Raw genomic sequence first — 114,029 nt, 5'->3', positions numbered from 1 at the left:
TAAGTAGCGGCTGCCGCCGTCGCGCAATTCCACGGCTTCGTAGGCGCCGGTGCTTGCCCCGGAGGGGACGATGGCCCGGCCGAAACCGCCGGCCGCCGTATAGACTTCCACTTCCACCGTGGGATTGCCGCGGCTGTCTAAGACCTCGCGACCATAAACTTCAATAATGCTGCTCATAATTGCTCCTTATTTCCATAAACTGCGGCCGGTCATGGCCTCGGGTTGTTCGATTGCTAATACGTCTAACATGGTGGGGGCGATATCGGCGAGAACGCCGTCTTCGAGTTCTCTCTCAAAGCCCACGGGAATGAGGAAGACGGGATTGGTGGTGTGGGAGGTGACGGGACTTCCCTCCTCGTCCTTCATCACGTCGCAATTGCCGTGATCCGCCGTAATCAGCGCCCGGCCGCCCTTTTTCGAAAGGGCCGCCAGCACCGATGCCAAGGACTTATCCACGGTCTCTACCGCCTCGATTGCGGCCTCTAAATTCCCGGTGTGGCCGACCATGTCGGGATTGGCATAATTTACAATATACACATCCGCCAGCTCTTTTTCAATGGCATTGATCAAATGTCTGCCCACGAGCTCCGCCCGCATGGCCGGCTCCAAATCGTAGGTGGCCACCTTCGGCGAGGGCACCAAAATCCGGTACTCTTCCTCGAAGGGCGTTTCCCTGCCCCCGTTGAAAAAGAAAGTGACGTGGGCGTATTTTTCCGTCTCGGCGATGCGCAGCTGCTTGAGGCCGCGGCGGGAAATAATTTCGCCGAAGGTGTCTTTAATCTCTTCCTTGGGATAGATGATGTGGGTGTTGGGAATGGTGTCGTCGTAGTCAATCATGGTGACCACGTGCATATGGGGATAAATTTTTCGCTCGAAATGATCGAAGGCGGGATCGGCAAATGTGCGCACGATCTCCCGCGCTCGGTCGGGGCGGAAATTGTAGAAGAGGAACACGTCCCCGTCTTTCATGCGGCCCACGGCCTTGCCATCTCTCTCGAGATAAGAGGGCTCGAAAAATTCGTCGGTATTGTCCGCTCCGTAAGACAGGGCGAAAACCTCGTCGGGATCGGTATAGGCTCTGCCCACGCCCCCCGTAAAGAGGTCGTAGGCCTTTTCCACCCGCTCCCAGCGGTTGTCCCTGTCCATGGCGTAGTAGCGACCCACGATGCTCACCACTTCGCCTGCGCCCCATTCATCGAGCTTGGCCTGAAGCTTTTGAATCTCTTCACGGCCCGCCGTGGGCGCCACGTCTCTTCCGTCTAAAATGGCGTGGATGTAAATTTTTTCCACGCCCCTGGCCTTGGCCAGCTGAACCAAGGCGTAAAGGTGATCTCTGTGGGAGTGGACGCCGCCGTCGGAGACCAGGCCCACCAAGTGGAGGGCCGAGCCCTCGGCCTTGTCAAAAGCTTCCTGCAGGACTGCGTTTTTCGCCAGGGTGCCGTCTTTCGCATCTTTCGTAATGCGGGTGAGCTCCTGATAGACGATGCGGCCGGCGCCGATGTTCGTATGGCCCACTTCGGAATTGCCCATTTGTCCCTCGGGCAGCCCCACGGCTTCGCCGGATGCCTGAAGCACGCCGTAGCCCAGTTCCATGAGGCGGTCGAGGCAGGGCGTCTTTGCCATGTAAAAGGCGTTGTTCGGTCCCGCCTCGGCGAGACCCAGCCCGTCTAATATGGCCAAAAGCAATGGCTTAGGCATAGGATGCCTCCCGCACGATGGCCTTAAACTCCTCGGCCTTTAGGCTGGCGCCGCCGACGAGGACGCCGTCGATGTTTTCCTTGGACACGAAGCCCGCCACATTGGAAGACTTCACGCTTCCGCCGTAGAGAATCCGCACCTTGTCTTGAATCGCAGGATCCAAGGAGACCCTCACCTCGCCGATGACCGAATCGGCATCGGCGGCATCGGCGGTCTTTCCCGTGCCGATGGCCCAAATGGGCTCGTAGGCCAAGGTGATTTTATCCAAATCCTCAATGCCTTCGAGGGAAGCCTTCACTTGTTGCTTTAAAAAATCCACGCGTTCGCCGGAGCCGTAAACCGCTTCGCTTTCGCCGAAGCAGATAATGGGCAGAAGGCCCGCTTCCATGGCGCGGGAGGCTTTCTTCGCCACGGTCTTATCATCTTCGCCGCGGCCGCGACATTCGCTGTGGCCCACGATGACGTAGTCGACGGAAAGATCCTCAAGCATTTCCGCCGCCACTTCCCCGGTGTGGGCGCCGTAGTTGTCTTCGGACACATTTTGTGCCCCGAGAAAAACATCGGTATCTGCAAAGATGCGGCCCACCCGATCCAAATGGGTAAAGGGCGGAGCCACGAGGACGTCCACCTTCGCTGCATCCACGTCGTGAAGGGCCTTTGCCAAAGCTTCCCCTTCGGCCACGGTGGTATTCATTTTCCAGTTGCCCGCAATTAACAGTCGTCTCATCTTACACCTCTTCCATGACGGCGATGGCGGGAAGGATTTTTCCTTCCAGAAATTCCAAGCTGGCGCCGCCGCCGGAGGAAATGTGGCTCATCTTATCTTCCAACCCGGCCTGCTTAATGGCCGCCGCGGAATCGCCGCCGCCGATGACCACTTCCGCATCTAAATCTCCCAAAATTTTTGCCAGAGCTACGGTTCCCTTGTCGAAGGGCGCCGTTTCAAAGACGCCGGCCGGTCCGTTCCAAACCACGGACTTGGCATCCTTCAAGCCCTCGGCGTAGGCCTTCACCGTCTCTTCGCCGATGTCCAGAGCCATTTCGTCCGCTTTAATTCCGTCGAGAGATGTGGTGCGTGCCGTCTTCGGTTGGTCGATACCCTTGGCGACCACCAAGTCCACGGGCAGATGCAGGGCCACGCCCTTTGATTCGGCCTTGACCATGAGTTCCTTGGCGTGATCCACTTCGTCGGCTTCCACCAAAGAAGCGCCCATGTCGTAGCCCTTGGCCAACAAAAAGGTGTTGGCCATGGCGCCGACGATAAAGATGCCGTCTACCACATTCATTAAATTGTCGATGACGGAAATTTTGTCGCTGACCTTTGCCCCGCCTAAGATGGCCATAAAGGGCCGCTCGGGTTTCTTAATTAAATCGGAAAGCACTTGCACTTCCTTGCCCATTAAAAAGCCCAGGGCCGAAGGTAAATGCTTCACGATGCCCACATTGGATGCGTGGGCGCGGTGGGCGGTGCCGAATGCGTCGTTGACGTAGCACTCGGCGAGGGATGCGAGATCCGCCGCAAAACCGTCGTCGTTTTTCTTTTCTTCATTTCTGAAGCGCAGGTTTTCCAAAAGACCCATGTCGCCGGGTTCCATCTCCCGGACCATGCGGCGCACATTGTCGTCCACGACCGCACCGGAAAACATGGGGGCGATCTTGTGATTCAACACTTTTTCCGCCGCCTCCCGCACCGGCTCCATGGAAAAAGCTTCGTCGTAGCTGCCCTTGGGGCGGCCACGGTGGCTCATTAAGATCACCGATGCGCCTTTCTCCAGCAAATAATCGATGGTGGGCTTGGCCGCTTCGATGCGGGTCACGTCGGTGACCTTGCCGTCTTTCACGGGCACGTTAAAATCCACCCGCACCAACACGCGCTTGCCTTGAACGTCCATATCTTTTAAGTTCATAATTCCTCCAAAAAAATCGAGCCCCTAAAGAGCTCGACTTCTATTACATCTTCTCTGCAACTAATTTTGCCAGGTCGATGACTCTTTGGCTATAACCCCATTCATTGTCGTACCATGCAAACAGCTTCACGAAATTGCCGTGCGCCAAGGTCAGGGAAGCATCGAAAATCGACGCGTGATCGTTGGCGATAATGTCGGAGGAGACGATGGGCTCTTCCGTGTATTCCAAAACGCCCTTCATGGGACCTTCGGCGGCTTTTTTCACGGCGGCGTTAATTTCTTCCACGGTGGCGGGTTTTTTCAGTTCGAAAACCATATCCGTAATGGAACCCGTGGGTACGGGCACGCGAAGAGCATGGCCGTCCAGCTTGCCTGCCAGTTCCGGCAAGACTTGGGCCACGGCCTTGGCGGCGCCGGTAGATGTGGGAATGATGTTTTCCGCCGCTGCACGGGCTCTGCGCCAGTCTTTTTTGTGCTTCGTGTCGTGAATCTTTTGGTCATTGGTATAGGCGTGAACCGTGGTCATCATGCCCTTTTCAATGCCGAAGGTATCGAGTATAATCTTTGTCACCGGCGCCATGCAGTTCGTGGTGCAGGATGCGTTGGACAGGAAGTGGTGTTTGTCGTTGTCGTAAAGATCGTCGTTGACACCCATGACGATGGTAATGTCTTCGCCCTTGGTCGGCGCCGAAACGATGACCTTCTTTGCACCGGCCTTAAAGTGTTTTTCCGCGCCGTCGCGGTCCTTAAAAGCACCGGTGGTGTCGATGACGATGTCCACCTTGTTTTCTTCCCAGGGAATGTTTTCGGGATCCCGTTCGTCGGAAATAACGATGTCCTTGCCGTCAATATTAAAGCCCTTGTCCGTGACCTTCACGGTTCCGGGATAAGCGCGATAAATGGTGTCGTGGCGGAACAGGTGAGCCATGAGCTCCCAGTCACCGCTGGCATTTAATTGCACCAACTCAAAGGGCAAGTCGCCTCTCAAGCAAATGCCGCGAATTACGTCGCGGCCGATGCGGCCAAACCCGTTAACGCCTACACGAATAGTCATTGTATCCTCCTTGTAGTCCAATGTAATCTGTTTAAATGATACCCGGCGGAGAAATTTCTTACCGCCGTCACCATAAAAATCCATCTGCTTTATCATATCAGAAACTGCCTCTCAATGCGATAAGCAATAGAAAAAGAAAGGAAAAATGATGCTCTTCGTCCTCCAAGGTCCTTCCGGATCGGGAAAAACCACTCAGGCCGCTCACTTAGCTCGGGAAAAACAGTTTGAAAAAATCATTACCGCTACCACCCGCGCCCCTCGCATGGGCGAAGTCCACGGGAAGGACTATTATTTCCTCGACGATGATACCTACGACGAGAAATTGAAAAAAGGCGATCTCCTGGCCCCCACCTCCATTCACGGCGCCCGCTACGGCATTCCCAAGGCGGATCTGCTTTCCGTCATTCGAAGCAAGGACCGCCACGCCCTGGTGATCCTGGACGACAAGGGGGCGCGGGAATTAAAAGCCATGGGCGCCTTCGTCATCGGCCTGCGCTTAGACGAGTCCACTCGCCATGCCCGCCTCCTGAAGCGAAAGGACGAGGGCCGCTTCACGCGGGAGCATTTCCGCATTACTTGCGACGCCACCGTCGACGCCTCTCAATCGGAGGACGCGGTTTACCACGCCCTTTCGGCGGCGGTGGAAAAGGCCCTCGCCGAAAACGCCTGTGATTTTTAATCTTTCACAAAAATTTTCATCGCTCCATTGAAATTTTCCCCCCCCGCCCCCCGCCGCTCCATTCATTTTTTGATAGAATAAACGGGAGGTGACATGATGAATTACTTATACGTCTTCGCAGCTGCATTTCTGTTTTCGTCCATGGAAGTCGCCATTAAATTTACCGGCGGCGCATTTAATCCCGTTCAACTGAACTTTATCCGCTTCCTCGTGGCGGGGCTTTTGCTCTATCCCATCAGTCGGCGGGAGCTGTCCAAACTTACATATACCTTGGCGAAGAAGGACTATCTCCACTTCGCCTTCACGGGCTTTCTGTGCATCGTCGTCTCCATGACCTTCTACACCTTGTCCGTCTCCTTCCTGGACGCCCACGTGGCCGGGGTGCTCTTTTGCGCCAACACCTTTTTCTCCATGCTTCTGGCCCACTTCTTTACGGAAGAAAAAATGAATCGGCCCATGCTTTTCGCCGTGTGCCTGGCCTTCGTGGGCTTTATCGTCCTCATCAACCCCCTGCACTTTCAGGGCTCCCTTCCCGGCGTCGTCATCGTCCTGATCTCCGCCCTGTCCTTTTCCTTCTACGCCCTGGTGGGAAAAATCCTCTACAAAGACGCCCCCTTTAAGGCGGCCACCATTACCTCCCGCTCCTTCCTCTTCGGCGTGGCGGAACTATTCGTCCTGATCTTAATTTCCCGCACGGCCCCCGTCTCAGGCGCCTTAAAAGCCGCCGGCCTCGACGTCTTTGCCAACATCCCCATTCTTCATGGGATTCAGGCGGACAACATTCTGATCCTGCTCTACATCTCCGTCTTCGTCACGGGGCTGGGCTTCGCCAGCCACCTCTTCGCTGTGGAAACCAATCCCGTAGCCGTGTCCTCCCTGGTCTTTTTCGTCAAGCCCGTCCTCTCCCCCATCATGGCCGCCCTCTTTCTCGGCGACACCATTTACAAAAACGAAATCGTCGGCATCCTTCTCATCGCCGTCGCTTCCGGCCTGATCCTTTCGGAGCAACACCGGCGTGAACAGAAAAAAGCCGCGGCATAAAACCTTATCTCCACGAAAAAAGACGGCGTCACAACAGACGTCGTCTTTTCTAATGGGCTTATTTCGTAATTTGAACCGTGGACAGAATTTCCGGCAATTCTTTCCGCGCGTCATTGTAGGCCTTTTGTAATTCCTTGTTTTCCAAACTGGTTTGCACGTCGGAGGCGCAGATAAAGATCAGGTACTTGTTTCCGATCCGCCCCACGACGTAAGAGGGAATGTCGCCTTCCGGTTTGTCGGCGATGTCGAAGCAGCCCAACCAGCCAATGGCTTCGTCGGCGGCGTGGTTTTTCTTTTCGTACAGGCTCTTTCTCAAAAAGCCGCTATCCATTTTTTCTTCTTTATACAGGAACATGTCTTTCTTGTCTTCGGGAATGGTGACGGTGACGTTTTTATAGACCTGAACTTTTTCGCCTTTCGCTTCTTTGCCGATTTCCATGTCGCCGAAAAGGGCTACCCGATTTTTTTCGTCCCATTGAACCTTCACGCCCAGGGCTTCCGAAACGAAGCGCATGGGAAGATAGGTGCGGTCTTTGGAAATACGGGGCACGGTGTCCATGGCCTTTTTCGCGCCGTTGACCGTGTAGGCTTTCTTGCCGATGGTCATGACCACATTCTTGTCGCCTTTCGTCAAAGTGACTTGGCGCTTCTCTGCGTTCCAGTCCACTTTGCCGCCCAGGCCTTCGGTGACCACGCGCACAGGCAGGCTGATGCGGTCGTTCTTCACTTCCACGCCGGTAAAGCCGTCGAACATGGAGGCTTGCACGCCCTTAATGTAGACGTCGATGGGGTATTCGTCGTCGTCATCCGGAGCGTTGGCAAAGGCCAAGGTGGGAATAAAGCACAGGGCGAGCAAAATAAGTAAGAGTTTCTTCAATTTCAATCTCCTTTCTAAAAATCGTTTACAGGATTATTATACCCCCCCCATTTTAAAATCAACGACAAAAGACGCGGTCTCCCGCGCCTTTTTTATGCCAAAATTAAGTTTTGAATGTCTTCTTCCACGGTGCCGTTGGGAGCGATGTTGAAGTTTTCCACCAGCACCTTTACCACATTGTCGCTTAAGAAGGCGGGAAGGGTGGGGCCCAGGTGAATATTTTTCACGCCCAGGGACAGAAGGGCCAAGAGGACGATGACGGCCTTTTGTTCGTACCAGGCGATGTTGTAGACGATGGGCAGCTCGTTGATATCGTTTAAGCCGAAAATTTCCTGCAGCTTCATGGCGATGACGGCTAGGGAGTAGGAGTCGTTGCATTGGCCGGCGTCCAAGACCCGGGGAATGCCGCCGATGTCGCCCATGTGCAGTTTGTTGTAGCGATACTTGGCACAACCCGCCGTTAAAATCACCGTGTCGTCGGGCAGGGCTTTGGCAAATTCTTCGTAATAATTGCGGTCACTTTGCCGTCCGTCGCAGCCGCCCATGACCACGAATTTTTTAATGGCGCCGCTCTTCACCGCATCCACGACCTTATCCGCCAGAGCAAAGACTTGATTGTGGGCGAAGCCGCCGACGAGGGTGCCTTCTTCGATTTTTTCCGGCGCCTCGCAGCCCTTGGCCTGTTCGATAAGGGCGGAAAAATCTTTGTGGCCCCTTTCGTCTTCTTCGATGAATTTCGCGCCCGGATAGCTTGCCACGCCGGTGGTGTAGAGGCGGTCCAGATAGCTGTCATCTTTCGGGGGCACGATGCAATTGGTGGTCATCAGGATGGGGCCGTTGAAAGAGGCGAATTCTTCTTTTTGATGCCACCAGCTGCCGCCGTAATTGCCCACGAAGTGATCGTATTTCTTAAATGCGGGATAGTAATTGGCGGGAAGCATTTCCGAGTGGGTGTAGACGTCCACGCCGGTGCCGGCTGTTTGCTCGAGGAGCTCTTCCATGTCCTTCAGGTCGTGGCCGGAAATTAAAATCCCGGGATTGTTTCGCGGCTCGAGGGACACTTCCGTCATTTCCGGATGGCCGAATTTCGTCGTGTTGGCTTCATCTAAAAGGGCCATGGCCTTGACGCCGTGCTCCCCGGTCTTTAAAGTGAGGGCCACGAGCTCGTCCACAGACAAACTGTCGTCGGTGATCTTTTCCAAAGCTTCGGCAATAAAGGCGTGGACCTCGTCGTCTCTAAAGCCCAACACATTGGCGTGGCGCGTGTAGGCGGCGGTGCCCTTTAAGCCGTAGGTAATGAGCTCTCTCAGGGAGCGAATGTCCTCGTCCTTCGTGGCGAGGACGCCGATAGCATCGGCCTTTGCCGCTTCCGTAAGCCCTTCACGCACGTCGAAGGCGGCTTCGGCGGGCAGATCATTCATGCCCTCTGCCAATTCCTTTTTCATGTCCAAGGTCTTTACGATGTAATCCTCCACCGTTTTCGCATTGAAGTTCGCATTGGTAATGGTGGTGAAGAGATTATCCGCGATGCGGTCTTGTACGGCGATTTTTTTATCGCCTAAATCTCCCTTGCGATTGGCCACTTGGGCCAGGCCCTTGGTCGTGTAGATCAGTAAATCTTGCAGATCCGCCACGTCCTTGGTCTTTCCGCAAACCCCTTTGATCGTGCAGCCCTTGTTGCCGGCGGTTTCCTGACATTGATAACAAAACATCTGTTGCCTCCTTCTATATTCTTGTTCTGACTTAGTTCAAGGATATACGAGAGCAAAAAAAATGTACGTAACCTTTGTTACGCACAGTTGAAAATTAATAGAAAAGGGATTCCAATTTTTCCGGATCGAAGGACAGCTGCCTGCCATTCAGATCGATATAGCCCTCCCGGTGCATCTTCATCAGCTCGCGAGACAGAGAGGGCCGGGGCACGGCCAAATAATCGGCGAGCTCTTCCCGATTCATCAGCATCATCGGCTCGCCTTCGGGATTTTTAAAGAGGAAGTGGCGGGCGATCTTTTTTCGGATGCTTCCCGCCGAGAGGATGAGCATCTTTTGATTGAGAAAATAGGCTTTATTCGCCAGCACCTGAAGCATATTCTGCGCCAGGCGCTGTGCCAAGGCGCCGCCTGCGGGATCAAAGGCTTCCCTCGGCACAAAGAGCAGACGGCTGTCTTGCACGGCGCGGCAGGCAAAGTCGTAGGGCCTGTTTTCCAAAAACAGATACACCTCCCCGAAAACCGTGTCGGGCTTGTCGAAACGATTCACCATTTGCCGCTTTCCCGATCCGTCGTTTTTTTCCACTTCCACCATGCCCTCGAAAAGAATATAAAGCCCCTTCGCCTCGTCTTCTTCCCGGAATATATACTCCCCGGCCGCCACATCCCCTTCCCGGGCGCCCAGCTTCTGTAAATAAGCATCCAGGGCCTCCTCATCGACGCCGCGAAAAAGATTGCTCCTATCGGCCACGCTTCTCACCTCGCCTCAGATCACGCAGACGGTAGCTCGTGGTGTGCACCGCCCGGGAAATATCCGCTCCTGTGAAGAAGCGCCGCCGTGAAGACAGGCGGGCCCGTTGCACGCGCCGTGCCAAATACATGGGCCGGCGGCGACGGGAAAGGGAGCGCAAAAAGACGCCGGCGGCTGCGGCTGCGGTCTTTTTTCCCAACAGGGGCAAGACTTGCTCCGACTGCCTGCGTTGAAAACGGCGCACGGCTTCTTCCACTTCCATGGATTTTTTAAAGCCTTTGCTTTTTTCCAAAAGATAACGTTCATTTGCTTTTTCTCTCATAAGGCCCTCCTGAAATTATTCTTACTATAAAAATAACCGAAAACGTCACATCTTAAACCGAAAACCGCAAATTGAGATGTAATTTGCTTAATTTTGGCGACGCCTTTCAGTCTTATCTTGAATATGGTATATTGTCTTTAGCAGAAAACGTTAACCATGACGTCGACGTTTTTTCGCTGCGATTCTTTAAGAAAGGAAGAAATTATGGATTGGAAGAAGCATCACAGGATTCTCATCATTACCGGCCACTTCGGCAGCGGTAAGACGGAAATGTCCATTAACTTGGGCCTTCAGCTTCGTGAGGAAAACGAAGAGGTGACCATTGTGGATTTAGATATTATCAATACCTATTTCCGCATCAGAGACAAGGACGATCTCTTAAATCAAAAGGGGATCCACACCCTCTCCACCGCCGTCAAGGCTCGTGCCGTGGATATTCCCGCCCTAGATCCGGCCATCGACGCGGCCCTTTTGCACTCGAAGGGGCGGATCATCGTCGATGTCGGCGGCAATCCTTCCGGTGCTCGCGCCCTCGCCCGCTACCGCCCCACTTTGGAGGAAACGGGCTACGAGCAGATCTTTGTCATCAATTCCAATCGCCCCGAAACCAAAACCCCTGAGCAGGTCATCAAATTTATGGAAGACACTCAGGCCACCAGCGGAACGCAAATCACCGGTTTGTTTAACACCGCCCACTTTTTAAAGGACACCACGGCAGACGACGTGGTGGAAGGTTTAAAATTGGCGGAAGCGGTAAGCGATCAAACGGGCTTGCCTCTGTTGGGCACGGTTTGTAAACGGGACTTGGTCGACGAGGTCAAGGCGCGGACGAACGATCTGTATATTCTTCCCATCGATCTGTATTTCAGAGATCAATGGATGCTATAAGGAGGAAAACCAATGGCAAAAGGAAAAGTCACTTTCGATCAAGAGTACTGCAAGGGTTGCTCCCTTTGCGTCTCTGTCTGTCCCAAGGACGTGTTGGCTTTAAAAACCGATGAATTAAATCCGAAGGGCTACAGACCTGCCTATGCAAAAAATCCGGATGACTGCATCGCATGTGCATCGTGCGCCATCATCTGCCCCGACTCTGTCATCAGCGTCTACCGCATCGAAGAGTGAAAGGAGTCTCACATGTCTGAAAAAATTCTTATCAAAGGTAACGAAGCTGTCGGCGCTGCATTGATCGCCGCCGGTTGCAAAACCTATTTCGGATACCCCATTACGCCTCAATCCGAAGTTCCCGAGTACTTAGCAAGAGAACTGCCGAAAATCGGCGGAACTTTCCTTCAAGCCGAATCGGAAGTCGCTGCAATTAACATGATCTACGGCTCTGCCGGCACCGGCACCCGCGTCGCCACCAGCTCCTCTTCCCCCGGTGTTTCCCTTATGCAAGAAGGCATCAGCTACATCGCCGCTTGCGAACTGCCCTGCATGATCATCAACATGATGCGCGGCGGTCCGGGCCTCGGCTCCATTCAACCGTCGCAAACGGACTATTTCCAATCCACACGGGGCGGCGGAAACGGCGACTATCGCACCCTCACCCTGGCACCGGCCTCCATCCAAGAAATGGTCGACCTGATCCACTTGGGCTTCGACCTGGCCGATCAATACCGCACCCCCGTCATTATGTGCGGCGACGGCATGCTGGGCCAAATGATGGAACCCATCCAATTTAAAGAACACGAAGAAAAAACCTACGACCGCTCCGACTGGGCAGCCACCGGCACCCAAGGCAAGCGCGAACCCCACATCATCAACTCCCTCTTCCTCTCGCCCGACGAATTGGAAGCACACAATAAAAAACTCATAGCAAAATACAAAGCCATTACCGAAAACGAAAAACGCGCCGAAGTCGTCGACGTGGAAGATGCCGACATCGTCTTTACCGCATTCGGTACCACCAGCCGTATTTGTAAATCCGCCGGCGAATTATTAAAAGCCGAAGGATACAAAGTCGGCTACGTTCGCCCCATTACCCTGTGGCCCTTCCCCGACATGGCCTACGACAAAATCAACGATAAGTGCAAAGTCATCTTAGACGTGGAATTGAACCATGGGCAAATGGTGGAAGACGTCCGTCTCGCCGTCCTCGGAAGAATTCCCGTTGAATTCTACGGACGCCAAGGCGGTATGATCCCCACGGCTGAAGAACTCAGAGACGTGGCATTAAAGTTATTGGAGGCGTAAAATGGAAAAACTTATCTACACGAAAAGTAAAGCATTAACCGATGTTCCTACCCACTACTGCCCCGGCTGTACCCACGGCGTCATTCACAAACTCGTGGCCGAATGCTTGGAAGAATTAGGCCTTACCGGCAACACCATCGGCGTCGCCCCCGTCGGCTGTGCCGTACTCGCATACAAATACTTTAACTGCGATATGTACGAAGCTGCCCACGGACGTGCACCGGCCGTCGCTACCGGCATCAAACGCTCCACACCGGACAAATTCGTCTTCACCTACCAAGGCGACGGCGACTTGGCATCCATCGGTTCCGGCGAAGTCGTACAAGCGGCCCACCGCGGCGAAAAAATTTCCACCATCTTCGTTAACAACGCTATTTACGGCATGACCGGCGGTCAAATGGCCCCGACTACTTTGATCGGCCAAAAGACCACCACATCGCCCTTGGGCCGTCAAGTCGACTGGTCCGGACGCCCCATCCGCATCGCCGAAATGCTCGCCACCATCGACGGCGCAAAATTCGTCGAACGGGTTGCCGTCAACACGCCGGCCAACATTCGCAAAGCGAAAAAAGCCATCAAACGCTGCTTCGAAATCCAATTGGAAGGCAAAGGCTACGGCATCGTCGAAGTTCTTTCCGCCTGCCCCACCAACTGGGGATATCCGCCGACAGAAGCATTGAAATGGTTAGAAGAAAACATGATTCCCTACTATCCTTTGGGAAATTTGCGTAACGGGGAGGATCTATAATGGCTACTAACAGAGTAATCGTATCCGGCTTCGGCGGCCAAGGCGTTATGGGCATCGGCCAACTGCTGACCTATGCCGGCATGTTCGACGATAAACACGTATCCTGGTTGCCCTCCTACGGCCCCGCCATGCGCGGTGGCGCCGCCAACTGCTCCGTCATCATTTCCGACGAACCCATCGGCGCACCGAACATCTCCACCGCCGATGCAGCCATCGTCATGAACGAACCCTCGCTGGACAAATTCGAATCCTACGTCGCACCGGGCGGCCACATCTTCATTAACAGCTCCCTGGTCAACAAAGACACGAGCAGAAAAGACATCACGTCCCACCACCTGCCCGTCAACGACCTCACCGCAGAATACGGCAACCCCAGAGTCCTGAACATGATCATGATCGGCGCATTTAACACCGTCCTCAATATGGTCAGCCAACAAGCTTTGGAAAAAGCCGTCGACAAGCTCTACGGCAAAAAAGGTGAAAAAGTCACGAAAATGAACCTAGACGCCCTGAAATTCGGCGAAGAAAAGATGAAGGAGATCCTCAATGCGAAATGAAGTTGAAATCCTAAGACAAGCCATGCTCAACGAAGTGGAAGGCGCTGAATTTTACAAACTGTCCGCAGACAAATTCGCTCCCTCCTCCACGAAAGACGCCCTCTTAGACCTGGCGCGTCAAGAAGAAGACCACATCGAATATTTAAAGAGCCTTTCCGAAAAGCTCATCGACGACTCCAGAAGCATTAACTTCGATCCCGAAACCTTAAAAGAAGAAGTACCCTCCCCGGGCATCTTCAAATGGGACAAAGTCGACGAAGACATGGTTCGTTTGGCCGTCACCGTCTTCTCCGTAGGTTTGAACATGGAAAAAGATTCCGTGAAATTCTACACCGAAGCCAAAGACAAAGTCGAAAGCGCCGAATCCAAAAAGCTCTTCGATATCTTGGCTAAATGGGAAGAAAGCCACGTGGAAACCCTGCAAAAACAATACGACATCTACCAACAAGAATGGTGGAACATGCAAAACTTTGAACCCTTCTAGAGAGAAGAGAACGACAAAAAGAGCCCGCTTCGGCGGGCTTTTTCTGTTGCGCTTTGTTTCCATTTAAGGAAAAATCCCCCCTGTACATTTACGTAAACGACCCCGTATAAACGGCGGCGAATTTTCGTGGTACAATACATATAAGACCGGCCGTTCATGTATTGAACGCAAACCGAAGTGAAAAAACAAATGAGAGATGAACATGAATCAAACAGACCCTATTCAAGCATTTATTGAAAGCAATCCTCTTCCGGAAGCTTATAAAGACCGCATCCCCCATCCTCGCTTCAACTACCACGGCGAGGAAATCTTGCGTGCCGCCACGGCAGCCATTTTATCCGGAAAAAATTTGCTCCTCGTCGGCGAAAAATCCACGGGCAAAAACGTACTGGCGGAAAATTTGGCCGCGCAGTTTCAAAGGCCCCTGTGGAACGTGTCCCTTCACATGAGCATCGACGCCCCGGCCCTGCTGGGCGACGACAGCTTAAAGGGCGGCGACGTGTTTTTCAGAGAAGGCCCCATTACCTTGGCGGCGAAAGTCGGCGGCTTTGCCGTGCTGGATGAAATTAACATGGCGAAAAACGAAGCCCTGGCCGTGCTCCACTCCGCCTTGGACTACCGGCGCATCATCGACATGCCGGGCTACGATCTCATCAAAATCCACCCCGCCACCCGCTTTATCGCCACCATGAACTACGGCTACGAAGGCACCCGGGACTTAAACGAAGCCCTGCTGTCTCGCTTCGTCGTACTGAAAATGCCGCCTCTCGCAGACGACGACCTGAGTCTGTTGATCGGCGAGACCTATCCGGAGCTGAAGCCCGCCTTTATCCGCGACCTGTGCCGACTGGTGGCGGACATCCAACGCAAGGCCGACGCCAACGAAATTGCCCACCACGCCATGGATATTCGCGGCCTCTTCGATGCCGTGGACTTGGTGAAGGAAGGCTTGGAACTGAAAGAGTCCCTGAACTTGAGCCTCGTCAACAAAATCTTCGATCCCTACGAAGAGGAGCTGGTGGCCGATTTAATCAAGGCGCGCTTCAAAGAACCGCTCCATCTGTCGGATCTGGTGAAATAGGCCGCCTATGAAATCCCATGGAGACAGCAGGCCCGACAATCTTCAATGGGCGGGCGCGGAAAATTACGATTATAAACCCGTTCTCTACGGCCTGGACCTTGCCGGCAATCCGGACTTCTACTTAAACCTGATCCTCGGCCTCGCGGCAAAATACTTCGGCGCCGACACCTTGGACGCCCTCTTCGGTCGCTTCTCCGGCCAACTGCAGCGGGAAAAATACGACCTCTTTGCCCTCTACCTTTTGGAAGATGTCGTCTATCACCGCGAAGGGAAGGAGCGCCCCGTGCTTTCGGATCTTCGGAAAGATTTCGCCTGCCGCTTCCTGGACGATGGCCACGACCTGCGCCGCCGCACCTTGGCCCTTCGTATCCCCCTCTTCTACGCCATGGAAATGAAACGCACCCATGACATCCTGGGCCTGCCCTATAAAAAGCTCAACAAGAAAGAAATGGCCCTCTACGAAAAGCTCCGCCTGCCTCAAGACACGACAGAGGACGATTTAGAGGCCAATGTCATCGCCCTCTTCACCCAATGCCTCCGCTACCGGGAGCATGCCCGGCCATTGCCTCCCTGGCTTCCCGCCATCCACCTCTTTTCCATTCCCGGCTACGTCTCCGTCGAGCGCGCCAATGTGCCCGCCTTCCTTCATGGCGACGGAAAAGGCGGCGATCTGCCCGTCTTCACCAATTTCTTTCGCCGCATTAAAAAAGACCGGGAAGATGCCATCGAAGAAACCTTCGGACGGAACCTTTTTTCCGAAGAAAAGAGCCTGGCCTTGAACCGCGCCCTATGTACCGACGGCCACAGAAAATCCCGCATCTTCTTTACAAGAGGCATTGAAGATGCCGATAAGCGCTTGAATCAAGACCTGAACGCCCGCACCGTGCGCCGCCACTTGCTTAAATTTCAAAAAAAGCAGGCCACCTACCGCCGCGCCATCGAAGAAATGACAAAAGCCTTTAAACTGAAGCTGGCATCCGTCACCGACATGGAGGGCGAAGCGGCCAAGAGCGGCAAGCTCGTTCCCCGGCGCGCCTTTCGCTCCCAAATTTCAAATCGCGCCTCCATCTTCGAGCGCAAAAACCTCATCCCCGCCCCCGGCTTTCAAGTGGACCTGGTGCTGGATGCCTCCGCCTCCCTCTTGCCCATCGAATCGGATATCGCCATCGAAGCCTATATCCTTTCAAAATCCTTGGAAAACAACGGGATCCGAAACCGCATCCTCTCCTACCAAACCGTGGAAGATACCACCGTCGTCACCATCTTAAAAGACTACGACGAGGCCGCCGACATGAAGAGAATTTTCCGCTACAAATCCATGGGCTGGAATCGAGACGGCCTTTTTTTCAAAGCCTACCCCGTTCTGATAAGCTCCAAGGCGCCCCTGCTTAGCATCGTCCTCACCGACGCCAATCCCAACGACTTTAAACCCTTGGCGGGAAAGGGACTTCGACTCGGCAAAGCCTATTCCGAAACGCCGGCCCTGGAAGACACCGCCCGCTACCTGGACATGCTGGCGCGAAAAAATGTGAAAGTCCTCGCCCTCTTAAACAGCGATTACGTCGAAAACGCAAAGACACTCTTTCACCACCGCTTCGTAAAAATCCAAAAAATCGAACAGATCGCCCACGTGGCGGGAAAGTGGATTCAAAAAGAACTGGTGAAAATGAATTAATGAACACGCAAAAAGGCGCCGACATGGCGCCTTCTTTGCAACGGAAAAAATTCTCCGCACCACGAAACAAACCCGGAAATTTCATGGATTTTAATTTTTTTAAAATATCCCTTGACTCCTCATGTCACTTCGCTTATAATTCCATTCATAACGTTGAAGAGGAGAGTACAAAAGGGAAGTGCTTACAGAGAGATTTCATTTGGTGAGAGAAATCGGCATGGAAGTTTTGGAACATGGCCTCGGAGTGTTCGCACCGAGACTTCGGTTTAGGCTGCGACAGGTACGCCTGTTATAGCGTCACGGGTATGATAGTACTCTGTAAGGTTATTTTAGCGATAAAATAATGAAAAAAGGTGGTAACACGAGCATTTTGCCTTCGTCCTTTTAGGGACGGAGGCTTTTTTTATTTATCGCGAATAACCGAGGACAAAAGGAGAATGAAATGAAACAGAAAAATCGAGACACTTTTTACATCGGCTTGGCGCTCTTTGCCTCTTATTTTGGGGCGGGCAATTTAATTTTCCCCGGCGCCCTGGGCCTCGTATCGGGAGATCAATGGAGCTTAGGCGCCGTAGGACTTATGATTTCGGCCGTCTTAATGCCCATCGTCGCCCTGTACGTTATTTCGAGAGCGGGTTCCGTGGAGGCCCTTACGAAAAACATCCACCCGGAATTTTCTAAATACTTATTGCTCTTGATTATGCTCTTCGCCGGCCACATTTCCGTGCCGAGAACCGGCGCCGTGGCCTACGAACTCGGCGTTCAGGCGCTGTTCCCAAAGGTGCCCATGGCGGCATTCGCCCTCTTTTATTTCGGCATTGCCCTTTACTTCGCCTTGGACTTAAGCGCCATGATCGACAAAGTAGCCCGCTATTTGACACCGGCCCTCGTGGCGATATTATTTATTATCGTGATTAAAGGCGTGCTCTTTCCCATCGATGCCGTCCCTGCCGCACCTCAAGCGGAAAACGTCCTTTTAAATTCGTTCTTGGGCGGCTACCAAACGGGTGATTTACTGGTAAGCTTTTTAATCGGCACCGTCTTTATAGGCGACATCGTGCGAAGAGGCTATGCAAGCGACAAGGAGCGAAACGGTATCGTCGCCAAGGCCGGCGTCATTACCTTCGGTCTGTTCTTCGTCATTTACGTTGGTCTCCTCTATTTCGGCGCAAAATTAAGCGGACAGTATCCGGTGGACATCGATCACGCCACGCTACTGCTCAATATCGTCCGTGCCATTTTAGGCGAAAAAGGGCTGGCCTTATTGAGCATCGCCGTCGTCCTCGCCTGCTTGACCACGGCGATCGGACAAATTACATCCATCGCCAATTTCTTCCACGAATTTACGAAGGGGAAACTTTCCCATAAACAGGCCGCTATATTATTTTCCTGTATCGGCGCGGGCATTACCTTACTGGGCGTGGAAAAAATCGTCTTCTTGGCGACGCCCATTTACCTCATGGTTTACCCCAGCGTGATCATGCTCATGATCTTGGGCGTTTTCTACAAACCCCTTGAAAATCACGCCCTCGCCTTCCGCGTCGCCATGGTCTTTACCCTGGTGGTCAGTTTATTGGAAGCGATCACCGCCTTTACGGGCCTTCCCCTATTAGAGGCCGCCGTCGACGCCATCCCCCTTTCGGGAGCGGGCTTCGCGTGGCTCTTACCGGCCGTTACGGGCTTCGTACTCGGCATAATCTATGAACTTGCGAAGGGATCGGCAAAAAACGCCGTCCCATCCACTGTGAAAAATGAATTATAAGGAGAATATGATGACAAAACAAGGACTCGGAACATTATGTGTACAAGCGGGATACGATCCCCAAAACGGCGAACCTCGCGTGGTGCCCATCGTACAATCGACAACATTTAAATACGACTCTTCTCAGCAAATGGGCGATCTCTTCGACTTGAAGGAATCGGGCTATTTCTATTCCCGACTGGCCAATCCTACCAACGACGCCGTGGCGGCTAAGATCACGGCCTTGGAAGGCGGCGCATGTGGCATCCTCACCTCTTCCGGTCAGGCGGCGAATTTCTACGCACTTATTAATATTTTAAAAGCCGGGGATCACGTGGTGGCATCCTCCGCCATTTACGGCGGCAGCTACAACCTGATCGCCCACACCATGAAGGACATGGGCATCGAATCCACCTTCGTGGATCCGGCGGCGACGCGAGAAGAATTGGACCGCGCCTTCCGCCCCAATACGAAGGCGGTCTACGGAGAGAGCCTGGCCAACCCGGCACTTAAAATTTTAGATATCGAAACCTTCGCCGAAGCGGCTCACGCTCACGGCGTGCCCCTCATTGTGGACAACACCTTCCCCACGCCGATTTTCCTTCGCCCCTTCGAATACGGCGCCGACATCGTCACCCACTCCACGACGAAATACATGAACGGTTTCGCCAATTCCGTCGGCGGCGCCGTCATCGATTCCGGAAACTTCGACTGGACGAAACACGGAGATAAATATCCTCAATTGACAGAGCCGGATGAAACCTATCACGGCATTACCTTTACGGAAACCTTCGGAAAAGGCGCCTATATTACAAAAATGACCACGACGATTATGCGCGATTTGGGAAGTATTCCCTCGCCGCAAAATTCTTTCTACTTGGGGCTAGGCTTGGAAACCCTCCACCTCAGAATGCCTCGCCATTTCGAAAACGCCCACGCCGTGGCCAAATATTTAAAAGGCCACGACAAAATCGCCTGGGTTAATTTCTCCGCATTGGAAGACGACAGCCAACACGAGCTGGCGAAAAAATACCTTCCCAACGGTTCCTGCGGCGTCATCTCCTTCGGCATCAAAGGCGGTCGGGAAGCCGCTACGAAGTTTATGGATAGCTTAAAACTCGCCGCCGTCGTCACCCACGTGGCCGATTCCCGCACCTGTGTCCTCCACCCGGCGAGCACCACCCATCGCCAAATGAACGACGAGGAACTCCTGGCCGCCGGCGTCAGCGCCGACCTCATTCGTATGAGCGTCGGTATCGAAGATAAAGAAGATATTATCGCCGATATCGAGCAAGCTCTGGAAAATCTATAAGAAAAGCTCGCCCACGTGGCGGGAAAATGGATTCAAAAAGAACTGGTGAAAATGAATTAATGGGCACGCAAAAAGGCGCCGACATGGCGCCTTCTTTTATTGCGGTGAAACGGCACGGAATTGTGCCGCGATTTCTTCCTAATCGATCTTCAGTTTTACATTTAAAGCCCATTCATAGGCACCACCAAAGACAATCATCATGTTCACATCCACGGTCTTGCCTTTGTTCGCTTCGCGGAATGCATCGGATACGCTGAGCGTGATCTTATTCGAATTCAAATCATAGGCGGCTTCGACGCCATCGGTATTCGATTTGATCATCGTGTACATTTGCGCACCTTGAAGCGCATCCTCGTCGCTTACCTCCTCTTCCGCCATCACCTTGGCGAGGGAGATGAAGAGTTCTTTAAAGCCCTTGTAGGGATTGTCGAATTCCACATCCGCCGACGTTACGGTAATCGGCTCTTCCTTTGTCACCGATTGAGCCCAGAAGTTTTGACTTCCGACGCCGTTGGCTACGGCCACGTAGCGCTTGGCGATGGATTCGTCCAATCCCACATAGGTTTCAATGTGGTTGCCGGAAAGGTCGATGTCCTTGATCTTGTCGAAGTTTTTAATGACGGAGACGTCCTTTAGATTGTTGGCGGAAAGATCCAGGAAATTCAGCTTCGTCAAATTTTTCAGAGACGAAATATCGGAAATTCCGCCGCTGTTGATGCGCTTACCATCTATTATCTCTTGATGCACATTGTTGTGCAGATCCAGGCCCTCTAAATTGACCAAACCTGCCAAAGGCGTTACGTCTTCGATCCAGTTATTGTACAGCTTTAAGAAGGTCAAATTGGTAAGGTCCTTCAGTGGTGTCAAATCGACGATACGGTTTCTGGAAATTTCCAGGTATTCCAATTTCTTTAAATCCTTCAGAGGCGTAATGTCGCTGATTTCATTTTCATTTAACTTGAGATGCGTCAGGTTCTTGGCGTATTGAATGCCTTCGATGCTCTTGATGCCGTAGCTGGTCATAAATTTATACTCCGGCGTGCCTTTGAGGCTTCTCGGCGTGCCAAGTATGGATTTTTTGGCGTCGTCCTTAATCCCCGGCTTGCCCTCGTCGTCGAGATAGTGAGAAATCATAGTGAGGCTTTCCATTTCTTCCTTCGTGACCTTTTGATCGTCGGGACGATTGGGATCCAGGTTTTTGTTAATGACCTTTAAGAACAAGGGGTCCGGAATATTCACGTACTTGTCTTCGGGATTCGGCGTCGGATTCGGTTTCGGGTTCGGCGTCGGCGTCGGCGTCACGCCGGAAGAGGTGCCGGATTTTCCGCTATTGGGTTTTTCCTCGGCCTTCTTTTCTTGAAGAACCAATTTGTCGCGAAGAATATTGCGGGTTTCCAACATGGGAAGGCCGTTGTAGATGAGATCGAAAATATCTCGGCGAATGGATTGTTTCGTAAAGTCCGTGACTGCAATGCCTTCTAAAAGGCCTGTCTTCTTTGCGTAATCGATATAATGGTTTGCCCAGTTCTTTCCTTCAACGCGATTCGTGTCCTTAAAATCGCGGTCCAATCTGACCGCAAAGGCGATAACTTCCTGATAGCTGATCGGCGCGTCGGGTTTGAAGCGTCCGTCGGGATAGCCCGCGGCTACACCTAAATCCTTCATCAGCTCGATGTACTTGTAAGCCCAGTGAGCCTTGGATACATCCGTAAAGCCGAGGCGGTTGTACTCTTTCTTTTCAGCCACGCCTTCCATACCGGAAGCGTGAACGAGCAGCTTCATAAATTCTGCCCGGGTCAACGTCGCATCCAGCTTCAGATCGCCCCCGTCTCTGCCGACGACGATGTCTTTTTGCTGCAATACGCCCACCTTGTCCACTTGGGCGAAGCTCGGAGATGCAAAGCCGACCAACATCACGAAGGCCAGCAGACATCCGATGAATTTTTTCATTATTTCCTCCTTTTGTTTGAATGAAAACCTCAAACATGAAACTTTATGTTTTTATATTAACATGAATCATTGCCTCACGGCTTTGTATCGAAAAAGATTATGCGCGCCGTAAATTCATTTAAATTACAAATAAAAAACCCGCCGAAGCGGGTTGAAAAATCTTATCTTCAATTATCTCGAGTCGTTTTTTTAAAAAGGCCGGCACCGTTGAGCACGATGGATGCCGCGGTTAAGATCCACAGGGCGCGGCTAAGGGTGGGCATGGTGTCCATGAGCCCGCCCCAGTCTTCTTTCAGCACCCGTGCGGCGCCGTCGGCGTAAAAGGCGCAGAGGGCGAGAGCCGTGAGAGACAGGCTCGCCCAGCGAAAGGTCGCACGGTTCTTGCCGGGCTTTGCGAGATTAATAAAAGCGAAGGCCGCAGCACCCACGCCGAATACGAGCCACATCGTCTTAGTCCTTCCCTTCCGTCATCTGTTCCTTCGCCAAGGCCTTCAGGGCATCTACATCACCTCGGCGCACCACATCGGCCGGCACCTCGTAGACGGAGAACATATCGTCCTTGTTTTTTAAGGCGCCGTTTTCATCCCGACTACCCTTCGGTTCGAAGGTCAAAGCATATTCCATGACGTCGAGGTTTTCGTCGTCCATAATCTGTTGAAGCCGCTTTAAAATCGCCATGGCCTCATCCGCCGTGATCTTTCTTTCGCCAAAAGTTTGCACCTCGAGTTTATAAGGCAAATGCTTTAAATCCACCGGCTGATCCAAGGTCAAATAGTCTGCCTCATCGATCTTGTTCCAAGCGGACAACGAGATTTCATAGGGAAAATCATATTTCTTTTCAAGAACCTCGCCATATTTCCACACTGCACTTTCGAAGCGCGCCGCCGTATTGTCGATGCGCCAGTCGTAAGTGTCACGCCTCAAGCGGCCGAAAGAATCGAAACACAATTCAAATTGGGAGTCCTCGCTGTTCTTATCTTGCAGGTGTACCACGTACTCGGGAGCCTTAAAGTTATAAAACACCTTTTCGCGGGATAAATCCAAATCGCCGTACTTTTCCGCGATCACCTTGTCCGCCCCGTGCTCCGCCAAGGCTTTCGACATGGGATTGCCGAATAGGGTATTTACCACCGCAAGAACAAGGAGAACAAAAATGCCGAGGGCAATCTTTTTAACGCTTAATTTCATCGCAAGCCTCCCAAAAAACTTCCCAAAAGCGCCAAGGCGCCGTAAACCGCTACGTAAATCAATGCCGATTCATTGTAAAAAATCCAAATGGACGGCAAGAAACAAAGGCTCACCGCCAAAGGATAAAGCGGGTGGAAGCCCCGCCTCCTGCCGTAGGCGAAGGAAATGGCGAGGCATAGGATGGGCATGGCCAAGAGCAAAACCAATATCGCCCCGCCCGTGTCCCTCATGCAGAGGGGCAAAAGATAAAATGCCGCGACGATTCCCGCGAGATATGGAAGCATGCCTTTAAAAGCCTTCATAGTACCTCCCGATTTTTCTGCAAAACGATTCTCTCTTTCCATCATTATACCCGCCGGGCTAAATCAATTTACCTGCCCGCGCCATTCTTAGACAAAACACCCACATTGTAAAGGAAATGTAGCCAAGGAAAAAGGCACCGCCATAGGTGCCCTTGATTTTTCTAAATTGTTCGGCGGTTACTCGCCCGCTCATTCCCGTCGATCTCTTTCAGCCGCTTCAGCCACTTCACCACGCAGCCCTCATTAAGCAAGCGAAGCAAAAAGCCGTCACAAAACCGTTCGCCCCGCATACTCGCCACGATAAGTGCCATGACCGCCTGCCCGTCGAGGACCTCCGGATCCGCCTCGGCCATGGCCTCCGTACTCATCTCGATGCCGAGATCTTCAAGAATCAAGGAGTATCTTTTCAAATCCATTTCCTCGTGCGCGTCCACAAAAGCCATGACGTCGCCGAGAAAATTCCTCACCGCCTCATCGTAATTCACATAGGGAAAGTGAACTTCCTTTTCGTCGATGATCCACCGGCCGTAGCCGTCTTCCTTAAACACATCCAAATATTTCGTCAGACTTTCGTACATGGCGTACTCCTTTCACGGATGGCTTACTTCTCCCGCACACGGTAGATAAAATCGCCGCGGTAGAAAATATCCATATATATTTCCAAATCCTCGTCGCCGCGACTCAAAAAGCCGGTGATGATGCAGTTCATGTAACCATGGTAGGTGCTCATGATGTCCATGGCGTTGAATTTCGAATCGAAGGCGTCAAGAAAGGAGACGAGGGTCATTTTTTCGCCGACGAAACTTCCCACATTCCCCGTCAAGACGTTTTTGTATTCTATGATGGTGACGTAGGAATCTTCCGGGGACACGCCGGTAATGATCACATCCCCCTCCACCATGGTATCGGTCAGTGTATCCACAAAGCCGTATTGGGGCACGAGGCGCATTGTTTCGCTGTCGTAGTCGCAATCCATGGCAACGATATGGGCGTCATGGAGGCTGAAGCGTTCCCCCGCCTCTCGTTCTCTCTTGTAATCGGTCATAGGTCCTCCTTTTTTCTTATTATATCAAAGGCCTGAGGGAATTTTTCCTTCACGCAAAAAAATCCGCAGGGTCATGGCCCCGCGGATCTTGCTCGTGTTTCCTTTATTCAGTTTCGTGTTTCCTTTTATTCGGTATAGTCGTAGAAGCCCTTGCCGGCGGCCACGCCCAGCTCGCCTTTTTCCACCTTTTCCCCGATCATGGTGAGGATTTTGTGGTTCAGGGAGTCGGGATCCTTGGCGTCTTCTTTCATGCTGACGATGGCGTAGACGGTCTTCAGTCCCACCACGTCCATGATTTTAAAGGGACCTGCCGGTGCGCCGGTGGCCAGGCGCCACGCTTTGTCGATGGTTTCCGGATCGGCGACGCCTTTCGCCCAAAGAGCGGAGCCCGCATCCAAGAGGGGAACCAAAAGGGAGTTTAGGACGTAGCCCGGCTGTTCTTTGTGCAGCTTAATGGGTTCCATATTGATTTCTTCGGCAAAGCGAACCACGTCGTCGTAGACGGCGGGATCGGTGCCTTCGTGACCCATGCATTCCGCCGTGTTGTAGTTCCAGATTTCGTTGGCAAAGTGCAAGGCCATGTATTTTTCCGGACGACCCGTGTATTGGGCAAAGGTCGAGGGAAGCAGGGTAGACGAGTTGGTGCAGAGAATGGTCTTTTCGTCGAAGAGATCGCGGAATTTTTCGTAGAGTTCGATTTTTTGCTTGGGATCTTCGGTCATGGCTTCGATGACGATGTCCGCATCTTTCAATGCTTTTTTCGCATCCAGCTCGAGATGGAGCTTTTCGTTCATGTTCTTTTCCACTTCGGCGTGTAGGGCGTCGATTTTTTCAGCCGTCATGCTGTTCCAATCCCGAATCAGAGCCTTGGGATAGAGGTAGGCGCCCAGGGGATTGCCGATAAGGCCTTTGGATTCGTCCAGGGCCTTCAGGATTTCTTTTTTAAAGTGATCGATCTTCGGTTGGGTACGACCGATAGAGCCTTCGCTGCGCAGCCATATGGTGGTGTCGTGGCCGGTGTAGGCGCACATTAAGGCAATTTGCGTACCGAGGACGCCGCCGCCTAACAGTACTACTTTTTTGAATTCCATGGTTTCCTCCTTTGTAATTTTTCGTTTTACGATAGGAAAGTTCTTTTACTTGTCGAGCCCGAGTCGGGATCTATGTAAAGACCTTCCCGGTTTTATTTATGTACCCTCAACCGAATTGTTAAAACAATATTTATTGAATGGTTATACATTTCCCGCTGATTTTTTTATTTCCCGGCTTGTTCGAGTAAATTTTTAACACAAAAGGATTTTGTCGCTTCCCCGCGAAATTTTTCCACGAAAAAACAGCCGGCCATGACGGCGGCTGTTCTCTTCTGTCTTATAGCTCCGTGTATTTGACTAAATCGGCTTTCACCAATAGGCGCTTGTTGTTTTTGGGATAGGGATGGCAGCTCATCAGGTAGAGCTTGGTCTTGTCCTCTTCCCGTATAAAGCGGCTCCAGTCGTTGGGCTCCACCACTTCATCGCCCACCACGCGGTAGTGGAGGATTTCTTTTCTGGTGGTGATTTTGATTTCATCCCCGGGCTCCAGTTTGCCGATGTGCAAAAAGTAATCCAGGCCCCTGCCCGAGCCGCGGTGCCCCGCCAGGACGGTGAGGGTGTTTCTTTTCGTGCTCGGCGCATCCGTAGTGTCCACCACGCCGACGCCGAGAAGCAGGGTCTTTTTGTTCGTATTGTCGAAGATGGGATACACCGCGCCGATTTTGTCGATGCGTATGACGCCCAGAGCGTTGTCGTAGGTGATGGCATCGCCGGTATCGGCCGCATCGGCAGATTTTTCCTGCGGCCTGCCGCTCAACATTTGCTCTTCCAGTTTCACGGCTTCTTCTTTTTGCGCCCGGTTTTTAAAATAAACCTTCACGGGAATGGCCGCCCCGATAAGGAGAAGGGAAATCCCCAAATATATCAGGAATTTCCCTTTCTTGTTCTTATTTTTACTTGGCTTCATCGATTTCTTCTCTGCGTTTCTTCAGGCCGATTCCCAAGGTAATGGCGCCGACGACGCCGATGGCCGCGGCGTATACCACGGGGCTGATGCCGTCTCCGGTCTTGGGCAGATTGGACTTCGTGCCGCCTTGGGCGGTGGTGCCGCCGGCGATGGCTGCAGCCGCTGCCTGGGTTTCGAAGATGACGGTAATCAGGCCGCCTTTGACGGTGACCGTTTCGCCCGCGGGAATGGTGCCCAGGGTGACGCTGCCGTCTTCTTTGACGGTGAATTCAAAATCTTTCGGCGCGGCAAATCCCGTGGGGGCCGTCTTCACGTGGAAGCGATAGGTGCCCGGTTGCAGTCGGGTCAGGTAGCTGAGGTCCGTGCTGGTCCAGCTTTCCACCATGGTGCTGCCTTGGTAGATTTCCGCGATGACGCCGGAAAGTTCGCCGCCGCTTCGTTTCGTGAGGCTGAATTCGACCCAGATGCTTTCCGCACCCTTTTTCTCTTTCGATTTTTCTTTCGGGTCGGCTTTTACCTCATTACCGGAAATGATGAGGGTTCTGTCTTTTAATTTTACCGTATCGCCGATCTGAACCGCACCGAGTCTGATGGTGCCGTCGGCTTTGACTTCAAATTCAAAGTCGGCCACTTTTCTGTGTCCGTCGGGGATGCCGGCTTCGTGGTAACGATAGACGCCGGGTTCCAGTTCCAACGTATTGGCTTCGCTGCCGCTCTTCCAGAAGGCGACTTTCGTTCCGTCTTTATAGATTTCGATGGTGGTGCCGGCGAGGTCCTTGCCGTCGCCTTTCACTCGTCTGAATTTAATTCCGTGCTTGACATAGCCGTCGACTAAGCTCAGCACTTGTTGGCCGCCTGCGGCGCTGAGGCCTTTGCCGGCCTCTATGATTTTGCCGTCTGCCACTTTAAATCGAATCGGCGATGCCATTTGATAGCCGGGAAGCACGTTGATTTGAGAAAATTCGTATTCGCCCGCTTCCATTTTGAAATCCACGGGGGATTTGCCGCTTTCCCATTGTTGTACGATTTGTTCGGTGCCGATTTCTTTGATTTGAAGCTTGACCCCGGCGATTTCATTGCCGCGGTTGTCTTTCACGCTGAAGAAGGTCTTGCTTTCAAGGGGATCCACGCGCAGGGCCAGGTATTGGTCGCCGTGTTCGTCCTTGGAGAGCCCCATGATTTCGCCATTGTCATTAATGCCGAAGGAGATGGGCGCTGCCATGGTGTAACCCTTGGCCGGGCCGTCGATTTGTACCAGTTCGTATTCGCCCGCCTTCAAAGCGATGGGGACCATGCCCTTTTCGCTCTTCCATGTGGCATCGTCAACCGGCCTACCGCTCTTTCTTTCTCTGATTTGCAGCGTGGCTCCGGTAACAACTCTGCCGACGCTGTCTTTCATGCCGAAGAAGGTTTTACCCGCTTCTTTTTCGGCTTTCATAATCAGGGTTTGCTTGCCGTCCTTGGTCTTTTCCAAGAACTTATTGTCGTCTTTGATTTTACCTTCTGCAGTAATCTCAAATTCGATGGGATTATTTTTGATCTTGTAACCTGCAGGTGCTTCGGCAGAGAACTTAAACTTGCCTTCCTTCAAACCGCTGATTTCAAAGGCCTCTGCTTTACTTGTCCATGCTTTCTCTACTATACTGCCGTCTTCATTGGTAACCTTCAGCTTCGCTCCGGCCAATTCCTTAGTGTTGTCGGCGGCATCTCGGATGCTGAAGAAAATCTTTACGGCTTCTTTTTCAGGTTCTTTTTTGGCTTCTTCGACCTTCAGTACCAAGATCTTACTGCCTTCTTTACCGTCCTTGATCTCAATGGGTAGTTTATTTGCATCCTTGATCTCACCGTCTTTGGTAATTTCAAGCGTAAAATCCTTCGCTTCCTTATAGCCATCGGGGGCTTTGGTCATCTTGAACTCATATTTTGCAGGTTCTAATGTGAGAACTGACTTCGTATCCTTGATGTCCTTCGGATCTTCCTTCAAGTCGCCTTTTATCTTTACATATTGAAGCTCTGCTCCGTCCAATCCGTCGGAGTCGTCTTTTTTACTATCTTTTACAAAAAAGGAAATTTTAGCGGGAACGTTTACGGGTTCCTCTTCTTCACCCTTGCCGGGTTCTTCTTTTTTCTTTTCTTTTCCGTCTACAGATTTATCTTCCGAAGAACCTTCTGCAGGCTCCGTCGGCTCGTTCTCTGTTTCTTCTTTCGTGCCCAAGACCTTCGCAACCAATGTGGCGAGTTTCCATTTTCCCTTCTTGGGCTTTTCCACGGAAACAGCCGCCGTTGTTTTCGTGTCGGTCTTGCCCGTTTCAGCCGCAGCTACGGTCGGTGCCATGGTAGATAAGACAAAGGTCATGGCCAACAGCAGGGCAGTCAATTTTCTGTTCATAGAATCACTCCTTCTCATTCGTCTAAGGTCACATTGCGCTACGGAACAAGCTTCCCGCCAGGAGGGCGTATGCAGGTTCCTCTTCTCGGTCGATGGAAACCGACCGGACATCCTTCTATATTCAGGTAAGGCTTTACCAATATCTATAACTATTCAGTTCATTATATCATGCTTTTTTGTTCTTATGTGAAAAAATACCCTTTCTCTTTCGGGCATAAAAAAACGCACCCTTTCAGGTGCGTCCCTTGGTGGACAGTACTGGACTTGAACCAGCGACCCCTACGATGTCAACGTAGTGCTCTACCAACTGAGCTAACTCTCCATACCATTTATAACAATAAATAGTATACCAAGGTTTTACGATTCTTGCAAGTCCATTTTATTTGTTCTTTACGTCATGAGCATGGGGGCCGTCTTCATTTTACCCAATGCCTTTACGGAATGGAGACCCTCTTTATCAAAGCAAATCATGTCCCCGGCCCTTCCTTTGCGCTCCGCCCTTTCGTAGTCGACGGCGGCCTCGCCTTCTGAGACGGCGAGAAGGGCGTCGGCGTGGCGCGGTGAGGAATTATGCATCATCGTCGTCAAAGGCCACCAGGATCAGTCTCACGCTCCCATTGGATGCGATTTCTTTCTTCGCCACGGTCTTTTCTTCGTAATTGATCAGTTCTTTTAATGTGGCGACGTCGCCGCCGTGACATACGAAATTCATCGTTCCTACTCTTTATTTAATGCTTCTTCTATCCATGCTTTTAAGACGCGGGCGTGATTCGTCTCTTCGCTCTTGGCGCCGTAAACGAGAGTGACGGGGCCGCGGTTCAATCGTTTTATGATTTCATCGCGCCACGCTGTCGCCGCCTTCGATACCTCAAGTTCTTCCCGGTATTTTTCGGCAAAAACCGAAAAGCGATCGTCCCGGTGGTCGAACCATTTTCTGAGCCCGGTGGACGGGCACACTTCTTTTGCCCAAGAGTCGAGGGCCGCATCTTCTTTTCTCACGCCGCGCGGCCAATAGCGGTCAACGAGGATGCGCGCTCCGTCGTCGGGTTCCGCCTTTTCGTAGGCTCTTTTGATTTTTATTGCATGCATTTCTATCACCTGCTTTAAGGATAGCTTATTTTTGAAACCGGCACCGTATCATTTGTTACATCAGCCTACGTAGCGATTGTTTTCCATAATAAAGGGCGGCGCCACATTGGGATCGGTGTAGTCTTTGTATTTATTTTTCAGGTAGCCGTAGCACGCCTCTTTGTTTTGAAAGCGAATGGCCTGGTAGGGCTCTTCGAAGGAAATTTTTTCCACAAAAAGGTAGCCGCTGCCGTCTTTTACCAGGACGCCGACGTGGCCGATAAACAGGTAATTGCCGTCGAGATTGTCGTGAAGCACCACGGACACCATGGAGGCTTTGTCCGAAAAGGTCATTTGGGACAGAAATTTTTCCATGATCTTGCCCTGATGGGCGGGGTCTTTGCTCCCGTCGGTCTTGACGCGGCTGAAGAGGCGAATGAAATCCGCCGTTTCTTTTTCGTTTAAAATGCCTCCGCGGCTCAGGGCCTCTTTATCCATAAAGAGGAGCTCGCCATCTTCTTCTATGTCTTCACTCACTTTCATATCGTCTTTTAGCAGAAGATAGGTGGTGATGCGGCAATTGGTGTTGGGGTAGTTCATGGGCTTTTTCGATTGGGCTTCCGTGATTTTGCCCACGTCGTAGGTTGGGATGCCGCTTTTCGAAAAGTCCGCCGTGAGGTAGGGGGCGGCGGTGCCGTTGTAATCGTCGACGAGGGCCATGAGTCGGTCCACATTTTCGGCGCTGAGCGATGACTTCAATCGTGCTTCCACGTATTTTTTGTCTTCCGCCTTGGCCATATTGGAAAAGGAAGGGCCCTTCGCCTCCCTCGGCTGCTTTCTCGCGGCTTTTTTTATTCTTCGCCGGCACGGGCGTTTTTTCAGGCGACGCTTCGCCTTGCGTCTCGCACCTCGGTGACGGTATGTTACCGTGGCCCGGGCCTTGGCGCGAGGGGTTCTCCCCGCGTTTTTCCGAGGGGCAGCGCCGCAGGATATGACGGCGATTCCCAGGGCTGCGAACAGGATCAGGATGTGTTTTATTTTCAATTTCTTTTCCTCTTTTTCTTTGAATTGCCACTCTATTATACCCGTTTTTTGAAAGAGCTGCGATGAAAAGGTTCGATCCCGCCTTAAATACGCCCTGTTCTTTTTCTCCGCAATGAAAAATCGGCCCCAGGCGGAGCCGATTCTTTGCTTTGTTTAGTTGATTTCCGCTTTGGCGGCTTTGGCTTTTTTGTATTCTTCGATGAGCTTCGGAACGATTTTGTTCAAATCGCCGACGATGCCCAAGTCAGCCACTTCGAAGATGGGCGCGCCGTCGTTTTTGTTGATGGCGATAATGAGGCCCGATTCTTCCATGCCTGCCAAGTGTTGGATGGCGCCGGAAATACCGATGGCGAAGTAGATGTCGGGGCGAACGGTCTTACCCGTTTGACCGACTTGACGGTCTTTTTCGATCCAGCCTGCATCGACGGTGGCGCGGGAGGTGGATACTTCCCCTTCCATGACGTCGGCCAGTTCTTGCAGCAGGTCGAAACCTTCCGGTCCGCCGATGCCGCGGCCGCCGGATACGAGGACGTTGGCTTCGGTAATATCCAATTTCTTCTTGTCGTCTTTAGCGACTTCGAGAATCTTGACGTTCATGTCGGCATCCGTTAAGCCCACATCTTCCATGATGACTTCGCCTTTGCGGCTGCTGTCGTTGGCGAGGGGGGTCATAACGCCGGGGCGAACGGTGGCCATTTGGGGACGGAAGTCTTCGCAAATAATGGTGGCCATTAAGTTGCCGCCGAATGCGGGACGGGTCATGCGCAGAAGTTTGGATTCTTCGTCGATTTCAAGGCCCGTACAGTCTGCGGTAAGACCGGTGTGAATCCGTGCGGCCAAGCGGGGGGCCAGGTCGCGACCGATGGAGGTTGCGCCGTAGAGCACGATTTCCGGATCGTATTTCTTGACGATGGTATAAATGGATTTAGCGTAGGGTTCGGTGACGTATTCTTTTAACAGGGGATGTTCCACGACGATGACTTTGTCGGCACCATGATGAATTAATACGTCGGCTTTGTCTTTAATGTTTTCGCCCAATAAGACGGCGTAAACTTCTTGGCCCAGGTCGTCGGCCAGTTCCCGCGCCTTGCCTAAAAGTTCCGTGGATACTTTTTGCAGTTCTCCGTCGCGCTGTTCGGCGATAACAAATACATTTTTACTCATTTATTTCACGCTCCTTGTTTGGCCAATGTTAAATCAAGTACTTTTCTTCCAACTTGGAGACGATGGCTCGTGCCGCTTCGTCGGCCGAGAGGTCTTTCAGCACGATACCGGCGCCCTTGCCTTGTTTGGCTTCGGATTTTTTAACCTTTGTCGGGGAGCCCTTCAGACCTAAGTTGGCTAAATCGACATTGTCTTTGACATCGTCTAGGTGCCAAACGGTGACGTCTTTGGCGTATGCATCGTAAACGCCGTGTACTGTCATGTAACGGGGTTCGGCGAGTTCGGCCAAGGCGGTAATGACACAGGGTGTCTTGACTTCGATGAGATGGTAGCGATCTTCAAATTGCCGTTTGACGTGAAGCGTGTTTTCGTCGACGACTTTTAAGTCTTCGGCGTAGGAAACTTGGGGCAGACCTAAGTGTTCTGCGATTTGGGGACCGACTTGCGCCGTGTCGCCGTCAATAGCTTGGCGGCCGGCGAGGATTAAGTCGTAGTCGCCGACGGTTTTCAGACCGGCGGCAATGGTTTGGCTGGTAGCCCAGGTGTCGGCGCCGCCGAATGCGCGGTCCGTGAGCAGAATGGCTTCATCAGCGCCCATGGCCAAGGCTTCGCGCAGAGCATCTTCCGCTTGCGGCGGTCCCATGGAGAGCACGGTGACCGTGGTGCCTTCATGTTCGTCTTTAATGCGCAGAGCCATTTCGATGGCGGCCTTGTCGTCGGGGTTGATGATGCTGGGCACGCCTTCTCTGATCAATGTATTCGTCTTCGGATCCAAACGGACTTCCGTCGTATCCGGTACCTGTTTTGCACAGACTATAATTTTCATGATATACGCCTCCTCTTAATTGACACCCATCCAGCCGGCAATGACCATGCGCATAACTTCCGACGTACCTTCATAGATTTCGGTGATCTTTGCATCGCGCATCATCCGTTCGACGGGATAGTCTTTAATAAAGCCGTATCCGCCGAGGAGTTGAACGGCTCTGTTCGTTACTTCCGATGCCGTTTCGGCGGCAAAGAGTTTTGCCATGGCGGCGTAGTGGCCGTAAGGCAGATGATGTCCCTTGGTATCGGCTGCGCGGTAAACCATGAGTCTAGCCGCATCGGCCTTGGTTTGCATATTGGCCAAGGTAAATTGCGTGTTTTGGAATTGAGAAATTCGACGACCGAATTGCTTTCTTTCCTTCGTGTATTTAACCGCTTCGTCGATGGCGCCTTGAGCGATGCCTGCCGCTTGGGCTGCGATGCCGACGCGGCCGCCGTCTAAGGTCTTCATAGCCAGAGCGAAGCCCTTGCCTTCTTTACCCAAAAGGTTTTCCTTGGGGATGCGGCAGTCTTCCATAATCAATTCGCAAGTGGACGATGCGCGGATACCCATTTTGTTTTCCGGTTCACCGACGCGGAAGCCCGGTGCGTCGCGATCGACGATAAAGGCGGAAATGCCGCGGGTGCCTTTGGCTTCACGATCCGTAATGGCGATGATGATAAAGACATCGGCGAAGCCCGAGTTGGTGATAAAGATCTTGGTGCCGTTTAAGACCCATTCGTCGCCGTCTAAAACAGCTACGGTTTGTTGACCGGATGCATCGGTACCGGCATTGGGTTCCGTTAAACCGAAAGCGCCGATCTTCTTGCCGCTTAATAAGTCGGGTAAGTATTTTTGTTTTTGCTCTTCCGTACCGTTTTCAAAAATCGGTGCGCAGCAAAGGGATGTGTGGGCCGAGACGATAACGCCGGTGGTCGCACATTTTTTCGAAAGCTCTTCTACGAGCATGGCATAGGCTAAGTAATCGCCGCCTTGGCCGCCGTATTCCTTCGGGAAGGGAACGCCGAAGAAGCCGGCTTTGGCCATCTTCTTAATATTTTCCATGGGCGGTTCGCATGTTTCGTCGATTTCTGCTGCGACCGGCTCCACTTCTTTTTCGGCAAAGTCCCGATAGAGTTGGCGCAACAGTAGATGTTGTTTATCCATAATAAAATCCATATTCAAATCCCCCTTGTATCGACAAGATTTGTTCAAAACAGCGTACATGGCAGTGCGTGATGCGGCCGTTTGTTTTTAAACGCGTCTTCGACCACCGCTTAACTCCATTATAAACTTTTTTTTAACAATGTTAAGCCCTTTTTGACATTTTTTTAATTTTTTTCTCAGGCCTCCGTTGGAGGCCTACTTTTCTGTCAAATCGCGCCCCTTCGACGATAAGTCTTCTAAATACAAAAAAGACAGGTCCGAAAACCTGTCTTTTTATTTGCATTATGCAGCAGCGCTTTGTTTGGACTTTTTGATGTAGGTAATGGCCGTGTAGATTACAACGATGGTAATGATGATGGTCAATACGTTCATGGGAAGTCCGGTTACGAATTTTGCTGCGATGAATACACCGACGATACCGCCGATGGTAATGGCGATACTTGATTTACGAGCGTATGCACCGGCTTTAATAAATTCGGCACTGGCTACGGGCATTAAGCCTGCGCAGGAAGCCATCATGATCGGGAATGCAACCAAGGGGTTCAAACCGAGCATGTAAACGAGGGCCATACAGGGAGCGTATAAGCCGACGCCGATGGTCATAAGAGCGCCTAAGAAGAAGTTGACGACGACTGCGATAACTAAGGTGACGCCGCTGAGGCCGATAGCTTCGTTGCCGGTTCCGAGTGCATCTAATGCACCGAATTGTCTTAAAAGCATGAGGGCTGCCGTTACTAAGAGGGCAATACCCATGTACAATTGTACCTTGTTTTCGGGGAGCTTGGATACGGTTCTGGATCCGACGAAGGAGCCGACGACTGCTGCAGCAACCATGCTGAACAGGGTCACGGGTTCAACTTCAACGGATTGAATGAAGATAAAAGCTTCCGTCAAAACGGGAATCGTACAGGATACGTTTAAGGTACCGGGCAATAAACGGTCGTGGTCTAATTGTTTAAAGAAGTCTAAAAGTGCGGTAAGGGGTGCGAAACTTCCGATACCCAATGTGTCGAAGAAGTTGACGAAGGCACCGATTAAAATAGATTTGCCCCAGCTGGCTTGTTCATTGGCCATAGCTTCTTTGTTGGCAGAAACGTCTTTTACGAAGAAGAATACGAAGTAAAGGGTGAGAACACCCAATACTCCTAATAGTAATTTAACAATCATTAGCTACTCCTATCTTTATTGGCGATTAACCGAGGATGAATCCGTGTTTTACAGGGTCAGTTTCGTCGATAACGAAGTGGTTGAAGCCGGTGATCCAAGCGGAACCGGAAATTTGCGGGATAACAGCGTCGAGGTCGCCGACTTTAGCTTCTTCGAGAAGTTTGCCGTAGAACAAGGTTCCGAGGATGGATTCGTATACGAATTCTTCGCCAATCTTCAGCTCGCCTTTTTTGTAAAGGGTAGCCATTTTAGCGCTGGTACCGGTACCACAGGGAGATCTGTCAACTTGACCTTGACCAAAGACGACGCAGTTTCTGAGGGTTGCGCCCGGTGTGTCGGTTTCGGACCACCATTCGATTAAGTCAACGGTATGGATATGGGGAAGTTCAGGGTGTTGAACTTTGATTTCTTTATTGATGATGTCGCGAAGTTGCATACCCAATTTGTTCAATACTTGAGCATTTTCCGGTTCGATGGTAACGCCGATTTGGTCGACTTTTACGATGGCAAAGAAGCTGCCGCCGAAGGAAATGTCAAATTTGATCTTGCCGTAACCGGGAAGTTCAACTTCTTGGTCTTCTTTGTACAAGAAAGCGGGAACGTTGGTAAAGGTAACTTTTTTAGCGTGTCCGTCTTCGACTTCGACTTCGCCGCGAATGATACCTGCCGGTGCTTCTTGAACAACTTTGGTAACGGGTTCTACAGCGGGGATCATGCCGGTTTCAACGGCTACGGACATAGCGCCGATGGTGCCGTGACCGCACATGTTTAAGTATCCGCCGCCGTCCATGAAGATAATACCGTAGTCAGCTTCGTCGTTGGTCGGTTGTGTAAGGATAGAGCCGAACATATCGTTGTGTCCACGAGGTTCGAGCATCAGAGCCGTACGCAAGTAGTCGAGGTGTTCTTCCAAGTATTCTTTCTTTTCAGGCATGCTGTTTCCCGGAATATTGGGAATGCCACCGACAACAACGCGAGTTGCTTCGCCTGCGGTATGAGAGTCTACGGCATGGATACTTCTGGAAAATTTCATTTTTTGTTCCTCCTTACAATTGTAAAAACATTTTCCCAACTCGTCCATAAGTCCTATCGCCATTAAAATAACAATTAATGGCGGGAACATGTGGGAATCGAACCCACCTAAGAAGCTTCGAACTTCTCACAACGGTTTTGAAGACCGCGAGGCACACCAGACACCTAGCTGCTCCCAAGGATTTGGATTAAAATAAGGATAAAAAACCGAGGTTTTCCCCTGTAGGTATCATACCATATGTCCGACAAAGAATCTACAAAGACCTCGGTTTTTCCTTATATTTTATTTTTATACCAGTGCGCGAATGGCACCGTCTCGATATTCGTTCGGCGTCAGATAGACAGGCATATTGTACATATCAATGACCGAAAGTCCGTCGAAACCGGAGGGCTCCGAGGGGAAGATCATATTGTCGTACATGGCGCCTTGGCCGGCCACTTGTTTCAAGAGCACGACCTTCAGTCCGTCTTTGCGTTCGATATCATAGTAATCATGTGATTCGTCGGCTTTGCCGCCGTTTAAGTCCTTCATCATTTTACGAACTTTCGCAATATAGTCCTCGGCTACTTGGAAGGCTGCATTCGCAAGTTCGCGGCTAAAGGGTTGGCCGCCTTTGACCAGGACGTCGATGTGAATGATGAAGTCGTCTTCTCCGGGGGTTCCGCGTCTACCGAGGTAGAGCTGCTCTTGCAGATTACCTTCGCTGGATCCGAATTCCCCGATTTGGCGACCGTCTTCGTCGACACCGGTAAGGAGTACATAGCAACCGGTAAAGGTGTGCGTGACACCATCACCGAGTTTGCCAAGTACTTTTGTAGACATAGGGATAATATCCATGATACTGTTCACTTCCACATCGTGTTCGTGTGGTTTGAGAATGGACACCGTGGATTTTACGACCAGGTCGCTTTGATTATGGGTTTCCTGGGGTACGGTCAGTACGCCCTGCACAAAGGACGGCTTTTCACCGAACTGTACATCGGTTGCGTGAAATGCACGGATAACCAAACGTCGTTTTTGAATATCTTCCATACTATCCCCCTACTGGATTTTATACGTGAGCAATATATTCGAAGGGCAGGGGAACAATTTTACCTGCGCTGGGAATTTTCACGAGTTCTTCTAAGGTTGCCTTCAAAATGCCCGTTTGCATTTCGACATTGTGGGGTTCACCTGCGTTAGCGCCCATCGGTACACGAGGAGCAACGGCACGCGGGGATCCGTTTTGACGGACAACCGGAGGTAATGCAGCGATCAAGATGGTAGGAATACCCGATTCCTCTATCGCACGTTGAACAATCGTCGCGGTGCGGTGACAGGTACCTCAGCCACCGGTGAGGATAACTGCATCGACGTTTTCCTCATTCAGTTTCTTAGCAATTTCCGGACCGGTTCTGTGGGTAAAGGCGTCTTGGTCGCCGCCGCCGCCCATGAATCCGTAGTGGAAGGGTGCTACTTCTTTAATAAATCCTTCATCGGCGAGTTCTCTCAAACGGTCGATGGGGAACATACAGTTGATGTCTTTGTTTACGTCCGAGTTGTCGTAACCACCGTGGGATACCATTAACTCGTCGTCTTGTGCGTCGCCGGGGATTTCACGATAAGTCGTGTCACCTGCTAAGTTAAACCGTTCTTGGCTAACTAAGTGAATACCCGCAGCACTCGCAATAGCGACTCGCATATCTTTCAATTCCTTCTTAACCGGGGCCCATACAGGATCCGGGGTAATGGGAACGAAGATTTCAGATTGCAAGCCTTTTACGGTTGTAAGCTTCATTCTCTTTCCTCCTTAAAGAAACTCAGTCCAGAAGACCTCTTTCACGTCTAAGCTCGATATTTCGTTTATATCCTTCATTAACTTCAGGGTTAATGACTTCGGGAATGGTCATCATCAAACCGACTTCCATTCCTTCTTGAAGCGGATCGTCGGAAATGATATAGCGAAGGGGTACCTTCAACTGACCCATCCGGCCTTTGAAATCGATCGTAACCGCGACGTCGGTCAAGTGAACAATTATGCCTTCTAAATACGTTTCCGTAGAAATATACCTAAGCTTTTCCATTGATTATTCGTCTTCTCCTGCTTCGTCCTTTTCGTAGATTTCACGACGCTTCTTGCTCATCTTCAAGACAGTTTCGTTATCTAACAGTTCAAATTCACGGCCGGTTTGTTCCTTAATTAAGTCAACGTTGTTGAGCTTAACGTTCGGGTTCCATTTACGTTCTGGAGCCTTAATTTCTTCGCCTGCCATTTGGTTCTTCAACATAGCCAATGCGCGGATGGCGTCTTCTTGACAGAGGGTGTTGTTTTCGAGAATTTCGTTTTCAATACCTTGTCTGGACTTGTTGTTATCGACCATAGCAACCATGTATTCGTTACCGGTTACCAAAGCACCTTGTACGGCACAGAAGGACATACCTACGACGGGGATGCCGCGCATACCGACTTGTTCGTGGTGAGAACCGAAGTCGATGTGGTTGTTACCGAAACCTTCGGTGGTGATGATAACACCGTCCGGGTTAATGGCTTCAACGGTCATACCGAGGCGTTTGGATACATAGAATTTTTCGGTGTTTGCTTGCGGCGAGCCGACGAGCAATACGCCTAATACGTCGATTTCGTCGTCAGCCAATGCTTCGAGTACCAAGGGTTCTCTGAAGTAGTGTCTGGACATTTCCTTGGATGCCGGCCCGATACAGGTTAATGCGTGAACACCGCCGTCGAGGATTTCGAGGGGAGACAGCATGATCGGAAGGTTACCCAAGTCGACGTTGGGCTTACCGCCTAACCAACCACAGGGTTCTACGGGGAGCAACAAGTTGTCGTGCATTGCGCCTTGGCCCATGATTTCCTTAATAAGGAGAACTTTTTTACGGCCTTCTTTTCTGACGTGAGAGAATTCTTCGGAGCGAACGGGAGTTGCTTCGTATTCTTTCAGGGCATTACGGATTTCGTCGGTCATGTGGTCAGCTGCGTGGTGAGCGGCCATGGGTCCACGACGTTCCATGTTGGTCTTTGCTTGAATGGTAACTTGGCACTTAACGAAGATTTCGCCTTTATCCGGGCTGCCGGGGCGGTTGAACATAATGTTTCTGTCCATTTCACCTTCGGAAGAACCGAATTCACCGATTTGTACGCCACCTTCGTCGGTACCGGTCAACATCATGATGACGCCGTCGAGAACGCGAGTCACGCCGGAACCTAATTCGCCTTCTTCTTTCGTAGCGATAGGTTGTACGTCCATGATGGTTTCGGAATATTCATCGTAACGGTCGGGCGTAATGATGTCGATCTTAAAGTCTTTAACCAATTCTTGAGAATCGATAACTTCTTGTTCGATGCCTTCGCGAATGTAGAGGGTGGTTCCGTCAAACTTGGTTTCGGGACCTCTTTCTACCTTTTCGATCTTGTAGTAATCTTTTCTTAAGTGACGAATTTCGTGGGTTTCACCTTCGACGAATTCGTCAGCTGCTACGGGTGCGCCTGCTGCAACGCCTTGAGCAACACCTGCTGCTTGTGCGGGAGCTTGGCCTGCGCCTGCGATAACGGGGAAGCTGACTTCGATGTTTTCGCCTTTGGCGATCTTAATAGTAGCTACGCCACCGACAGCCGGTGCTGCTTGTGCTACAGGGGCAGCTGCTGCTACGGGTGCTGCTGCTTCTTCAGCTTCTGCTTCTGCTTCTTCTGCTCCTTGTACCGGAAGATCTTCTACGAGATCCTTGGTTAAGGGAGTAAGGGAATCAACGGTTGCTTTCAATTTGCCACCGAGAACTTCGCCAATGGTCAAAGTTTCATCGGTGATTTCCAAAAGACCGGTGTCTTCCAGGTCGGGAAAGATAGCGGGGTCTTCTAAGATAGAAGGCTCGATAACTTCACCGGCTTCGAATCGGCAACAGGTTACAGCAGGATCATTTTTATGCTGCATTGCCGTTTCTTTGGTAATAGACATATTCTTCCTCCTTTGTGAACTGTTCGAGATGCAAGAGGCTTGCATCTATGTCGGATCGAACAATTTCCATCCTAAACGTGTGTTTCAAAACCATATTCATGGTAACCCATCGTTCTGACACAATTATATCACAATTCGATTCCAGGTCAAATCGCCGAAATCACAAAAATCCGGCTGGATAATCTTGAATTTGACAAATAAAAAAACAGGAAAGGCAGAGGGTGCATTTTCCTGTTTTTTCCTAATTAATTCTTTAACACGCCTATTCATCGACTTTGTTAGAAAATTATTTTCCTGTAAAAACCTATTTTCGATAACTCGTCGACCGGTATAGGCTTCGTCAATATTGCGCCTGATTTTTCTATAGCCGTTTCTATAGGTAAATAAATCAGCTCACAAATTTGATCTATTCGCTCTGATATTGAATCAACCGTAAACCGGGAAGGAGATTTCGATGTTTTCGCCTTTGGCGATCTTTAATGTGGCATAGCCGGTAACCACGGGTTGTGCCCCTGCGGGAACCGGGGTAATTTCCATAGCGGCCGGTGCATCGTCTTCATCGACGACTTCCGCTTCTTCTGCCGCACCGGGTTCAGGAAGATCTTCCAAGAGATCCTTGGTCAAGGGGGTGAGGGAGTCGACGGTTTCTTTTAATTTTGCGCCGAGGACTTCGCCGATGGTTAAGGTTTCGTCGGTGATTTCCAAAAGACCGGAGTCTTCCAAGTCGGGGAAAATGCCCGGGTCTTCCAAGATGGAAGCTTCGACCAGTGCGCCGGCTTCGAAACGGCAGCAGGTTACCGCCGGATCATCTTTGTGTTGCATTGCAGTTTCTTGAGTAATAGACATAGTTGCCTCCTTCATTATTTCCTTGGGCCGACATAGCCCGCTCTCAAACAGTTCCGACCGGAAAGGAAGTTTTTCCTGTCGTCGAATTGATTATAGCAACTTTAAAAAAAGAGGTCAAACGGCATTCCTTCGGAAATATCTGTTAAAATACTTTATTTTTGCCTTAGATTATGCGGGAAAACCAAAATTATTTTCCCTCTTCTTTCCTGCAAAATCTCTCCGATCCCCATGCGCTCGCCTTTCTTCCCCATTTCTTTTCCTCGAGGGCGAAAGACATTATTTATAGGCATCATCCTCTTATTCGAAATAACGATAGGGTACTATAAAATAAAATCTGTGATAAAATATGCTTATAGATAATTTATCAGACTTGCTGCAGTCTTCTATTTTATCATCCAGGCCGGCTAGGGTACGGCAATAAGACGACCGGGAGGAATGTATGGATTTTAAACAGATTAGTGCTTTTGTCAATGTGGTGAAATATAAGAGTTTCTCGCGCGCGGCAGATGCGGCTTTTTTGACGCAACCGACTATCAGCGCCCACGTCATCAGTTTGGAAAAGGAACTGGGCGTGATTTTAATCAATCGCAATCGCGGCGAGGCCATTTTGACGGAAGAAGGCAAAAAACTTTACAGCTACGCCGTGGATTTAATTAACACGCGGGACGAAGCTTTAAGGGAAGTAAAGAGGGAAGTGCGGGAGGATGTGGCCGGCGTTTTATCTATGCAGGTCTCTTCCGTTATCGGCGAATCCTGGCTGCCCGGGCATTTGCTCGGCTTTCGCGAAGAGCATCCCTTCGTGCGCTTTTTCATCGACCAGTCGGACAGCGACATCGTAGAAAACAATTTGCTGGCCGGCCAAGGGGATTTGGGCTTTTTAGGAAAAAAACCCAATGCCGCCCTGGGCTCGGAAAAGGTGCTGACGGATCCCTTGGTCTTGATCTGTCCGAAAAACGAAAAATACATGGCCATGCATAAAAAGGATACTTCTATTAGTATTAAGGAAATCATCGGCGAAAATTTTATTTGGCGGGAAGAAGGCTCCGCCACGCGGCGCCAATTCGAAAAGGAAGTGGAAAAGCTGGGCTACTCCTCTTACCAATGGGGCATGAGCGCCCTGCTCACCCACATCGAATCCATCAAAAAGTGCGTGGAGTACGGCTTGGGGATTTCCGTCATTTCAAAAATCTCCGCCTACGAAAATTACGAGGCGAGAAATTACTTAATTTTTAAAATTAAAGAGTTGCACATGACGCGAGATTTTTATATGGTATGGAATAAGAACACAGCCCTGTCCCTTCCGGCACAGGAGTTCAAACAATACATCCATGAAAAGGCGGAGTAATCCATGAAATTAACCATGAAAGAAAAATCCACGTTCCTGCGGCAATTGCCTCAGGTCAACGACGTCCTGGAAAGTTTAAAGGCCTCGGAAAAAGATCCCGTGGCCTTAAAAGATGCGGTGAGGCTGGCATTGGAAGGCATTCGCTCAGATATTAAGGCTGCCGAAGACGAGGCCACCTGCGCCGCATTGGCGTCTATGGAGGAAATCCATCGACGGATCGACAATCAAATTGAGCGGCAAATGACGCCGAAGTTGCGCCCGGTCATTAACGCAACCGGCGTCATTTTGCATACGAACCTGGGCCGTTCCCTTTTAAGTCGCCGTGCCATCGATAATGTCGATAAGCTCACGGCATCCTACGCCAATTTGGAATACGACATCGACGCCGGCAAAAGGGGCAGTCGCCACAGCATTTTACAGGAGCTGGTGAAAGACATTACCGGTGCGGAAGATGCCATGGTGGTAAACAACAACGCCTCGGCGGTGCTCCTCGCCATCAGTGCCTTAACTGACGGCGGCGGCGTGGTGGTCAGCCGGGGCGAGCTGGTGGAAATCGGCGGCTCCTTCCGCGTGCCCGAAATCATCGAGCTTTCCGGCGCACGACTCATGGAGATCGGCACCACCAACAAGGTTCATGCCTACGACTACGAGCGGGCCGCCGATGAGGAAGACGCTCAGGCGATTTTAAAGGTCCACCGCAGCAATTTTAAAATCGTGGGCTTTACAGAAGAACCGAGCCTGGAAGAGCTCCGGGACATCGCCCACGATCGGGGCCTGCCCTTTATCTACGATTTAGGCAGCGGCCTCATGCACGAATTGAGCGACGTGGGCATCGACGAGCCCACGGTCTCCGACGCCTTAAAGGCCGGCGCGGATCTGGTGCTTTTCAGCGGCGACAAGCTTTTAGGCGGGCCCCAAGCGGGGATCGCCATCGGCAAGAAGGAATACATCGCCCGCATGAAGCGCCATCCCCTGGCGCGGGTGGTGCGCATGGACAAAATGAGTTTTGCCGCACTGGAAGCCACCATGGAAAGCTACCGCAATCCCATGACAGCGCGAAGAGAAATTCCCGTCCTCGCCATGATTACCAAGCCCGTGGAGGCGATAAAAGCCGAAGCGGCTTCCCTGGCCGAGGAATTAAAGGCCATGGGCTATGACACGAGGGTGGAGGCCGACCGCAGCCAAATCGGCGGCGGCTCCTGCCCCGGCGAATACCTGGACACCTTCGTCACCTCCCTCGCCCATCCCGAAAAGAGTGCGGCGGAAATCGAAGAAGCCCTTCGCCACTGGGAAATTCCCATTATCGCCCGCATCGCCAAAGACCGCGTGCTCCTCGACCCCCGCACCCTACAGGAGGGAGACCGGGCGCGTATCTTGGACGCCTTTTCACAGCTGAGGTGATTTTATGAAAAACGTCATCGTCGGAACCGCCGGCCACGTAGACCACGGCAAGACCACCTTGCTCAAGGCCATGACCGGCGTGGATCTGGATACATTAAAGGAAGAACAAAAGCGGGGCATTACCATTAACCCGGGCTACAGCACCCTGAAAAACGATCGGGATCTGGACATCGGCATTATCGACGTGCCCGGCCACGAAAAATTCGTCCACAACATGCTTACCGGCATCGGCGGCGTGGACTTGGTCCTGCTTCTGGTGTCCGCCGAAGAAGGCATTATGCCCCAAACCCGGGAGCACTTTGAAATCGTCAAGGCCCTGGGCGTGGAAAAAGGCATTGTGGTCCTCACGAAAATCGACCTGGTGGACAAGGAACTGGTGCCCCTCATCGAAAACGAGGTGAAGGACATGGTGAAGGGAAGCTTTTTGGAAGATGCGCCCCTCATCCCCGTCTCCGCCTACACCGGTGAAAACATCGACTTGTTAAAGGAAACCCTCCTTGATATGGCGGAAACCTGCGAGGAGCCGGATCACGAAAAGGCCTTAGCCCGTTTGCCCATCGACCGGGTCTTTTCCGTGGCAGGCCACGGCACGGTCATCACCGGCACCTTGGTGGAAGGCTGCATCGAAAAAGGCGACCTCCTCATGCTCTACCCCGCCATGAAAGAAACCGCCGTCCGTTCCATCCAGGTCCACTCCAAAGACGTGGACGCCGCTTACGGCGGACAGCGGGTGGCGCTGAATCTGACCCTGAAAAAAGACGATATCGAAATCGGCGACGTCCTCGCCCCGAAAGACTCCCTTCCCGTCACGGAGCAGGTGGACGTGGCCGTCACTATGTTCGACTCCACGGACCGAGTCATGGAAAATTCTTCCCGCGTTCACATGAACTACGGCAGCGGCGAAGTCATCGCCCGCATGATTCTTTTCGGCATCGACGAGTTGAATCCCGGCGAAAAAGCCTACGGCCAGCTGCGCATGGAAGAGCCCATTCCCCTGCGCACCGACGATCCCTTCGTGCTGCGCTTCTTCTCCCCGGTGATCAGCATCGCCGGGGGTCGGGTCTTGGAGATTCGACCCAAGCGCCACAAGCGGCGTGATCCCGAAGTGGTGGAGGTGCTCAAGCAAAAAGAAGAGGCGGACGATGCCATCCGCGTGGCTCTGGCCCTTCTTGAAAACCGCTACCGCTACCTGACCGACCGCGCCCTCGCCCTGTCCTTGGGCTTTACAAAGACCCGCTGGGACGAGGCCATGGAAAAGCTCTTGGCGGAGAAGACGGCGGTGCCCCTCACCGACGAGATCTGCGCCCACAAAGACGTCATCGAAGGCGTCTTTGAAAGCGCACGTGCCATTCTGTCTCGCTACCACGAGGAATTTCCCCTGGAAACGGGCATGCCCAAGCAGGCCTTTCGCCAACAGCTGACGGAGACGGAACACGCCAAGGACGACAAACTTATCGAAGCCTTTATCCGCACCTTCTACGATCAAAAGCGCCTGGTGGACCACGGCATGCGCGTGGAAGAGACGGGATTTACCGCCACCCTCACCCCGGAACAGGAAAAGCAGTGGGAATCGGCGGAAACCATCGCCAAGCGCGGCGGCTACGAAGGCGCCACAGGCGACGATCTAAAGCGCATCGGCAAGAAATACGAACAGATTTTAAAATTTATGACGGAAACCGGCGCCCTCATCGCCCTGCCTTCCGGCTATGTCCACAAGGACTACTGGGATAAGGCCGTGGATACGGCCCTCGCCATGATCGACGAGGCCGGCGAGCTGAAACTCGGGGATTTCCGCAACGCCCTGGACACCTCGCGGAAATACGCAGTGGAGCTCTTGGAAGAAATGGACCGGGAGCAAATCACCGTCTTTAAAGACGGCAAGCGCATCAAGGCCTAAAGTTTTCTATTGCCCCCCCAAAATAAATAATGTATAATGAATGAAAGATATCGTTTCTTTTACGAAAGGTCCCATTTTTTACAAGGAGGCGATGATAATTCATTTCGTTTTAATGGCGGGCTTTATCGTCCTCGCCCTCGTCCTTTGTCTCGTCATCCTCTTGATTCACCGGCTTTCCGCCGACGAGCGGGACAGAAAAGACCAAAGGAAAAATCATCAAGATTGAATTTCACAAAATAGGTAACACTTTCATTCAAGGAGGGATAGTATGGTACAAGGACTCGGTCTACTCGTTTTAATCGCTCAAGGAGCTTTCGGTGTCGCCGCTTTCGTCCTTATCGTCCTCTTGATCCGCCGGCTTCTCGCCGACGAGCGGGACAGAAAATAAGATCGAGAAACAAAACATCAAGACGACAAGTAAATCATTTCATAAGACGCCTGCGGGCGTCTTTTTTATTTTTCCCACGAAAAAATCGGGCAAGTATCTGCCCGATTCTTCTTGCGATGCGTTTCGCCTCGCCTTATGCTTCGTTGTAGTAATCGCTGCGCTTCATATCTTGAAAGACCACGTGGATGTGTTCCTTCGGTGCGCCGGCGTGTTTGTGGACCGATTCCACAATTTCCTTTGCAATCTTTGCCTTGGCTTCGTCCGAGCGGCCTTCGACTAATTCGACGTGAATAAAGGGCATGGTAATTCCTCCTTTTGCCTTAATATCTTCTCCATTTATTATAAATCGCCCCGCCCGTCGGTTCAAGTTGCCTGAAACCCCTTTGGCTGTGTTTTTCTATAAGGTTGATGAAATTAGATCCGAACACAGAAAAAGGCGCAGCCATTTCTGCGCCTTTTTCTTCTCGGACCCCAAGGGGATGTGAGGTTGAGGGATCCGAGTGGAATGGCAACAGTTTTTTGGACACTTTTGTTAAGGTGTCGCTCGAACGACGGGCTTGCTTTTTATACTCTCTCTTTCTCGGTATGCGAGAGGGGTCATGTTTTCAAGGCTTGTATGTCTTCGCTCGCTGTTCCACCATTGAATATAACTGCTGAGTTTCTCTCTTAAGTCATTCAGGCTTTGAAAGGTTTCTCTCTCTAAAAATTCTGTTTTGAAGCTCTTAAATATGTTTTCTGCCACGGCGTTGTCATAGGGATTGCCGGGGCGACTCAGCGAGCGTTTGATGTGGTTGGCTTTTAAGAGGGCACGTATATGGTTGTTATCGAATTCTTTCCCTCGGTCGGTATGAAAGCAGCCGATGGCTTCTAGTGGGTAAGGGATGGTGTCGAATGCTTGTTGTATGAGGGCAGAGTCGCGACGTAAGCCGCAGGAGTAACCGATGACTTCGCGATTGAAAAGATCGGTGATGGCACAAACGTAGGCCCAGCGCTGATGGATGCGAACGTAGGTCAAATCAGAAACGATGACTTCCAACGGCTGACGTTGACTGAATTCGCGGTTGAGCTCGTTGTGTATTTGCTCTTCGTTTTTCTTTGACGGATGGTGTTTGTACTTTGCTTTGGTGTAAACGGAAACCAAATGAAGCTTCTTCATAATGGCGCGAATTCGTCGCCTGGAGGCGACGATGTTTTCCGCTTCTAATTCACTTTTTATCTTGCGTGCGCCATAGACGTTGCGACTTGCACGAAAAATGGCACGGACCTTGATCTCCAGGTCGATCGCATCATCGGAAAGAGCTTTCGGCCGGTAGTAGTAGGCGGAACGGCTGATACCTAATACTCTGCAAAGCGCTGATACCGGGTATTTGTGTTTTAAACGATCGATGACGTATCGTTTTTCTCCGCAAGTATCAGCGCGGCCTGCTTTAAAATGTCATTCTCCATCTTGAGCCGTTGAATCTCTTTACGCAATGCAATCTTTTCCTGATCCGATTCACTTAACGACACCGTCTCTTTGAAGGTACCGGTGGTGCGGAATTGGCTAACCCAGCGGTCAAAGGCGGAAGGAGTTAATGAGTATTTCTGAATGATCTCTTGTCGGCTCATGCCTTCTTCATAAAGATCCACCACGTGCTGCTTAAACTCGTCTGAAAAGGCTCTTCTTTTTCTAGGTGCTTTGTCCATTTGATCCTCCTTGTTGATCATAAGATACCACACCTTAAGGAAACTGTCCTAATTATTGTAGCCTATCCAGAGAATGATCCGATTTTTTATCCTATTCTCATGTTTTACAGTAAGGTGTGCAAGACACCGTCTCTACATTGATTCGGGGTAACAAAGAAGGGAATATTGTTGCAGTCCCTGAGCAGCCGGGAATCGATGTATCCGGCGGGCTCTTTAGGGAAAACGGAACTGTCGTACATATTCCCCAGCCCCGAAGTGATCTTGACGAGAAGCACGCGGGGCTTGCCCGGGCGCTCCGTGTCGTAAAATTCTTCTTTTTCCGAACGCATGGACTGCAGGTCTTTTAATTCCTTTCGAATTTCATCCACGATGCGATCCGTGCTCCGGTGGGCCGCTTCTAAACCCTCTGCCGTGCGGCCTTCGCCGGGCTCAAAGAGATAATCGATGTGGAGAATGAAATCATCCGACGCCGGCGTACCCGCTTCATTAAAGGCAACTTGTTCTTTTAAAATTCCTTCCGAAGAACCGATATTTGAAGGTTGAAAGCCGGTTTCCGCTTCGACGCCGGTCATCATCACCGTAATGCCCGTCAGGCAGTGGGTGATGCCCCGGCCCAAGACGCCGCGATTTTTTACGGCGATGGGCGAAAAGTCCAAATTCGAATTGACAAAGCCGTCCACATCGCCCGGTTGTAAGAACTCAATATTGATGGCTCGAATGCGACTCTCCGTCTCGACGATGCGGGATTCGATGTCCTTACGAAGGGTCAAATGGCCCCGCTCGATGGAGGTCGCATCGCCAAATCCCACCGAGGTGATGTGGAAATTTTTCTTTGTGAGGCGATGTTTTTTTACGGGCTCGCCGGTGGCTTCAGCGGGAAGTTTGCCTTCTCTTTTTAATTTAAGTTTCAACAGAGCTACGGCTTTTTTTGCATCCAGGTCGGTGACATTGTTTTGGCCGACCATGCAGGTTTCGTAGCCGGAGGCTTCTTTGTTAATGTCCACAATGGTGTCCACGTAATTGTTCGTGGCCACCAGGCGGCCCTGTTGACCTAAATAGCTGATTCCCACAGAGGGAATGCCCCGCTTGCCCAACTGTTCGATGACATTGACAAAATCCAGATGGTGGTTTCCCCACCCATCGATGGCGACGATGGCGCCGTCGATCTTTAATGCCTCGGCCAGCTCGCCGGTCCGAATGGCGGTAAAGACTTTGTCGTCAAACACTTCGCTGACACCATTGATGATGATGCCCGGAAAATCCAAATCGTCGTCTTCCGACAGACGCTTGGTCACCGGACAGCGATAATGGTGCAGTGTGGTCATTTTGATGCTAGGTCCTAAACCCATGCTGAGCCCCTTTCTAAAAAAAGGCTGCCACAATTGTGACAGCCTTTCTTTTTAAACCATCAGACGTTGTGACGATATTCGTAGGGCAGCATCTTGGTTTGGTTATAGCTCGGGCAGTCGCGTACCCATTCAAGGGAGTCTTTCAAAATACCCATTTGCATTTCCACATTGTTCGGTTCACCGGCATTGGATCCGATGGGCACGTGGGCTGCAGCGATGCGGGGTGCACCTTGTTGTCTTGCGATGGGCGGAAGGGCTGCGATAACGACACAGCTCATGCCTGCTTCTTCACAAGCACGGGTAACGATGGTAGCCGAACGGTGGCAAGTACCGCAACCGCCGGTACATAATACGACGTCGACACCTTGGTCTTTTAATTTCTTTGCGATTTCAGGGCCGGTTTCTTCGCGGAATTTTTCTACGTTTCCGCCGCCGCCCATGAAGGTGTAGGTTTCTTCCGGCAAGGAACCGATGAAGCCTTCTTCTACCAATTCATGGAGACGGTCGATGGGGAACATGGCGTTAACGTCTTTGTTAATGTCCGAGTTGTCGAAACCGCCGTGGGTAACCATGAGTTCGCTCGAGGGGGTGTCAAAGGGAATCGTGCGGTAAGAGTAGTCACCGGATGTGTTAAAGGGTTTGTCCTTTTTATTGTGAATACCACCGGCGGTAATAAATGCTACTTTACATTCGCTAAGGGGCTTTTTCAATTCGTTGAAAATCGCTTTAGGAATAATCGGAACGAAAATTTCTGATCTTAATCCTTCCACTGTCTTTAAAGTCATTTCAGTCCTCCTTCATAACTTGCTTTAATCTGTAATGACTTGCGCTTTGCTTAGATAAAATTCGACGGGTAGTCCTTCTTCTAATACCACATTGGTAATCATGGTGCGTCTGGGCACGCGAATCCAACCGAGGTCACGGTTCATTTTGACTTCGATGGCCGTATCGTTGACTTCGCTTATGACGCCGCTAACGACACAAGGCGCAGGTTCTTCTTGATTCAGCAGATCGTACACGTCGTTATCGAAAGGCGCATCTTGGACAGTGATATAGCTGTAGTAAAAGGTCAACTTTCGGTTGCGCTCAAACTCCTCTATATTTAAAATCATGTCCTTGCCAATGACCAAGACGCCCAATCTGCCGCTCAAGTGAATCTTTAACTTGTCGCCGTCGATGGAATCAAATTGTTTAATTTTACCCGTTACCTTGACCGGTTGAATCTGATACTTCATGGCTTAGTGATCCGTACCGCTTTCGACAAGTTTGCTTTCAGGTAAACCTAAAATCTTGTTGTTTTCATTGATAACGGCATGGTTCCATTTCTTTTCGGCAGGAAGAACTTTAACGCCTTCGATTTTGTTCTTAAGCATTTGGATAGCTCTTGCAGCGACTTCCGGCGTAATACAGTTACATCCGGCGATGTCGTTTTCGAATCCGCCTGCGTCCAAGTTTTCTTCGACCATGGCATCGGCAAATTCGTTACCGACGACCAATTGACCTTGGTAGGCACAGAAGGATACACCGACGACGGGAATGCCTCTGGAGCCGGCTTGACCAATGTGTTCGACGAAGTCGATGTGGTTGTTGCCGAAACCTTCGGTGGTAATAATTACGCCGTCTAAGGACAGGGAGTCTAAAGTCGATCCGAGACGTTCAGAAACCCACATTTTTTCGTCATTTACTTGGGGAGAACCGACCAAGCAAACCCCGACTAAGTCGATTTCGTCGTCTTCAGCTAAACCTTCGATGAGTGGTTCACGAATATAGTGACGGGTCATTTCTTTCGTTGCCGGCCCGATGCAGGTTAAGGCGTGAACGGCACCGTCTCTGATTTCATTGGAGTTTAATACGAGGGGAACGTTACCTAAGTCGACGTTCATACGGCCGCCTGCAACGCCACAAGGTTCATTAGGGCACAAGCAGTTATCGTGCATAGCGCCTTGGCCCATGATTTCCTTAACGAGGAGGATACGGGGTTTGCCCGGGTGACGGACGTCTTCGCAAACTTCTTCTTTCACAACTTCGCCTTCGTAATCTTTCAATTCATTACGAACAGCTTGGATGATGTGGTCTTGGCATTTGTGTGCAGCCAAGGGACCCGGTCTCGTCATACCGGTTAAGCGTTGTACCACGGCATGGCAACGAATGATGATGTCGTTTTCGTCTGCACAGCCCGGGTGACCGAAGAACATTTGCTCATCCAGGTAACCTTCGGAAGAACCGAATTCGTGGATTTGAACGCCGTCTTCATCGACACCGGTCAGCATAAATACGGCGCCGTCGACGATCTTGGTAACGCCTTCGCCTAATTTGCCTTCGATCTTCGTAGCGATGGGCACGACGTCCATAATGGTTTCCGTTTCAACGTGACGGTTGTCGGGATGGATAACGTCGAGTTCCAAGCTCTTAACGAGAACGTCTTCTTTAAGCGCTTCTTTTACGATATTCTTGTCAATGGTAATAACGCCGTCTTTAATGGACGTTTCGTTGCCGATCTTTGCATCGGTGATCTTAATATGCTTTTTGACGAGCTTATGGAGTACCTTTTTTTCGCCAACTACAGGCGCAGCTCCTCCGGCGACAGCACCTTGTGCACCGCCGGCTAATACGGGAACTTCAAGCTTTAATCCGTCAAATTTTTCAGCCTTGCCGATTTCAATACGAATCATGCCGCTTCCTCCTACGGGATCTTGAGTCATAGTTGCTTTTTCTTCTGCTGCCGGTTTTTCTTCCGCTTCAGCTTTTGCCGGTTCTTGAACTGCGTCAAGCAAATCGGCAGTAATGGAAACTAACGCATCTGCATCTTCCAGAAGCGTTGCGCCTAAAACTTGTTCGATGGTCAAACCGTTGTCGGACAGTTCGATTAAGCCCGCATCAACCATGTCGGGGAACAAGCCGGGATCTTCCAAGTTATCTGCAGAAATCTTCGTACCCTTCGGAGTACGGCAGCAAAAAACAGCAGGATCTTTTAAATGCGCTTGTAGTTGTTCATTGGTTAGTGACATTTACAGCCTCCTTCAGTCCTAAAAAATAGGATAAGAATATGTCTACTTACGCAAAGACTAGATGAGCCTTTGCAGCCATTGCGATAAACAATCGTGCTATACATCCAAAGAGGCATCTTTCGACGAAAAAAGCCAATGGTTTTTTACGGATCCTTTTAAAAAACCTGTGTCGTGGAAAGCGTCGTACCAAACACCTCCCCGACCCTTCACAATAAATTGTTTGGTCGACAAGATGCACATCCGATGTCCGCCCGAAAGCCCTTTTTTATCGCTCTGTCATGACTACATCATAACAATCAGTGCAAACTTTAGTCAATAATTGTATGGGCGTATTAAAATATTCTACAGAAACCGAAGAGTTATTCGTTTTTCTAATCTATATGCTTATGTGATTTATCTATCAGTGTTTTCCTGCGCATTCCCCAAAACCGTTGCAGGCAGCGGACTTGAAAGTTCACGTGATTTTCACATTTTCATTTTCTCTCTTTTTGTCATTTGCATTTTTCCCCTTATCTCTTTGTCTATCGGAAGAATCAATAAGCCTTGTCAATCTTACCTTGCCCATTTCAACAAAGAAAAAGAGCACAAAAAAAGAACCCGACATCCAGCCGGGTTCTCATTTGTTTACTTGCGACCTTCTTTTCGAATTTTTAATTTCAAAAGGGCCACGGCTTTTCGAGCGTCCATTTCGTCGACATTGTTTTCGCCGACAACTTCCGTCTCGATGCCTTGTTCTGATTTGTTAATATCCACCAGCGTGTTCATGTATTTGTTTTTAACGACAAACGACGCTTGTTTTCCTTGGAATGTGACGCCGACAGTGGGAATGCCGCGCTTACCCAGTTCTTCCCAGGTATTGGCGAAGTCCACGTGGGAGTTGCCCCAACCGTCTGCGGAGAGGATGACACCGTCGGTGCGCATGCCTTCAATCCAGGAAGCGGCGCGGGTACCGACGAAGTACTTGTCTTCGTTATCTTGGGGCGTGCCTACAATGACGACGCCTTGAAAATCGATGTCAGTATCTTGACCCAGGACATCCACCATCGGGTCCCGGAAGTGGTGTAAACTAGTCTCTTTTGTCGAAGGACCTATACCCATAGTCTCCTCCCTTTCTTTTTGTTAATTAAAGGATGCTTTCGTCGAAAATACGGATCAACGGACGGCCCATGGTTCTGAGGGGCGTGTCAGTTGCGTGGTGTACTTCGAGGCCGGCCTTCGGTGCCGATGCCATAACCGTGTTGGTACAGTCGGAGCAGTGACCGATGAGGACGGATTCGCAACCTTGTTTCTTAAATGCCAAAATGTGTTCTGCTTGACCCGGGCAGTTTCCGGGGTCTTTGCACTTGTAGGTGCCGTTCTTTTGTTCGACGGCATTCTTGCAGACGCGGTAATCGATGGGCTCTTGGCCTAAGGATTGAGCGATTTCATACAATCTTTCCTTGCAGGGACCGCAAGCACATTGAATGATGCCCATGGGGCCTTTTGCCTTTTCGAAGGGTTCCGTTGCGGTAACGCCGCCGTATAATTTGTAGATGGCGTTGTTTTCTTTGTTGCGACGACCGGTGTAGGGTCCGCCGATTAAGATTTCGCCGATGGGCTCATCCAAGCCGCCGAAATCTTCGATAATATCGTCGATCATCATGCCGTAGGGAATGTGAATAACTTCCTTGTCCCCTTTGTTCTTGAATTTCTTGAACTTGCCGGCGATGGTGACGTATTTGTCGATACAGGGTTTTAAGTCGTTGACGGCGTGAGCGATAGCGCAGAGAGTTTCTACGTTAAAGACCACGGCGTCGGCTGCTGCAGGGAGTCCTCCCGGGGGGATCAAAACATTAATGGTGTCGCGAACCAAAGCACGTTCTTCCCCTACGGGGTAGATGTTGCGAAGAGGCAGCACGCGAATGTCTTTAATGCCCTTTTCCTTTAAGATGCCGTTAATATGTTTGATTTCTTCTTTGTGTTTTAACTTAATACCGATAATACCCTTGTCGGCACCGGTTGCTTCCATAGCGATACGCATACCGTCTATGAGAGCGTCGGTTTCTTCCATGATTTGGGTCATGTTGTGTTCGAGGATCGGTTCACATTCAGCTGCGTTACAGAGAATGAAGCCGCCCTTGTGTAAATCCGTGCCCAATTTCACGTAAGCGGGGAAGCCTGCGCCACCCATGCCTAAAATGCCGGCGCGACGTACGGTTTCGGCTACGTCTTTGCCTTCTTCCAATTTGACGTAATCGTCAGATGTATCGGTTTGTTCGACGATGATGTAATCTTCTTGTACGTCGACAACCTTGCCGGTTACGGATGTGTGCAGCGGTACACTTAATTTTTCCGGTTCGTAATCGGCGATGACTTGGCCGCGCTTAACTTCGTCACCTTTTTTAACGCAGGTAACCGGGGGAGCGCCGACGCCTTGCTTCAGAAAATACTTGAACTGTCTTCCCATTTCTACAACTCCTTCATACATACTGAGTCCTATCCGCGGACGGATATGATCGGGGAAAAAATCGTTTTTTGTCGGATGATGGATTTCAACCTCATTTGTGATTATAGCAATAGGAGCCGAGACCGTCAAGAAGTGAACGACCCGGAAAAGTGATAAACAGCGGATTTTTAAATATATAGAAATTTCTTTTAGTCAAAACCTTTCTCTATACCAAAAAAGTGCACCGACCGGTGCACTGAAAAAAGCTATTCGTTTTCCACTATGGGTTTGATCTCTTCCTCGTTGACTTTTTTTACAAAGGCGATGGCGATCAACATGGCGCCCATTTCCGCGATGGGATAGGCGAGCCACACATAGGTAAGGACGCCGGTTTTCGAAAAGAGATAGGCCAAAGGCACGATGAAAATCAGTTGGCGAACCAGGTTGACGATCATGCTGAGGATGCCGTTTCCCAATGATTGAAAGATGCCGGAGCTGATGATGCTCACGGCGGCGAAGATAAAGGAGACGGAAATGATCCTGAGGGCCACGACGCCGATGGACAAAAGTTCCGGCGAAGGATCGAAAAAGCCCATGAGCTGTGCGGGGAAGATTTGGAAGATGAGAAAGCCCAGGCCCATAAAGATCAGGGCCACTTTGTAGGCCAGCTTGATGACTTCGTAGATTCGCTCGCGGTGCCCGGCGCCGTAATTGTAGGCGATAATGGGGACCAGGCCGTTGTTCACGCCGAAGATGGGCATAAAGATGAAGCTTTGTACTTTGTAATAGATGCCCAGAGCCACCACGGCGGCGGAGCCGAAGACGGCGAGGATGGCGTTGATGAGAAAGACGGAAACGGAGTTGACGGATATCATAATGGCCGAGGGGATGCCCACGGCCAATATGCCTTTGACGATGGCTCCGTTTATATGGAAGCGATCTTGCTTCAGATTGACTTCCCTATTCCGCTTCATATTTAAATAGAGGCCGAAGAAGAAGGCGAGGATTTGTCCGGTGACCGTGGCGATGGCCGCGCCGGTAACGCCCATTTCCGGGAAAAAGCCCCAGCCGAATATGAGGAAGGGATCCAGGATGATGTTGAGTACGGCGCCGAAGAGCTGCGTGTACATGCTGTAAAGGGCGAGGCCCGTGGACTGCAGGAGCCGCTCCATGCAGATTTGGCCGCAGATTCCGATGCTGAATAGGAAGCAGATGTTCAGGTAGCGCACCCCTTCTCTGATGATTTCGGGATCCGATGTCTGCATGGCCACGAGCTTCGGTGCCGTCATGGTGCCGAAGAGGGCAAAGATCAGGGCCACGATCATGCTCAAGAGCAGGCCGTGTTGGGCGCAGAGATTGGCTTCCCGAAAGTTTTTCGCCCCCAGGTGGCGACTCAAAAGGGCGTTCATGCCCACGCCGACGCCGATGGCAAAGGCGGTAATGAGCATTTGCAGGGGAAAGGCCACGCTCACCGCGGCCAGGGCTTTTTCGCCCACCCGCGACACCCAGATGCTGTCCACGATATTGTACAGGCCCTGAACGAGCATGGACAGGGCAATGGGCAGGGATATGCGCATTAAAAGCTGCGGTATGGGTTCATAACCCATTCTGTTTTCTTCCATCGGTCACCTCCCGTTTTTTTAGACAAATGAAAAAGGGCGCATCGGCCCTTTTTCCATTCCACTATGCTAACACGACCGCTTCTATCAGTCAAGTTATTCCACGCTCTTCAGGGCTTCCACCATGTCGATGGTTTGAAGTTTTTTGTGGAAGTAGCCCATGAGGATCGCCGAAATAATCAAGGTGATGACGGCGGGCAGGAGATAGTTTAAAAGACCTAAGCTGGGATCCAACATGGCGAAGTCGGGCACCACCACGCGAATGACCAAAAGGTGCATGCCCATGCCCACGATAAAGCCCAACAGAATCCCCACGGCGGTCAAGACGCCGGTTTCTCTGTAAATATAGCGGGTCACTTCTTTCGGATAGAAGCCCAGGACGCGAATGGTGGAAATTTCCCGGCGCCGCTCTTCGATATTGATGTTCGTCAATGTGGAGATGACCACCACTGCCAAGGTGGAGGAGGCGGCCAAAATGACGAAGACGATAAAGTTTATGTTGCCGGCGATTTCATCCACCATGTCGCGCATGTCGCCGATGCCGGTAAAGGCCACCACGGAATCGAAGTCTTTGTAGTAGGATGCGTCGGCTCCCCCGGTTTCGATGAGATCGGCATTGGCCTTGTAGTCTTTGTGGAAGATTTTTTCGTAGCTCGCCTTGTCCATATACATGGAGTGGCCGGCGTAGGCTTCGGCGATGGCGGCCACGGGCACATCGTATGCCTTGTCGTCACCATCTTTGATCCGAATACTGTCTCCCGGCTTCACCTTTTTAATGACGGCGAGTTTTTCCGTAATCACCGTGCCTTTTAAAGGAATGTCTTCGCCGGTCTTCCGATTTCTCAGGGTCACCAGCTTTTTCAGTTCCTTTCCGCTTTCGGGCACGATCATGGTGACGGGCTGGTCGATAGAACCTTCGTCGTCCACATCCAGGTTTTCCACATAGGCCGTGGCCTTGGCGCGAATATTTTTGTCTTCGGCGATCTTTTTCTTATAGGCCTCGTGGGCCTTTTTATCCAATAGGGGCTCGTAGAAAATAATGTGGTCGTAGCGATTGAGCACGTCGAATTGTTTTTCCACCAAGCCGTCCACGGAGGTGCGAATGCCGAAGCCCAGAACCAGGAGGGCTACGCAGCCCATGACGCCGACGATGGTCATGGCCATGCGCTTTTTGTCGCGGAAAAGATTCCGCGCCGTCACTTTGTGGAAGAAGGACAGCCGGCTCCACAGACCTTTAAAGTGTTCGAGGAAAATCCGCGTACCCTTGGCCGGGGGCTTGGGCATGAGAAGGGCGGCGGTTTTCAGCTTCAGGCTGCGCTCCACGCTCACATAGGCCACGAGGCCTGTGGCCACCATGCCGATGACGATGGCGACGAGGATTTGCACCGGGTACAGGGAAATGGACAGCTTGTCGAATATGCCGCTGGACAAATAGCCGTCGGCGATGACCCGGCTCAGTACGTAATTTCCCAAAAAGGCGCCGGGAATGCCGCCGATGAGTGCGGCCAAGGTGCCGAAGCGCAAATACTTTTGCCGCGTGGCGCCGTTGGAATAGCCCAGGGCCTTGTAGGTGCCGATGATCATGCGGTCGTCGTCCACCATGCGGTTCATGACCGTGGAGGCGAGGAGCATGGCGATGGCAAAGAGAAAGACGGGGAAGACGGCGGAAAGCTTGTCCACCCGATTGCCGTAGTCCAAGAAGACGAAGGTGCGCATTTCTTCGTTAACGGGGGTGATTTTGTAGTCGGGCTTTTTCAAAATCGTCAGGATTTCCTTGGCCCGGTCCACATCTTCTTGGCCTTTGACCAAATCTTTTAAGGCATCTTCCCGCTTCTTTTCATAAGTGGCCCGCGCCTCGTCCAAATCTTTTCGCCCGGCCATAAGCTCGTCGTATGCTTCATCGAGCTTCGCTTCGCCCTCGGCTTTTTTCAGGGCCAGCTCTTTGGCGCCCGCCTCGTAACCCGCTTCGCCTTCTTTTAATTGATCCTTGGCGGCGAGAATGGCGGCCTTACCTTCGATTAAGGTCTTTTCCTTTTCCTTCAGCTCCGCCTCTTTCGAACGGAGTTCGGCCTTGTGCGCTTCCATGGCCTTGAGCCCTTCTTCGGCTTGGGCGCGGCCCGCTTCCGTCTCTTCCTTCTTTTTCAAAAGCAGGGCTTCTTTTTCCGCCAAATCTCTTTTCGCGGCTTCCAGGGCTTCCTTTTCCGAACGAAGGGCCTTTTGGCCGTCCGCCATTTTCTTTACGGCGGCATCTCGGGCGGCGATGGCGTCTTCTTGGCGGCGGATTTTTTCCTCCGCCTCCTTTACTCGCCCTTCCGCGGCGCCCACATCGGCTGTGGCGGCGGAAAAGGCGGCTTCCGCGGCATCGGCGGCCTTTTTCTTTTCGTCGACGGATTTTTTGGCCGCCACATAGGCGGGGTTTTTCAGCTTCTCTTCCAGAGCGGCCTTGTCTTTTTCAGCGCGGCGAATTTTTTCGTTCACGGCATCGGTATCCGCCGACTTTTCCTTTTCTCCATTTAAAGCCGCCAGACTCTTGTCCAAGGCGTCGATCTGCTTTTGGATCTTGTCCCCGTCCACGCCGGTAGTCAGGAGGGCGACCTTGGCGTCCAGGAGGGCTTTGTCCGCCGCCTTCATGGCCGCGGCTTTTTCCTTTACCGCCCCTTTCTTGGCGGCGACATCGCCCTTAGATGCGACGACCGCCTTCGCCCGGGCCATGTCCTCGTCGCTGTAAGGCAATTCGGGCAGGCTGACGGGAGGCAGTTGGCCGGCGTCGAGCATTTTTTTCGCTCGATCCAATGCCGCCTGTTCCTTGGCCATGCTCTCCAGAGCCGTTTCGATTTCACCGGGCAAATCCTTCGCCTGTGCCTCCTTGGCCTGAATCTCCGCCATGGCGGCGGCAATGGCGTTTTTGCCGTCTAAAAAGGCCTTTTCACCCGCCGACAATTGATCCTCTTGAAAGAGCATGCTCTTGCGGGCTTGGGCCAGCTTCTTGCGGGAATCGGCCAGGCGGCCTTCCCCTTGGCCGATGGCGAGATTAAAACGGGCGCGATTGTCCCGCAGGGTGCGGGCGCCGTCGTCCAGCTTCTTTTCCCCTTCGTCAAGCTTGTCTTTTCCTCGGTCCAGCTCGTCGTAGCCTTCGCGAATGTCCTCTTCCCCTTCGCGAATATCCTTACGCTTGTCCGCCAAAAGGGCATCCAGCCGAGCCTCGCCCCGGTCCTTAAACAAAAGATGCAGCTCCTTTTTGTGAGCGGCATTGATTGCCCTGAAATCGTCGCTGTATACGGCCACGCCCTTTAAATCGTCGAAGAGAAAGTGCACTTCCGTAATGGTGGGGTCTTTAAAAGCCAAGGGCAGGACGTAGCCGTAGCCGTCGATCTTGTCGCCCTTGGGCGTGGTGCCCTTGTCGCTCTTGTCTAAAAATTCCGGGCTCGTGGCAAAGCCCACCACCTTGTATTCATAGCCCTCCATCATGTCGGGGGCGTCCTCGTCGAAAGGATCCTCTTCCTTATCGAAGACCACCACGTCCCCGAGCTTATACGTGTCCTTTAAAGTGGGGTCCAGCACAATTTCATCCTTCGCCCGGGGCAGGCGCCCTTCCTTTAAATCGGGCGTGCTGATCCGCTTCGGCAGAGACGAGAGATAGACGGTCTTTAATTCCTTGGTGGTCAAATAGCCCGTGTGGAAATACTCCTTGTCCCGCACACCCTCCAGATCGTTAATCAGGTGCAAATCCTCGTCCTTGAGACCGTCGCTGACGGAAAGGCGCAGGTCGTAGGCATTGGACTTCGCCAGCGTGTCGGCCACGGTGCGGCGTATGACGGGTCCCGTCACCGTGAGCCCCACGAGGACGAAGACCCCTAAAAGCACCAGGGCCACCAGGGAGAAAAAGCGCATCTTGTGCCCCGTGATCTCCCGTAAAAAATCTTTTTGTCTCGGACTCATACTACCACTCGATTTCTTCAATAGGCATGGGATGTTCGTTTAGGTACATGGCCCGCACCTTGGCGTCGTTAATTTCGATGACCCGATCCGCCGCATCGGCAATGGCCCGGTTGTGGGTAATGACGATGAGGGTTTGAGCGTGTTTGCGGCAGCTTTCTTCCAAAAGCAGCAGCACCTTCTTCCCCGTCTGATAATCCAACGCCCCGGTGGGCTCGTCGCAAAGGAGCAGCTTGGGATTTTTCCCCAAGGCGCGGGCGATGGCCACCCGCTGTTGCTCCCCGCCGGAAAGCTGGCTCGGGAAATTGTTCATGCGCTCGCCCAGGCCCACGCGGTCTAAAATCATTTCCGCATCCAAGGCGTCCTCCACGATGGCATTGGCCAGCTCCACATTTTCCAGGGCCGTTAAATTGGGAATCAAATTGTAAAATTGAAAAACAAAGCCCACGTCGTTTCTGCGGTAGGTGGTGAGCTCTTTGTCGGAAAAGGCGGCGATGTCCTTGCCGTCCACCAGCACTTGGCCCGAATCGTTGGTGTCCATGCCGCCCAATATATTTAAAATCGTCGACTTCCCGGCCCCCGACGGACCGACGATGACGACAAATTCCCCCTTCTCGATGGTAAACGAGATCTTGTCATTGGCCACGGTCTTGGTCGCGCCCGTGCCGTAGGTCTTCGTCGACTCGATAAATTCTACATATGCCACGCCGTTTCCCTCCTTCTGTTACAGTCTATATTACCACGTTTGAGCCTTTTAAACACCTTGCCAAGGTCCATTTACTTCAGTACAATACATTCATAAGGAGGCACTATGAAAGAAACATTTACCGTCACCGAGGAGGATTACTTTACCTATCAGTGGCATTTATTTAAACACAATCCCACGGCGAAAAAGACCATGCTCATACAAATGATCACCCCCATCGCCGTTTTTTTGGCCATCGGCGCCTATTATGTAGCGACGAAAAAGCCGGTAAAGGGACTGCTGCCCTTGGCCGTGGCCCTGGTGCTGTGGCCCTTTCTCTACCAATTCTTCTTTAACCGCAGCATGAAGAAAAAATTGAAGCAGCTCATACGCAAAATGGAAAAGGATCTGCCCATCGGCAAACACACCGTCCTCATCGACGAAAAGGGCTTGAAGGACAAAAAGCTCTTCGTCGCCTACGACGACATTCGCTACGCCGTGGAAAACGAAAACTTCGTCTATATCTTTTACAAAGACTCGACTCAGGCCTATCTCCTGCCGAAAGAGCTGGCCAACGACGCCATAAAAAGCCACATTACCGCGAAATAAACGTCCTGAGCTTTATAAACGCATAAAAAATCGACGCCACGTCATCGTGACGTCGATTTTTATTTACCTGTACCCCGCTGCAGATAAGATGTCATCGTAAGCCCAGTGACCCTCCGAAACATCGGAGAAGGAAATTTTTCCATCGGTCGCTTTTTTAATCTTAAAGGTGCGGTTTAACATAGTCACCGCTTCGGCGCGGGTTACGTCGCATGTGGGGCGGAAAGTATTGTCTTCATAGCCTTTAATAATGCCTTGGGCATAAACCATGTCCACGGCTTCCTTTGCCCAGCTGCCTTCCATATCCTTAAAGGGACTCGGTGCCGCTTTTCCGCTTAAAAAGCCGCTGAGAACCTTGGCAAATTCCCCGCGCATAATGGGCTCATTAGGCTCAAAGGCGCCGTTAGGATAGCCCTTCATATAGCCGCTCTTCACGACGGCATTAATGTAGGCATTGTACCAGCCGTCCACACAGGATGAAGTGTCGGCTCTCTTGTCCGTCAAGGGCAGGTGCTGCAACTTCGCTATAAGTGCAGCCGCTTCGGCCCGGGTCAAGAGCTTTTCGGGACGAAAAGTTCCGTCAGGGTAGCCGTCGATGTAACCGCCGCCGCAGGATATAATCCGTTCAACGACAGCTGTATCAATCGGCTCTTTGGTCTTGTCTTTACTCGGGCTCGCCTCGGCAAAAACCGGAGTCATGGACAGTGTGCTGAGTAGCAATGCGAAGGCCAGCACCTTTGTCAGTAATCGGATCTTCATAATACACACTCCTGTTCTTTGAGCCACCGGGTGATATAAACGGCGGCCGGCTCGTCGTCGCTCGTTTATTTGCTATCCATTAAGAGGCTTATCCCTTGCCGCAACAGGTGAATGCTCATTCTGTTTCCGCGACCTCTTTAGCTAATTATATCACCTGTTTTTTTTTTTTTTGAAGAAAATTTTATATCTTTTTCAGCTGATACCGATGTTTTTTTCGACGGCGGGACTTGGAAATTTCACCAAAAGAAAAAAGACCCTCGCGGGCCTTTTTTTCTGCTCGATTATTTTGCAGTATAGGTTATAACCACAGGCGTCTTGTCGGCGGGGACATTATCTTTGTTCAACATTAAGGTGAACTTATCTTTTTCGTCGTCGCCGATCATATGGGTGTGGTTGGAGGTGATGCCTGCAGGGCAGGACAAGAGGCAAGTAATGCAGCCGGTATTCAATTTTTCTTGGGTGTCGTGATTACCGCCGAAGCGAATATCGATAGGTTGCTTGGAGGAATCGTCGACGACTTCGTCGATCTTGAATTCCTTGTCGTTGCCGTCGAATTTAAAGGTGACGTCCAGGGCGTCGCCTTCCACTTGGGCTTTTCCCGCATTGTCCATGGTCATATTGTCGCCGGGCTTCAGTCCTAAAGAGTCCAGTGCGTCGTAGAAATCCAAGGCCTTGGCGTCGGATTTAAACATGGCGTGATCGGCTTCTTTACCGGATTTGGAAACGACCATATGCATGGTGGATTCGTCTTTATACTTTTCATTGACTTCCGCATAGATCTTGACCGTTTTGTTTTCCTTGTCTACGACAATGGGGTTTTCCGCAGTGGGTTCGGTGGCTTCGGCGGCGTCGGTTTCGGCTGCGTTTTTGTTTTCTTCATTGGCTGCCTGGGTGTTTTCCGTCTTGTTTTCTTTCGCGGCATTTCCTTCGTCGGCTGCCTTCGGCGAGCAGGCCGAAAGGGCTAACAGACCGCAGAGGGCTAATGCCAGAACGTAAAATTTGTTTTTCATTGGTATCCCTTCTTTCTTTTTATGTTTTTATCCCATAAGCGGCCCTTTAAACATCGGTTTTTTCGCTATCGATCGCCCTCTATCGAATTTTTCGATACCTTTGTTTTCCAATAAAAAAAGACGCCCGCAGGCGTCTTCTTAATCTTCTAATACGTAGACAATGACATTTCGTCTTCCGAAATTGTAGGCTTCGCGGCGACTGTTATAAAACAGGTCGATGCGATTGCCCTTGATGGCGCCGCCCGTGTCTTCCGCCACGGCAAATCCGTAGGTGGGGAAGCCGTCGGCACTTTCGATGTAAAGCTTCGTTCCCAGAGGAATGACGCGGGGATCCACGGCCACGGCGCCGACGCGGGCGCGGGTGCCGGAGGCGGTCCACTTGCCGGCGCTGGGATCGTAGGCGGTCCCTTTCATCACGATCTTCTTTTTGTACTTCTTGCCGTGAATCATATTTTCCACGGGCTTCGTGCCCACTTCCACGATTTGCGTCTTGCCGTCTTTCACGACGCGGGAAGAGAGGACGAGGCGGGCGGTTTCTTCGCCGTTGACGGTACTGATGCGCACCGTTTCTTCCACTCGGGCGGCTTCGCCCTGTTGCACGACGCGCTCGGTGCCGGCATCCAAGGCGGGATTGTCTCTGCGCTCCACGGCCACGGGCACGTCGCGGGTCACGGTTTCCGTGCGCTCTTTGTAGCGATTGATGCGAAGGACTTCCCCTTCTTCCACGGTGCCTTTAATCGGCGGGGTCACCGTGTCTTTTTCGCCGAGCTTAATGTTCAGCTCTTTTAAAATATCCGCCACTTTGTTGGAGGTGGTGGAGCGAGTGTAGCTTTGCTTGCCGTCTTTGACGGTAATGGTGTAGCCCTTTTTAATGCTTAAGGTGTTGCCTTCTTTCAGGGCTTCCGATGCACTGGGGAAGGGAACGGTGCCTTTTTCAAGCTGAATGTCTTGTTCCAAGAGAAATTCGCCGACAGTGGCGGCGTCGGTTTCGTAGGACGCGGGCGCGGATCCCTCGCGTTCTACGGTGACGGTCTTTGCTTCCGCCGTGGCGGGCAAGATCAGGCTCACGGCCAATGCCGAGAGAAGAACGGTCTTTTTTATCACGATGAAAACTCCTTTGTTCCAAGTGTCGCTGAATTGATTTGTTACAATTTGTAACTTTTGCGAGGCTTATTGTATCAATTCAGAAAACTCATCGCAAGGCGTTTTCGTCGATGTCATCTTTTTGTAATTTATTCCCCGGCCTTCAGGCGTTGCGCCACGCCGTACATGATTTTCGCCGTCATGCCCCAGACGATTTGCTCTTCCTTCTCGGCGCCTGTATAAAAGAAAATACGGTCCCTGTAATTGCTGAATCTGGCCGACGTGTCCGAGGGCACCAGATCGTAGGGAAAGCTGTCGTCTTCGATTTTTTCAAATTCCAAGGCGTGGACTTCCGGCTCCGTTTCGAGAAAAAACGAAAGGGGCACGGTAAAGATATAGGTCACTTCCGCCGGCTCGGGGCGAATGTCTTCCGGCCTGATGCCTCGGAGGATGCCCACGAAGCAATGAACGGCTTGGTTTTGACGAGTGAGGAGATAGTCGCTTTCGCCTAAAATTTCCACGGCGGAGGTCGGTATCCTCAGCTCTTCCGCCGTCTCGCGAATGGCGGCGTCTTTCGGCGTCTCGCCTTCTTCGATGCGGCCGCCGGGCAGGGACACTTCCCCGGTGTGGCTGCGCAAATAGGCGGAGCGCTTTTCAAAAATCACGTGCCAGCTGCCATCCACCTCCACGAGAGGGCAGAGGACGGCGTAGCGATGCTCCATGCCCAAGGGCTCGGGACGGCGACTGTTTAAAAGGTCCGCGATGTCTTTTTTATCCAATGGCCAACCTCTTTCCGCAAAATAACAAATAGAGCACTCGGTCCAGTTTGCTCACCACCCGGGGATGGACGTCGCTCTTCTCATCCAAAGCCTTTAAAAAGCCGTCCACGGTGTAGAATGGATCCTTCGGAAGCTGCAGCAGCTCGCCCCGCGCTTCCAAGAGGCCGATGAAGAGGGCCTTGTAGCTGTAATCCTCGGGAAGCTCCAGGGCCTGTGCCAGCTCCGGCCACAGATTTTCTACAATGCCCCGCTCGCCGCTGCCCTTGGCCGTGGCCAGGTAGCGGAAGTCTTCCGTCCGGGCGAAAAATAATTCGCTGAGGCGGCGAAAGGCTTCTTTTTCCGATAGGGGATAGAAGGTGTAGTCCAGGCCGTCGCAGCCGGAAAGGATGCGTCTGCCGTGGAGATAGCCCTGTTGCATGCGTAAAGGCGCCAGATCGGCGTCAAAGTGCATGGTATCGGCCACGGGCCGCGTGGGCCCCAAGATCGTGGCCTCTTTCGGCAGTGCCTCCCCTTCTTTCGGCGGATTGGTCCTGAGGATAATGGGCTCGAGCCCCTTGGCCAACACCATTTCGTAGGGCAGATTATCTCCCACCCCGCCGTCCACGTAGAGCTTGCCGTCGATTTTCACCGGCGGAAAGACGGGATAGGCGCAGCTGGCCAAAATGTATTGATTGAGTTTGCCCTTGGGAATGTCGTCGATGTAAAGATATTTCGTCCTGCCCTCGCTCATGCTGTAGACCACCAGACCATAGCCCACTTCGGAGGCGCGAATCTTCTCCTCGTCCACGTGGCGGTGGATCAGCTCCTTTAGAGGCGCCATATCCAAGTTTAAGGCGGCGCGGGCGGTTTTTGCCACCTGAATAATGTCCGGTGTCTTCTTCATCCGGTCCAAAGAAAGCATCAGCTCCCTGCCCCCTTCGAGAGAGAACTTTTGCCATATGTCCTCCAAGACATCGGTGTTTTCCTGTACAACAAAGGCGCCCGTCAGGGCGCCCATAGACGTGCCTACGACGAGGCGAATGTCCGGTTTTGTTTCTTGAAGGGCGCGGTAAAGGCCCAGCTGATAGCTGCCCTTGGCGCCGCCCCCTTCCAATACCAAACCTTTAGCCACTACTTATCCTCCAAAACGGCGGTGCAGTGGGGGCAGCGTGTCGCTTCGATGTGCACCGTTTCTTTACAGAAGGGGCAGACTTTCGTCGTGGGCGCTTCTTCTTCCGTGTGGATGAAGTGATCCTTCATCTTGCCGATTTGTTTAATGACCATAAAGATAACGAAGGCAATGATTAAAAAGTCGATGACGTTTTGCAGGAAATTGCCGTATGCCAAAATGGGCGCGCCGCTTTCCGCCGCTTCCACGGGATTGGCATAGGTCTTACCGTCCAATGCCACGTACATTTTCGTGAGGTCGATGCCGCCGAGCAAGAGGCCGATTAGGGGCATAAGCATGTCGTTGACCAAGGAGGTGACGATCTTTCCGAAGGCCCCGCCGACGATGACCCCGACAGCCATGTCCATGACATTGCCCTTGGCAATAAACTCTCTAAACTCACTCATTGTCTGTTTCATACTATTCCTTTCCTTACTCCTTTTACCGTTCTCTCCTCACGTGCTATACTAAACGAAAGGAGGCTTACTTTGAGAAAATCTTGGGATACCTATTTTATGCAAATCACGGAAATTGTGGCCAGCCGCTCCACTTGCGACCGGGCCTTTGTGGGATGCGTCCTGGTCAATAAAGACCACCGCATCGTCTCCACGGGCTATAACGGCTCCGTGGCAGGCAATCCCCATTGCGACGACGTGGGCCACACCATGCGCGACGGCCATTGCATCGCCACCATTCACGCGGAAATGAACGCGCTTTTGTACTGTGCCAAGGAGGGCATCCCCACCAAGGACACTATTTGTTATGTTACCCATTTCCCCTGTTTAAACTGCACAAAAGCATTAATTCAGGCGGGAATTCGGGAAGTGGTCTACAAAAACGCCTATCGCATCGACGATTACGCCGTCAGTCTATTTGAAAAAAACAATATCACCCTTCGGCAAGAGGGGTAAAGTCCGCTTCCTTGGCCAGGGCATCGGCGCGCTCGTTGCCTTCCACGCCGCTGTGGGCTTCGATTTTTACGAAAGTAACGTCCAATTTGTCTTTGACGGAATCGTAGAATGCTTTGTATTCTGCGGTTCCTTTTTTATTGCACTGCCATTCGCCCTTGGCCCAGTGTTCGATGCCGGCGTAGTCGTAGCAGAGCTTCATATTGGAAAAGCCTAACTCAATGGCCTTCTTCATGGCCACGGTGGCCCCTAAAATTTCCCCCGCCACATTGCGCATGGCGGCTTCATCGCCTCTGAAGCGGCAGCTGTCCTCCCAGCTACCCCCTTCCCAGCTCATGGACACGCCGTAGCTGTAGGACCTGTCTTCGTGGCGATAGGAGCCGTCAACATAGGCCACGGCGTCGTAGGCGGCATCATCCTTTTCCTCGGCGATCTCGCCCATAAAGACGCGGGCTTCCTCTTCCGTCTTAAAGGATTTGTAAATGGCGCCTTTAAAGCCGTGGACCTGAGCCTTGCAGCTGTCCCAGTCACGATAGATCCCCGGCTCCCTGCCTACCTTCACGGCGTAATACTTCTTCATGATCTCAACTCCCACGCCCGGCGCACGGCATCCAATGTGGTGCCCCGCTCTAAGGCCAGGGCCCTCAGGTCTTCGTATTCCGGGGACGCCTTTTCTACATCCTTATAGCGGGCGAATTTCGTCGCAACGGGCCCCGCCTCCGTTGCCACTCGACAAAAAGTGCGAGGCAATTCGATTTTTTCCAGAGGAAATTTTTTTACGCCCAAGGTGGTGCTGTGGGTGAAGAGGGCGTCCAATACGGCGGCCTCTTTCTCCCCGTCCGTTAAAATATCCAGGCGATAGCCCGGGCGATTCTTCTTCATAAAAATCGGCGTAAAGCTCACGTCCCGCGCCCCGGCGTCGAAGAGACGCTCCATGCAAAAGCCCATGGCCTCGCCGGTCATGTCGTCTAAATTGCAGCTAAAGAAGATCGGCGCACGGGCCTCTTCCGTCTCCAGGAAAAAGAGGCGGAGCACATTGGCCAGGGCGTTGTCCCTCGTACCTGCCCCGTAGGCCACCTTCAGCACCCGTCCCTCGGGCCGGGGCCGGTAGCTCGCCTTCATGCCCTTTAAAATGGCGGCGCCGGTGGGAGTGGTAAGCTCTTCTTCCACGAGCTCGCCTCCCAAGGGCACGTCCAGGGACGAAAGAATATGGGCGGTGGCGGGAGCGGGCACGGGATAATTGCCGTGGGCACAAGTCACCATGCCGGCGCCGGTGTTGATCTTCCCCACGTAGACGGTTTCCACTCCGCTTAAGAGGGTGTAGTAGGCCGCACCTAAGACGTCTACCGCCGCGTCCAGCTCCCCGACCTCGTGGAAATGGACTTCGCGAAGCTTCTTGCCGTGAACCGACGCCTCGGCTTCGGCGAGGGGCAGGAAGATGTCCTTGGCCAGGTCCTTCACTTCCCTCTCGAAGCCGCTCTTTTCGATGATGGCAAGCATATCGTCCAAGCCCCGATGGTGGTGATGGTGATGATGATCTTCTTCGCTCTTTAAATTAAAGTAGGTGGCGAGGATGCCGTTCTTTTCCCGCTTTTCGAAGATCACATCGTCATCTTCAATGCCCAAAGGCGCCAGGCCTTCGATAAAACCCTTGGGCGAAAAGCCGCCGTCCACCATGGCGCCGATAAACATATTGCCGCTGATCCCGCTGAAGGGATCGATGTAAAGGGCCCGCATTACTGATCCAACCCTTCGTTGCCGGAGCCGGAGCGAAAGCCCACCACGTCCAGTGCCGTGTAGGTGATGCCCAGCTCCTTAAAATAGGTCGCCACATCTTCCCTGTGATTGAGCATGAATTTTTGAAAATCCGCTACGGGAATTTCCACTCGGGCCACATCGCCGTGAAGGCGCAGGCGGCAGGTTAAATAGCCCAGCTCGTGGAGATAGCTCTCGCCCTCTTCCACCAGGCGAAGGGCCTCCTTCGTCAAGGGCGTGCCGTAGGGAATGCGCGTGGCCAAGCAGGAGTTGGATGGCTTGTTCCACGTGGGCAGATCGTATTCCCTCTTCGACAGCTTGCGCACCATTTCCTTGGTGATGCCGGCCTCCTTTAATGGGCTCCCCACGCCCAGCTCCACGAGGGCCTTAAAGCCCGGCCGATGATCGGAAAGATCGTCTACATTGGTGCCGTCTAAGAGCACCTCATAGCCATTTTCCTCGGCAAAAGCCTTGGCGGCGGCAAAGGTCTTGCGCTTGCAATAGTAGCAGCGGTTCACGTCGTTGGCGACGACATCGTCGTCCTCCATAAGAGCCACGTCCGCCACCTTCACCTGCCAGCCCATCATCTCCGCCAATACGTAAGCGTCGAAGCGATCCCTGCGGGGATTGAGCCCGTTTTCCGCATAAATCCCCAGCACATTCTCCGCGCCCAGCACCTCCACGGCCGCGGCCATGAGAAAGGACGAATCCACCCCGCCGGAATAGGCCACCGCCACCTTGTCATAGGCGGCTAAATTTTCTTTTAATCGATTAAAGGCATCCATATCCTCACCTTTTCCTCATAGAAAAAAAGGCCCTTGCGGGCCGATTTTTCGTTCATTATTTTCCGAGACAGGCTTGTACGGCGGTGATGACAGCCAGTTGATAAACTTCTTCCTTGCTGCAGCCGCGGCTCAAGTCGTTAACCGGCATATTCAAGCCTTGAAGCACCGGTCCGATGGCGGTAAAGCCGCCGAGGTATTGGGCGATCTTGTAACCGATATTTCCACATTCCAAGTCCGGGAAAATAAAGACATTGGCTTGGCCTGCAACTTCGGAACCCGGCGCCTTTTTCTTTGCTACGATGGGATCGATAGAGGCGTCGAATTGAAGTTCGCCGTCCACTTTAATTTCCGGATGCGCTTCCTTAACCAGATAGGTAGCCACTTCTACCTTCTTTACCGTGTCGCTCTTAGCGGAGCCCTTGGTGGAGAAGGAAAGCATGGCGATCTTGGGATCGAAACCGAATTGCTTTGCAGTTTCGTCGGTGGTCGCTGCCACTTCTGCTAAAGTCGGTGCATCCATGACCGTGTTAATGGCGCAGTCGGCCATGAGGTAACTTTCTTCACCTTTGCAGAGAATAAACAGACCGGATACGCGGCTGACACCCTTCTTTGTCTTAATGATTTGCAGGGCGGGAAGAACCGTTTGGCCCGTGGTGTGAACCGCACCGGAAACCATACCGTCGGCATAGCCGGCATAGACCATCATGGTTCCCAAATAGTTCGGATCGTGAAGTTGTGCGTGGGCACGGGTTTCATCAATTTTGCCCTTGCGGCGTTCGACAAATTTTTCCACGAGCTCGTCGAAGTGTTCGTAATTGCCCACTTCCACGATGTCCAGCTCGGAAATGTCCAGACCTTCTTTTTCAGCGGTCGCTTCGATTTCATTTTTGAAACCGATGACGATGGGATGGATTAAGCCATCTTTTTGATGCTTAACCGCTGCCCAAAGAACTCTGGGATCTTCGCCTTCGGGAAAGACGATCCGCGTGTCTTTGCAGCTTAAACGTCCGCTTAACTCTTTAATAAAATCCATTGCACTTTCCTTTCTCATGCATTACCACATTCTTCTGTACATGCCAGGCCGCACGTGGCGACCACAGTCATACTAAATATACCACAGAGAGGCCCCGCTGACAAAATCGCTATATTCTTGTCAAACACCGCAAAAAAAAAAGATTCGCCGAAGCGAATCTCATCATGGTCGGAGTGAAAGGATTTGAACCTTCGACCTCATGCTCCCGAAGCATGCGCGCTACCAAACTGCGCTACACCCCGCTGTGAAATTGAATAGAGTGGTCGGGGTGAAAGGATTTGAACCTTCGACCCCATGGTCCCAAACCATGTGCGCTACCAAACTGCGCCACACCCCGTAGCAACTTACTTAATCATTATACAGGTGTTGCCTCTTTTTTACAAGTCTTTTCTATTGCATAAAAAAGCGGCCGAACGGCCCGCAAGCCATTCGACCACTCTGCAATTGGCGGACCCGATTGGATTCGAACCAACGATCTCTGCCTTCGGAGGGCAACATTCTATCCAGCTGAACTACGGGTCCATACCCGAGTATTGTATCAAGGTGGTATTTTCCTGTCAAGCGGCCTTTTCTATGGCGCGGAAGACGTCGGCCATGAGGTCGCGATAGCTCAGAATGGGATTGGGTTTTTTAATGTCTTCTTTGACGAAGACGCGGGCCCGTGCGATTTCTTTGCCCCCGGCGTAATAGACGACGTCGCCTACGGCATCTTTCTTCGAATGGGGCGGCGTCACGGGCACGAATTGAAGCTCGCTGGTGATCTCTGCCCCTTCTTTTACATTGCGCACGAGATTTTTTTCCACATAGACGGAGCTCTTCCGCGGGCTGGCGTTTTTCAGAGCCAAAAAGCCCAGGTCCTCCGACTTGTCGGCGAGAACGGTGTTGCGATGGGCCATGGCTTCTTTCGACAGGCGCAGGGATGCGGCGTAGCGATCCATGTCGTTTTCCGCGCCCATATAGACGCCGATAAAGCGGGTGTTCAGATACTTGCCTTCCGCCGGGCGCAGGCCCGTGGCGATAAAGCAGCGGCCGGCGGCGCCGGTATATCCCGTCTTCAGGCCGTCGATGCCGGGGAGGATGCCCAGGAGGGGATTGGTGGAGTAGCTGATGTATTCTCTCTGAGGCTCTTCGATTTTCGGTCGGCGGGCGACGTCGAGGACCATGGGGTATTTTTTCAAGAGGCTCCGGGACAGTTCAAACATTTCCCGCGCCGTGGCCTTGTTGTAGTCGTTGGCGGTGTAGTCCGTGAGGCCGTGGACGTTGATGAAGTGCATATGGGTAAAGCCCATTTCCTGCGCCTTTTGATTCATCCGCGCCACAAAGGCCGCCTCGCTTCCGGCGATGCGATCGGCCAGGGCGATCATGGCGTCGTTGCCCGAAACGATCATGCCGGCGTGGATCAACTGTTCCACGGTGTAGACTTCCCCTTCTTTGGTCTTGTAGACGCTGCCGTGCATGGAGGCCGCCGCGTGGTCGATGGTCACGGGATCTTTCATGCCGATCTCCCCTTTGTCCACGGCGTCCATAACGCAGTAGATGGTCATGAGCTTGGTGGTGGAGGCGAGGCCCACGGGCACGTCGGCATTGTATTCTCTGTAGACGGCGCCGGTTTCGTAGTCGCCGATAAGGAAGCTCTTTAATAAAGCCGCGTCGGGCTTGGCCATGGCCGCGTCAAAATCTTTTTTCTCCGTGGCGGTCATGGGCTGTACGCCTTGTGCCGTGCGGATCTTTTCCTGTTGGTCCCGGGGCTCCTGCACTTTTTCAGGCGGATGGGGCCCCTCGGTCGGTGCCGGCGCCGGTGCCGCCCCCGTTAAGAGGGCGATGGCCAGAAGCAGGCACATGATTCGTTTTAATTTTTTCACCGGCATCCTCCGCTTTCTCTGTCATTTAAAATAATATCTACGATGCGTTCCGCCGCCTTGCCGTCGCCATAGGGGTTCAATGCCTTGGCCATGGCGTCGTAGGCGTCTTTATCTTCCAAAAGCAGGCGGATGTTTTCGTACACCGCCTCTTCTTCCGTGCCCACGAGCTTGGCCGTGCCGGCGACGATGCCTTCTTCCCGCTCCGTCTCTTCCCGCACCACGAGGACGGGAATGCCGAAGTGAGGCGCCTCTTCCTGAATGCCGCCGCTGTCGGTGACGACTAAATAGCTTCTCGCCATAATGTTTGAAAAGGGCAGATAGTCCATGGGCTCGACGCGGTGAATGTTTTTCGCCCCACCCAGCTCCTCTTCCGCCACTTTCCGCACCTTGGGATTTAAGTGCACGGGGAAGATCACCTCCACCTCGTCGTATTCGTCGGCGATGCGGCGAATGGCGGAGAAGATCCGCTTCATGGGCGCGCCGATGTTTTCCCGGCGGTGGCAGGTGAGGAGAATGGTCTTTTTCTTTTTAAAGTCGATGGCGTTTAAGGCCGCCTCGTCAAAGACGAAATCCTCCCGCTCCGTGTAGGCCAAGGCGTCGATGACGGTGTTGCCCGTAATGTAAATGGTCTTATCGTCGTAGCCTTCGTTTAAGAGGTTTTGGCGATTGGATTCCGTGGGAGCGAAGTGGTAATTGGAGAGGACGCCGGTGAGTTTTCGATTGGCCTCCTCGGGATAGGGGGAATAGAGATTGTGGCTCCTGAGTCCCGCTTCCACATGGCCGATCTTGACACCGTGGTAAAAGGCGGAAAGGGCCGCCGCAAAGACCGTGGAGGTGTCGCCCTGTACCAGGAGAAGGTCGGGCTTAATTTCTTCGAAGACGGCCTCCAAGCCGCGAAGGGAACGCACGGCAATGTCCGTTAAGCTTTGACCGGGGGTGAAAATGTCCAGGTCGTAGTCCGGAACGATGCCGAAAATGTCCAACACTTGATCGAGCATTTCCCGGTGTTGGCCGGTGACGGCGACCACGCTTTCCACGTCGTCTCTGGCTTTCAGTGCCAAGACGACGGGCGCCATTTTAATGGCCTCGGGCCTTGTGCCGAAGACGGACAGTACTTTCAATTCTCTTCCTCTCTTTCATTTAACAAACCTAAGAACAGGGCCATGACCCCGACGGCGGCGATGATTAGAATCGCCGTAATCAATCCGTTTTTCTCGTGCATGGTGCTGACGATATTGCCGATGACGCCGAAGACCATGCTCACGCCGTAAAGGGCGAGGACGGTCTGCTTTTGATTAAAGCCGTGGCGCAGGAGGCGGTGATGCAAATGCCCCTTGTCCGCCTCGGCAATGCTTTTACCGGAAAGTTTGCGGCGAATCATGGCGAAGGTGGTGTCGAAGACGGGCACGCCCAGAATCAGCACGGGAATAAAGATGGTAATCATGGCGATGGATTTCATGACGCCTTCGATGGCGAGAAAACTCAATGTAAAGCCGAGAAACAGCGCCCCCGTGTCCCCCATAAAGATGGATGCGGGATTAAAGTTAAAGGGCAAAAAGCCCAAGCAACCCCCGGCCAATATGGCGGCGAGAATGGCCATTTCGTCGTGTTGCAGCCGATGGGCCACAAACATGAGGCTGACGGATGCAATGGCGCTGATGCCGCAGGCCAAGCCGTCTAATCCGTCGATTAGGTTAATGGTGTTGGTAATGCCCACCACCCAAAAAATCGTAATGGGAATGGCGAGCCAATCTAAATTGATGAGCAGATTGTTTCCGTAAAAGGGATTGGTGAAAAATGTAATCTTGATGCCGCCGGTAATTAAAATCGCCGCCGCCACGATTTCCATGGCGAACTTCGCCTTGGCGCTCATGGCGAATTTGTCGTCGTAAAGGCCGGTGATGACGATGACCGCCCCGCCGGCGAGGTAGGCGATTTTTTCTCTCTCCAGTGGCAGAAAGAGAAGGACGCCCGCCAGGACGGCGAGAAAGATGGCCAGCCCCCCGCTTAGGGGGATCGCCTTTTTATGAACTCTTCGCTCGTCTTTTGGAATGTCCATAAAGCCGAAGCGGGTGGCACCTTTTCGCACGACGGGCGTCGCGATAAAGCTGATCAGGGCCGCGACGAGAAAGGGCCATAACAAAATCTTCATGCTTCACCTGCTACTTCGTTCCGAAAATTCGATCTCCCGCATCGCCGAGACCCGGCACGATGTACGCGTGCTCGTCTAATTTTTCGTCGATACACGACACGTACAGATCCACGTCGGGATGGGCCTCTTGAAAAGCTTCCAGCCCTTCCGGTGCCGCCAAAAGGCACAGGGCGCGAATGTTTTTGGCGCCTCGCTGTTTAATAAAGTCCACGGCGGCTGCCAAGGACCCGCCGGTGGCGAGCATGGGATCCACGACGATGACTTCTCTGTCTTCCACGTCTTTCGGGAGCTTGCAGTAGTATTCTACGGGCTGCAGGGTTTCCGGATCCCGATAGAGGCCGATGTGGCCCACCCGGGCGCCGGGTATCAGATTCAAAATACCGTCCACCATGCCGAGACCCGCCCGCAGTACGGGCACGATGCAGGGCTTTTTGCCGGCCATTTCCTTGCCCGTGGTGCGTCCCATGGGCGTTTCGATGAGCTTGTCCTGAATGGGCAGATTCCGCGTCAGCTCGTAGCCCATAAGCATGGTGATCTCCGTGAGCAGTTGTCTGAAATCTTTGCTCGATGTGGACGCTTCTCTTAAAAGGGTCAGCTTATGTTGAATTAAGGGGTGTTCGGTTACCGTTACTTTTCCCATGTTTCCTCCTCGATCATTGCGACTCGACGGGCGTGGCGTCCGCCTTCAAATTCCGTTTCCAAAAATGCGTCGGCGATTTCTTTCATCATGTCGCCGCCGATGGTTCTCGCCCCCATGGAAATCATGTTGGCGTCGTTGTGCCGGCGAGAAAGCTTCGCCGAGTAGGGCTCGGAGACCATGGCGCAGCGAATGCCCTTCACTTTATTGGCGGCCATGCCGATGCCCAGCCCCGAGCCGCAAATCAATATGCCCCGCTCGCAGCTGCCCTCGGCGACTTTTTTTGCCGCCGCCTTGCCGTAGAGGGGATAGTCCACGGATTCCGCGGAGTCCGTGCCCACGTCCACGACGGTGTGGCCTTTTTCTTCTAAGTACTTTTTCAACATTTCTTTTCTTTCGTATCCGCCGTGATCGGCGCCCATGGCAATTTTCACGCCTTCTCCCCCTTTAATTTGTTTTCTATTTCTTCCTTAAGGCGGTCTCTGGTGATCCGATAGATTTCCAGGGAGCCGCCGAAGGGATCGATGACGTCTTTTTCGGCGAAGGCTTGGATCTTGTCCTTGTAATCCGGCCAGCCCCGCTTTAAATTGGCGGCCATGGTGTGAGTCATGGCATAGATCTCATCGGCCCAGATCATATCCGCTTCCGTCACGGTCTTGGACTTGTGGAAGGTGGCGTTGATGCCCTCTTCCGCCATGACCTTTACGGCGCCGATGCTCATGGGCTCGCCGTCGCGGGCGGCCATGCCCCGGGAACGCACCGTCACATCCAGTGCCTTTTTGTCCGCCTCAAGCTCCGTCAACAGCTTCGCCATGGGGCTTCTGCAGGTGTTGCCCGTGCAAATGTAAAGAATGTTCATAGTCCCAATACCACCTTTCCGCCACAGGCCTTTAAGAGCCGGTTCATAATGCCGACGCCTAAGCCGCGGAAGTCGAATCCTTCCACGAAGAGGAGGTCGATGTCCTCTTCGTCGCAGCGCCTCAGGCTTTCAAACAAATTATGTGCCACATCTTCCAGCTGCTCCCGACTGCCCATGTCCACCAAAAGATCCATGCCTTCGTAGAGATCCTTGGTCTCCGTGGTGCAGAGCACCGCCGTCCTGACGCCGGGCTCCGCTTCGGCGAGGCGCCGATTGATCTCCTTGGCGATGTTTTTTAAATCCCCGGCAAATAGCGTGGCGTCGCCTTTGGGGGCGTAGTGGCGATACTTCTGACCCGGGCTCTTGGGCACGGCGTCGTTGTCCGCATCGATGGTAGTCTCGTCCACGGCCACCTCGCCGATAATGGCTTCCAGATCTTCCTTGGTCACCCCGCCGGGTCGATAGATCATGGGGGGATCCACGGTCACATCCAGTACCGTGGACTCGATGCCTACATTGGCGTCGCCGGAATCCACGATCAAGGGCACCTTGCCGTCCATGTCTTCCAAGACGTGGGCGAGGCGGGTGGGGGACGGCCTGCCCGATGTGTTGGCGCTGGGCGCCGCCACGGGAACCGCCGCCGCCTCTAATATGGCGTGGGCGATGGGATGGGATGGCATGCGAATGGCTACCGTGTTCGCCCCGGCGGTGACGCTGTCGGACACTTTTTCCGAGCGCTCAAAGATCAAGGTCAAGGGCCCGGGCCAAAAGACGTCCATACAGTCCTTGCCCTTAGGCGGGATGACCTTCACCAAATCCAGCACCTGTTCCGGATCCGCCACGTGGAGGATCAGGGGATTGTCCTTGGGGCGGCCTTTAGCGCGGAAAATTTTATCCACCGCACCTTCGTCCAGGCCGTTGCCTCCCAAGCCGTAAACGGTCTCCGTGGGAAAGATCACCAATTCCCCTTCCCGCAAAAGCCGCGCGGCCTCTTGGATTTTCTCTCGGTCCTTTTCGTCTTTTATGTGTAAAACTTTCGTCTCCATGGATTCCTCCTCAACAGAATATTATACCATAGAGGAAACGCCCTTACATTTTCCCGAGAAAATCCAAGGTCATGGCCATCATATTGGTGGTGACCACGTGAGAGGTGCCTTCCACGATTTCAAAAACCAGAAGCGCACCTTCGTGGGCGTCTTTTATTTTTTCGTAGTAATTTTTTTGATAGAGGGGATTCACCACATCGTCCAGCTCGCCGTTGATCATGCAGATGGCCTTGTTTACGTGGGTGTCGATGTGATTCATCGGGTCGTAGGCATCCACCGCTTCCTTGTAGGGCGTGCGGCTCATGGCATGCCAGTCCCCCATGCCGTTTAAGGCCACGGCCCCCGCCACTTCCTCCCGGCCAAGGAGACCCATGGCGGTCATGGCGCCCATGGAGTGACCGCAGACGACGATTTTTTTGTCGGCGTAGCGGGCGCGAACACAGGCGAGTATATCGTCGAATTCCTTCATGTTTTGAATAATGACGGCGGGGAGCTTGTCCATGTCCTCGTAATCCCAGCTGCCCCGCGCCCCGTGGAGCGCTTCTTCCACCACGAGGACCGGGTAATCCGCCGCCGCCCAGATGCTCGCCCGAAAGCGGGAGCTTTCCACATCGGAGCCCCAGCCGTGGTAGTAGATAAGTACGATGTCCTTCGCCGCTTTTTCCGGCAGGATCCAGAGAACGGGAATGTCTTTCGCAAAGGCCGCTTCTTCTCTTACGTGCAGATACATATTACCTCCAGTCCACGGGCGTATCGCCCATGGCGATTAAATACTCGTTGGTTCTCGAGAAACATTTGGAACCGAAAAAGCCCCGGTAGGCGGAGAGGGGCGAGGGGTGGGGCGATTCGATGATGCGGTGGGCGGGATTTTTCACCAGCCGCTTTTTGCTGCGGGCGTGGGCGCCCCACAAAATAAAGACCATGGGCTTCTCCCGCTCGCCTAAAAGCTCAACCACTTTGTCCGTAAAGATTTCCCAGCCGATTTTTCCGTGGCTCATGGGCTGTGACCGCCGCACGGTCAAGGTGGTGTTTAATAAAAGCACGCCCTCCTTCGCCCAGGGAGTTAGGTCGCCGCTTGCGCGGGTGATGCCCAGATCGTCCTTCAGCTCCTTGTAAATATTCACGAGAGAGGGCGGCAGGGGAAAATCTTCCGGCACGGAAAAGCTCATGCCCTGTGCCTGACCCGGCCCGTGGTAGGGATCCTGTCCCAAGAGCAGCACCTTAGTATCGTGAAAAGACGTCAGGCGCATGGCGCGGAAGATATTATCGGCCTCGGGGTAAATGGTCTGGGTTTTGTACTCTTCGATTAAGAGGCGGCGCAGGTCCTTGTAATAGGGCTTTCCCATTTCCTCTTTTAATAAATCGTCCCAATCGTTTGAAAAAGTCACATGTCCCTCTTTCTATGCTACATGGAAAACAGTTCCGTTAAAAAGCGCTTGGCTTTTCGGCGAATAAACTTCTGCAGATCCCCGGCACATTCGGGCAAAAGGAAGAGGATCAAGTGATCGCCCTCCATAAGCACGGTCTTCCCTTTGGCCAACACGTTCTTGCCCCCGCGGTCGATGCCGCCGATTAAGAAGCCCTCGGCGAGATCCAAAGATTCGATGGTCTTGCCCACGGCATAGACCTCTTCGCTCAGGACGATTTCGTAAATTTCCAAAGAGCCCGGGAACAGGTGCAGGGAAATTTCCGGCGGGCCGAAGAGATTGTTTTTGATCTGTTGGGAAACCAAGAGCTCGCCGGAGAAAATGCCCCCGGTGTGGGCCACGTCCACGACCCGCATATAGCTTTCGTCTTTGAGGCAGAGTGCCACGTCGATTCGCGCCGCGTCTCTCGCCGCCGTAGCCATGAGAAAATTGTCCGCGTCGTCGTCGGATGCGGCGACAAAGCCGTCGTAGGCGGCCAAGTCCAAATCTTCCATAATCTCGGTGACGGGCCGGTCCATGACGTAATTGGTGCCGGCGGGAAGCTTCCGCTCCCGGGACAGAAGGGTGGTGTCCGCATCCTGTGCCAAAAGCCCTTCGATGCTTTCAGCGGCCTTGCCGTCGCCGAAGATTAAGAAGCGGCGGGAGCGCTCCAGCCCTTCAAAGGGATCGGCCTTGCCGTAGCGCCGCCGGAAGCGGCGAATGGCATCGACACTGCCCACCATGCGCAGCACGTCGTCGGCTTCGATGACGGTGTTGCCCTTGGGCACGATAATCTTTCCGCCCCGACGAATGGTGACCAACACCAGCTCTTCGAAGGCGCCGATGTTTTTGACCCGGCGGCCCACAAAGGCGGGATCCACGCCCACGTCGATTTTCACCATGGCGGAATCGAAATTGTCGAAAATTTCCGTCTGCATCCCCTCTTCTTCATAAAAGAAGCGGTGGATGCGCCCGGCCAAGATGGATCCGTAGTCGTAGACATAATCGATGCCGAAGGTCTCCTTCGTCATGTCCAGGAGCCGACCCAGGGCGCCGTCGTAGCTGATAAAGTGAATGGGCTTTTGCCGCTTGGACAAAAGGCTCGCCAGGGCCAGGGCCCGATTGGAATCGTCGCAGAAAACGAAGGCGTCGGTCTTGGAAAAATCCATGGCCAAGACCTCTTCTTCCCTTTCGTAAAAATGGGCGTGAAAATCCCTTAGTGCCTTCCTCGGTTTCTTTCCCCGATGAATGAGAAAATCCACCTCGTGATGCTCCCGAACCAGTGCCTTCGCCAAGAGGCGGCCTCCGGCGCCGGTTCCGATAATGGTAATGTGCATAATTCACTCCTAATTTAACAGGCGATTGCCCCGCTGCGGGGTAAGAAGGGCGAGGATGGTGAAAAATTCCAGACGCCCCATAAGCATCAGGGCGGAAAAGAGCAGCTTGTAGCCTGCGGCAAAGTCGGCGAAGGAATTGGTGGGGCCCACGCCGGAAAAGCCCGGCCCCACATTGGACAGGCAGGTCAAACAGCCGGAAAAGGCCGTGAGAAAGTCCACGCCGGAAAGGGCGGTGATGGCCGTGGAAACGCCGAGAATAAGAATGTAGACGCAGACGAAGGCGACGATGCCTAAGATCACCCGGTCTTCCACCACCTTGCCGTTGATGCGAATAGGCATGACGGCGTTGTGGTGGATGCTCTTAAAAATTTCCCGCTTCACGATTTTCCACAGGACCAAGATCCGAATCATCTTCATGCCCCCGGCGGTGGAGCCGGCGCAGGAGCCGAAAAAGTACAGGGAGAGCAAAATACATTTGCTGAAGCCCGGCCACTGATCGTAGTCCGACGAGGCGAAGCCCGATGTGGAAATAATACTGGTGACTTGAAAGAGGGACTCTCTCAAGCCCAAGCCCAAGCTCATGCGCCCCGATAAGATTAAATTGGCGGCGATTAAAGTCACGGCCCCCGCCACGATTTTTAAATAGAGGCGGTACTCTTCGTCTAAAAACATATCCCGCCAATGGCCGCCGAGGGCCCGGGAATAGAGGCTGAAGTTCGTGCCGCAGATCACCATAAAGATCGACATAATGATTAATATGGCGGAGTTGTTCATATAATAGGCGCAGGAATCGGCGTGGGAGGAGAAGCCCCCGGTGCCCACGACGCCCAAGGTATGGACCACCGCGTCGAAAACATTCATGCCTGCCACGAGGAGAAGCACGAAGAGGACGATGGTGATCAGTAAGTAGATTTTGTAAAGGGCCGTGGCCGTGTCTTTCATCCGCGGCTCCACCTTGCCCGCCACCGGTCCCGGGGTCTCGGCTCTGAAAATACGAAAGCCGTTGTTGCCGGCACGGGGCAAGAGGGCCAGGGTAAAGACCAGTATTCCCATGCCGCCGATCCAGTGGGTAATGCTTCGCCACAGCACCAAACTTTTGTCGATGACCTCCACATTACGAATCACCGACGCCCCGGTGGTGGTAAAGCCCGATACGATTTCAAAAAAGGCGTCCACATAGGTGGGGGTGCCGCCGCCTAAATACAAGGGCACGGCGCCCACGAGAGAAGAGAGGATCCAGCCCACGGCCACGATAAAGAGGCCGTCCCGGCCGCGAATGTGCTCCACTCTTTTGGGTACGGAAAACAGCAGGCCGCCGAGAACCAAAGCCATGGCCATGGCGATGATAAAGGCCTTGAAACTGCCTTCTCCGTGGACGGCGGCATAAATCGAAGGCGGCACGAGAAAGGCCCCCTCCACCATTAAGAGCGCACCGAGGACGTTAAACGCCGCTCCAAAGTTCATTAAGCAGGCCTCCTCTTTCTTGGTAGTAAAAATATTTCTTCATAACATGAACATTATTGTGTTTGCAGAAGACGATGATTCGGTCGCCCCGGTGCAATTGGGAGCGGCCGTTGGGGATGAGCACGTCCTGTCCGCGGACGATGGCGGCGATAAGTATGCCCTTGGGAAGGCCCAGGTCCATAAGCGGCGTTTCCAGCACGTTTAATTTGTCGTGCAATTTAATTTCCGCCACTTCCGTATTGCCATCGTACATGAGATTGATGGCAAGGGCGTCCTTGCCCCGAATCAGCTTTAGAATCAAGGATGCCGTAATGAAGCTCGGGTTAAAGGTGGCGTCCAAATTCAGCTTGTCTAAGACGCCGATAAAGTTCACCCGGGAAATTTTCGCCACGGATTTCGTAATGCCCTCTTCCTTCATGGAAAGGGCCATTAAAATATTGGTCTCGTCGATGCCCGTGGCGCCGACAAAGGCGTCGTAGGACTGGATCACTTCCTCTTCCAGCACGTTAAAGTCCGTGCCGTCGCCGTGAATGACCACGGCGTCGGGATGGCGCTCCTTCAAAGACATGGCCTTGTCGTAATCTTTTTCCACCACCAGGACCTCGATATTGTCTTTTAATAAGAGGCCGCAGAGGTAGTCCCCCAGCTTGCCGCCGCCAAGGATCATGACGCTTTTCGTAGGCTTCACCGCCGTGACCTTGGAGTGGTCCCGATCGAAGGCATCGATGTTTTTCCGCGCCCCGATAACCAGAATCACGTCGTTTTCCTTCAGCTCCGTGTCCCCGTTGGGAATAAAAGTGTAGCCCCGTCGGGAGACGGCGGCGATGAGAAGGTCGTTAAAATTCTCCAGATCCTTAAGCTTTTTGTTGACGAATTCTTTTTCCTGGCCCACGTTAAATTCCACCAGCTTCACCTTGCCGCCGGCGAACTCGTCCCCCATAAGGGAATACTTCTTTAAAAGGTATTTTTCGATGGCCATGGCCGCCGCATTTTCCGGATTGATGACGTAGTCGATGTCCAGCTCCTCTTTGATCAGGCGAATTTGGGAGTGGTACTCGGGATTTCGAATCCGGGCGATGGCTTTTTTGCAGCCCAGCTTTTTGGCGATGCTCGCGATCAATACATTGGATTCGTCGCTGGTCACCGTGCCGATGATTAGGTCGTAGTGTTCGATGTCCAGCTCCCTGAGAATATTAAAATCCAAGGCGTTGCCCGTCACCGTCAGCACGTCCAGCTCGTTATTTACTTTTTGAATCACCCGGGGATCGTTGTCCAACACGGTGATTTCGATATTTTCTTCAACTAAAGAGCGTGCCAGGCGCATACCCAGCTTGCCGCCGCCGACGATGAGCGCGCGCATAATTAAACACCGTCCTTTTTACCGGCCTTCTTTTGGGCCTCTTTGGCTCGTTTCAGCTTTTCCGGGGTAATGTCGTTGCCCTCTTCGTCCACGACCTTTGTGTTCAAAAGCTGTTGACGAAAGCCTTCGCGAAATACTTTTAAGTACTCTTTTCTGAGCTTGTCCCTTTCCGCCTTTTCCTCATCGGTAAGCTCGCGGACCTTGGCCTCGTGAGCCAATTCGTTAATGCGTTTCAATAATTCATCTATATTTTGCAAGCCGTCCTCCTATTCAGATTCTTGTATTTTCGACTCGGTATAGTACAATAAACGAGAAGGATGTGACACCATGATTCGATGCACCATGCGAGCCGTCGCTCGCCCACCGGCCGCCATGGACTATGCCTTTTACGACGAAGGCGGCCTGAAAATTTTACACAATCGGGATAATGCCCTCACGGATCAGTTCGATTACCTGTTCCGCGAATTACCCATTATACCCTATACTCTATCACTAATCGATGCCGATGGAAACGAGCGATTTCGCTTGGAGCGAAAAACGCCGCCGCCCTTTCAAACTCACGCCTTTCGCCTCCACTTCGACGGCGAAGAGGTGGACTTTTTCGAGGATCGGATGCGCTTTTCCCTCCCCAATCTGAGCTTCATATATAGAGAAAAGAAATACGACATCGTGGGCTTCGTCCGGAGCCGCGAATTTTTCATCGAAGAAGACGAAATGAAGCTTCTGTCCATGGCGGCAAGCCCCATCGTCGGCGGCAAGGAATACGCCGTCACCATTTACGAAGACGCCCTGCCCTTGGCGGTGTACTTCGCCGTCGTCATTATTATGGACATCTGCTTCCACAATTACTAGAGAAACGAGGTCCCATGGATTTCAATACAAAGGAACGGGTCATCATCAAGCCCGGCGCCGAAGTGGATCCCGCGGCCACCATTGCCGCTACGGAAAACTTCCCCGCCGTCGTCGGCGCATATGCCGTCGTGGAAGCCGGGGCGGAAATAAAAGGTGCAAATATCGGCGCCTACGCCACGATTAAATCAGGCGCCCGCATCGAAGAGGGCGTCTACGTCGGGGACTTCGCCATCATCGAAGAGAACACCCGCCTGCCCGCGGGAGCCAAAGTGCCCTCCCGGGCCGTGGCATCGGGGGATCCCTTTGCCATCGTGCGGGGCCTGACCAAGGAAGAGCTGGACGAGGCCAAGGCACGGGCTAACGCAACGATTTAAAAAAAGACTGCATGAGGGCCCGGCACTCCTCGGCGAGGACGCCCTCGGTGACGGCGACGCTGTGATTAAAGGCGCGAAAGGCCGCGAGATTTACGACGCTTCCCGCCGCGCCGAAGCGGGGATTGTCCGTGCCGATGATGAGCCGATCGATGCGGCTGTTTAATATGGCCCCCATGCACATGGGGCAGGGCTCCACGGTGACGTAGAGATCGCCGCCGATGCGCCAGCCCTCCGTGGCTCTATCCGCTTCTTTCAAGGCCATGATCTCCCCGTGATGCATGGCGCATCCGTCCGCCTCCGTGCGGTTGTAGCCCCGGCCGATGATCTCGCCGCCCCTGACGATGACGCAGCCGATGGGCACCTCACCCAAGTCGTAGGCCTTTTGTGCCTCTTTTAATGCCTCTCTCATATAATACGAATCCATACCCATTCCCCTTTCTTATCTTCTATCCTATCACGGAAAGGAGCTTTACATGAATATATATATTTCCTTCGACATGGAAGGCATCGCCGGCATCGACCGCTTCAGCGATGAATTTAAACGCACAGGCGCCTATCTGGAATCCATTCACGCCCATCTCCAGGCGGTCATCGACGGCATTCGCCAAAGCCCGAAAAACGACGAGGTGGAGACCATTACCATTTCCGACAGCCACGGCGAAGGCAAAAATTTAGACTACCTGACCCTCTCGAAAATGGACGAGCGCATCGAGCTGGTCTCCGGCTATCCCCGGAACGAATACATGATGAGCGGCCTGGACCGCCACGACATTATCTTTTTTCTCGGCTACCACGCTTCCGGCGGCCATCACCGGGCCAATATGGACCACGCCTACTCCACGGCCTTTCACCGGGTAAGCATCAACGGTATTAAATGCTCCGAGGCCATGATCAATCAAATTTACGCCAAGGAAAAGCACGTGCCCGTGGGTCTGATCATCGGCGACAGCGGCCTTCACAGCCAGCTGATTTTGGAAGGCTACATGCCCTATGTGGAATACGTGGTGACGAAGAAAAGCTTGGGACACAATGCCGTCATCCACCGCAATTTCCAATCGGTGCGAAAGGAAATTATAGAGAAGGTGGGCCTGGTTCTGGACAAAGATTTTTCCGCCATGCCCCTGGGGGATCTCACGGCGCCCTATAATGTGACCATCGAAACCAACAGGACCCTCCACGCCGACAAGGCGGAAATGCTTCCCGGCGTGGCGCGCCTGGACGGCTACCGCATCGGCATGAGTTTTAACAACGGAAAAGATTTAATCAACGGACTCATGGCACTGGAAGTGCTCTGCCGCAAGTAACAGAAAGGAAATCTATGAAAGCCACCGCATTTGACTTCGACGGAACCCTTATCGATTCCATGGGCATGTGGCGCCACTTGGGCCGCAATTTCGTCGAATCCAAAGGGAAGATTTACACCGACGCCATTCACGAGAAAGTGACCACCATGAGTTTAAAACAATCCAGTGCCTTTTTTAAGAAGGTCTTGGAGCTGGACGAGTCGCCGGAGGCGATCTTCGACGAAATGGGCGCCATTTTAATCGACGGCTACGGCAAGACCCTGCCCCTGAAGGAAGGTGCCATGGAGGCATTGGAAAAAGCCCGCCGCTTAGGTCCCGTGGTTCTCGCCACCGCCACCAACGAAGAGCTTCTCATGCCCGCCGTGCGCCGCTTCAATATGGAGCCTTATTTCGATTTCATCCAAACCTGCGACGGCGTGAATATGGAAAAAAGCGACACCCGCTTCTATCACATTCTCGCCGAGAAGCTGAAGGTGGCCCCCGAAGAGATCCTCTTTGTGGACGATGCCCACTACGCCCTGGCATCGGCAAGGGAAGCGGGGCTATTTACCGTGGCCGTCAGGGACGATTACAATCTGCCCTACTGGGACGACATCATAAAAAACAGCGACGTCACCTTGGAAAGCTTGGCGGATTTTGAACCGGAGAGGTATTTTTGATTTACTATGTACTGAAGATGACCCCTGTCGTGGTCATTTTTTCCTTCTTTTCTTTTTCACTGATTCGCACCCAAGTCTTTTCCAAACAAAAAAAGAGAAGCAATCGAAAGCGAGAGCGACTGCTCCTGGCCTTTTCCACCTACTGCCTGTGGCTTTCGTTTTTTCTTCTCGTCGGCAACGAGCGTTTGCAAATGGGCGGGGTGATCTTAGGCATCGACACGACCCTCGCCGATTGGAAGCTCAATCTCATTCCCTTCGCCACGGTAAAGGCCTTTTGGCGCTACGGCACCTTTACGGGCATGTTTTTAAATATTTTCGGCAACATTCTCATCGCCGTGCCCCTGGGCTTTCTTACCCCGGTGCTCTTTCGGCGCCTGAAAGACCGAAAGCCCACCCTGCTCCTTTACGCCGTCGCCTTTCTCCTCGTGGAAACCTTGCAGTATTTTACGGGGCGCAGCGCCGACATCGACGATTGGCTCTTAAATATGCTGGGGGTATTCATCGGCTTTGTTCTGTCGAAAAAACAACACCGCTTTCTCCCGGAAATTTACCGCCGCTAGCACCGCAAGGTGCTTTTTTTACGCCCTTCTTGTTTCTTCAGCGGCCTTTTTTTATAATAAGGGCGAGGAGGTTTCTATGCGAACCATTTTGACAAAAGTACGCATGAATCCGGCCAACGAGGTGCAGGTGGTGGACGCCTACTTGGCCCAGGCGGACACGGATTTCGCCTTGGTCATCGACGCCATTAACAACACGAATAAAATCGTCACCTTCTTAAAGCTGGACGTGCTTTTCATTAACGCCTTCGGCAAATACATTTTCGACGAGACGGTCTTTCAACACAGCTACGAAAAGCTGGCGCTGAAGCCCAAGTCCCTGTCCTACCTGCCCCACTGGATTTTGGACGAGCGCCACCACACGGCGCGGGGCGTGCGGATCCGCATCGCGGAGGTGCATTTCGACGACGGCACCCGCAATTACTACGACCGCACCAAGGAAACGCTCTTTACCGTGCCCATTATTCCCAAAGAAAAAAAAGACGAGCTGAAAAAACTTTTCGGCCCGGATTTTTATACTTACGGCGATCGCACCGCCGGCATGTGGCGCTGCATCTGCGGCTTTACCAACGGCGACGAAGACGCAATCTGCCGCCACTGCAGCCGCTCCAAAGACTTCGTGCTCTCGGCGGTCACCGAGCGGCAGGTGAACAAAAAGCTCTTTCAGCTCTATGTAAACAAAGACCGGGACTTCGCCGATCGAGCCACGGCCTATGAAGAGACCATGCCCATTCGCCCCCTGGATGAAATCGACTTGGAGCGGGGCACGGCAATCGCACCGGCGCCCTCGAAGAAAAAAAGCGCCCTGGTCTTTCTAATCGTCGCCGCCGCCGTCATCTCCCTCACGGCCTTCGCCTTTCACATCTACGACGGCATCAGCACGAAGCGCAATTACGAAAAGGCGCAAAGCTACATCGCCATGGGCGAATACGACAAGGCCGAGGCCATTTACGACGATCTGCCTCCCACGGTGGACAATGTGGACATGGCCCTGAAAATTCAGGAACTGGACACATTAAAGGATTCCGACGCCAATTACAACAAGGCCCTGGAGCTTTCCCGCGCAGGCGACACCTTGGCCGCTTACGCCAATTACAAAAAAGTGGTGGAAGAGGATCGCCACAATTACGCCAACGCCCGAGCCATGATGGAGAGCATTCAAACGGAAGCCATTTTGGAGGCGAACAGCACCCTGGCCAAGGGCAATAAAAAAGACGCCGAAAAAATCTTCGACGCCTATCTGGCCTTGGACCCGAAAAACGAACGGCTGTTGAGGGCAAGAGAAGACGCTCTTACCAAGTAGTTTCTTCGGGAATCAACAGCGCGCAAATAATGTAAACCAACAGGCCGCTTCCTCCGCCGAAGGCGAAGAGAACCCACAAGATGCGAACGATATTGGAGTCGATGTCGAAATATTCGCCTAAGCCGCCGCAAACGCCGGCGAAGACGCGGTCGGTGGTGCTTCTTCTTAATTCTTTTTTCATAAAATCCTCCTGTCTCAATCTGTAGATATATTATACCCGAAAAGGCGGTGTCCTATGGAAACAAAACGATATAAAGTCCACGAAAAGACAAAGATTCATCTAAAAGATTACGCCACCTCCTACGACGGCCCCTTGGAGAAAAAAGAGGTGAAGGAAAAATACCTTCCCGAAAACCTAAAGGCCATGGCACAGATTCAAGACGCCCTCTACGCGGAAAACACCCGGGGCATCGTCGTGGTCCTGCAGGCCATGGACGCCGCGGGAAAAGACGGCCTCATTAAACACGTCTTTACGGCCCTGAACCCCCAAGGCGTCACCGTCACTCCCTTTAAGGTGCCCAATGCCGAAGAGCTGGATCACGATTACCTGTGGCGCATCGCGAGGGCCCTGCCCCGCCGCGGCGAAATCGCCATCTTCAACCGCAGCCACTACGAAGACGTGCTGGTCACCCGCGTCCACGATCTCTTGAAAGATTCCCCCATGCCTCGGGACTTGGTGGACGATCACATTTGGACCCGCCGCTTTAAAGAAATCGTCGCCTTCGAAGATTACCTGAACGACAACGGCTTTACCGTGGTGAAATTTTTTCTCCACCTGTCCAAAGACGAGCAGAAGGAGCGGCTTTTGGAGCGGATCACACGGCCCGAAAAGCACTGGAAGTTTTCCTCTTCCGATGTCAACGAGCGAGCCTACTGGGACGACTACCAAAAGGCCTACGAAGATCTAATCGCCCACACCTCCACGGAAAAATCCCCCTGGTACATTATTCCCGCCGACCGCAAGTGGTATGCCCGCTACGCCGTGTCGGAAATCATGCTCGATCTCATGAAAGAGATGAACCCGACCTACCCCGAATTGGCTGAGAAGGAGAAGGAAAATTTAGCCAAGTGGAAGAAAATTTTAGAAGAAGATTAAAAAGGCGGCCCCCGCGTGGAGCCGTCTTTTTTCATGCCTTATTTTTTCAAATCATCTCTAAAGAAGCTGTTGTCGATAAGGCGGGTGCTGCCGATGTAGACCGCCATGGCGATAAAGCTGTCTTCCACCAATTCCGCATCCCGCTCGAAGTGAGGGAAGCGGAGGATTCCCACGTAGTCGATCTTCGCCAAAGGCTCGGCTTCGATTTCCTTCGTCACTGCGTCCAATAGGGCGGCCACATGTCTTTCGCCGTCTTGCACCATGGCCTTGGCCATTTTGATGGAGCGGGATAAAACCACGGCGGCCTTTCGCTCCTCAGCATTTAAGTAGCGGTTTCTGGAGCTCTTCGCCAGGCCGTCCGCTTCCCGCACAATGGGGCAGGGCACGATGGCGAGATCCATATTTAAATCCCGCACCATGGCCTCTACAATGGCCACCTGTTGCACGTCCTTTTGACCGAAGTAGGCCCTGTCCGGCGCCACCAAGTTAAAGAGCTTGGTAAGCACCGTGGCCACGCCGGCAAAGTGAATGGGCCGGGTAATGCCGCAGAGAATGTGAGTCATGGACTCGGGCGGCGTAACGCGGAAGCCGAAATTTTCCGGATACATTTCCTCCGGCTCCGGATGAAAGACGATGTCCGCCCCCAAGCTTTCGCAAAAGGCGCCGTCCTTGTCGATGTCCCGAGGATACTCCTCGTAGTCTTCCCCCGGTGCAAATTGCAGGGGATTGACGAAGACCGACACCACCACCGTGTCATTTTCTTCCCGACATCTTTTAATCAAAGAGCCGTGGCCCTCGTGCAAGGCACCCATGGTGGGCACGAGACCCACACTGCCCTTGGCCTTGGCCGCCTTGCATGCTTCTCTTAATTCATCTACCCTCGTAATAATCTTCATCGTTTTATTTGTCCTCCAGTAACCGTTCGTCCATGGAAAATTCGTGTTCCTTCGTGGGGAAGCTGCCGTCCTTCACCGCGTCGTTGTAATCCTTAAAGCCCTGCACCATCACTTCGCCGACGTGAGCGAATTGACGGACGAATTTCGGCACGAAATCGTCGAACATGCCCAGCATATCCTGATAGACCAAGACCTGGCCGTCGCAGTCCGCCCCGGCGCCGATGCCGATGGTGGGAATGGAAAGCATCTCCGTCAGCTTCTTTGCCAGCGCCGCCGGCACACATTCCAGAACCACGGCGAAAGCCCCTGCCTCTTCCACGGCCTTGGCGTCGGCGAAAAGCTTCGCCACCGTGGCCTCGTCCTTGCCCTGTACGCGGAAGCCGCCAAAGGCATTCACCGATTGAGGCGTAAGGCCGATGTGGGCGCAGACGGGAATCTTCGCATCTACAATGGCCTTAATCACGTCCTTCACCTCCACGCCGCCTTCCAGCTTCACGGCGTGGGCGTGGCCTTCGGCGATGAGGCGGCCGGCATTAATGACGCTGTCGCGAATGCCCGTGGAGTAAGACATAAAGGGCATGTCGCAAATAATCAGAGGATGCTTCGCGCCCCGAGCCACGGCGGCGGAATGGTGAATCATATCCTCTACGGTGACGGAAAGAGTGTCCTCGTAGCCCAGCATGGTCATGCCCAAACTGTCGCCGATTAAAATGGAATCGATCCCCGACTTGTCCACCAGCTTCGCCGTGGAGTAATCGTAGCAGGTAATCATGGTGAGCTTTTCGCCCGATACCTTCGCCTCGTTAAATGTACGTACCGTTACTTTTTTCATTCTTCCTCTCCTTTTAAAAGCATTCGCATGGCGTCATAGGGGCGGCCTTCGTGCTTCGCCTCGCCAATGTCGCATAAAATCAAACTCGCCGCACGATACAGAGCCTCTGCATCATCGTCGCCCTTACGGGCCAGAGCATCTAAATGGCGGCCCACCGTGGTCAAATCACAGCGCTCCACCGGCCCCGTCAACGCGGCGGCGGGGCCCACGTCGAAAATCTTCGCCAGATTCTTTTCGGCGAGAGGCTTCAAAGCCACCTTCGCCTCCGATTCGTCAAAGCCCACGTCCTTCATGAGATCAAAGGCCATGGCGCTTACCGCCACCACCAAATTACTCATCACCGCCGTAGCCAGGTGGTAGGTGGCCTTGTCCGTCGACGTCATCACCTTATAGGCGATACCATGGGCGTCCAGACAGTCCTTAAACACCGCCACGGCCTCATCGTCGCCCTCTAAAGTAAAAAACGCACTACCGACGGATGCGTATCCCGTCTCCCTGTCGGCAATGGCCATTAAGGGATGCAGAGATGCGGCAGAAACGTCCTTGGTAGTACGATGAAAGAAAAGGGAAGAAGACAAACTGCCCGCCGTGTGGCAGAGAATCTTTCCCGAAATATTCAATTGTAAAAGCTGTCGCCACACATCCTCGATGACATCGTCGGGAGTGGCGATGAGAATCACATCGCTTGCGTCGAGCAATTCACTTAGACTCCGAAAGCACGTGCTTCCCGTTTTTTCCGCGCCGTATTGGGCGCTTGAAAGACTGCGGCTGTAATAGCCGCTGATCCTCAGGGGCCCCGATGAAAACAGAGCGATCCCCAAGCTGACGCCGACCTTGCCGGCGCCGATAATGCCAAGCTTTTTCATGTTATCACCTCGTTTGAGTGCAATACATAGGCGTGACCATTCAGTTGTAAAAAATAAATGTATAGTTTCATTCGAATACTACCATTACCATTGTACGAGCCTTTCCCTTTAATGACAAGGGCATTCGAAGCACAAAAAAGGAACCGAGTAAAAACTCGATTCCTTCTTTTTGATTCTTAGCGATTGGCTAATGCCTCTTTCCAGTTTTGAAGAACGCGTACCCAAGTTTCATCTACCTTGCCCTTTTCGGTGCGGTAGAATTCGTGAGTGTTGGATGCTTCGACAACTTGGAAGTATGCCCAGTGGCCGCGGTTAATGTCGTTAAATTCGACCAATCTGCTCTTCACATCGGCAATGCCGGGTTCTTCGACATGACGATCGTAAAGCTTGTTAAAGATCGTAACCGCTTCTGCACGGGTGATTTGATCATTCGGGCGGAAGGTACCGTCCGGATAACCGGCGATTCGATCGTTGGCATAAGCTTGATTAATCGCCGCTTCTGCCCAGTGGCCCTTCACGTCGGCGAAGGGTGCCATGCCGGTATTGGCTTTGTCGATGGCCCTGATCATTTGTGCAAATTCAGCACGAGTGATCTTGCCGTCGGGGCGGAACGTGCCGTCGGGATAACCCTTCATATAACCTGCGTTCACAACCGCATTAATGGCCGCATTGTACCAGCCACTGCGTACGTCCATAAAGTCGGGTCTTGCCTTGTTGGAAAGATCCAAACCTTGCAGACGAGCGATCATCGCTGCCGCTTCGGCACGAGTCATATTGCCTTCGGGTCTGAAGGTGCTGTCTTCGTAGCCATAGATATACAGCTTGTGAATGGCGGTTTCGTGTTTCGGTTTTTCATCAGAAGGCGTCGACGGGGTCCAGGGGATGAACCAGGTGCCGCCGTTATCTTTACCTTTTACAATAGCGGTTTCAGTAGCGGGTTCTTTACCTTTTTCCGTTTGCGTTGCGGTAATGGTTTCGCCCGGTTTCAGCGGACGATCGACGGGAACGGGAACGGACCACTTGCCGTCAGTACCGACGGTGGTCCTGCCGATTTCCTTTTTGTCCTTATCCGTTACGACAATTTCTGCACCGGGTTTGCCCTTACCGGTGATCTTATCATCACCTTCCGTCGGACGATTGATGATAGGTTTATCGGATTTACCCGGATCTGCTTGCTTCGGATTGACGATGATGTTGGTCTTGCCATCGGCGGTCAATTCTGTCGGTTGTCCGCCGGCGTCTTTTCCGTTGACTTTGGCAACGAAGGGTTTGCCGTTGTGGTCGTTGATGGTCAGATCGGTTTTTTCTGTCGGGGTCACGGTGACGCCGTATTCAGTCAGTTGATCTTTGCCGATTTCAACGGTGTTGCCGTTTTTGTCGGTGAGTTTGACTTTGATGCCGTCGTGATTCGGTTTGTCGCCTTCGGTGTAGGTCATCTTGGTCGGGTCTTTAATGACTTCGATACCGATGATGTTTGCCTTATCGAAAGTAGCTGGAGCAGCTTTATCTGTGTATTTTGCCGTGAAGTCTACATTTGCATCTAATGCTGTTTTGTAGTCTTTTAAGTCTTTTGCATAATCCTTGCTTGCTGCTGTCCAGCCTGCCCATTCTTTTCCTGTGTTTGCTGTTACTGTCGGAATTGTTAGGGCCGGATTTGCTGCTTGAGCGTCTTGGATTGTCTTGCCTTTTAATACATCAAATACTTTCTTGTCGTTTGCTCCGAATGCTCCGTCTGTTCCAGGTGCAAAGGTTACTCTTACATAACCTTCCGGTGTTTTTCCAGGATTGTCTTGGTCGTCCGGAATGATAACGACTTTCTTATCTGTGTATTTTGCCGTGAAGTCTACATTTGCATTTAATGCTGTCGTGTAGTCTGTTAAGTCTTTTGCATAATCCTTGCTTGCTGCTGTCCAGCCTGCCCATTCTTTTCCTGTGTTTGCTGTTACTGTCGGAATTGTTAGGGCCGGATTTGCTGCTTGAGCGTCTTGGATTGTCTTGCCTTTTAATACATCAAATACTTTCTTGTCGTTTGCTCCGAATGCTCCGTCTGTTCCAGGTGCAAAGGTTACTCTTACATAACCTTCCGGTGTTTTTCCAGGATTGTCTTGGTCGTCCGGAATGATAACGACTTTCTTATCTGTGTATTTTGCCGTGAAGTCTACATTTGCATTTAATGCTGTCGTGTAGTCTGTTAAGTCTTTTGCATAATCCTTGCTTGCTGCTGTCCAGCCTGCCCATTCTTTTCCTGTGTTTGCTGTTACTGTCGGAATTGTTAGGGCCGGATTTGCTGCTTGAGCGTCTTGGATTGTCTTGCCTTTTAATACATCAAATACTTTCTTGTCGTTTGCTCCGAATGCTCCGTCTGTTCCAGGTGCAAAGGTTACTCTTACATAACCTTCCGGTGTTTTTCCAGGATTGTCTTGGTCGTCCGGAATGATAACGACTTTCTTATCTGTGTATTTTGCCGTGAAGTCTACATTTGCATTTAATGCTGTCGTGTAGTCTGTTAAGTCTTTTGCATAATCCTTGCTTGCTGCTGTCCAGCCTGCCCATTCTTTTCCTGTGTTTGCTGTTACTGTCGGAATTGTTAGGGCCGGATTTGCTGCTTGAGCGTCTTGGATTGTCTTGCCTTTTAATACATCAAATACTTTCTTGTCGTTTGCTCCGAATGCTCCGTCTGTTCCAGGTGCAAAGGTTACTCTTACATAACCTTCCGGTGTTTTTCCAGGATTGTCTTGGTCGTCCGGAATGATAACGACTTTCTTATCTGTGTATTTTGCCGTGAAGTCTACATTTGCATTTAATGCTGTCGTGTAGTCTGTTAAGTCTTTTGCATAATCCTTGCTTGCTGCTGTCCAGCCTGCCCATTCTTTTCCTGTGTTTGCTGTTACTGTCGGAATTGTTAGGGCCGGATTTGCTGCTTGAGCGTCTTGGATTGTCTTGCCTTTTAATACATCAAATACTTTCTTGTCGTTTGCTCCGAATGCTCCGTCTGTTCCAGGTGCAAAGGTTACTCTTACATAACCTTCCGGTGTTTTTCCAGGATTGTCTTGGTCGTCCGGAATGATAACGACTTTCTTATCTGCTTTTGCTAGGAATGTTGTATTTCCTGTTATTGCTACTTCTTCCGGTTTGTTGTTCTCAACGGCGTTTTCCTCGTTGTACCACTTGGGATTGCTGAAGGTTTGTTCTGCTTTTAGTGTCGGGAATTTGTCTTTCGCTAATGTGTCGTCTTTCTTGACGGCGTAGGTTTTTCCGAAGAGGGAATCGGCTTGTACGCCTTCGCCCTTGCTCACGGTGACTTTAAAGAAGCCGTCGGGGAGTTTCGGATCGCCCGGTTGAATTTCGTCGCCGCTCTTGATGAATTTGGCGATGCGGACTTGGCCGTCGGCGACTTTGTCTGCCGGGGCGTCATCCCAGTGCCAGAAGACATAGCTATTTGCGTTATTTGTTGTTGGCATGGTAAAGCCTTCCCATGCGGTGTCTTTTTTCACCAGGGCGGAGATGACTGGTTTTTCTTTTTCTTTACCTAAGGTTAAGGTTCCCGAGTTGTCCGGGCTGACTTTGAAGGCGACGATGACGTAGTTATCTCTGTTGATTTCTTTTCCGTCATCATCTTTGGTCGGGATATTGGGGTCGTCCGGTTTGGTCGGATCGTCTTTATCTGCAGGGACGTAGGGAATGACGTCTTTGTTGCTGTATTTGCTTCCGTATTTTGCCGTATATTCAGCCGTCGTAACGACTGTGTCATCCTTCGGCACGTCGGGCGTCCAGCTTTCAAATACCCGATTATTATCAGGAGTGGTTGTCTTGGTTCTTGTCGGTATCGGTTTTAGTTTGGCAATTTCTTTTTGCAATGCCTGGTTGTTGTACTTGAGCCCTTCTTTGACGTCGATGACTTTTATCTTTTCACCCAAGTCATTGAATTTACCCTCACGTTTGCCGGGGACTTGATCTGCCTTAAAGGTGAGTCGCACATAGCCCTCGGGGACGTCGGGGTATTTTCCGTCATCGCCGCGATCGGGCACGAGGACATCGGCCCCGTACACGAGGGAAATCGTCGCCGGTTCTTTTGGATTTTTCTCGGATAAAGCGATCTTGTATTCTTTGTCTCCAAGGGTAATCTTGTCCCCATTGCCTTTGCCGTCGACTTTGTATTCCACGCCGTCAACGGCTTCATTTAATTGATCATCATCAATGTCTTCCGAAGTCCGGACATTCAGTTCCGCATCCTTGGCCGGCAAGGGCAGGCTGACATCGGTTAGGTTGTCAGCTGTAATATTGGGCATATTGCCTGTGGGCAAATCTTCCGCCTTTAAGGCTTTGCCGTAGGGATCCACATATTTCACGTTCACGATGGGGTTGGCTAATTCCGTCAGTCTAATACGGAAGTGCAACTTGCCTGCAGATCCGGGAGCGGTTGAGCTGGAAAAATCAACGCGAATTTTGATGTTTCCTTGGTATTCCGCTTCCAAAGATGCATTATCTACCATGGTGCCGTCGGTGGGCCAACCGATGTTAAACTCTTTTGTTCCGGCTTCGGTTATGGGACCCACTTTTTTCTTGTGTTCTTGTCCGTCTTTGGTGGTCCACTTGGCCACAAGGTCAAAAGACTTGTTAGGGAGCGCGTCCCAATCAAAGGCTTTTCCGCCGAGGCCGGTGGCTTTTAACTCAACGGCCGTGTCCCATTGTGCAGGTGCGCGGCGAGGCACTCTTCTCAGGGTCCTTACGCTCGTTTTGTTTTCAGGTACGTTGAACGAAAAAACTTCTCTTCCGCCTTCAATTTTGCCTTGTAATTCTTCATACCCGCCGCTCGTTTCCTTTGCGTATTGGCTCACGGCGTAGGCCGTGTTTCCAAAGGTGGAAAGTAGCATCGCGAGTGTCAGAAGCAATGAAAGCAGTTTTGTTTTTGACTTCATTTTACCTCCTTTAAGGGGAGGGACTCCCTCCCCCTCCGGTTCTTCTGTCTTCTCTATCTCAGTTGGATTTACTTAATATCCAGTATCTGCGGATTGGTCGTATAGGTCTTTCCGGCTTCCGTGCAAGTGCCGCTAACCACGATGCGGTCGCCGGCTTTTAATTTGTAGCCATTAGCGAATACCGCTTTAACAAAGGTTCCGTTGGTTTGAACGGTTGCCGTTGCGGAAGATTTTTCGCTGCCGTCTTGACCGATGACTTTCAAGGTCACTTGTGCATTGTCTCTATCTGCTGTGACTTTTACGAATTTTCTGCCGCTTCTGTAGCCTTTCATTTCGACCATCAGTTGATAGGTCCTGGTGTAGTCCACAATTTTTTCCGTCTTGTTGCCATACTCATCGACAGCGGTAATGGTGATGACGGGATCTTGGCCGTCATTGACGCCTTCTCTCAAGATGGTGTTCAAGAGTTCTAAGGAAGCTTTGGTGCCCTCGGTTGTAACTTCATAGTCAAATTCTTGGATGCCGGTTCCCAATTGAACGGTCACATGAACCTTACGTCCTTCGGGGATTTCAGACAAGATGGCCTTCAAATCCACGAAGCGTCTAAAGAGTTCGTCTTCCGCTTTTGTTTGATCAAATTGCGGGCCGGCGGCGTCGATCTTGACGTAGTCTCTGTTGGCTACATCCTTTTCGCCGATGGCCTTATCGCCGTCGTTGTTGGACGCCGCAGGAATCATATCCGGTTGCTTGGATACGATGCGAACGATGTCGCCATCCTTAACGCCGTCGAGGGTAATGGTCTTGGTTTTCCCCAAGGTGTCGGTGTTTTCCATGGTGGTCTTGCCGACATCCACCCACTTGTTGTTGTCTTTATCCCACTTTTGTGCCACGTATTCCGTGCCGGGAGTGGGCTTGTTTAAGGTGGGGTTGGGAATGTCGAATTCCACGACGGGTTTGCCGTCTTGGGTATTGGGCACTTGCTTCATTCGATCAACCGGAGCGGAGGTGCCTCGTTGGTTGATGGTTACACGGCCTTCCTGACCGTCGATGTCTTTGCCGGCTTTTTCAACCACGTACTTGGCGACAATGTCTTGGCCTGCCTTTCCTTTCAGGTTCAGGCTGCCGATAATTAACTTACCTGCATCTTTGTCTGTTCCTTCCGTGGCTGTGAATTCGCCGCCTGTGTAGCTGCCGTCGGGTTGTTTTGCAAGCACGACTTCCGTGCCGTCTGCAACGGTAAGCTTAATGGCTTTGATTCCGGCTTTCTTTTCCGCCGCGCCCCAAGTGAGCTTGGCTTCTTTGTCGGTGTCATAGACATTGGCAAAGGCAGGTTTCGGAATGTCCAAGGGTGTGGAGGTGTTCCAAATGGTGTAGCCGACGACTTCCTCTGTATTTTGACGATCGACCGTAGTCGCCGTTCTGGATGTTGCCGAAGTAAAGGCGTCAACACCGATGCTGTAGGCTTGGTTTTTCGCCAAGGGATCGCCGTAGGGATTGCCCGCTTTTTCGTGTAAGTTCTTGGGCGCATTGGGGTCTACCGTGGCGGCGTCGCCTTGCAAACGAAGATAGGTCTTTAAGCCTAAATCGCCCCAGTTGGGCACCTTGAAGTTCTTGTAGGCATCTTCCATGCCTGCGGGAACGACTGCCGATACATAGGACATCCGTTGTCCCAATTCGTCAAAGCCGGGCAGTTTCCACGTTAAGGTTTTTTCCGTGCCGTCCCACTCTTTTAAGCCGGCATCGCCTAAGGGATAGTAGTTGGCATTTTGGTGAACCGTCGGCTCACCGTAGTTGGTAACCGCTGTCCGTCTCAAAAGGCCGATCTTTGCAGGTTTTTTCTTAGCACCATCAACGTCGTCCACGTACTTGCCATACTTGCCTTGTTTGGTGTCGATGTTTTTGTACGAAGCCACGACATTGATGTCGAAGAAGGGGCGGTAGTTGGCATAAAGGTGAATGTCCTTGCCTTCTTCAATGGCTTGTGCTAAGTCATCTGCGTAGGCTTTGTTTACATCTTCCGCGCGCACCGCCACGGAGTAGCCGTTGGGAATATAACGTGTATTTTGAACGACCTTCAGGTCTTTTAACCATTCGGTTTTTTGAGGAATCCGCTTGGTTCCTTTTGCTACAAGGCCTTGGGTGATTTCACCGATCCGTTCGTTGTTGTTCCCTGCAGCAAATCCAGAACTATCGTCGTTCGTGTAGCGTGTGGTGGTCCAACCGATAAAGGAGTTTTCAGGAATATTAAAGGTCTTCGCCTTGGTATCCGCAATCTTGTCAATCTCCCCTTGCTCGCCGGTGACTGGCACCTTGGGCAATTGCTTGATAATCAGGTTCCCCTTCATCTTTGATAAGGTGGCGCTGGAAACGGCGTCGATGATTTTGTTTGTCTTATCGACGTCGGAAATCGTAATCGGCACCGTTATCGTTTGTTCGTCCTTAGGATCGGCGGTGTTGTTGGAGTGAAGGATTAAGTTAATGCCTTCCCCGTAAACAGCGTAGACTGTGCGATTGGTGTCGATGGGGGAGTTAGCGTCAAAGACATAGGCTTCTTTTTCCGCTTTTGCCCAGTCGCTCGCTTTGGTGACGACCTTGCTGCCGTCTTTCAATTCGTTGAACTGCTCAGCCACGCTCTTTCCATCTTTGGCTGCCAATTTCACAGTGGTCCAACCGAGTAATTTCTTGCCTTGGGGCAATTTAATGGCGTCTTTCGTGGGCATTTGTCTTAATTTCAATGCATCATCTTTCAGCGGATTGCCATCGTGATCGAGCAAGTTGCCTTTGGCGTCTTTTTTCACATTGTCGCCTTCAAAACCGCTGGCCTTATAGTTAGCATTGGCCTTTCCGGTTTCAATGTCGTATTTGTATTCGGCACTGAGGGGAGCGATCTTTTCAATAGTAGCCTTGTTATCGGTGGAGGTGACGCCGTTCAAATCGAATGTTACTTTCGCTTGAACTTGTTCCACGACCGGCGGTCTGGATTCGCCCGCCAGGGTTTCCACGTCGGTATTGCTGAACAAGAGCGGCATATCTCTTTCCAAGGTCGGCATGGTAAAGGTCTTGTCTTTGCCGGGCATTTCCGTGTCAAATTCATAACCTTTTTGGTTCACGCCATTGACCTTTACGTCGATACGGCTGTCGGCCTTGTTGGATGTATCGCCGGGCTTGGCGGTAATGTTTTGAACATCCTTGTCTTCTTTGGACTTTTTAATGTCGATTTGCGCATTTTCATAAGCGGTGCGACCGGAAATCTTGGTGTCGCCGACGAAAATTTCGTCCACGTCAGGCTTTTGGTAGGTGGTGGTTACGGTACCGGCAGAGTACGTGCCTTGCCAGTCCATAACGATGGGGCTGTGGTCTTCTACGTAATTTGCCCGGTACATCTCCGGCGAATCCTTAAAGTGAAGGGTAGCTTCGCCGCCATCCTTATAATTGGTAAATAGATAGAGTTCCGTGCCCGCCTTTAAGGTCATGTCCATACCCTTTTGAACGGTGTATTCATAGAATTGCCCTTGTCCGGCATGAAGGAAATTTGATCCCAGGAACATTTCCGTCCCTTGTCCACGAATGCCTAAGCGCATTTCACGGTTTCGTGGCGCTGCCGCGTCAGAAAGAATCCCACTACCAAACTTGTCGGCAAAATCAATCTTAATCTTTTCGCCGCCACGAATGGTGACATCTTTGTCCAACTTAAAGCTGTACTTATACTGTCCTTCTTTGTTGTCTGTAATAACAGCGGAATAGAAGGGGAAGTATTGGAGGCCATCGTTGTCATTCAGGAGCTTTTCTACTTTTTCCGGGTTCACATAGTAGCGGACGATGGTGCTTTGACCACCATTTAAGAGGGATTCAACCCCGTCAAGCCACGATGCTAAGGGCTCGTTGACGGTAAGGTTGGTTTTTATTCCCTCTTGGGCCTCCTGTGTACGATCAAATGCGTTATTGGCGATTTGAATAAAGCCCACATCGCTCCCTTTCGGGAAGTTAATGTTCTCTTTCAATACAGCGACGGAGCCTTTTGGCGTCGGCTTGCCTTCTTTATCTAGACGTCCGGGTGATGGATTCCCGTTGTTCGCTGTGGAGTAAATATGAGCGATGGTGCCCGATGCATCAATTGGCTCTAAGACGTCAAAGAAACGCTTATCTACCACTTGCCGATAGCCTATTTCTCGTCCGTATATTGTGTTGTTCGCCGTACCCACCTTGTTGTAGCGGTGTCTGACTTCAATATAGCCTTTTTCTTTATTGAAGTATACTGAAGAGCCGCCGCCGCGGAAAAACCGGTCCGGCGTAACAGAATGACGAATTTCTCTTAAGAGATTTTGTTCATAATTGTGTTTGATAGGCACGATAGAGGCGAATGTGTAAGTTGAATAGTTCCCCCTACCCGTTGCTTTATCCGTATAACAAGCAATTTCCTTTCTATCGCTCGTCATCAGCCGCATTTGAACCAAAGGTTCTTTGGCGAACTTATCTACGGTTTGGCCCTTTTTCAAAACCAAGTTGATGGGCACTTCATTCATCGCCGCCGTGGCGCCTGTGTTTCCATTTTGGGCAATATTGACTTCTTTTACGTTGGTTGTCCCTGCATTGGTGATGTTGGTGACACCAAAAGGTGTAATCGTATCGTAGGTTTTGTCGTCATGGTACCATCCGAGAGTCGAACCTGCCGAAACGCCTTTGTAAATTCCCGTTTCGATATCGTTCCAGTCAACCATATCGTAGAAGCTGTCTTCCAGCTTCAGTTGCATGACGTGCCATACACCGGTGCCAACCTTGTCGAACTTCCTCATGGTCAGTCGCATGACGGTTCTGCCATCGGGGCGAATAAAGTAGCCACCATAACCGATCATCGGGTTTTTCAATGGTTCGGCCAAGTTGGATACTTCACGCAAGTATTGTCCATTCGCCAGCGGCCAGTAATTCTTTTCTTTTAAATTATCTTCCGTTAAGTTCCAATCCGTGGTTTGGATGGTCTCCTTGCCCGTTTTTGGATCGATTGCTTTATAGGTTTCGGCAAAAACGGAAACAGGCAATGCCGTTGTGACCATAATGGCCGCCAGGGCACCTGCTGCCACTCGCTTTCGCGCATGCTTAAAATCCATGCTTTCCTCCTTTTCTGTTTCTCATTGCTATCGCCTACCGAGTGTTTTTCCTTGCAATCCCTCCTTAAAAAACACACTGCCTTTTTTTCGTCATTTTTTTACTTTATCAAGGCGGTATATGATTTTATTGTACCACCCCCCCCTATCAAAAATCTATATAAATTCCGTAAATTTACACATTTTAAGGGAAATATTTTCTCAATAAAAAAAGCACCTTCATGCACTGACCCCCAAAAGTTGGACCAAAAAAATCCAACCTTTGGGGGTCTTTTAATGGCAAAATACAGTTATGAATTGAAGAGGAAAATTGTTGAGGAATATTTGAATGGACACGCAGGTCATAAAATCTTGGCTAAGAAATACCAAATCGGCGTCTCGCAAATTGAACGCTGGGTCAACAATTACAAACATTTTGGCAATGAAGGCTTAATGCGCTCTAGAAATAAACGCTCGTACAGTGTAGAGTTTAAGTTAGAAGCCATTAAACGCTACGAAACGAGCGAATACAGCTACCAACAATTGGCCCTTGAACTCGGTTTGACGAATCCGTCCATCATCGCCAACTGGCGCAGACAGTACCGAGAGGAGGGCGTTGAGGGTCTGCGATCACATAAGCGAGGGAGACCTGTGACGAAGAATAACGATCGCAATCAAACACCAAAGTCTTCAACAAAGAAGGAGCCTCTTGATGCATCCACACGGGAGGCATTGGAAAACCGCATCAAAGAATTGGAAGCGGAGAATGAAATACTCACCATTCAAAAGATGTACTTGGAGGAGCTAAGGAGTTTGGTGAGGGAAGAAAAAATGAACAAAAGGCGAGGATCGTCGCCAAACTCCGAGGACAATTCCAACTAAGAAAGATTCTTGCCGCCATCAACTTTCCAAAATCCACCTTTATGTATTGGCAGAAAAAGTGGAGCGAAGAAGATAAGGATCAAGCGTTAAAGGATGAAATCTTGGCCATTCGGCGTGAACACAAAGACTATGGCTACCGAAGGATCCATCTGGAGTTGAAAAACCGGGGATGGGCGGTCAACAAAAAGAAAGTTCAACGACTGGTTCAGGTCATGGGCCTTCAAGTTCGTGCTTATGGCAGAAAATACAAGAAGTACAACTCCTACAAAGGCGTCGTCGGGAAAATCAAGAAAAATCGAATCAATCGACGCTTCAACACCTGCATCCCCTACCAAAAAATTACCACCGACACCACGGAATTTAAATACTACGAAGAAGATGAGGCGGGGAAACTTCAAACAAAGAAACTCTACCTCGATCCGTACATGGACATGTACAATCTGGAAATCATCAGCTACGTCCTCTCCGATCAGCCCAACGGCGTCACCATGCTACGAGGCTTAGAAGAAGCCATCGAACGAACCAACGGCTGCCCCTACCGCCGCACCTTCCACTCCGATCGTGGCTGGGGCTACCAGATGACCGCCTATCAAGCCATGTTAGAAGAGCACCACATCTTTCAAAGCATGTCCAGAAAAGGCAACTGCTACGACAACGCACCCATGGAGAACTTCTTCAGTGTGCTGAAAAGAGAAGTCTACGACGGCTATGTCTACCGGAGCCGGCAAGAACTTGTGCGGGCCATCGAACACTTTATCCGCTACTACAACAACGATCGAATCAAAGAAAAGTTAGGAGGTTTAAGTCCGAAGCAATACCGTGAACGCATGAATGCAGCATAGAAGGAATGTTATGTAAAACAAAATCGAGCAAGCGAAATGCTTACTCGATTAAGTCCAACTTTATGGGGTCACTCTATCACAGATGCTTTCTTTATCACCTATTTCGATTACATGGATACCACGTGCACCGGGTTTCCCGCCGCTTCGATAAGTTTAATTAAGTCCTCGGCTTTGAGCCACACGGTGGCGGTGTTGTCGTTGGGATGGATGCCGATGATGCCGCCGTTTTTGGTGAATTGCTTGTCCAAATAGAAGTGCACGGCGTGCTCGGCATCGTTTAAGAGGCCGAAGGGGCTCACGGCGCCGGTTTCCAGATCCAGTTTTTCTTTTAGATCGTGATCTTTTCCGAAAGACAGGCGGCGGGTGTTGTGTTTTTCTTTAAATTGTTTCAGGTCCACGCGCTTGTCGCCGAAGACGGTGATCAGGTAGTAGTTTTTCTTTTTGTCGTCGCGAACGAAGAGGTTTTTGGCGTCGCGGCCCGGGTAGAGGAGGTCCACTTTGCTCAGCTCTTCCATATTCATGACGGCTTCGTGTTCGGTGACTTCGTAGGCGATGTTTTTTTCGTCTAAAAAGTTGTAAATGTCTTGCTTGTTCATATTGCCTCCTTTGTTTGCTTTTATTTATACCCATTCCCCCTCCTCTTCATCGTTTTTCCTGCCGCCGCCCATGTTTCTTCGGGTATAATAGAGTTAAAGAAATGAATCTATGGACAGGAGGCATTATGGACAAGTTTATTTTTTCGGTACCGACGACGATTTTTTTCGGCGAGGGTCAGGTGCGTGCTTTTGCCGATGCGGTGAAGTCTTACGGGGACAAGGCGCTGATTGTTTTCGGCGGCGGCTCCGTGAAGCGAAACGGCATTTACGACGAGATTACGGGTGCTCTCGGCGCCGCCGGGGTGGAGACGGTGGATCACGGCGGCATTGAGCCCAATCCCCGCATCGACAGTGTGCGTAAGGGGATCGACCGGGTGAAGAAGGAAGGGGTGGATGTCATCGTGCCTATCGGCGGCGGCTCCACCATTGACGCGGCGAAGCTCATCGCCGCCGGCACGTTGACTCCCGGCGATCCCTGGGCCATCGTAAAGAAAGAGGTGAAGGTAAAGGCCGCTCTGCCGATTTGTGCGGTGCTGACTTTGGCGGCCACGGGTTCCGAAATGGATACGGCATCGGTGATCACCAATCTCGAAACGAAGGAAAAGCTGGGCTGGAAGAGCAGCAAGGTGCTTCCCAAGGCGAGCCTCATGAATCCCGCTTACACGACGACGGTGAATGCCTACCACACGGCGGCGGGAACGGCGGATATTATGAGCCACACCATGGAAAATTATTTTTCCGTGGACGACAGTGCCTTTATGCAGGATTCTATGTCGGAGGGCATTTTGCGCACCTGTGTCCACGCCGGGCCTGCGGCGATTAAGGACGGCGGTGATTTGGAAGCCAGGGCCAATTTAATGTGGGCATCCAGCTGGGCGATTAACGGCTTGCTTTCCACGGGCAAGGGCCAAGCATGGAGTGTGCACCCCATGGAGCACGAGCTTTCCGCTTTTTACGACATTACCCACGGGATGGGGCTGGCTATTTTGACGCCGCGTTGGCTCAGCCACGTGTTAAGTGCCAAGACCGCGGCAAAGATCGCCCGCTTCGGTCGCCGCGTCTTCGATATTAAGACCGACGACAATGTGGATGCCGCCCAAGAGGCCATCGACGCTCTTTACGATTTCTTCGTGCGCCTGGGGATCCCCATGAATTTAAAGGATGTGGGCATCGGCGAGGAACATTTGGCGGAAATGGCCAAGGCTTGTGCCGACCACGCCGGCGGCGTGATCCGCGGCTTTGTGGATCTGAAGGAAGAGGATGTGCTGGCGATTTACAAGGCTTGTATTTAAGGCATAAAAAGAAGCTGCTCGCAAGGGCAGCTTTTTTTGTTGGGGATATAGAATCGCTTCAAGATTTACTTTCAAGGGTGTCCTTCGCATCCTTCGCCTTAAAATAAAAAGCCCTCTCCGTGGTCCGCATGCAGGAAGTCTGCATTAAGCGTGGAGAGGTTCTGTTGAGTCTATTATAGCAAAGTTTCGCGACCTCATGTTGAACTCTTGCACTTTTCAATGGTTGGATTTCGTTCACTATTTCTAAACCAAAAGTGGTTATTTCCATTTTGGAAACAACCACTTCTATTTTTATTTTTCCAAAACCGTTTTTAATTCCTCAATGGTTGTATAAGCAGGGGCGTCATTATCAGCGGCGATCCTTCTTCCCTCTTCCATGGCGGAAAGGGTCTCATTACCGGGGCGACTCAATCTTCGCTCAACGACATCTCGAACCTGAAAGGAAGATTGCCGACCTCTAAAGGTGGCTGTTTGCGTTTGAAGACGACTTTTGTTTGTTTTGCTTTTTTTATTTACGCATTTCGCCATCGTCTCCGTCCTTTCAATTCTCCTTTTGTTTATCATATTCATACTCTCTTCTATTTTCAATGCATTGTCGTTTAAAGGAGTCGTTCTATCGAATAGATTTTGTTTTCAATAACATATTTTGAACTATTGCATTTTTTGCAACAGTTGGATTGTATTGGCGCTTTACATAGCCAAATTACTCTCGTCCTATTTCTTGTCCAGTATCCCCTTAATTTGTTTATCGAAGTCCGACTCTATCTTTTGAATCTTGTTAAATGCCTCGTACTCGGCAGCCGCTTTTTGCTTTGCTTCTTTCATAGCAACAGCCCCGTGTCCTTTAAGAATTTTATACTCTCTAAATTCCAAGAAACGATCGATGCTTTGAGCGAATGCCTCCATTGTGAAGGTGTTTTTTCGCTGGATTAAATCTTCGATATAATCAAAATAGCCGGATACATTACGTTCCAGTTGTTTGATTTCTTTTTCGGATAAGTAATTTTTTGCGACACCGGTGTCGGCTTTTAGAATTCGTCCATCAGGTGCATTTTTCCAAGTCGTTAGCCCCATATGTGCTTTATTACGATCTGCTTTTTCATAAATGATTTCTGCTGCCGTTTGACCGGTAATTGCGTAGTGGAATTTATTCTGTACATTGGCATAAAATTGAACTGTGGTCAGAGAATTCTTATCATAATCGATAGATATTTCTGCAAAAATATCCGTAATCTTTTGCCAAATTCTCCGCTCGCTAGCTCGAATGGACCGTACACGCTCGAGCAATTCTTGGAAGTAGTCTTCGCCAAAAAGAGTCTCGCCCTGTTTTAAGCGGTCGTCGTCCAAGGCAAATCCTTTAATCATGTATTCTTTTAAAACGCCGGTGGCCCATATTCTAAACTGAGTTGCTTTTTTTGAGTTAACTCGATAGCCCAAGGCAATAATGGCATCCAGATTATAATAGCTTACTTGTCTGGAAACCTCTCTATCTCCTTCATTTTTAACTCTTTCAATTTTTGCAAGAGTTGCCTCTTCTCTTAGTTCCCCTTCATCAAATATATTTCTCAAGTGCCTAGAAATAACAGATTTGTCTGCATCAAACAAATTTGCCATTTGTTTTTGGGTCATCCATAAGGTTTCGTTCATAACTAAGACTTCACTTACTACAGTGCTGTCTTCAGTTTCGTAGATTAACACGGATTGGATGTTTTCCATAATTACCTCCCTGCAATTAGTATATCACGGCTTTATCGCTCCGCCCCACACAAAAACCGCGGCCTTTTCGCCGCGGCTTTTTATTTTCTATAGCTCTTTGCTTTTTCGATGCGTTTTAAGATTTCGTCTTTGCCCAAGAGGTAGATGATGTTGGAAAGATCCGGGCCGTGGACATTGCCGGTCATGGCGGCGCGGGCGGGCATGTAGAGGTTTTTGCCTTTTACGCCGCTCGCCTTTTGCACTTGTTTCATAAGCTTGCCCGCTTCTTCCAGGGAAATGCTATCCATCCCTTTCAGAATTTCTTCCAGCCCTTCCAGCACGGCGGGGGCCGTTTCGGAATTGATTTGCTCCAGGGCGTCGTCTTCGGTGACTTCGTATTCGTCGAAGAGGAAGCCGCATTCTTCGGGCACTTGTTCCAGGCGGTCCAGGCCGTCTTGAATGGTTTCCATTAAGACGCGGTAGCGCTCGGGATTTTTTTCCACGTCGGCTTTCGTAAAGAGGCCGGCTTCTTCGATATAGGGCATGGCCATGTCGAGAAGCTCGTCGGCGGAGAGCTCTTTCATGTAGTGGCTGTTGATCCAATCCAATTTCTTCACGTCGAAGACGCCGCCGGTTCGGGCGATGCGCTTGGTGTCGAAGGCTTGGATGAGTTCGTCCATGGAGAAGATTTCCTGATTGTCTTCCGGGGACCAGCCCACGAGGGCCAGGTAGTTGACCAGGCCTTCCGGCAGGTAGCCGTGGCCTTTAAAGTCTTCCACGGACACGTCGCCTTGGCGCTTGGAGAGCTTTTTGTGGTCTTTGTTTAAGACGCCGGGGAGATGAATATAGGTGGGCACGTCCCAACCCAAGGCTTGGTACAGGTACACGTGCTTGGGCGTGGAGGGCAGCCATTCTTCCCCGCGAATGATGTGGGTGATGCCCATAAGGTGGTCGTCCACCACCACCGCCATGTGGTAGGTGGGGAAGCCGTCGCTTTTCATAAGGACCTGATCGTCCATTTCGTTGGTGTTAATGGTGATCTTGCCCCGGGCTTCGTCCATAAAGCTGATGTCTTCGTCATGGGGAAGTTTTAAGCGCACCACGTATTCTTCGCCCTTGGCGATTCGTTCCTTGGCTTCTTCCATGGAAATGGAGCGGCAGAGGCCGTCGTAGCGGGGCACTTGGCCTTTGATTTTTTGGCCTTCCCGCAAATTGTCCAGCCGCTCTTTGGTACAGAAGCAGTAATAGGCGTGGCCGGATTCCAGCAGCTGATCCACGTATTTTTTGTAAATGTCCAATCGCTTGGATTGGATGTAGGGGCCCCGGTCCCCTTCTTCTGTGACGACCCCGTCTTTCATCATGACGCCTTCGTCGATTTCAAGGCCCGCCCAGTTCAGGGAGCGAATCAGGTTTTCGATGGCGCCTTCCACAAAGCGGGTTCGGTCCGTGTCTTCGATGCGGAGCAGGAATTTTCCGCCTTTTTGTCTCGCATATAGGTAGTTATATACGGCGGTTCTCAAGCCGCCGATGTGCAGATACCCCGTGGGTGATGGGGCAAAGCGCACCCGTACATTGTCCATACTTCCTCCTTATTTGTCCATTAGGGTAAACGCCTGTAGAATCTTCTCCGTGTCCCAGGTGTTTACGATTAATTCCTCCGGATAATCCATCTCTTCGATAAGCGCGCGGGCCAAATCGAAACGGCCGACGTCTACGTCCATGTGGGCGTCGCTTCCCACGATGATTTTCATGTTTTTCTCTTTTCCCAAAGACAGCAGCTTGCGCAAATTCTCCTTGGCGCCGATCCGCGGGCCGTTGACTTTCAGCGACGAATTGTTCACTTCGCAAAACAGATCCCGCTCCACGATAAAATCGCTGAGTCGCTCGTAATCCAGCGGATAGCGGGCATCGTCGGGATGACCGATGATCTGTACGGCCGGGTGCTTGCAGGCATTGATGATGGCGTCGGTGTTGCTCTTTTCATCCAAGGGCGTAAAGCACTGCTTGTGCAAGCTGACGATGGCGTAATCGACTCTCTGCCGGTCCATGTCGATGTCGATGGTGCCGTCTACGTCGATAATATTGGCTTCGACGCCGCACAAAAGCACGATGCCGTCGAGCACGCGGGGCAGGGCCATGTAGTTGCCGAAAACGGCGTTGCTTCTCACGCCGCGCATGGCTTTGGCGTGGTCGCTGGTGCCCATGATGCGCAGGCCTCTTGCCTTTGCGAAGGCGATGTTTTCTCTTATGGTCGAATAGGCATGTCCGGAGGCCACGGTATGCGTGTGTAAATCAATTGATAAATCCATATTGCCTCCCTCCTTAACGTTTCTATTATAGCATAGGCTTTTGGCGTGAACAAAAAAGTTATGGCCTTTCTTCCTCTTCGACTGCCCCGACATTTTCGGGCAAGAAAAAAAGCCCGGTCCGCAGGCTGAGCTTTTCGTTCATAATTTTAGATGCCGGTCAATCCGCCGTCGGAAACTAAAATCGTGCCGTTAATATTGGAGGCTTCGTCCGATGCCAAGAAGAGCAGGTCTTCGGCGATTTCTTCCGGCATGGCCAACATTTTATTGACATTGGCGCCTCGTTGCACGACTTCCATGCCTTTTTCGTCCACGTCGCTTAAGTTTTGCAGGATTTCCGTTTGGATCCCCGCCGGTGCCACGGCGTTGCAGCGAATGCCGTCGTTGCCGTACATGGCCGCCGTGTTTCTCACGAGACCGTTAATGGCATGTTTTGACATGGTGTAGGCGACGCCGGCTTTGCCGCCGCGATTGCCCGCAATGGATGAGGTGGCCACGATGGAGCCGCCGCCTTTCATTAGGGGTATGGCCGCTTTAAAGACTCTGAAGTTGCCTTTGACATTGGTGCTGTAGATGCGATCGAAGACCTCTTCGTCGCAGTGGGTCACGGGCTCGAATTTGTCCATGACGCCGGCATTGGCGATTAAAATATCCAGCTTGGCGTTTTCTTCTTTCACCCGATCAAAGGCCTTGGCCACATCTTCCGTCTTGCCTACATCGCAAACCAGGGGAATGACGACGCCGGGATATCCCGCCTCTTCCACTTCTTTTTGCAGCTCTTCCAGGCGTTCTTTTCTTCTTGCCATCGCATAAACCTTGCCGCCTTGTTTTGCCGCGAGAACGGCGGCCGCCCGCCCGACACCGGATGATGCGCCGGTAATAACCATGACTTTATTTTCAAATTTCATCATCTTGCCTCCTTTGTCAAAACCATTCGTTTGCTTTGATTATATTGTATATATATTTTTTCGTTTTTGCAAGTCTTTTCGTATAATCTCTAATTTAACGAAAAATTTTTTTAGCACGGTTTCTCCCACAAAAAAAGAAGCCCGAAGGCTTCCTTCTTCTATTGGGGTTGTCCCGTAGCTTCTAATATTTCGTAGTAGCTCCACATTTTTTTGTTCACGTCTTTAAAGGGATTGCTGCCGTAGGTATCCAGGAAGGCTTTGTCCGGCGTGCGGCCCTGGACTTTGTTCAGTGCCGTGCAGACTTCCTGGCGGGTAATCTTCGCCGAGGGAGCGAAGCGCCCGTTGCCTACGCCGCTCATGAGTCCGGCTTCCTGAACGGCGCCAATGTAGCCTTTGGCCCAGTGATTGGATTTCACGTCGCTAAAGGACGTGCCCGCCGTGGGCGTCAGATTGGCGTAGCCGGCGAGGATGCGGGCAAATTCCGCCCGGGTAATGGATTGATGGGGCTTAAAACTTCCGTCTTGGTAGCCGGAGATCAGTCCCCGCTTTTCCATATAGCCCACGGAGGCGGCGAACCATTGGCTGTCGTCCACGTCTTTAAAGGACGTGAAGCCGGCCAGGTCTTTCTTGCCTGTGGCCATGCGGGCAAAGACCGCCGAGACTTCCGCCCGGGTCATGGCTTTTTTCGGTTGAAACTTGCCGTCGGGATAGCCCGAGAAGTAGGCGGGCCGCGCCACTTTCATGGCTTCCGCCAAGGTATTTTCCGCACCGGCGATTTCGGTGATGCCGGCATTGTCTTTGGCGAGGATAAATTGCCCCGTGGCCACGGCGGCGTTGACTTGCAGCTGCGCCAGTTTTTCTTTTCCGCTCATATTGACGGAGCTGAGGACGCGCAGGTAGTCGTCGATTTTCGTCTTGTTTTGCGCGGGTACAGACGGCGGAGTCGTCGTCGGGTTCTTTTCCACCACGGCCCGCACTTCGTCTTCCCCGGCCTTGGTCTTAAAGATAAAGGTCAGTTCGCTTCCTTCCGGTTGGGGATTGATGACCAGGTTGAAGCGGCCGTCTTTATCGGCGAGGGTGCTGCCGATCAGGGTCTTGCCCCGATAGACGCGGACGCCGGCGTTGGAAACGGCTTTGCCCGTGAGGGTATTGTCGCCGGGCTTAATGGGATCCACGGTAAATTGATATCCCGAAGGGGACGTTCCGGGGGTTTGTACCGAAGGTGCCGGCGTGGTGTTTTGACCGGAAGGCACCGCCGGTTTCGCCGGTGTCACCGGCGCTTGATCGTTGGCGACGTTTTTTTGAATGGAGCGGCTATTGCCCTTATTATCCATCAGGGCGATAACATAGGACATGGACACTTTGTTTACGTTCTTTACGCCTTTTTTAAATTTGCCGCTGAGCTTCAGGGTGAAATTCGGGCGGCTCAGGGCCTTGACATCGGGAATGATCAAGGTCACAATCTCTTGTTTCGAGCTGTCGGTCTTCGTGGACATGAGGCGGTAGTCGTTGTCCGCCAGGCCGCCGACGAAAATAGCTTTTTCGATGTGGATGGTCTTGTCCACGCGAAAGGACATGGAAAATGTCTTTATATCGTTCTTGTAATTGTCCGGCAAAACGACATTTAAATCCATGCCGTAGCCGTCCCCTGCTTTTTGATTTTTGGTCGGGGGAAGATTCAATTGGGTTTGAACATCTTCCGCGGCAAAAACTGCCGTGGACACAAAGATCATTAACAGGGCCAAAAGGGTGCACAGGCTTTTCTTCATAGAATCCCTCCTTATACCTATTATAAACGAAGGAAAGGCCCCTCGCCGTTACGATTTTATAACAGATTCCCGATTTTACGGGAAAAAGAAAAACCCCGCCCACGCGAGGTTTTTTGCTATTCGTTGAGTTGATCCATAATGCGGCGAAGGGCATCTTCCGCCGGGAGTTTTTCCATATCGCCGCCGCGACGTTTAAATTCCACGACGCCTTCCGCGGCTTCCTTGCCTACGGTGAGTTGCAGGGGGATACCTAAAAGGTCCCGGTCTTTAAATTTCACGCCTGCCCGCTCGTTGCGGTCGTCGCAGAGGACGCCGATGCCTGCATCACGAAGGGCATGGTAAAGCTCGTCGGCCAGTTCTACTTGCTCTTCTTTTTTCACATTGACCACGGTAAGGGCCACGTCGAAGGGGCCAATGTGAAGGGGGAAGGCCGGTCCGTCGTCGTCACGATGGTTTTCCAAAAGGGCCGCCAGGACGGCGCCGGTGCGCCAGGTGGCTCCGCCTAAAATATAGGGGGCTTCCTTGCCTTCGTCGTTTAAGAAGCGCACGTTCATGGCTTCGGAAAAAGCCGTGGAAGGCTTTCTGATTCGCGCCACTTCAAAGGCCGTGGTGAATTCATAAGGATCGCCCGAGGGGGACACATCCCCTTCGCGCACGTCTAAGAGGTCTTCGGCGATTTCGCCTTCGAAATCCCTGCCGTAGTTCACGTTCTTTTTATGGTAGTCTTCCTTGTTGGCGCCCACCACCATATTGTCGATAAAGGTGACGGAGCGGTCCACAATGATCCGCGCCTTCTCTCCCAAGCCCACGGGGCCGGTAAAGCCGGGGAAGGTGCCCATTTCCAAAATGGTCTCTTCGTCCAGCATGTCGATTTGATCGGCGCTGACGCCCAGGTATTTTTCCAGCTTCTTTTGATTCAGATCCCGATCCCCGGGCACGAAGACAAAGACGGGCTCGCCGTCTACTCGCAGATCCACGGCTTTCGTGCAGCGGGCGGGTTCCACGCCGATCATGTCGCTTAATTCTTTAATGGTGCGGGCATCGGGGGTGTGAATGTCCTCCGCCTCTTTCGGTTCCTGTCCTTCGGGAACCGGGTAGCGAATGGGGGCTTCATCCATTAAAAAGGCCGCATCCCCGTCCAGGGCCACCGCATCTTTGTAATTTTCAGCCGTGGCATAATAGATGAGATAATCGTCCCGGTCCACGACGCAATAGTCGATGCCCAGGTCCTTTAAAATTTTTTTCGCCCGGCTCTTGGCTTCCTCGAAAAAGGCCCGTGCCGCCTCTTCGTCGCCGTCAAAACGCAGGCCGTCTACGACGCGCACGCCCCGCCCGTCGGCGAGGCCCGCCGCGGGCTTTTGTACATCGCTGTAGCGATTGGCTTTTTCGTATAAAAAGAGGGGCAGTTGCTTGTAGCTTTTCAGCTCCCCGTCCACGAAGGACAAGAAGGCTTCTTCGGATTCCGGGGCCAGTACCGCCTGGCGATTGGTGCGATCCGCCACTTTATACATGGCGCTGCCGTAGCTGTCCCAGCGGCCGCTTCTCTCCCACATGGCGCGGGGTTGAAGGGCGCACAAAGCCACGGGGAGGCCGCCTTCGAAAAATTCATCTTCCAAGCGCTTTTCAATGGCTTCCGACAAAGCCAGGCCGTAGGGCAACAGGGAATAGAGCCCCACGCCTACTTCCCGGGCCATGCCGGAGCGAAGCATCCACTTGTGGGCTTCGGTACGGGCATCTGCCGGGGCTTCCCGCAGGGTCGGTAAGTAATACTGTGAAAGTTTCATAGGGCCTCCTATTCCGCTTGTCGAATACAATTTCTCACGGCTTCCATAAAGCCGTAGGACGCTTCCGTGGCACCGGAGATCGTGTCCACATCCGCCGATTGTTTTTGAAGGACGTCCTCTTCCAGACGATCGAAGGCATCTTCCGCGACGCCGACGTTTTCATTATGTTCCACGACGTCGACACGGTCGATATAACCGTCTCGTACCCGCAGCTCCACTTGAATGTCGCCTTGCATGCCTCGCCCGGCGGAGACATAGCTGCCGTCTTTTAATAAATGTCTGCCCTCTTGCCTCGATTCCACCGCTTCGTTCTGCTTTGCTTCGGCAACAGGCTCTTCGGCACTGTAGCTGACGGAAGAGCCGCAACCGGTGAGCGCGAGACAACAGACCAAACCCACAGCGAGTTTTTTCAATGGAAATACTCCTTTATCTATATGAATGAATCAATCAATTATCTGCTATTTCCATTATAACCGATTTTCCACCATATGTGGGGGTCTTCTGTCTTTTAACCACTATTTTTTGTGATTTAAGTCCACCA

Annotated in this window: 110 protein-coding genes, 5 tRNA genes, 1 pseudogene and 1 other annotated feature (2 of these 117 cut by a window edge); of the genes and pseudogenes, 28 read left to right on the top strand and 88 right to left on the bottom strand. The window is 51.9% G+C overall.

Features of this window, described 5'->3' with window-relative positions; all coding sequences use genetic code 11:
• The 5 genes in view from eno to gap are tightly spaced (at most 43 nt apart) and all read right to left on the bottom strand, a layout consistent with a single transcriptional unit that may run on beyond the window.
• Positions 1-177: the 5' portion of a phosphopyruvate hydratase gene (eno, locus tag BN7444_RS05455; protein WP_068456831.1), read on the bottom strand. The gene continues 1,101 nt to the left of window position 1, outside the view; 177 of the gene's 1,278 nt are visible here — the first part of the coding sequence; the start codon lies at positions 175-177; its stop codon lies beyond the left edge, outside the window.
• A gap of 9 nt (positions 178-186) precedes the next feature.
• Positions 187-1,698, bottom strand: coding sequence for a 2,3-bisphosphoglycerate-independent phosphoglycerate mutase (gpmI, locus tag BN7444_RS05450; protein ID WP_068456827.1), 1,512 nt, complete (start codon positions 1,696-1,698; stop codon positions 187-189).
• Positions 1,691-2,425: a triose-phosphate isomerase gene (gene tpiA / locus BN7444_RS05445; RefSeq protein ID WP_068456824.1), complete on the bottom strand. Its 735-nt coding sequence runs from the start codon at positions 2,423-2,425 to the stop codon at positions 1,691-1,693. The genes gpmI and tpiA overlap by 8 nt, the downstream gene beginning before the upstream one ends.
• Position 2,426: 1 nt before the next feature.
• Positions 2,427-3,605, bottom strand: coding sequence for a phosphoglycerate kinase (locus BN7444_RS05440; RefSeq protein ID WP_068456820.1), 1,179 nt, complete (start codon positions 3,603-3,605; stop codon positions 2,427-2,429).
• Positions 3,606-3,648: 43 nt separating this feature from the next.
• On the bottom strand, positions 3,649-4,659 hold the full coding sequence (gap, locus tag BN7444_RS05435; RefSeq protein ID WP_068456817.1) for a type I glyceraldehyde-3-phosphate dehydrogenase: 1,011 nt from the start codon (positions 4,657-4,659) through the stop codon (positions 3,649-3,651).
• 145 nt (positions 4,660-4,804) lie between these two features.
• On the opposite strand from gap, the gene BN7444_RS05430 reads away from it, so the two are divergent.
• Together BN7444_RS05430 and BN7444_RS05425 are read left to right on the top strand one after the other, a co-directional pair.
• On the top strand, positions 4,805-5,338 hold the full coding sequence (locus tag BN7444_RS05430; RefSeq protein WP_082941286.1) for a nucleoside/nucleotide kinase family protein: 534 nt from the start codon (positions 4,805-4,807) through the stop codon (positions 5,336-5,338).
• A gap of 93 nt (positions 5,339-5,431) precedes the next feature.
• Positions 5,432-6,379, top strand: a complete 948-nt coding sequence (locus tag BN7444_RS05425) for a DMT family transporter (RefSeq protein WP_245654197.1) — start codon at positions 5,432-5,434, stop codon at positions 6,377-6,379.
• A gap of 58 nt (positions 6,380-6,437) precedes the next feature.
• On the opposite strand, the gene BN7444_RS05420 is transcribed toward BN7444_RS05425, so the two are convergent.
• The 4 genes from BN7444_RS05420 to BN7444_RS05405 all read right to left on the bottom strand — a co-directional run bounded on the left by BN7444_RS05420 (position 6,438) and on the right by BN7444_RS05405 (position 10,038).
• Entirely contained in the window at positions 6,438-7,256 is an 819-nt protein-coding gene (locus tag BN7444_RS05420; RefSeq protein ID WP_068456811.1) for a copper amine oxidase N-terminal domain-containing protein, read from the bottom strand.
• 92 nt (positions 7,257-7,348) lie between these two features.
• Entirely contained in the window at positions 7,349-8,968 is a 1,620-nt protein-coding gene (gene hcp / locus BN7444_RS05415) for a hydroxylamine reductase (protein WP_068456808.1), read from the bottom strand.
• A 94-nt stretch (positions 8,969-9,062) separates the two neighbouring features.
• Complete coding sequence (locus BN7444_RS05410) at positions 9,063-9,716, bottom strand: Crp/Fnr family transcriptional regulator (protein WP_068456805.1); 654 nt, start codon at positions 9,714-9,716, stop codon at positions 9,063-9,065.
• Entirely contained in the window at positions 9,706-10,038 is a 333-nt protein-coding gene (locus tag BN7444_RS05405; protein WP_068456802.1) for a hypothetical protein, read from the bottom strand. Before BN7444_RS05405 ends, BN7444_RS05410 begins: the two co-directional genes overlap by 11 nt.
• A 204-nt stretch (positions 10,039-10,242) precedes the next feature.
• On the opposite strand from BN7444_RS05405, the gene BN7444_RS05400 reads away from it, so the two are divergent.
• The 10 genes from BN7444_RS05400 (at position 10,243) to BN7444_RS05355 (ending at position 19,829) form a co-directional block, all read left to right on the top strand.
• Complete coding sequence (locus BN7444_RS05400) at positions 10,243-10,926, top strand: hypothetical protein (protein WP_068456799.1); 684 nt, start codon at positions 10,243-10,245, stop codon at positions 10,924-10,926.
• A gap of 12 nt (positions 10,927-10,938) precedes the next feature.
• The gene (locus BN7444_RS05395; RefSeq protein WP_068456797.1) at positions 10,939-11,160 is read left to right on the top strand and encodes a 4Fe-4S dicluster domain-containing protein; all 222 of its coding nucleotides are present in this window, start codon (positions 10,939-10,941) and stop codon (positions 11,158-11,160) included.
• Between the two features lie 12 nt (positions 11,161-11,172).
• Positions 11,173-12,231, top strand: a complete 1,059-nt coding sequence (locus BN7444_RS05390; protein WP_068456795.1) for a 3-methyl-2-oxobutanoate dehydrogenase subunit VorB — start codon at positions 11,173-11,175, stop codon at positions 12,229-12,231.
• Position 12,232: 1 nt separating this feature from the next.
• Entirely contained in the window at positions 12,233-12,979 is a 747-nt protein-coding gene (locus BN7444_RS05385) for a thiamine pyrophosphate-dependent enzyme (RefSeq protein WP_068456792.1), read from the top strand.
• Complete coding sequence (locus tag BN7444_RS05380; RefSeq protein ID WP_068456789.1) at positions 12,979-13,536, top strand: 2-oxoacid:acceptor oxidoreductase family protein; 558 nt, start codon at positions 12,979-12,981, stop codon at positions 13,534-13,536. Before BN7444_RS05385 ends, BN7444_RS05380 begins: the two co-directional genes overlap by 1 nt.
• Positions 13,526-14,020 (top strand): ferritin-like domain-containing protein, encoded by a 495-nt coding sequence (locus BN7444_RS05375; RefSeq protein WP_068456786.1) that lies wholly within the window; start codon positions 13,526-13,528, stop codon positions 14,018-14,020. The genes BN7444_RS05380 and BN7444_RS05375 overlap by 11 nt, the downstream gene beginning before the upstream one ends.
• 202 nt (positions 14,021-14,222) lie before the next feature.
• Positions 14,223-15,101 carry an AAA family ATPase gene (locus BN7444_RS05370; RefSeq protein ID WP_082941284.1) on the top strand — a complete coding sequence of 293 codons (879 nt, stop codon included), beginning with the start codon at positions 14,223-14,225 and terminating at the stop codon, positions 15,099-15,101.
• A gap of 7 nt (positions 15,102-15,108) precedes the next feature.
• Positions 15,109-16,776, top strand: a complete 1,668-nt coding sequence (locus tag BN7444_RS05365) for a vWA domain-containing protein (protein WP_068456782.1) — start codon at positions 15,109-15,111, stop codon at positions 16,774-16,776.
• A gap of 144 nt (positions 16,777-16,920) precedes the next feature.
• Positions 16,921-17,163, top strand: a binding site (T-box leader).
• A gap of 55 nt (positions 17,164-17,218) precedes the next feature.
• On the top strand, positions 17,219-18,538 hold the full coding sequence (brnQ, locus tag BN7444_RS05360) for a branched-chain amino acid transport system II carrier protein (RefSeq protein ID WP_068456779.1): 1,320 nt from the start codon (positions 17,219-17,221) through the stop codon (positions 18,536-18,538).
• Positions 18,539-18,548: 10 nt separating this feature from the next.
• Positions 18,549-19,829 (top strand): O-acetylhomoserine aminocarboxypropyltransferase/cysteine synthase family protein, encoded by a 1,281-nt coding sequence (locus BN7444_RS05355; RefSeq protein ID WP_068456778.1) that lies wholly within the window; start codon positions 18,549-18,551, stop codon positions 19,827-19,829.
• Between the two features lie 138 nt (positions 19,830-19,967).
• Here the strand turns inward: BN7444_RS05355 and BN7444_RS05350 are convergent, their stop codons facing one another.
• The 25 genes from BN7444_RS05350 to BN7444_RS05235 all read right to left on the bottom strand — a co-directional run bounded on the left by BN7444_RS05350 (position 19,968) and on the right by BN7444_RS05235 (position 40,948).
• A complete protein-coding gene (locus BN7444_RS05350; protein WP_068456775.1) occupies positions 19,968-21,779 on the bottom strand; it encodes a leucine-rich repeat domain-containing protein in 1,812 nt (603 codons plus the stop codon).
• A 167-nt stretch (positions 21,780-21,946) separates the two neighbouring features.
• Positions 21,947-22,225: a hypothetical protein gene (locus BN7444_RS05345; protein ID WP_068456772.1), complete on the bottom strand. Its 279-nt coding sequence runs from the start codon at positions 22,223-22,225 to the stop codon at positions 21,947-21,949.
• A gap of 4 nt (positions 22,226-22,229) precedes the next feature.
• On the bottom strand, positions 22,230-22,967 hold the full coding sequence (locus BN7444_RS05340; protein ID WP_068456769.1) for a YfjL-like protein: 738 nt from the start codon (positions 22,965-22,967) through the stop codon (positions 22,230-22,232).
• Positions 22,964-23,269, bottom strand: coding sequence for a hypothetical protein (locus BN7444_RS05335; protein ID WP_068456766.1), 306 nt, complete (start codon positions 23,267-23,269; stop codon positions 22,964-22,966). The genes BN7444_RS05340 and BN7444_RS05335 overlap by 4 nt, the downstream gene beginning before the upstream one ends.
• Positions 23,270-23,430: 161 nt before the next feature.
• The gene (locus tag BN7444_RS05330; protein ID WP_068456764.1) at positions 23,431-23,847 is read right to left on the bottom strand and encodes a DUF6508 domain-containing protein; all 417 of its coding nucleotides are present in this window, start codon (positions 23,845-23,847) and stop codon (positions 23,431-23,433) included.
• Positions 23,848-23,870: 23 nt separating this feature from the next.
• On the bottom strand, positions 23,871-24,314 hold the full coding sequence (locus BN7444_RS05325; RefSeq protein WP_068456760.1) for a hypothetical protein: 444 nt from the start codon (positions 24,312-24,314) through the stop codon (positions 23,871-23,873).
• Positions 24,315-24,439: 125 nt separating this feature from the next.
• On the bottom strand, positions 24,440-25,405 hold the full coding sequence (locus tag BN7444_RS05320) for a 3-hydroxyacyl-CoA dehydrogenase (RefSeq protein ID WP_068456757.1): 966 nt from the start codon (positions 25,403-25,405) through the stop codon (positions 24,440-24,442).
• 277 nt (positions 25,406-25,682) lie between these two features.
• Entirely contained in the window at positions 25,683-26,312 is a 630-nt protein-coding gene (locus BN7444_RS05315) for a class C sortase (protein ID WP_068456754.1), read from the bottom strand.
• A complete protein-coding gene (locus BN7444_RS05310; RefSeq protein WP_068456751.1) occupies positions 26,299-28,701 on the bottom strand; it encodes an MSCRAMM family protein in 2,403 nt (800 codons plus the stop codon). The genes BN7444_RS05315 and BN7444_RS05310 overlap by 14 nt, the downstream gene beginning before the upstream one ends.
• Before the next feature lie 246 nt (positions 28,702-28,947).
• Positions 28,948-29,023, bottom strand: a tRNA-Val gene (locus BN7444_RS05305).
• 68 nt (positions 29,024-29,091) lie between these two features.
• Positions 29,092-29,280, bottom strand: a complete 189-nt coding sequence (locus BN7444_RS05300) for a cupin domain-containing protein (RefSeq protein ID WP_135122038.1) — start codon at positions 29,278-29,280, stop codon at positions 29,092-29,094.
• Positions 29,270-29,413: a hypothetical protein gene (locus tag BN7444_RS09355; protein ID WP_167627201.1), complete on the bottom strand. Its 144-nt coding sequence runs from the start codon at positions 29,411-29,413 to the stop codon at positions 29,270-29,272. Before BN7444_RS09355 ends, BN7444_RS05300 begins: the two co-directional genes overlap by 11 nt.
• Positions 29,414-29,418: 5 nt before the next feature.
• A complete protein-coding gene (locus BN7444_RS05295; protein ID WP_068456746.1) occupies positions 29,419-29,790 on the bottom strand; it encodes a DUF488 domain-containing protein in 372 nt (123 codons plus the stop codon).
• A 60-nt stretch (positions 29,791-29,850) separates the two neighbouring features.
• Entirely contained in the window at positions 29,851-30,813 is a 963-nt protein-coding gene (locus BN7444_RS05290) for a DUF4300 family protein (protein WP_082941283.1), read from the bottom strand.
• A 153-nt stretch (positions 30,814-30,966) separates the two neighbouring features.
• Positions 30,967-31,977, bottom strand: coding sequence for an electron transfer flavoprotein subunit alpha/FixB family protein (locus BN7444_RS05285; protein WP_068456743.1), 1,011 nt, complete (start codon positions 31,975-31,977; stop codon positions 30,967-30,969).
• Positions 31,978-32,005: 28 nt separating this feature from the next.
• Positions 32,006-32,803 (bottom strand): electron transfer flavoprotein subunit beta/FixA family protein, encoded by a 798-nt coding sequence (locus BN7444_RS05280; RefSeq protein WP_068456740.1) that lies wholly within the window; start codon positions 32,801-32,803, stop codon positions 32,006-32,008.
• A gap of 15 nt (positions 32,804-32,818) precedes the next feature.
• Positions 32,819-33,964, bottom strand: coding sequence for an acyl-CoA dehydrogenase family protein (locus tag BN7444_RS05275; RefSeq protein ID WP_068456737.1), 1,146 nt, complete (start codon positions 33,962-33,964; stop codon positions 32,819-32,821).
• A 270-nt stretch (positions 33,965-34,234) separates the two neighbouring features.
• Complete coding sequence (locus BN7444_RS05270) at positions 34,235-35,119, bottom strand: sulfite exporter TauE/SafE family protein (protein WP_218016013.1); 885 nt, start codon at positions 35,117-35,119, stop codon at positions 34,235-34,237.
• 25 nt (positions 35,120-35,144) lie between these two features.
• The gene (locus BN7444_RS05265) at positions 35,145-36,152 is read right to left on the bottom strand and encodes a proline racemase (protein ID WP_068456732.1); all 1,008 of its coding nucleotides are present in this window, start codon (positions 36,150-36,152) and stop codon (positions 35,145-35,147) included.
• 78 nt (positions 36,153-36,230) lie between these two features.
• Positions 36,231-36,328 (bottom strand) — tRNA-Sec (locus BN7444_RS09350).
• A 112-nt stretch (positions 36,329-36,440) separates the two neighbouring features.
• Positions 36,441-37,184 (bottom strand): proline reductase cluster protein PrdD, encoded by a 744-nt coding sequence (gene prdD / locus BN7444_RS05260; protein WP_068456729.1) that lies wholly within the window; start codon positions 37,182-37,184, stop codon positions 36,441-36,443.
• A 292-nt stretch (positions 37,185-37,476) separates the two neighbouring features.
• Entirely contained in the window at positions 37,477-37,929 is a 453-nt protein-coding gene (locus BN7444_RS09660; protein WP_068456727.1) for a glycine/sarcosine/betaine reductase selenoprotein B family protein, read from the bottom strand.
• Positions 37,930-37,951: 22 nt separating this feature from the next.
• Positions 37,952-38,215 (bottom strand): CBO2463/CBO2479 domain-containing protein, encoded by a 264-nt coding sequence (locus BN7444_RS05245; RefSeq protein WP_068456723.1) that lies wholly within the window; start codon positions 38,213-38,215, stop codon positions 37,952-37,954.
• 3 nt (positions 38,216-38,218) lie between these two features.
• Entirely contained in the window at positions 38,219-40,102 is a 1,884-nt protein-coding gene (gene prdA / locus BN7444_RS05240; RefSeq protein ID WP_068456721.1) for a D-proline reductase (dithiol) proprotein PrdA, read from the bottom strand.
• Positions 40,103-40,528: 426 nt separating this feature from the next.
• A complete protein-coding gene (locus tag BN7444_RS05235; RefSeq protein WP_068456718.1) occupies positions 40,529-40,948 on the bottom strand; it encodes a hypothetical protein in 420 nt (139 codons plus the stop codon).
• A 439-nt stretch (positions 40,949-41,387) separates the two neighbouring features.
• On the opposite strand from BN7444_RS05235, the gene BN7444_RS05230 reads away from it, so the two are divergent.
• The 4 genes from BN7444_RS05230 to BN7444_RS09570 all read left to right on the top strand — a co-directional run bounded on the left by BN7444_RS05230 (position 41,388) and on the right by BN7444_RS09570 (position 45,817).
• Positions 41,388-42,293 carry a selenium metabolism-associated LysR family transcriptional regulator gene (locus tag BN7444_RS05230; protein ID WP_068456715.1) on the top strand — a complete coding sequence of 302 codons (906 nt, stop codon included), beginning with the start codon at positions 41,388-41,390 and terminating at the stop codon, positions 42,291-42,293.
• 3 nt (positions 42,294-42,296) lie between these two features.
• Positions 42,297-43,694 (top strand): L-seryl-tRNA(Sec) selenium transferase, encoded by a 1,398-nt coding sequence (gene selA / locus BN7444_RS05225; RefSeq protein WP_218016012.1) that lies wholly within the window; start codon positions 42,297-42,299, stop codon positions 43,692-43,694.
• A gap of 4 nt (positions 43,695-43,698) precedes the next feature.
• Positions 43,699-45,591 (top strand): selenocysteine-specific translation elongation factor, encoded by a 1,893-nt coding sequence (gene selB / locus BN7444_RS05220; RefSeq protein ID WP_068456712.1) that lies wholly within the window; start codon positions 43,699-43,701, stop codon positions 45,589-45,591.
• Positions 45,592-45,682: 91 nt separating this feature from the next.
• Positions 45,683-45,817 carry a hypothetical protein gene (locus BN7444_RS09570; protein WP_281189482.1) on the top strand — a complete coding sequence of 45 codons (135 nt, stop codon included), beginning with the start codon at positions 45,683-45,685 and terminating at the stop codon, positions 45,815-45,817.
• A gap of 295 nt (positions 45,818-46,112) precedes the next feature.
• On the opposite strand, the gene BN7444_RS05210 is transcribed toward BN7444_RS09570, so the two are convergent.
• The 11 genes from BN7444_RS05210 to BN7444_RS05155 all read right to left on the bottom strand — a co-directional run bounded on the left by BN7444_RS05210 (position 46,113) and on the right by BN7444_RS05155 (position 60,708).
• Positions 46,113-46,346, bottom strand: a complete 234-nt coding sequence (locus tag BN7444_RS05210) for a 2-hydroxymuconate tautomerase (RefSeq protein ID WP_281189481.1) — start codon at positions 46,344-46,346, stop codon at positions 46,113-46,115.
• 165 nt (positions 46,347-46,511) lie between these two features.
• Positions 46,512-47,665 (bottom strand): IS3 family transposase gene (locus BN7444_RS05205; RefSeq protein ID WP_135122032.1). Its coding sequence is split into 2 segments (ribosomal slippage): positions 46,512-47,381 and positions 47,384-47,665, totalling 1,152 coding nucleotides; the frame shifts between segments, so codons are not numbered across the junction.
• A gap of 104 nt (positions 47,666-47,769) precedes the next feature.
• Positions 47,770-49,014, bottom strand: coding sequence for a glycine/sarcosine/betaine reductase component B subunit (locus BN7444_RS05195; protein WP_068456703.1), 1,245 nt, complete (start codon positions 49,012-49,014; stop codon positions 47,770-47,772).
• 59 nt (positions 49,015-49,073) lie between these two features.
• A complete protein-coding gene (gene prdB, locus BN7444_RS05190) occupies positions 49,074-49,799 on the bottom strand; it encodes a D-proline reductase (dithiol) protein PrdB (protein ID WP_068456700.1) in 726 nt (241 codons plus the stop codon).
• 24 nt (positions 49,800-49,823) lie between these two features.
• Positions 49,824-50,249: a CBO2463/CBO2479 domain-containing protein gene (locus BN7444_RS05185; protein ID WP_068456697.1), complete on the bottom strand. Its 426-nt coding sequence runs from the start codon at positions 50,247-50,249 to the stop codon at positions 49,824-49,826.
• 3 nt (positions 50,250-50,252) lie between these two features.
• The gene (prdA, locus tag BN7444_RS05180; protein ID WP_068456694.1) at positions 50,253-52,022 is read right to left on the bottom strand and encodes a D-proline reductase (dithiol) proprotein PrdA; all 1,770 of its coding nucleotides are present in this window, start codon (positions 52,020-52,022) and stop codon (positions 50,253-50,255) included.
• Between the two features lie 624 nt (positions 52,023-52,646).
• Entirely contained in the window at positions 52,647-53,120 is a 474-nt protein-coding gene (locus tag BN7444_RS05175; protein ID WP_068456691.1) for a glycine/sarcosine/betaine reductase component B subunit, read from the bottom strand.
• A 25-nt stretch (positions 53,121-53,145) separates the two neighbouring features.
• Positions 53,146-54,468 (bottom strand): proline reductase-associated electron transfer protein PrdC, encoded by a 1,323-nt coding sequence (gene prdC, locus BN7444_RS05170; RefSeq protein ID WP_068456688.1) that lies wholly within the window; start codon positions 54,466-54,468, stop codon positions 53,146-53,148.
• Between the two features lie 245 nt (positions 54,469-54,713).
• Positions 54,714-56,069 (bottom strand): MATE family efflux transporter, encoded by a 1,356-nt coding sequence (locus BN7444_RS05165; protein WP_068456685.1) that lies wholly within the window; start codon positions 56,067-56,069, stop codon positions 54,714-54,716.
• A 93-nt stretch (positions 56,070-56,162) separates the two neighbouring features.
• Positions 56,163-60,005 carry an ABC transporter permease gene (locus BN7444_RS05160; protein WP_068456683.1) on the bottom strand — a complete coding sequence of 1,281 codons (3,843 nt, stop codon included), beginning with the start codon at positions 60,003-60,005 and terminating at the stop codon, positions 56,163-56,165.
• Between the two features lies 1 nt (position 60,006).
• Entirely contained in the window at positions 60,007-60,708 is a 702-nt protein-coding gene (locus BN7444_RS05155; protein ID WP_068456681.1) for an ABC transporter ATP-binding protein, read from the bottom strand.
• Between the two features lie 105 nt (positions 60,709-60,813).
• Here BN7444_RS05155 and BN7444_RS05150 point away from each other — a divergent pair, with 105 nt between their 5' ends.
• Positions 60,814-61,296 (top strand): hypothetical protein, encoded by a 483-nt coding sequence (locus BN7444_RS05150; protein WP_068456677.1) that lies wholly within the window; start codon positions 60,814-60,816, stop codon positions 61,294-61,296.
• Positions 61,297-61,359: 63 nt separating this feature from the next.
• Here BN7444_RS05150 and BN7444_RS05145 read toward each other — a convergent pair whose 3' ends face one another.
• The 6 genes from BN7444_RS05145 to mscL all read right to left on the bottom strand — a co-directional run bounded on the left by BN7444_RS05145 (position 61,360) and on the right by mscL (position 66,490).
• Positions 61,360-62,052 carry an S-layer homology domain-containing protein gene (locus tag BN7444_RS05145; protein WP_068456674.1) on the bottom strand — a complete coding sequence of 231 codons (693 nt, stop codon included), beginning with the start codon at positions 62,050-62,052 and terminating at the stop codon, positions 61,360-61,362.
• 281 nt (positions 62,053-62,333) lie between these two features.
• Positions 62,334-63,062, bottom strand: a complete 729-nt coding sequence (locus BN7444_RS05140; protein ID WP_245654196.1) for a YdjY domain-containing protein — start codon at positions 63,060-63,062, stop codon at positions 62,334-62,336.
• 138 nt (positions 63,063-63,200) lie between these two features.
• The gene (locus BN7444_RS05135; RefSeq protein WP_082941280.1) at positions 63,201-64,166 is read right to left on the bottom strand and encodes a 3D domain-containing protein; all 966 of its coding nucleotides are present in this window, start codon (positions 64,164-64,166) and stop codon (positions 63,201-63,203) included.
• A 128-nt stretch (positions 64,167-64,294) separates the two neighbouring features.
• Positions 64,295-64,924, bottom strand: coding sequence for an NUDIX hydrolase (locus tag BN7444_RS05130; protein ID WP_068456666.1), 630 nt, complete (start codon positions 64,922-64,924; stop codon positions 64,295-64,297).
• Positions 64,917-66,035, bottom strand: coding sequence for a patatin-like phospholipase family protein (locus BN7444_RS05125; protein ID WP_068456663.1), 1,119 nt, complete (start codon positions 66,033-66,035; stop codon positions 64,917-64,919). Before BN7444_RS05125 ends, BN7444_RS05130 begins: the two co-directional genes overlap by 8 nt.
• Positions 66,035-66,490 (bottom strand): large conductance mechanosensitive channel protein MscL, encoded by a 456-nt coding sequence (gene mscL / locus BN7444_RS05120; RefSeq protein ID WP_068456660.1) that lies wholly within the window; start codon positions 66,488-66,490, stop codon positions 66,035-66,037. Before mscL ends, BN7444_RS05125 begins: the two co-directional genes overlap by 1 nt.
• Before the next feature lie 69 nt (positions 66,491-66,559).
• Between mscL and BN7444_RS05115 the strand changes: the two genes are divergently transcribed.
• A complete protein-coding gene (locus BN7444_RS05115) occupies positions 66,560-66,982 on the top strand; it encodes a deoxycytidylate deaminase (protein WP_068456657.1) in 423 nt (140 codons plus the stop codon).
• Here BN7444_RS05115 and BN7444_RS05110 read toward each other — a convergent pair.
• The 20 genes from BN7444_RS05110 to BN7444_RS05015 form a co-directional block, all read right to left on the bottom strand.
• Positions 66,960-67,559 (bottom strand): ribonuclease H1 domain-containing protein, encoded by a 600-nt coding sequence (locus BN7444_RS05110; RefSeq protein ID WP_068456654.1) that lies wholly within the window; start codon positions 67,557-67,559, stop codon positions 66,960-66,962. The two genes, BN7444_RS05115 and BN7444_RS05110, sit on opposite strands and share 23 nt — an antisense overlap.
• Positions 67,556-68,716 (bottom strand): nickel pincer cofactor biosynthesis protein LarC, encoded by a 1,161-nt coding sequence (larC, locus tag BN7444_RS05105; RefSeq protein ID WP_068456651.1) that lies wholly within the window; start codon positions 68,714-68,716, stop codon positions 67,556-67,558. Before larC ends, BN7444_RS05110 begins: the two co-directional genes overlap by 4 nt.
• Positions 68,716-69,519 carry an ATP-dependent sacrificial sulfur transferase LarE gene (gene larE / locus BN7444_RS05100; protein ID WP_068456649.1) on the bottom strand — a complete coding sequence of 268 codons (804 nt, stop codon included), beginning with the start codon at positions 69,517-69,519 and terminating at the stop codon, positions 68,716-68,718. The genes larC and larE overlap by 1 nt, the downstream gene beginning before the upstream one ends.
• Positions 69,520-69,574: 55 nt before the next feature.
• Positions 69,575-70,552, bottom strand: a complete 978-nt coding sequence (gene pta, locus BN7444_RS05095; RefSeq protein ID WP_068456645.1) for a phosphate acetyltransferase — start codon at positions 70,550-70,552, stop codon at positions 69,575-69,577.
• 165 nt (positions 70,553-70,717) lie between these two features.
• Positions 70,718-70,794: transfer RNA gene (locus BN7444_RS05090), tRNA-Pro, on the bottom strand.
• 18 nt (positions 70,795-70,812) lie between these two features.
• A tRNA-Pro gene (locus tag BN7444_RS05085) sits at positions 70,813-70,889 on the bottom strand.
• Between the two features lie 108 nt (positions 70,890-70,997).
• Positions 70,998-71,074: transfer RNA gene (locus tag BN7444_RS05080), tRNA-Arg, on the bottom strand.
• A gap of 35 nt (positions 71,075-71,109) precedes the next feature.
• Positions 71,110-72,414: a D-alanyl-D-alanine carboxypeptidase family protein gene (locus tag BN7444_RS05075; protein ID WP_068456643.1), complete on the bottom strand. Its 1,305-nt coding sequence runs from the start codon at positions 72,412-72,414 to the stop codon at positions 71,110-71,112.
• Positions 72,411-73,535, bottom strand: a complete 1,125-nt coding sequence (gene wecB / locus BN7444_RS05070) for a non-hydrolyzing UDP-N-acetylglucosamine 2-epimerase (protein WP_068456640.1) — start codon at positions 73,533-73,535, stop codon at positions 72,411-72,413. Before wecB ends, BN7444_RS05075 begins: the two co-directional genes overlap by 4 nt.
• Positions 73,532-74,566, bottom strand: coding sequence for an MraY family glycosyltransferase (locus BN7444_RS05065; RefSeq protein ID WP_068456637.1), 1,035 nt, complete (start codon positions 74,564-74,566; stop codon positions 73,532-73,534). Before BN7444_RS05065 ends, wecB begins: the two co-directional genes overlap by 4 nt.
• Positions 74,567-74,576: 10 nt before the next feature.
• A complete protein-coding gene (gene upp, locus BN7444_RS05060) occupies positions 74,577-75,206 on the bottom strand; it encodes a uracil phosphoribosyltransferase (protein WP_068456631.1) in 630 nt (209 codons plus the stop codon).
• Positions 75,194-75,637, bottom strand: coding sequence for a ribose 5-phosphate isomerase B (gene rpiB, locus BN7444_RS05055; RefSeq protein ID WP_068456625.1), 444 nt, complete (start codon positions 75,635-75,637; stop codon positions 75,194-75,196). The genes upp and rpiB overlap by 13 nt, the downstream gene beginning before the upstream one ends.
• On the bottom strand, positions 75,634-76,062 hold the full coding sequence (locus tag BN7444_RS05050; RefSeq protein ID WP_068456623.1) for an arsenate reductase/protein-tyrosine-phosphatase family protein: 429 nt from the start codon (positions 76,060-76,062) through the stop codon (positions 75,634-75,636). The genes rpiB and BN7444_RS05050 overlap by 4 nt, the downstream gene beginning before the upstream one ends.
• A complete protein-coding gene (locus BN7444_RS05045) occupies positions 76,059-77,108 on the bottom strand; it encodes an L-threonylcarbamoyladenylate synthase (protein ID WP_068456620.1) in 1,050 nt (349 codons plus the stop codon). Before BN7444_RS05045 ends, BN7444_RS05050 begins: the two co-directional genes overlap by 4 nt.
• Positions 77,109-77,151: 43 nt before the next feature.
• On the bottom strand, positions 77,152-77,838 hold the full coding sequence (locus BN7444_RS05040; protein ID WP_068456617.1) for an alpha/beta hydrolase family protein: 687 nt from the start codon (positions 77,836-77,838) through the stop codon (positions 77,152-77,154).
• Position 77,839: 1 nt separating this feature from the next.
• Positions 77,840-78,496, bottom strand: coding sequence for a uracil-DNA glycosylase (locus tag BN7444_RS05035; protein ID WP_082941278.1), 657 nt, complete (start codon positions 78,494-78,496; stop codon positions 77,840-77,842).
• A 17-nt stretch (positions 78,497-78,513) separates the two neighbouring features.
• The gene (locus BN7444_RS05030) at positions 78,514-79,851 is read right to left on the bottom strand and encodes a TrkA C-terminal domain-containing protein (protein ID WP_068456615.1); all 1,338 of its coding nucleotides are present in this window, start codon (positions 79,849-79,851) and stop codon (positions 78,514-78,516) included.
• A gap of 9 nt (positions 79,852-79,860) precedes the next feature.
• A complete protein-coding gene (locus BN7444_RS05025) occupies positions 79,861-81,315 on the bottom strand; it encodes a TrkH family potassium uptake protein (protein WP_068456612.1) in 1,455 nt (484 codons plus the stop codon).
• Complete coding sequence (trkA, locus tag BN7444_RS05020) at positions 81,293-82,675, bottom strand: Trk system potassium transporter TrkA (RefSeq protein ID WP_068456610.1); 1,383 nt, start codon at positions 82,673-82,675, stop codon at positions 81,293-81,295. Before trkA ends, BN7444_RS05025 begins: the two co-directional genes overlap by 23 nt.
• A 2-nt stretch (positions 82,676-82,677) precedes the next feature.
• Positions 82,678-82,932 (bottom strand): DUF896 domain-containing protein, encoded by a 255-nt coding sequence (locus BN7444_RS05015; RefSeq protein WP_068456607.1) that lies wholly within the window; start codon positions 82,930-82,932, stop codon positions 82,678-82,680.
• 70 nt (positions 82,933-83,002) lie between these two features.
• On the opposite strand from BN7444_RS05015, the gene BN7444_RS05010 reads away from it, so the two are divergent.
• Positions 83,003-83,527: an LURP-one-related/scramblase family protein gene (locus BN7444_RS05010; protein ID WP_068456604.1), complete on the top strand. Its 525-nt coding sequence runs from the start codon at positions 83,003-83,005 to the stop codon at positions 83,525-83,527.
• Between the two features lie 14 nt (positions 83,528-83,541).
• A complete protein-coding gene (locus BN7444_RS05005; RefSeq protein ID WP_068456601.1) occupies positions 83,542-83,901 on the top strand; it encodes an LbetaH domain-containing protein in 360 nt (119 codons plus the stop codon).
• Here the strand turns inward: BN7444_RS05005 and BN7444_RS05000 are convergent.
• Positions 83,885-84,325: a nucleoside deaminase gene (locus BN7444_RS05000; RefSeq protein WP_218016011.1), complete on the bottom strand. Its 441-nt coding sequence runs from the start codon at positions 84,323-84,325 to the stop codon at positions 83,885-83,887. The genes BN7444_RS05005 and BN7444_RS05000 overlap by 17 nt on opposite strands.
• 49 nt (positions 84,326-84,374) lie before the next feature.
• Here BN7444_RS05000 and BN7444_RS04995 point away from each other — a divergent pair, with 49 nt between their 5' ends.
• The 4 genes from BN7444_RS04995 (at position 84,375) to BN7444_RS04980 (ending at position 87,724) form a co-directional block, all read left to right on the top strand.
• The gene (locus BN7444_RS04995) at positions 84,375-85,205 is read left to right on the top strand and encodes a M55 family metallopeptidase (protein WP_068456595.1); all 831 of its coding nucleotides are present in this window, start codon (positions 84,375-84,377) and stop codon (positions 85,203-85,205) included.
• 14 nt (positions 85,206-85,219) lie between these two features.
• Entirely contained in the window at positions 85,220-85,864 is a 645-nt protein-coding gene (locus BN7444_RS04990) for an HAD family hydrolase (RefSeq protein WP_068456592.1), read from the top strand.
• Positions 85,861-86,424, top strand: a complete 564-nt coding sequence (locus BN7444_RS04985) for a VanZ family protein (protein ID WP_068456589.1) — start codon at positions 85,861-85,863, stop codon at positions 86,422-86,424. The genes BN7444_RS04990 and BN7444_RS04985 overlap by 4 nt, the downstream gene beginning before the upstream one ends.
• A 76-nt stretch (positions 86,425-86,500) precedes the next feature.
• Positions 86,501-87,724: a tetratricopeptide repeat protein gene (locus tag BN7444_RS04980; RefSeq protein ID WP_068456586.1), complete on the top strand. Its 1,224-nt coding sequence runs from the start codon at positions 86,501-86,503 to the stop codon at positions 87,722-87,724.
• Here the strand turns inward: BN7444_RS04980 and BN7444_RS04975 are convergent.
• Entirely contained in the window at positions 87,714-87,905 is a 192-nt protein-coding gene (locus tag BN7444_RS04975; RefSeq protein ID WP_068456582.1) for a PspC domain-containing protein, read from the bottom strand. The genes BN7444_RS04980 and BN7444_RS04975 overlap by 11 nt on opposite strands.
• A 54-nt stretch (positions 87,906-87,959) precedes the next feature.
• Between BN7444_RS04975 and BN7444_RS04970 the strand changes: the two genes are divergently transcribed.
• On the top strand, positions 87,960-88,820 hold the full coding sequence (locus BN7444_RS04970) for a polyphosphate kinase 2 family protein (RefSeq protein WP_068456579.1): 861 nt from the start codon (positions 87,960-87,962) through the stop codon (positions 88,818-88,820).
• A 38-nt stretch (positions 88,821-88,858) separates the two neighbouring features.
• Here BN7444_RS04970 and panC read toward each other — a convergent pair whose 3' ends face one another.
• From panC to BN7444_RS04945, 5 genes are all read right to left on the bottom strand, one after another.
• Positions 88,859-89,716 carry a pantoate--beta-alanine ligase gene (panC, locus tag BN7444_RS04965; protein WP_068456576.1) on the bottom strand — a complete coding sequence of 286 codons (858 nt, stop codon included), beginning with the start codon at positions 89,714-89,716 and terminating at the stop codon, positions 88,859-88,861.
• A gap of 4 nt (positions 89,717-89,720) precedes the next feature.
• Positions 89,721-90,548 (bottom strand): 3-methyl-2-oxobutanoate hydroxymethyltransferase, encoded by an 828-nt coding sequence (gene panB, locus BN7444_RS04960; RefSeq protein WP_068456574.1) that lies wholly within the window; start codon positions 90,546-90,548, stop codon positions 89,721-89,723.
• A complete protein-coding gene (locus tag BN7444_RS04955) occupies positions 90,545-91,414 on the bottom strand; it encodes a Rossmann-like and DUF2520 domain-containing protein (RefSeq protein WP_068456570.1) in 870 nt (289 codons plus the stop codon). Before BN7444_RS04955 ends, panB begins: the two co-directional genes overlap by 4 nt.
• 176 nt (positions 91,415-91,590) lie before the next feature.
• Positions 91,591-96,333 carry an S-layer homology domain-containing protein gene (locus tag BN7444_RS09280; protein ID WP_135122037.1) on the bottom strand — a complete coding sequence of 1,581 codons (4,743 nt, stop codon included), beginning with the start codon at positions 96,331-96,333 and terminating at the stop codon, positions 91,591-91,593.
• A 68-nt stretch (positions 96,334-96,401) separates the two neighbouring features.
• Entirely contained in the window at positions 96,402-101,438 is a 5,037-nt protein-coding gene (locus tag BN7444_RS04945; protein ID WP_068456567.1) for a hypothetical protein, read from the bottom strand.
• Between BN7444_RS04945 and BN7444_RS09520 the strand changes: the two genes are divergently transcribed.
• The gene (locus tag BN7444_RS09520; RefSeq protein WP_335340607.1) at positions 101,424-102,296 is read left to right on the top strand and encodes a helix-turn-helix domain-containing protein; all 873 of its coding nucleotides are present in this window, start codon (positions 101,424-101,426) and stop codon (positions 102,294-102,296) included. The genes BN7444_RS04945 and BN7444_RS09520 overlap by 15 nt on opposite strands.
• A pseudogene (locus BN7444_RS09515) lies at positions 102,260-103,138 on the top strand (IS3 family transposase); the annotation flags it as partial. The gene BN7444_RS09520 and the pseudogene BN7444_RS09515, both read left to right, overlap by 37 nt.
• 107 nt (positions 103,139-103,245) lie before the next feature.
• On the opposite strand, the gene BN7444_RS04930 reads toward BN7444_RS09515, so the two are convergent.
• Positions 103,246-103,734 (bottom strand): prolyl-tRNA synthetase associated domain-containing protein, encoded by a 489-nt coding sequence (locus tag BN7444_RS04930; protein WP_068456565.1) that lies wholly within the window; start codon positions 103,732-103,734, stop codon positions 103,246-103,248.
• Between the two features lie 125 nt (positions 103,735-103,859).
• Between BN7444_RS04930 and BN7444_RS04925 the strand changes: the two genes are divergently transcribed.
• Positions 103,860-105,026 carry an iron-containing alcohol dehydrogenase gene (locus BN7444_RS04925; RefSeq protein WP_068456562.1) on the top strand — a complete coding sequence of 389 codons (1,167 nt, stop codon included), beginning with the start codon at positions 103,860-103,862 and terminating at the stop codon, positions 105,024-105,026.
• A 291-nt stretch (positions 105,027-105,317) separates the two neighbouring features.
• On the opposite strand, the gene BN7444_RS04920 is transcribed toward BN7444_RS04925, so the two are convergent.
• The 9 genes from BN7444_RS04920 to BN7444_RS04880 form a co-directional block, all read right to left on the bottom strand.
• Positions 105,318-105,554, bottom strand: a complete 237-nt coding sequence (locus BN7444_RS04920; protein ID WP_135122036.1) for a hypothetical protein — start codon at positions 105,552-105,554, stop codon at positions 105,318-105,320.
• Between the two features lie 186 nt (positions 105,555-105,740).
• On the bottom strand, positions 105,741-106,742 hold the full coding sequence (locus tag BN7444_RS04915) for a virulence RhuM family protein (protein WP_068456558.1): 1,002 nt from the start codon (positions 106,740-106,742) through the stop codon (positions 105,741-105,743).
• An 80-nt stretch (positions 106,743-106,822) separates the two neighbouring features.
• On the bottom strand, positions 106,823-108,301 hold the full coding sequence (gltX, locus tag BN7444_RS04910; protein WP_068456555.1) for a glutamate--tRNA ligase: 1,479 nt from the start codon (positions 108,299-108,301) through the stop codon (positions 106,823-106,825).
• A gap of 9 nt (positions 108,302-108,310) precedes the next feature.
• On the bottom strand, positions 108,311-109,030 hold the full coding sequence (locus BN7444_RS04905) for a phosphatase (RefSeq protein WP_068456551.1): 720 nt from the start codon (positions 109,028-109,030) through the stop codon (positions 108,311-108,313).
• Positions 109,031-109,176: 146 nt separating this feature from the next.
• Positions 109,177-109,938, bottom strand: coding sequence for an SDR family oxidoreductase (locus BN7444_RS04900; RefSeq protein WP_245654195.1), 762 nt, complete (start codon positions 109,936-109,938; stop codon positions 109,177-109,179).
• A 155-nt stretch (positions 109,939-110,093) separates the two neighbouring features.
• A complete protein-coding gene (locus BN7444_RS04895; protein WP_068456550.1) occupies positions 110,094-111,704 on the bottom strand; it encodes an S-layer homology domain-containing protein in 1,611 nt (536 codons plus the stop codon).
• A 116-nt stretch (positions 111,705-111,820) separates the two neighbouring features.
• Complete coding sequence (gene proS, locus BN7444_RS04890) at positions 111,821-113,488, bottom strand: proline--tRNA ligase (protein ID WP_068456547.1); 1,668 nt, start codon at positions 113,486-113,488, stop codon at positions 111,821-111,823.
• Between the two features lie 8 nt (positions 113,489-113,496).
• Positions 113,497-113,901, bottom strand: coding sequence for an FMN-binding protein (locus BN7444_RS04885; RefSeq protein WP_068456543.1), 405 nt, complete (start codon positions 113,899-113,901; stop codon positions 113,497-113,499).
• A gap of 102 nt (positions 113,902-114,003) precedes the next feature.
• Positions 114,004-114,029, bottom strand: partial view of a LacI family DNA-binding transcriptional regulator gene (locus BN7444_RS04880; RefSeq protein WP_068456540.1) — the 3' end only. Its footprint extends 1,000 nt past the window's final position; the window shows 26 of its 1,026 coding nt (coding positions 1,001-1,026); the start codon falls outside the window, past its right edge; the stop codon is at positions 114,004-114,006.

The sequence above is a fragment of the Peptoniphilus pacaensis genome (assembly GCF_900088125.1).
Taxonomy (GTDB): Bacteria; Bacillota; Clostridia; order Tissierellales; family Peptoniphilaceae; genus Aedoeadaptatus; species Aedoeadaptatus pacaensis.
Note: the sequence above shows the minus strand (reverse complement) of the source record. Positions and strands in the feature narration are given on the sequence as shown.

Bases quoted from the DNA above. Each gene is read 5' to 3' on its own strand.
- BN7444_RS05245 (WP_068456723.1), bottom strand. From the start codon at position 38,215: ATGGAAAAGCTTAGGTATATTTCTACGGAAACGTATTTAGAAGGCATA.
- BN7444_RS05345 (WP_068456772.1), bottom strand. From the start codon at position 22,225: ATGTGGCTCGTATTCGGCGTGGGTGCTGCGGCCTTCGCTTTTATTAAT.
- selB (WP_068456712.1), top strand. From the start codon at position 43,699: ATGAAAAACGTCATCGTCGGAACCGCCGGCCACGTAGACCACGGCAAG.
- BN7444_RS05140 (WP_245654196.1), bottom strand. From the start codon at position 63,062: ATGAAAAACAAATTTTACGTTCTGGCATTAGCCCTCTGCGGTCTGTTA.
- BN7444_RS04895 (WP_068456550.1), bottom strand. From the start codon at position 111,704: ATGAAGAAAAGCCTGTGCACCCTTTTGGCCCTGTTAATGATCTTTGTG.
- hcp (WP_068456808.1), bottom strand. From the start codon at position 8,968: ATGTTTTGTTATCAATGTCAGGAAACCGCCGGCAACAAGGGCTGCACG.
- prdB (WP_068456700.1), bottom strand. From the start codon at position 49,799: ATGACTTTAAAGACAGTGGAAGGATTAAGATCAGAAATTTTCGTTCCG.
- BN7444_RS05300 (WP_135122038.1), bottom strand. From the start codon at position 29,280: ATGATGCATAATTCCTCACCGCGCCACGCCGACGCCCTTCTCGCCGTC.
- tpiA (WP_068456824.1), bottom strand. From the start codon at position 2,425: ATGAGACGACTGTTAATTGCGGGCAACTGGAAAATGAATACCACCGTG.
- BN7444_RS05350 (WP_068456775.1), bottom strand. From the start codon at position 21,779: ATGAAAAAATTCATCGGATGTCTGCTGGCCTTCGTGATGTTGGTCGGC.
- BN7444_RS05005 (WP_068456601.1), top strand. From the start codon at position 83,542: ATGGATTTCAATACAAAGGAACGGGTCATCATCAAGCCCGGCGCCGAA.
- BN7444_RS05175 (WP_068456691.1), bottom strand. From the start codon at position 53,120: ATGGGTATAGGTCCTTCGACAAAAGAGACTAGTTTACACCACTTCCGG.
- BN7444_RS04975 (WP_068456582.1), bottom strand. From the start codon at position 87,905: ATGAAAAAAGAATTAAGAAGAAGCACCACCGACCGCGTCTTCGCCGGC.
- BN7444_RS05405 (WP_068456802.1), bottom strand. From the start codon at position 10,038: ATGAGAGAAAAAGCAAATGAACGTTATCTTTTGGAAAAAAGCAAAGGC.
- BN7444_RS05425 (WP_245654197.1), top strand. From the start codon at position 5,432: ATGATGAATTACTTATACGTCTTCGCAGCTGCATTTCTGTTTTCGTCC.
- BN7444_RS05270 (WP_218016013.1), bottom strand. From the start codon at position 35,119: ATGATTGTTAAATTACTATTAGGAGTATTGGGTGTTCTCACCCTTTAC.
- BN7444_RS05150 (WP_068456677.1), top strand. From the start codon at position 60,814: ATGAAAGAAACATTTACCGTCACCGAGGAGGATTACTTTACCTATCAG.
- BN7444_RS05315 (WP_068456754.1), bottom strand. From the start codon at position 26,312: ATGAAGCCAAGTAAAAATAAGAACAAGAAAGGGAAATTCCTGATATAT.
- BN7444_RS05230 (WP_068456715.1), top strand. From the start codon at position 41,388: ATGGATTTTAAACAGATTAGTGCTTTTGTCAATGTGGTGAAATATAAG.
- BN7444_RS05375 (WP_068456786.1), top strand. From the start codon at position 13,526: ATGCGAAATGAAGTTGAAATCCTAAGACAAGCCATGCTCAACGAAGTG.
- mscL (WP_068456660.1), bottom strand. From the start codon at position 66,490: ATGAAACAGACAATGAGTGAGTTTAGAGAGTTTATTGCCAAGGGCAAT.
- BN7444_RS05365 (WP_068456782.1), top strand. From the start codon at position 15,109: ATGAAATCCCATGGAGACAGCAGGCCCGACAATCTTCAATGGGCGGGC.
- BN7444_RS09570 (WP_281189482.1), top strand. From the start codon at position 45,683: ATGATAATTCATTTCGTTTTAATGGCGGGCTTTATCGTCCTCGCCCTC.
- upp (WP_068456631.1), bottom strand. From the start codon at position 75,206: ATGGGAAAAGTAACGGTAACCGAACACCCCTTAATTCAACATAAGCTG.
- BN7444_RS05380 (WP_068456789.1), top strand. From the start codon at position 12,979: ATGGCTACTAACAGAGTAATCGTATCCGGCTTCGGCGGCCAAGGCGTT.
- BN7444_RS04990 (WP_068456592.1), top strand. From the start codon at position 85,220: ATGAAAGCCACCGCATTTGACTTCGACGGAACCCTTATCGATTCCATG.
- BN7444_RS05045 (WP_068456620.1), bottom strand. From the start codon at position 77,108: ATGGAGACGAAAGTTTTACACATAAAAGACGAAAAGGACCGAGAGAAA.
- BN7444_RS05160 (WP_068456683.1), bottom strand. From the start codon at position 60,005: ATGAGTCCGAGACAAAAAGATTTTTTACGGGAGATCACGGGGCACAAG.
- BN7444_RS05440 (WP_068456820.1), bottom strand. From the start codon at position 3,605: ATGAACTTAAAAGATATGGACGTTCAAGGCAAGCGCGTGTTGGTGCGG.
- BN7444_RS04980 (WP_068456586.1), top strand. From the start codon at position 86,501: ATGCGAACCATTTTGACAAAAGTACGCATGAATCCGGCCAACGAGGTG.
- larC (WP_068456651.1), bottom strand. From the start codon at position 68,716: ATGCGGGCCCTTTACATCGATCCCTTCAGCGGGATCAGCGGCAATATG.
- trkA (WP_068456610.1), bottom strand. From the start codon at position 82,675: ATGCGCGCGCTCATCGTCGGCGGCGGCAAGCTGGGTATGCGCCTGGCA.
- BN7444_RS05010 (WP_068456604.1), top strand. From the start codon at position 83,003: ATGATTCGATGCACCATGCGAGCCGTCGCTCGCCCACCGGCCGCCATG.
- BN7444_RS05325 (WP_068456760.1), bottom strand. From the start codon at position 24,314: ATGACCGATTACAAGAGAGAACGAGAGGCGGGGGAACGCTTCAGCCTC.
- BN7444_RS05430 (WP_082941286.1), top strand. From the start codon at position 4,805: ATGATGCTCTTCGTCCTCCAAGGTCCTTCCGGATCGGGAAAAACCACT.
- BN7444_RS05145 (WP_068456674.1), bottom strand. From the start codon at position 62,052: ATGAAGATCCGATTACTGACAAAGGTGCTGGCCTTCGCATTGCTACTC.
- BN7444_RS05330 (WP_068456764.1), bottom strand. From the start codon at position 23,847: ATGTACGAAAGTCTGACGAAATATTTGGATGTGTTTAAGGAAGACGGC.
- panC (WP_068456576.1), bottom strand. From the start codon at position 89,716: ATGAAGATTATTACGAGGGTAGATGAATTAAGAGAAGCATGCAAGGCG.
- BN7444_RS05265 (WP_068456732.1), bottom strand. From the start codon at position 36,152: ATGAAATTTTCCAGAAGTATCCATGCCGTAGACTCTCATACCGCAGGC.
- BN7444_RS05235 (WP_068456718.1), bottom strand. From the start codon at position 40,948: ATGTCTATTACTCAAGAAACTGCAATGCAACACAAAGATGATCCGGCG.
- BN7444_RS05390 (WP_068456795.1), top strand. From the start codon at position 11,173: ATGTCTGAAAAAATTCTTATCAAAGGTAACGAAGCTGTCGGCGCTGCA.
- BN7444_RS09355 (WP_167627201.1), bottom strand. From the start codon at position 29,413: ATGAATTTCGTATGTCACGGCGGCGACGTCGCCACATTAAAAGAACTG.
- BN7444_RS05185 (WP_068456697.1), bottom strand. From the start codon at position 50,249: ATGAAGTATCAGATTCAACCGGTCAAGGTAACGGGTAAAATTAAACAA.
- BN7444_RS05110 (WP_068456654.1), bottom strand. From the start codon at position 67,559: ATGAAGAAGTATTACGCCGTGAAGGTAGGCAGGGAGCCGGGGATCTAT.
- BN7444_RS05275 (WP_068456737.1), bottom strand. From the start codon at position 33,964: ATGGATTTTATTATGGATAAACAACATCTACTGTTGCGCCAACTCTAT.
- BN7444_RS05370 (WP_082941284.1), top strand. From the start codon at position 14,223: ATGAATCAAACAGACCCTATTCAAGCATTTATTGAAAGCAATCCTCTT.
- prdA (WP_068456694.1), bottom strand. From the start codon at position 52,022: ATGTCACTAACCAATGAACAACTACAAGCGCATTTAAAAGATCCTGCT.
- brnQ (WP_068456779.1), top strand. From the start codon at position 17,219: ATGAAACAGAAAAATCGAGACACTTTTTACATCGGCTTGGCGCTCTTT.
- BN7444_RS04900 (WP_245654195.1), bottom strand. From the start codon at position 109,938: ATGATGAAATTTGAAAATAAAGTCATGGTTATTACCGGCGCATCATCC.
- BN7444_RS04905 (WP_068456551.1), bottom strand. From the start codon at position 109,030: ATGGATTTATCAATTGATTTACACACGCATACCGTGGCCTCCGGACAT.
- panB (WP_068456574.1), bottom strand. From the start codon at position 90,548: ATGAAAAAAGTAACGGTACGTACATTTAACGAGGCGAAGGTATCGGGC.
- BN7444_RS05195 (WP_068456703.1), bottom strand. From the start codon at position 49,014: ATGGGTTTAGGACCTAGCATCAAAATGACCACACTGCACCATTATCGC.
- BN7444_RS09660 (WP_068456727.1), bottom strand. From the start codon at position 37,929: ATGAAGCTTACAACCGTAAAAGGCTTGCAATCTGAAATCTTCGTTCCC.
- BN7444_RS05385 (WP_068456792.1), top strand. From the start codon at position 12,233: ATGGAAAAACTTATCTACACGAAAAGTAAAGCATTAACCGATGTTCCT.
- BN7444_RS05065 (WP_068456637.1), bottom strand. From the start codon at position 74,566: ATGAAGATTTTGTTATGGCCCTTTCTCGTCGCGGCCCTGATCAGCTTT.
- BN7444_RS04945 (WP_068456567.1), bottom strand. From the start codon at position 101,438: ATGGATTTTAAGCATGCGCGAAAGCGAGTGGCAGCAGGTGCCCTGGCG.
- pta (WP_068456645.1), bottom strand. From the start codon at position 70,552: ATGGATTTTATTAAAGAGTTAAGCGGACGTTTAAGCTGCAAAGACACG.
- BN7444_RS05050 (WP_068456623.1), bottom strand. From the start codon at position 76,062: ATGAACATTCTTTACATTTGCACGGGCAACACCTGCAGAAGCCCCATG.
- BN7444_RS05280 (WP_068456740.1), bottom strand. From the start codon at position 32,803: ATGAAAATTATAGTCTGTGCAAAACAGGTACCGGATACGACGGAAGTC.
- BN7444_RS04920 (WP_135122036.1), bottom strand. From the start codon at position 105,554: ATGGCGAAATGCGTAAATAAAAAAAGCAAAACAAACAAAAGTCGTCTT.
- BN7444_RS09520 (WP_335340607.1), top strand. From the start codon at position 101,424: ATGCTTAAAATCCATGCTTTCCTCCTTTTCTGTTTCTCATTGCTATCG.
- BN7444_RS05400 (WP_068456799.1), top strand. From the start codon at position 10,243: ATGGATTGGAAGAAGCATCACAGGATTCTCATCATTACCGGCCACTTC.
- BN7444_RS05355 (WP_068456778.1), top strand. From the start codon at position 18,549: ATGACAAAACAAGGACTCGGAACATTATGTGTACAAGCGGGATACGAT.
- BN7444_RS04955 (WP_068456570.1), bottom strand. From the start codon at position 91,414: ATGAAAAAGCTTGGCATTATCGGCGCCGGCAAGGTCGGCGTCAGCTTG.
- gpmI (WP_068456827.1), bottom strand. From the start codon at position 1,698: ATGCCTAAGCCATTGCTTTTGGCCATATTAGACGGGCTGGGTCTCGCC.
- gltX (WP_068456555.1), bottom strand. From the start codon at position 108,301: ATGGACAATGTACGGGTGCGCTTTGCCCCATCACCCACGGGGTATCTG.
- BN7444_RS05285 (WP_068456743.1), bottom strand. From the start codon at position 31,977: ATGAGTAAAAATGTATTTGTTATCGCCGAACAGCGCGACGGAGAACTG.
- prdC (WP_068456688.1), bottom strand. From the start codon at position 54,468: ATGGGAAGACAGTTCAAGTATTTTCTGAAGCAAGGCGTCGGCGCTCCC.
- prdA (WP_068456721.1), bottom strand. From the start codon at position 40,102: ATGTCTATTACCAAAGAAACGGCAATGCAGCATAAAAATGATCCTGCT.
- selA (WP_218016012.1), top strand. From the start codon at position 42,297: ATGAAATTAACCATGAAAGAAAAATCCACGTTCCTGCGGCAATTGCCT.
- BN7444_RS05340 (WP_068456769.1), bottom strand. From the start codon at position 22,967: ATGAAATTAAGCGTTAAAAAGATTGCCCTCGGCATTTTTGTTCTCCTT.
- BN7444_RS04970 (WP_068456579.1), top strand. From the start codon at position 87,960: ATGGAAACAAAACGATATAAAGTCCACGAAAAGACAAAGATTCATCTA.
- BN7444_RS05000 (WP_218016011.1), bottom strand. From the start codon at position 84,325: ATGGATTCGTATTATATGAGAGAGGCATTAAAAGAGGCACAAAAGGCC.
- proS (WP_068456547.1), bottom strand. From the start codon at position 113,488: ATGAAACTTTCACAGTATTACTTACCGACCCTGCGGGAAGCCCCGGCA.
- BN7444_RS09280 (WP_135122037.1), bottom strand. From the start codon at position 96,333: ATGAAGTCAAAAACAAAACTGCTTTCATTGCTTCTGACACTCGCGATG.
- larE (WP_068456649.1), bottom strand. From the start codon at position 69,519: ATGGATGCCTTTAATCGATTAAAAGAAAATTTAGCCGCCTATGACAAG.
- BN7444_RS05040 (WP_068456617.1), bottom strand. From the start codon at position 77,838: ATGTATCTGCACGTAAGAGAAGAAGCGGCCTTTGCGAAAGACATTCCC.
- BN7444_RS05165 (WP_068456685.1), bottom strand. From the start codon at position 56,069: ATGGAAGAAAACAGAATGGGTTATGAACCCATACCGCAGCTTTTAATG.
- BN7444_RS05320 (WP_068456757.1), bottom strand. From the start codon at position 25,405: ATGGAATTCAAAAAAGTAGTACTGTTAGGCGGCGGCGTCCTCGGTACG.
- BN7444_RS04930 (WP_068456565.1), bottom strand. From the start codon at position 103,734: ATGAACAAGCAAGACATTTACAACTTTTTAGACGAAAAAAACATCGCC.
- BN7444_RS05295 (WP_068456746.1), bottom strand. From the start codon at position 29,790: ATGCATGCAATAAAAATCAAAAGAGCCTACGAAAAGGCGGAACCCGAC.
- BN7444_RS05025 (WP_068456612.1), bottom strand. From the start codon at position 81,315: ATGAACTTTGGAGCGGCGTTTAACGTCCTCGGTGCGCTCTTAATGGTG.
- BN7444_RS04925 (WP_068456562.1), top strand. From the start codon at position 103,860: ATGGACAAGTTTATTTTTTCGGTACCGACGACGATTTTTTTCGGCGAG.
- BN7444_RS05030 (WP_068456615.1), bottom strand. From the start codon at position 79,851: ATGCACATTACCATTATCGGAACCGGCGCCGGAGGCCGCCTCTTGGCG.
- BN7444_RS04995 (WP_068456595.1), top strand. From the start codon at position 84,375: ATGAATATATATATTTCCTTCGACATGGAAGGCATCGCCGGCATCGAC.
- BN7444_RS05335 (WP_068456766.1), bottom strand. From the start codon at position 23,269: ATGAAGGCTTTTAAAGGCATGCTTCCATATCTCGCGGGAATCGTCGCG.
- BN7444_RS05310 (WP_068456751.1), bottom strand. From the start codon at position 28,701: ATGAACAGAAAATTGACTGCCCTGCTGTTGGCCATGACCTTTGTCTTA.
- prdD (WP_068456729.1), bottom strand. From the start codon at position 37,184: ATGGAAGATATTCAAAAACGACGTTTGGTTATCCGTGCATTTCACGCA.
- BN7444_RS05395 (WP_068456797.1), top strand. From the start codon at position 10,939: ATGGCAAAAGGAAAAGTCACTTTCGATCAAGAGTACTGCAAGGGTTGC.
- gap (WP_068456817.1), bottom strand. From the start codon at position 4,659: ATGACTATTCGTGTAGGCGTTAACGGGTTTGGCCGCATCGGCCGCGAC.
- BN7444_RS04915 (WP_068456558.1), bottom strand. From the start codon at position 106,742: ATGGAAAACATCCAATCCGTGTTAATCTACGAAACTGAAGACAGCACT.